This window comes from Billgrantia tianxiuensis (assembly GCF_009834345.1).
In the GTDB taxonomy this organism is placed as follows: Bacteria; Pseudomonadota; Gammaproteobacteria; order Pseudomonadales; family Halomonadaceae; genus Halomonas; species Halomonas tianxiuensis.
The window spans coordinates 1-111,874 of the sequence record NZ_CP035042.1 but is presented as its reverse complement, the minus strand read 5'-3'; the positions used below and the strand labels follow the sequence as shown (position 1 = coordinate 111,874).

The 111,874-nt window shown below is 65.9% G+C and carries 106 protein-coding genes, 1 other RNA gene and 4 pseudogenes (1 of these 111 cut by a window edge); 55 read left to right on the top strand and 56 right to left on the bottom strand.

Translation table 11 applies throughout. From position 1 onward, the window contains the following. The 4 genes from EKK97_RS00535 to EKK97_RS00520 all read left to right on the top strand — a co-directional run. Positions 1–197: the 3' end of a fumarylacetoacetate hydrolase family protein gene (locus EKK97_RS00535; RefSeq protein WP_159547937.1), read on the top strand. It extends 838 nt beyond the left edge of the window; only the last 197 of its 1,035 coding nucleotides appear in the window; the start codon falls outside the window, past its left edge; its stop codon occupies positions 195–197. Positions 198–231: 34 nt separating this feature from the next. Further along, entirely contained in the window at positions 232–876 is a 645-nt protein-coding gene (gene maiA / locus EKK97_RS00530) for a maleylacetoacetate isomerase (RefSeq protein WP_159547936.1), read from the top strand. A 155-nt stretch (positions 877–1,031) separates the two neighbouring features. Then, the gene (locus EKK97_RS00525; RefSeq protein WP_159547934.1) at positions 1,032–2,252 is read left to right on the top strand and encodes a multidrug effflux MFS transporter; all 1,221 of its coding nucleotides are present in this window, start codon (positions 1,032–1,034) and stop codon (positions 2,250–2,252) included. A gap of 5 nt (positions 2,253–2,257) precedes the next feature. Continuing rightward, positions 2,258–3,460 (top strand): MFS transporter, encoded by a 1,203-nt coding sequence (locus EKK97_RS00520; protein ID WP_159555638.1) that lies wholly within the window; start codon positions 2,258–2,260, stop codon positions 3,458–3,460. Here EKK97_RS00520 and EKK97_RS00515 read toward each other — a convergent pair. Then, the gene (locus EKK97_RS00515) at positions 3,455–3,820 is read right to left on the bottom strand and encodes a SpoIIAA family protein (RefSeq protein WP_159547932.1); all 366 of its coding nucleotides are present in this window, start codon (positions 3,818–3,820) and stop codon (positions 3,455–3,457) included. The two genes, EKK97_RS00520 and EKK97_RS00515, sit on opposite strands and share 6 nt — an antisense overlap. A gap of 121 nt (positions 3,821–3,941) precedes the next feature. Then, positions 3,942–4,106, bottom strand: coding sequence for a DUF1127 domain-containing protein (locus EKK97_RS00510; protein ID WP_159547930.1), 165 nt, complete (start codon positions 4,104–4,106; stop codon positions 3,942–3,944). Between the two features lie 166 nt (positions 4,107–4,272). Between EKK97_RS00510 and EKK97_RS00505 the strand changes: the two are divergent. After that, a pseudogene (locus tag EKK97_RS00505) lies at positions 4,273–5,732 on the top strand (aminotransferase-like domain-containing protein). On the opposite strand, the gene EKK97_RS00500 reads toward EKK97_RS00505, so the two are convergent. After that, positions 5,719–6,615 carry an alpha/beta hydrolase family protein gene (locus EKK97_RS00500; protein WP_159547928.1) on the bottom strand — a complete coding sequence of 299 codons (897 nt, stop codon included), beginning with the start codon at positions 6,613–6,615 and terminating at the stop codon, positions 5,719–5,721. The pseudogene EKK97_RS00505 and the gene EKK97_RS00500 overlap by 14 nt on opposite strands. 96 nt (positions 6,616–6,711) lie before the next feature. Between EKK97_RS00500 and EKK97_RS00495 the strand changes: the two genes are divergently transcribed. Beyond that, positions 6,712–7,065, top strand: coding sequence for a MerR family transcriptional regulator (locus EKK97_RS00495; protein WP_159547926.1), 354 nt, complete (start codon positions 6,712–6,714; stop codon positions 7,063–7,065). A 26-nt stretch (positions 7,066–7,091) separates the two neighbouring features. Here EKK97_RS00495 and EKK97_RS00490 read toward each other — a convergent pair whose 3' ends face one another. The 4 genes from EKK97_RS00490 to EKK97_RS25235 form a co-directional block, all read right to left on the bottom strand. Beyond that, positions 7,092–7,535: a hypothetical protein gene (locus EKK97_RS00490; protein ID WP_159547924.1), complete on the bottom strand. Its 444-nt coding sequence runs from the start codon at positions 7,533–7,535 to the stop codon at positions 7,092–7,094. A gap of 100 nt (positions 7,536–7,635) precedes the next feature. Continuing rightward, positions 7,636–7,842 (bottom strand): DUF2783 domain-containing protein, encoded by a 207-nt coding sequence (locus tag EKK97_RS00485; protein WP_159547922.1) that lies wholly within the window; start codon positions 7,840–7,842, stop codon positions 7,636–7,638. A 1-nt stretch (position 7,843) separates the two neighbouring features. Beyond that, entirely contained in the window at positions 7,844–8,938 is a 1,095-nt protein-coding gene (locus tag EKK97_RS25240) for an FAD-dependent monooxygenase (protein WP_277987328.1), read from the bottom strand. After that, positions 8,878–9,429, bottom strand: a complete 552-nt coding sequence (locus EKK97_RS25235; RefSeq protein WP_277987327.1) for an FAD-dependent monooxygenase — start codon at positions 9,427–9,429, stop codon at positions 8,878–8,880. The genes EKK97_RS25240 and EKK97_RS25235 overlap by 61 nt, the downstream gene beginning before the upstream one ends. A gap of 196 nt (positions 9,430–9,625) precedes the next feature. Here EKK97_RS25235 and EKK97_RS00475 point away from each other — a divergent pair, with 196 nt between their 5' ends. After that, positions 9,626–10,450 (top strand): helix-turn-helix transcriptional regulator, encoded by an 825-nt coding sequence (locus EKK97_RS00475; RefSeq protein WP_159547920.1) that lies wholly within the window; start codon positions 9,626–9,628, stop codon positions 10,448–10,450. Positions 10,451–10,602: 152 nt separating this feature from the next. Next, positions 10,603–11,529: a phenylacetic acid degradation operon negative regulatory protein PaaX gene (paaX, locus tag EKK97_RS00470; RefSeq protein WP_159547918.1), complete on the top strand. Its 927-nt coding sequence runs from the start codon at positions 10,603–10,605 to the stop codon at positions 11,527–11,529. A gap of 38 nt (positions 11,530–11,567) precedes the next feature. Here the strand turns inward: paaX and paaY are convergent, their stop codons facing one another. After that, on the bottom strand, positions 11,568–12,176 hold the full coding sequence (gene paaY / locus EKK97_RS00465; protein ID WP_159547916.1) for a phenylacetic acid degradation protein PaaY: 609 nt from the start codon (positions 12,174–12,176) through the stop codon (positions 11,568–11,570). 429 nt (positions 12,177–12,605) lie between these two features. On the opposite strand from paaY, the pseudogene paaG reads away from it, so the two are divergent. The 11 genes and pseudogenes from paaG (at position 12,606) to paaZ (ending at position 24,066) form a co-directional block, all read left to right on the top strand. Continuing rightward, positions 12,606–13,396 (top strand): annotated as a pseudogene (paaG, locus tag EKK97_RS23510) (2-(1,2-epoxy-1,2-dihydrophenyl)acetyl-CoA isomerase PaaG). Between the two features lies 1 nt (position 13,397). Then, a complete protein-coding gene (gene paaH / locus EKK97_RS00460) occupies positions 13,398–14,927 on the top strand; it encodes a 3-hydroxyacyl-CoA dehydrogenase PaaH (RefSeq protein ID WP_201296977.1) in 1,530 nt (509 codons plus the stop codon). Further along, a complete protein-coding gene (paaI, locus tag EKK97_RS00455) occupies positions 14,920–15,387 on the top strand; it encodes a hydroxyphenylacetyl-CoA thioesterase PaaI (protein ID WP_159547912.1) in 468 nt (155 codons plus the stop codon). Before paaH ends, paaI begins: the two co-directional genes overlap by 8 nt. Then, entirely contained in the window at positions 15,384–16,589 is a 1,206-nt protein-coding gene (gene pcaF / locus EKK97_RS00450; RefSeq protein WP_159547910.1) for a 3-oxoadipyl-CoA thiolase, read from the top strand. The genes paaI and pcaF overlap by 4 nt, the downstream gene beginning before the upstream one ends. 43 nt (positions 16,590–16,632) lie before the next feature. Beyond that, positions 16,633–17,946 carry a phenylacetate--CoA ligase PaaK gene (gene paaK, locus EKK97_RS00445; RefSeq protein WP_159547908.1) on the top strand — a complete coding sequence of 438 codons (1,314 nt, stop codon included), beginning with the start codon at positions 16,633–16,635 and terminating at the stop codon, positions 17,944–17,946. Between the two features lie 266 nt (positions 17,947–18,212). Continuing rightward, a complete protein-coding gene (gene paaA / locus EKK97_RS00440) occupies positions 18,213–19,208 on the top strand; it encodes a 1,2-phenylacetyl-CoA epoxidase subunit PaaA (RefSeq protein ID WP_159547906.1) in 996 nt (331 codons plus the stop codon). A gap of 13 nt (positions 19,209–19,221) precedes the next feature. After that, positions 19,222–19,503: a 1,2-phenylacetyl-CoA epoxidase subunit PaaB gene (gene paaB, locus EKK97_RS00435; protein ID WP_159547904.1), complete on the top strand. Its 282-nt coding sequence runs from the start codon at positions 19,222–19,224 to the stop codon at positions 19,501–19,503. Between the two features lie 10 nt (positions 19,504–19,513). Continuing rightward, entirely contained in the window at positions 19,514–20,290 is a 777-nt protein-coding gene (gene paaC / locus EKK97_RS00430; protein ID WP_234287222.1) for a 1,2-phenylacetyl-CoA epoxidase subunit PaaC, read from the top strand. Next, positions 20,274–20,849 (top strand): 1,2-phenylacetyl-CoA epoxidase subunit PaaD, encoded by a 576-nt coding sequence (paaD, locus tag EKK97_RS00425; protein WP_159547902.1) that lies wholly within the window; start codon positions 20,274–20,276, stop codon positions 20,847–20,849. Before paaC ends, paaD begins: the two co-directional genes overlap by 17 nt. Before the next feature lie 12 nt (positions 20,850–20,861). Then, the gene (paaE, locus tag EKK97_RS00420) at positions 20,862–21,941 is read left to right on the top strand and encodes a 1,2-phenylacetyl-CoA epoxidase subunit PaaE (protein WP_159547900.1); all 1,080 of its coding nucleotides are present in this window, start codon (positions 20,862–20,864) and stop codon (positions 21,939–21,941) included. A gap of 83 nt (positions 21,942–22,024) precedes the next feature. Continuing rightward, positions 22,025–24,066 (top strand): annotated as a pseudogene (gene paaZ, locus EKK97_RS00415) (phenylacetic acid degradation bifunctional protein PaaZ). 47 nt (positions 24,067–24,113) lie between these two features. On the opposite strand, the gene EKK97_RS00410 reads toward paaZ, so the two are convergent. The 4 genes from EKK97_RS00410 to EKK97_RS00395 all read right to left on the bottom strand — a co-directional run bounded on the left by EKK97_RS00410 (position 24,114) and on the right by EKK97_RS00395 (position 27,612). Continuing rightward, complete coding sequence (locus tag EKK97_RS00410; protein WP_159547898.1) at positions 24,114–24,464, bottom strand: hypothetical protein; 351 nt, start codon at positions 24,462–24,464, stop codon at positions 24,114–24,116. Between the two features lie 223 nt (positions 24,465–24,687). Then, the gene (locus EKK97_RS00405; RefSeq protein WP_159547896.1) at positions 24,688–25,983 is read right to left on the bottom strand and encodes a TRAP transporter large permease; all 1,296 of its coding nucleotides are present in this window, start codon (positions 25,981–25,983) and stop codon (positions 24,688–24,690) included. Further along, positions 25,976–26,530 (bottom strand): TRAP transporter small permease, encoded by a 555-nt coding sequence (locus tag EKK97_RS00400; RefSeq protein ID WP_159547894.1) that lies wholly within the window; start codon positions 26,528–26,530, stop codon positions 25,976–25,978. The genes EKK97_RS00405 and EKK97_RS00400 overlap by 8 nt, the downstream gene beginning before the upstream one ends. Before the next feature lie 23 nt (positions 26,531–26,553). Next, entirely contained in the window at positions 26,554–27,612 is a 1,059-nt protein-coding gene (locus EKK97_RS00395) for a TRAP transporter substrate-binding protein (RefSeq protein ID WP_159547892.1), read from the bottom strand. A gap of 579 nt (positions 27,613–28,191) precedes the next feature. Here EKK97_RS00395 and EKK97_RS00390 point away from each other — a divergent pair. From EKK97_RS00390 to EKK97_RS00355, 8 genes are all read left to right on the top strand, one after another. Next, positions 28,192–28,857 (top strand): hypothetical protein, encoded by a 666-nt coding sequence (locus tag EKK97_RS00390; protein ID WP_159547890.1) that lies wholly within the window; start codon positions 28,192–28,194, stop codon positions 28,855–28,857. Next, a complete protein-coding gene (locus EKK97_RS00385) occupies positions 28,854–29,294 on the top strand; it encodes a hypothetical protein (RefSeq protein WP_201297161.1) in 441 nt (146 codons plus the stop codon). Before EKK97_RS00390 ends, EKK97_RS00385 begins: the two co-directional genes overlap by 4 nt. Next, positions 29,204–29,752, top strand: coding sequence for a hypothetical protein (locus EKK97_RS00380; protein ID WP_340162959.1), 549 nt, complete (start codon positions 29,204–29,206; stop codon positions 29,750–29,752). The genes EKK97_RS00385 and EKK97_RS00380 overlap by 91 nt, the downstream gene beginning before the upstream one ends. Positions 29,753–29,772: 20 nt before the next feature. Beyond that, entirely contained in the window at positions 29,773–31,200 is a 1,428-nt protein-coding gene (gene peaB / locus EKK97_RS00375; RefSeq protein WP_159547884.1) for a quinohemoprotein amine dehydrogenase maturation protein, read from the top strand. Continuing rightward, positions 31,197–31,505, top strand: coding sequence for a quinohemoprotein amine dehydrogenase subunit gamma (gene qhpC / locus EKK97_RS00370; RefSeq protein WP_340162910.1), 309 nt, complete (start codon positions 31,197–31,199; stop codon positions 31,503–31,505). Before peaB ends, qhpC begins: the two co-directional genes overlap by 4 nt. A gap of 209 nt (positions 31,506–31,714) precedes the next feature. Further along, positions 31,715–32,647: a quinohemoprotein amine dehydrogenase subunit beta gene (gene peaD, locus EKK97_RS00365; RefSeq protein ID WP_201296976.1), complete on the top strand. Its 933-nt coding sequence runs from the start codon at positions 31,715–31,717 to the stop codon at positions 32,645–32,647. An 84-nt stretch (positions 32,648–32,731) separates the two neighbouring features. Next, positions 32,732–34,432, top strand: a complete 1,701-nt coding sequence (locus EKK97_RS00360) for an ATP-binding cassette domain-containing protein (RefSeq protein ID WP_159547882.1) — start codon at positions 32,732–32,734, stop codon at positions 34,430–34,432. Further along, positions 34,423–35,076, top strand: coding sequence for a S8/S53 family peptidase (locus EKK97_RS00355; protein WP_159547880.1), 654 nt, complete (start codon positions 34,423–34,425; stop codon positions 35,074–35,076). Before EKK97_RS00360 ends, EKK97_RS00355 begins: the two co-directional genes overlap by 10 nt. Here EKK97_RS00355 and qhpG read toward each other — a convergent pair. Genes qhpG through EKK97_RS00340 form a run of 3 tightly spaced genes read right to left on the bottom strand, consistent with a single transcriptional unit; the run spans position 35,039 to position 39,256 of the window. Continuing rightward, on the bottom strand, positions 35,039–36,409 hold the full coding sequence (gene qhpG / locus EKK97_RS00350; protein ID WP_159547878.1) for a flavin-dependent monooxygenase QhpG: 1,371 nt from the start codon (positions 36,407–36,409) through the stop codon (positions 35,039–35,041). The two genes, EKK97_RS00355 and qhpG, sit on opposite strands and share 38 nt — an antisense overlap. Further along, the gene (locus EKK97_RS00345) at positions 36,409–37,722 is read right to left on the bottom strand and encodes a hypothetical protein (RefSeq protein WP_201296975.1); all 1,314 of its coding nucleotides are present in this window, start codon (positions 37,720–37,722) and stop codon (positions 36,409–36,411) included. The genes qhpG and EKK97_RS00345 overlap by 1 nt, the downstream gene beginning before the upstream one ends. Before the next feature lie 49 nt (positions 37,723–37,771). Further along, positions 37,772–39,256, bottom strand: a complete 1,485-nt coding sequence (locus tag EKK97_RS00340; protein ID WP_159547876.1) for an aldehyde dehydrogenase family protein — start codon at positions 39,254–39,256, stop codon at positions 37,772–37,774. 242 nt (positions 39,257–39,498) lie between these two features. Between EKK97_RS00340 and EKK97_RS00335 the strand changes: the two genes are divergently transcribed. Continuing rightward, on the top strand, positions 39,499–41,364 hold the full coding sequence (locus EKK97_RS00335) for a sigma-54-dependent Fis family transcriptional regulator (RefSeq protein ID WP_159547874.1): 1,866 nt from the start codon (positions 39,499–39,501) through the stop codon (positions 41,362–41,364). Then, the gene (locus tag EKK97_RS00330; RefSeq protein WP_201296974.1) at positions 41,328–41,423 is read left to right on the top strand and encodes a helix-turn-helix domain-containing protein; all 96 of its coding nucleotides are present in this window, start codon (positions 41,328–41,330) and stop codon (positions 41,421–41,423) included. Before EKK97_RS00335 ends, EKK97_RS00330 begins: the two co-directional genes overlap by 37 nt. 23 nt (positions 41,424–41,446) lie before the next feature. Here the strand turns inward: EKK97_RS00330 and EKK97_RS25230 are convergent, their stop codons facing one another. Continuing rightward, complete coding sequence (locus EKK97_RS25230; protein WP_159547873.1) at positions 41,447–43,135, bottom strand: methyl-accepting chemotaxis protein; 1,689 nt, start codon at positions 43,133–43,135, stop codon at positions 41,447–41,449. Positions 43,136–43,397: 262 nt separating this feature from the next. Here EKK97_RS25230 and chrA point away from each other — a divergent pair, with 262 nt between their 5' ends. Continuing rightward, positions 43,398–44,762 (top strand): chromate efflux transporter, encoded by a 1,365-nt coding sequence (chrA, locus tag EKK97_RS00320; protein ID WP_159547872.1) that lies wholly within the window; start codon positions 43,398–43,400, stop codon positions 44,760–44,762. Between the two features lie 16 nt (positions 44,763–44,778). Here the strand turns inward: chrA and EKK97_RS00315 are convergent, their stop codons facing one another. The 3 genes from EKK97_RS00315 to EKK97_RS00305 all read right to left on the bottom strand — a co-directional run bounded on the left by EKK97_RS00315 (position 44,779) and on the right by EKK97_RS00305 (position 48,862). After that, complete coding sequence (locus tag EKK97_RS00315; protein ID WP_159547871.1) at positions 44,779–45,204, bottom strand: hypothetical protein; 426 nt, start codon at positions 45,202–45,204, stop codon at positions 44,779–44,781. A gap of 170 nt (positions 45,205–45,374) precedes the next feature. Then, positions 45,375–46,430, bottom strand: coding sequence for a TRAP transporter substrate-binding protein (locus EKK97_RS00310; protein WP_159555635.1), 1,056 nt, complete (start codon positions 46,428–46,430; stop codon positions 45,375–45,377). A gap of 86 nt (positions 46,431–46,516) precedes the next feature. Continuing rightward, on the bottom strand, positions 46,517–48,862 hold the full coding sequence (locus EKK97_RS00305; RefSeq protein WP_159547870.1) for a cytochrome P450/oxidoreductase: 2,346 nt from the start codon (positions 48,860–48,862) through the stop codon (positions 46,517–46,519). Between the two features lie 201 nt (positions 48,863–49,063). On the opposite strand from EKK97_RS00305, the gene EKK97_RS00300 reads away from it, so the two are divergent. From EKK97_RS00300 to EKK97_RS00280, 5 genes are all read left to right on the top strand, one after another. Then, positions 49,064–49,741, top strand: coding sequence for an IclR family transcriptional regulator (locus tag EKK97_RS00300; protein ID WP_159547869.1), 678 nt, complete (start codon positions 49,064–49,066; stop codon positions 49,739–49,741). Between the two features lie 85 nt (positions 49,742–49,826). Beyond that, positions 49,827–50,855, top strand: coding sequence for an aspartate carbamoyltransferase (locus EKK97_RS00295; protein ID WP_159547868.1), 1,029 nt, complete (start codon positions 49,827–49,829; stop codon positions 50,853–50,855). A 182-nt stretch (positions 50,856–51,037) separates the two neighbouring features. After that, complete coding sequence (locus tag EKK97_RS00290; protein WP_159547867.1) at positions 51,038–51,685, top strand: hypothetical protein; 648 nt, start codon at positions 51,038–51,040, stop codon at positions 51,683–51,685. 266 nt (positions 51,686–51,951) lie between these two features. Beyond that, positions 51,952–52,707 carry an ABC transporter ATP-binding protein gene (locus tag EKK97_RS00285; RefSeq protein ID WP_159547866.1) on the top strand — a complete coding sequence of 252 codons (756 nt, stop codon included), beginning with the start codon at positions 51,952–51,954 and terminating at the stop codon, positions 52,705–52,707. Then, positions 52,700–53,428, top strand: a complete 729-nt coding sequence (locus EKK97_RS00280; RefSeq protein ID WP_159547865.1) for an ABC transporter ATP-binding protein — start codon at positions 52,700–52,702, stop codon at positions 53,426–53,428. The genes EKK97_RS00285 and EKK97_RS00280 overlap by 8 nt, the downstream gene beginning before the upstream one ends. Before the next feature lie 33 nt (positions 53,429–53,461). Here EKK97_RS00280 and EKK97_RS00275 read toward each other — a convergent pair whose 3' ends face one another. Beyond that, the gene (locus EKK97_RS00275; protein ID WP_234287051.1) at positions 53,462–54,307 is read right to left on the bottom strand and encodes a helix-turn-helix transcriptional regulator; all 846 of its coding nucleotides are present in this window, start codon (positions 54,305–54,307) and stop codon (positions 53,462–53,464) included. Between the two features lie 109 nt (positions 54,308–54,416). Here EKK97_RS00275 and EKK97_RS00270 point away from each other — a divergent pair, with 109 nt between their 5' ends. From EKK97_RS00270 to EKK97_RS00245, 6 genes are all read left to right on the top strand, one after another. After that, positions 54,417–55,646, top strand: coding sequence for an ABC transporter substrate-binding protein (locus EKK97_RS00270; protein ID WP_159547861.1), 1,230 nt, complete (start codon positions 54,417–54,419; stop codon positions 55,644–55,646). A gap of 68 nt (positions 55,647–55,714) precedes the next feature. Continuing rightward, on the top strand, positions 55,715–56,602 hold the full coding sequence (locus EKK97_RS00265; protein WP_159547859.1) for a branched-chain amino acid ABC transporter permease: 888 nt from the start codon (positions 55,715–55,717) through the stop codon (positions 56,600–56,602). 3 nt (positions 56,603–56,605) lie between these two features. Further along, on the top strand, positions 56,606–57,586 hold the full coding sequence (locus tag EKK97_RS00260; protein WP_159547857.1) for a branched-chain amino acid ABC transporter permease: 981 nt from the start codon (positions 56,606–56,608) through the stop codon (positions 57,584–57,586). 43 nt (positions 57,587–57,629) lie between these two features. Then, a complete protein-coding gene (locus EKK97_RS00255) occupies positions 57,630–58,457 on the top strand; it encodes a phosphoenolpyruvate hydrolase family protein (protein WP_159547855.1) in 828 nt (275 codons plus the stop codon). Between the two features lie 19 nt (positions 58,458–58,476). Further along, positions 58,477–58,914 (top strand): SRPBCC family protein, encoded by a 438-nt coding sequence (locus EKK97_RS00250; RefSeq protein ID WP_159547854.1) that lies wholly within the window; start codon positions 58,477–58,479, stop codon positions 58,912–58,914. Positions 58,915–58,969: 55 nt separating this feature from the next. Then, positions 58,970–60,193 carry a Tm-1-like ATP-binding domain-containing protein gene (locus tag EKK97_RS00245; RefSeq protein ID WP_159547852.1) on the top strand — a complete coding sequence of 408 codons (1,224 nt, stop codon included), beginning with the start codon at positions 58,970–58,972 and terminating at the stop codon, positions 60,191–60,193. Between the two features lie 24 nt (positions 60,194–60,217). Here the strand turns inward: EKK97_RS00245 and ruvX are convergent, their stop codons facing one another. The 5 genes from ruvX to gshB are packed head-to-tail and all read right to left on the bottom strand — an operon-like array spanning position 60,218 to position 63,212. Continuing rightward, positions 60,218–60,667 carry a Holliday junction resolvase RuvX gene (ruvX, locus tag EKK97_RS00240; RefSeq protein ID WP_159547850.1) on the bottom strand — a complete coding sequence of 150 codons (450 nt, stop codon included), beginning with the start codon at positions 60,665–60,667 and terminating at the stop codon, positions 60,218–60,220. After that, entirely contained in the window at positions 60,667–61,239 is a 573-nt protein-coding gene (locus EKK97_RS00235; protein WP_159547848.1) for a YqgE/AlgH family protein, read from the bottom strand. The genes ruvX and EKK97_RS00235 overlap by 1 nt, the downstream gene beginning before the upstream one ends. 53 nt (positions 61,240–61,292) lie before the next feature. Beyond that, positions 61,293–61,493, bottom strand: a complete 201-nt coding sequence (locus tag EKK97_RS24105) for an energy transducer TonB (RefSeq protein WP_236551333.1) — start codon at positions 61,491–61,493, stop codon at positions 61,293–61,295. Continuing rightward, entirely contained in the window at positions 61,493–62,200 is a 708-nt protein-coding gene (locus EKK97_RS24100; protein WP_236551332.1) for a hypothetical protein, read from the bottom strand. The genes EKK97_RS24105 and EKK97_RS24100 overlap by 1 nt, the downstream gene beginning before the upstream one ends. Positions 62,201–62,234: 34 nt before the next feature. Continuing rightward, entirely contained in the window at positions 62,235–63,212 is a 978-nt protein-coding gene (gene gshB / locus EKK97_RS00225) for a glutathione synthase (RefSeq protein WP_159547846.1), read from the bottom strand. Between the two features lie 183 nt (positions 63,213–63,395). Between gshB and EKK97_RS00220 the strand changes: the two genes are divergently transcribed. After that, positions 63,396–63,941 carry a VOC family protein gene (locus EKK97_RS00220; RefSeq protein ID WP_159547844.1) on the top strand — a complete coding sequence of 182 codons (546 nt, stop codon included), beginning with the start codon at positions 63,396–63,398 and terminating at the stop codon, positions 63,939–63,941. A 20-nt stretch (positions 63,942–63,961) separates the two neighbouring features. Here EKK97_RS00220 and EKK97_RS00215 read toward each other — a convergent pair whose 3' ends face one another. The 13 genes and pseudogenes from EKK97_RS00215 to EKK97_RS00155 all read right to left on the bottom strand — a co-directional run bounded on the left by EKK97_RS00215 (position 63,962) and on the right by EKK97_RS00155 (position 75,849). Continuing rightward, on the bottom strand, positions 63,962–64,708 hold the full coding sequence (locus EKK97_RS00215; RefSeq protein WP_234287058.1) for a CvfB family protein: 747 nt from the start codon (positions 64,706–64,708) through the stop codon (positions 63,962–63,964). 106 nt (positions 64,709–64,814) lie between these two features. Beyond that, positions 64,815–66,391 (bottom strand): annotated as a pseudogene (locus EKK97_RS00210) (aldehyde dehydrogenase (NADP(+))). Between the two features lie 45 nt (positions 66,392–66,436). Then, complete coding sequence (locus EKK97_RS00205) at positions 66,437–67,192, bottom strand: FadR/GntR family transcriptional regulator (protein WP_234287060.1); 756 nt, start codon at positions 67,190–67,192, stop codon at positions 66,437–66,439. A gap of 45 nt (positions 67,193–67,237) precedes the next feature. Then, entirely contained in the window at positions 67,238–68,035 is a 798-nt protein-coding gene (locus EKK97_RS00200; RefSeq protein WP_159547840.1) for an NAD-dependent epimerase/dehydratase family protein, read from the bottom strand. A 26-nt stretch (positions 68,036–68,061) separates the two neighbouring features. Then, positions 68,062–68,925: an amidohydrolase family protein gene (locus tag EKK97_RS00195; RefSeq protein ID WP_159547838.1), complete on the bottom strand. Its 864-nt coding sequence runs from the start codon at positions 68,923–68,925 to the stop codon at positions 68,062–68,064. A 4-nt stretch (positions 68,926–68,929) separates the two neighbouring features. After that, complete coding sequence (locus EKK97_RS00190) at positions 68,930–70,066, bottom strand: mandelate racemase/muconate lactonizing enzyme family protein (protein ID WP_159547836.1); 1,137 nt, start codon at positions 70,064–70,066, stop codon at positions 68,930–68,932. 34 nt (positions 70,067–70,100) lie between these two features. After that, positions 70,101–71,381, bottom strand: coding sequence for a TRAP transporter large permease (locus tag EKK97_RS00185; RefSeq protein ID WP_159547834.1), 1,281 nt, complete (start codon positions 71,379–71,381; stop codon positions 70,101–70,103). A gap of 1 nt (position 71,382) precedes the next feature. Further along, positions 71,383–71,922 (bottom strand): TRAP transporter small permease, encoded by a 540-nt coding sequence (locus EKK97_RS00180; protein ID WP_159547832.1) that lies wholly within the window; start codon positions 71,920–71,922, stop codon positions 71,383–71,385. 59 nt (positions 71,923–71,981) lie between these two features. Beyond that, a complete protein-coding gene (locus EKK97_RS00175; RefSeq protein WP_159547830.1) occupies positions 71,982–72,974 on the bottom strand; it encodes a TRAP transporter substrate-binding protein in 993 nt (330 codons plus the stop codon). A gap of 49 nt (positions 72,975–73,023) precedes the next feature. Then, complete coding sequence (gene kdgD, locus EKK97_RS00170) at positions 73,024–73,941, bottom strand: 5-dehydro-4-deoxyglucarate dehydratase (protein ID WP_159547828.1); 918 nt, start codon at positions 73,939–73,941, stop codon at positions 73,024–73,026. A gap of 176 nt (positions 73,942–74,117) precedes the next feature. After that, positions 74,118–74,849 (bottom strand): 16S rRNA (uracil(1498)-N(3))-methyltransferase, encoded by a 732-nt coding sequence (locus EKK97_RS00165; RefSeq protein WP_159547826.1) that lies wholly within the window; start codon positions 74,847–74,849, stop codon positions 74,118–74,120. A gap of 11 nt (positions 74,850–74,860) precedes the next feature. Continuing rightward, a complete protein-coding gene (secB, locus tag EKK97_RS00160; protein WP_159547824.1) occupies positions 74,861–75,388 on the bottom strand; it encodes a protein-export chaperone SecB in 528 nt (175 codons plus the stop codon). Between the two features lie 38 nt (positions 75,389–75,426). Then, positions 75,427–75,849, bottom strand: a complete 423-nt coding sequence (locus tag EKK97_RS00155; RefSeq protein WP_159547822.1) for a rhodanese-like domain-containing protein — start codon at positions 75,847–75,849, stop codon at positions 75,427–75,429. A 322-nt stretch (positions 75,850–76,171) separates the two neighbouring features. Between EKK97_RS00155 and gpmI the strand changes: the two genes are divergently transcribed. The 3 genes from gpmI to EKK97_RS00140 all read left to right on the top strand — a co-directional run bounded on the left by gpmI (position 76,172) and on the right by EKK97_RS00140 (position 80,308). Beyond that, positions 76,172–77,740 (top strand): 2,3-bisphosphoglycerate-independent phosphoglycerate mutase, encoded by a 1,569-nt coding sequence (gpmI, locus tag EKK97_RS00150; RefSeq protein WP_159547820.1) that lies wholly within the window; start codon positions 76,172–76,174, stop codon positions 77,738–77,740. A gap of 25 nt (positions 77,741–77,765) precedes the next feature. Continuing rightward, positions 77,766–78,929: a murein hydrolase activator EnvC family protein gene (locus tag EKK97_RS00145; RefSeq protein WP_234287062.1), complete on the top strand. Its 1,164-nt coding sequence runs from the start codon at positions 77,766–77,768 to the stop codon at positions 78,927–78,929. 74 nt (positions 78,930–79,003) lie between these two features. Then, complete coding sequence (locus EKK97_RS00140) at positions 79,004–80,308, top strand: S41 family peptidase (protein WP_159547818.1); 1,305 nt, start codon at positions 79,004–79,006, stop codon at positions 80,306–80,308. Positions 80,309–80,349: 41 nt separating this feature from the next. Here the strand turns inward: EKK97_RS00140 and EKK97_RS00135 are convergent, their stop codons facing one another. From EKK97_RS00135 to EKK97_RS00120, 4 genes are all read right to left on the bottom strand, one after another. Further along, entirely contained in the window at positions 80,350–81,597 is a 1,248-nt protein-coding gene (locus tag EKK97_RS00135) for a UbiH/UbiF/VisC/COQ6 family ubiquinone biosynthesis hydroxylase (RefSeq protein ID WP_159547816.1), read from the bottom strand. A 75-nt stretch (positions 81,598–81,672) separates the two neighbouring features. Then, on the bottom strand, positions 81,673–82,884 hold the full coding sequence (gene ubiH / locus EKK97_RS00130; protein WP_159547814.1) for a 2-octaprenyl-6-methoxyphenyl hydroxylase: 1,212 nt from the start codon (positions 82,882–82,884) through the stop codon (positions 81,673–81,675). A 77-nt stretch (positions 82,885–82,961) separates the two neighbouring features. Beyond that, positions 82,962–84,299, bottom strand: coding sequence for a Xaa-Pro aminopeptidase (gene pepP / locus EKK97_RS00125; protein WP_159547813.1), 1,338 nt, complete (start codon positions 84,297–84,299; stop codon positions 82,962–82,964). Between the two features lie 59 nt (positions 84,300–84,358). Further along, on the bottom strand, positions 84,359–84,934 hold the full coding sequence (locus tag EKK97_RS00120; RefSeq protein ID WP_159547812.1) for a UPF0149 family protein: 576 nt from the start codon (positions 84,932–84,934) through the stop codon (positions 84,359–84,361). A gap of 159 nt (positions 84,935–85,093) precedes the next feature. Between EKK97_RS00120 and EKK97_RS00115 the strand changes: the two genes are divergently transcribed. The 3 genes from EKK97_RS00115 to EKK97_RS00105 all read left to right on the top strand — a co-directional run bounded on the left by EKK97_RS00115 (position 85,094) and on the right by EKK97_RS00105 (position 86,274). Continuing rightward, positions 85,094–85,414: a cell division protein ZapA gene (locus EKK97_RS00115; protein ID WP_159547811.1), complete on the top strand. Its 321-nt coding sequence runs from the start codon at positions 85,094–85,096 to the stop codon at positions 85,412–85,414. A 36-nt stretch (positions 85,415–85,450) separates the two neighbouring features. Further along, positions 85,451–85,635: non-coding RNA, 6S RNA (ssrS, locus tag EKK97_RS00110), on the top strand. 9 nt (positions 85,636–85,644) lie between these two features. Then, entirely contained in the window at positions 85,645–86,274 is a 630-nt protein-coding gene (locus EKK97_RS00105) for a 5-formyltetrahydrofolate cyclo-ligase (RefSeq protein WP_159547810.1), read from the top strand. Positions 86,275–86,638: 364 nt separating this feature from the next. Here the strand turns inward: EKK97_RS00105 and ilvA are convergent, their stop codons facing one another. Further along, complete coding sequence (gene ilvA, locus EKK97_RS00100) at positions 86,639–88,153, bottom strand: threonine ammonia-lyase, biosynthetic (RefSeq protein ID WP_159547809.1); 1,515 nt, start codon at positions 88,151–88,153, stop codon at positions 86,639–86,641. A 167-nt stretch (positions 88,154–88,320) separates the two neighbouring features. Between ilvA and rpiA the strand changes: the two genes are divergently transcribed. Then, entirely contained in the window at positions 88,321–88,995 is a 675-nt protein-coding gene (gene rpiA / locus EKK97_RS00095) for a ribose-5-phosphate isomerase RpiA (RefSeq protein WP_159547808.1), read from the top strand. Between the two features lie 25 nt (positions 88,996–89,020). Here the strand turns inward: rpiA and waaA are convergent, their stop codons facing one another. From waaA to EKK97_RS00080, 3 genes are read right to left on the bottom strand one after another with little or no spacing between them, the layout of a single operon-like run. Continuing rightward, the gene (gene waaA / locus EKK97_RS00090; protein ID WP_159547807.1) at positions 89,021–90,325 is read right to left on the bottom strand and encodes a lipid IV(A) 3-deoxy-D-manno-octulosonic acid transferase; all 1,305 of its coding nucleotides are present in this window, start codon (positions 90,323–90,325) and stop codon (positions 89,021–89,023) included. Next, a complete protein-coding gene (gene hldE / locus EKK97_RS00085) occupies positions 90,325–91,755 on the bottom strand; it encodes a bifunctional D-glycero-beta-D-manno-heptose-7-phosphate kinase/D-glycero-beta-D-manno-heptose 1-phosphate adenylyltransferase HldE (protein WP_159547806.1) in 1,431 nt (476 codons plus the stop codon). The genes waaA and hldE overlap by 1 nt, the downstream gene beginning before the upstream one ends. Continuing rightward, complete coding sequence (locus EKK97_RS00080) at positions 91,745–92,845, bottom strand: glycosyltransferase family 9 protein (protein WP_159547805.1); 1,101 nt, start codon at positions 92,843–92,845, stop codon at positions 91,745–91,747. The genes hldE and EKK97_RS00080 overlap by 11 nt, the downstream gene beginning before the upstream one ends. Positions 92,846–92,879: 34 nt before the next feature. Between EKK97_RS00080 and EKK97_RS00075 the strand changes: the two genes are divergently transcribed. Further along, positions 92,880–93,554, top strand: coding sequence for a 3-deoxy-D-manno-octulosonic acid kinase (locus EKK97_RS00075; RefSeq protein ID WP_422673585.1), 675 nt, complete (start codon positions 92,880–92,882; stop codon positions 93,552–93,554). Here EKK97_RS00075 and EKK97_RS24095 read toward each other — a convergent pair. Genes EKK97_RS24095 through EKK97_RS00065 form a run of 3 tightly spaced genes read right to left on the bottom strand, consistent with a single transcriptional unit; the run spans position 93,530 to position 95,704 of the window. After that, positions 93,530–93,703: a hypothetical protein gene (locus EKK97_RS24095; RefSeq protein WP_236551331.1), complete on the bottom strand. Its 174-nt coding sequence runs from the start codon at positions 93,701–93,703 to the stop codon at positions 93,530–93,532. The two genes, EKK97_RS00075 and EKK97_RS24095, sit on opposite strands and share 25 nt — an antisense overlap. Further along, entirely contained in the window at positions 93,657–94,571 is a 915-nt protein-coding gene (locus EKK97_RS00070; RefSeq protein WP_236551330.1) for a glycosyltransferase family 9 protein, read from the bottom strand. Before EKK97_RS00070 ends, EKK97_RS24095 begins: the two co-directional genes overlap by 47 nt. Next, on the bottom strand, positions 94,568–95,704 hold the full coding sequence (locus EKK97_RS00065) for a glycosyltransferase family 4 protein (RefSeq protein WP_159547802.1): 1,137 nt from the start codon (positions 95,702–95,704) through the stop codon (positions 94,568–94,570). Before EKK97_RS00065 ends, EKK97_RS00070 begins: the two co-directional genes overlap by 4 nt. 41 nt (positions 95,705–95,745) lie before the next feature. Between EKK97_RS00065 and EKK97_RS00060 the strand changes: the two genes are divergently transcribed. Then, positions 95,746–96,855, top strand: a complete 1,110-nt coding sequence (locus EKK97_RS00060; protein WP_159547800.1) for a glycosyltransferase family 9 protein — start codon at positions 95,746–95,748, stop codon at positions 96,853–96,855. On the opposite strand, the gene EKK97_RS00055 is transcribed toward EKK97_RS00060, so the two are convergent. Then, a complete protein-coding gene (locus EKK97_RS00055) occupies positions 96,809–97,588 on the bottom strand; it encodes a glycosyltransferase family 2 protein (RefSeq protein WP_159547798.1) in 780 nt (259 codons plus the stop codon). The genes EKK97_RS00060 and EKK97_RS00055 overlap by 47 nt on opposite strands. A 152-nt stretch (positions 97,589–97,740) precedes the next feature. On the opposite strand from EKK97_RS00055, the gene EKK97_RS00050 reads away from it, so the two are divergent. Next, a complete protein-coding gene (locus EKK97_RS00050) occupies positions 97,741–99,528 on the top strand; it encodes a sulfatase-like hydrolase/transferase (protein WP_340162908.1) in 1,788 nt (595 codons plus the stop codon). Here EKK97_RS00050 and waaF read toward each other — a convergent pair. Together waaF and rfaD are read right to left on the bottom strand one after the other, a co-directional pair. After that, on the bottom strand, positions 99,426–100,472 hold the full coding sequence (gene waaF, locus EKK97_RS00045; RefSeq protein WP_159547796.1) for a lipopolysaccharide heptosyltransferase II: 1,047 nt from the start codon (positions 100,470–100,472) through the stop codon (positions 99,426–99,428). The genes EKK97_RS00050 and waaF overlap by 103 nt on opposite strands. Next, positions 100,469–101,434, bottom strand: coding sequence for an ADP-glyceromanno-heptose 6-epimerase (gene rfaD / locus EKK97_RS00040; RefSeq protein WP_159547794.1), 966 nt, complete (start codon positions 101,432–101,434; stop codon positions 100,469–100,471). Before rfaD ends, waaF begins: the two co-directional genes overlap by 4 nt. Positions 101,435–101,533: 99 nt before the next feature. On the opposite strand from rfaD, the gene glyQ reads away from it, so the two are divergent. From glyQ to gmhB, 3 genes are all read left to right on the top strand, one after another. Then, positions 101,534–102,550 (top strand): glycine--tRNA ligase subunit alpha, encoded by a 1,017-nt coding sequence (gene glyQ, locus EKK97_RS00035; protein ID WP_234287068.1) that lies wholly within the window; start codon positions 101,534–101,536, stop codon positions 102,548–102,550. Then, a complete protein-coding gene (glyS, locus tag EKK97_RS00030; RefSeq protein ID WP_159547792.1) occupies positions 102,550–104,616 on the top strand; it encodes a glycine--tRNA ligase subunit beta in 2,067 nt (688 codons plus the stop codon). The genes glyQ and glyS overlap by 1 nt, the downstream gene beginning before the upstream one ends. Before the next feature lie 205 nt (positions 104,617–104,821). Beyond that, positions 104,822–105,376, top strand: coding sequence for a D-glycero-beta-D-manno-heptose 1,7-bisphosphate 7-phosphatase (gene gmhB, locus EKK97_RS00025; protein ID WP_159547790.1), 555 nt, complete (start codon positions 104,822–104,824; stop codon positions 105,374–105,376). A gap of 125 nt (positions 105,377–105,501) precedes the next feature. On the opposite strand, the gene gyrB is transcribed toward gmhB, so the two are convergent. The 4 genes from gyrB to dnaA form a co-directional block, all read right to left on the bottom strand. Beyond that, positions 105,502–107,922, bottom strand: a complete 2,421-nt coding sequence (gyrB, locus tag EKK97_RS00020; protein WP_159547788.1) for a DNA topoisomerase (ATP-hydrolyzing) subunit B — start codon at positions 107,920–107,922, stop codon at positions 105,502–105,504. Positions 107,923–107,925: 3 nt separating this feature from the next. Next, positions 107,926–109,050 (bottom strand): DNA replication/repair protein RecF, encoded by a 1,125-nt coding sequence (gene recF / locus EKK97_RS00015; protein ID WP_159547786.1) that lies wholly within the window; start codon positions 109,048–109,050, stop codon positions 107,926–107,928. Positions 109,051–109,131: 81 nt separating this feature from the next. Beyond that, positions 109,132–110,235, bottom strand: coding sequence for a DNA polymerase III subunit beta (dnaN, locus tag EKK97_RS00010; RefSeq protein WP_159547784.1), 1,104 nt, complete (start codon positions 110,233–110,235; stop codon positions 109,132–109,134). 67 nt (positions 110,236–110,302) lie between these two features. After that, on the bottom strand, positions 110,303–111,775 hold the full coding sequence (gene dnaA, locus EKK97_RS00005; RefSeq protein ID WP_159547782.1) for a chromosomal replication initiator protein DnaA: 1,473 nt from the start codon (positions 111,773–111,775) through the stop codon (positions 110,303–110,305). Positions 111,776–111,874: the final 99 nt, after the last annotated feature.

Genomic DNA, 111,874 nt, shown 5'->3' with positions numbered 1-111,874 from the left:
GCAAGCCGATCGCCGACGGCGGCGTGGGCTACAGCTGCCTGGCCGAGGTGCGCATGGTCGAGCAGATCCTGCACGGCGCGGCCAAGACGCCGTTCATGCGCTTCGGCGACCGGGTACGCATCGAGATGTTCGACCGCCAGGGCAATAGCATCTTCGGCGCCATCGACCAGCAGGTGGTGCCCTACCAGCCAAAGTAAGCCAGCCCAAGTGAACGGCCAGGGAGAGTCAACCATGACCACGCTGTACGGCTATTTCCGCTCCTCGGCGGCCTACCGGGTGCGCATCGCGCTGAACCTCAAGGGCCTGGCGTACGACCAGGTACCGGTCAACCTGGTCAAGGGCGAGCAGAAGAGCGACGACTTCCGCACTCACAACCCCCAGGGGCTGGTGCCGGTGCTCGAGACCGACGACGGCGCCCAGTTGACCCAGTCGCTGGCGATCTGCGAGTACCTGGAGGAACGCCACCCCGAGCCGCCGCTGCTGCCGGCGGACGCCGAGGGCCGTGCCCGGGTGCGCTCGCTGGCCCAGCTCGTCGCCTGCGAGATCCATCCGCTCAACAACCTCAAGGTGCTCAAGTACCTGGTGCACGAGCTGAAGCTGGACGACGAGGCCAAGCTGGCCTGGTATCGCCACTGGATTGCCGAAGGCTTCACCGCGCTGGAGGCAAGGCTGGCCAGCGAGTCCGCCAGCGGCGCGTTCTGCCACGGCGACAGCCCGACCCTGGCCGACGTCTGCCTGGTGCCGCAGGTATTCAACGCCGAGCGCTTCGAGTGCGACCTCTCCGCGTATCCGACGCTCCGTCGCATCACCGAGCGCTGCCGAGCGCTGGACGCCTTCGCCAAGGCCGCCCCGGGCGAGCAGCCGGATGCGGGTTGAGCAGAGCCGCGCTAATTAGGCTATATTAAGCAAGCTAACGACTGGCGGGCGCCGCCCCTCCCTGTTCCAAGCCGGAGCGGGAGAAGCGGTGCCCGTCGGTCGTTGTCTTTCGCCCCCGAGCGCCCTTCGAGACGCCCTTCGAGAATGAGGTCAATGTGCTGAGGCTGAAATCTCCTGCCACGGTGATTACCCTGGCGGCCCTGACCGCGCTGGGCCCTCTGGCCACCGACATGTATCTGCCGGCCATGCCGGCCATGGCCGAAGCCCTCGACACCGGCCCCGACCAGGTGCAACTGACCCTGAGCCTTTACATGGCAGGCTTCGCCGCCGCCCAACTGTTCTGCGGCCCGTTTTCCGACCGCTTCGGGCGCAAGCCGGTGATGGTGTTCGGCTTCAGCCTGTTCCTGCTGGCGAGCCTGCTGTGCGCCTTCGCCCCCAGCATCGAGTGGCTGCTGGCCGGGCGCTTCCTGCAGGCACTGGGCGGCGCCACCGGGCCGGTGCTGGGCCGTGCCGCGGTACGCGACATCTATGGCCCCCTCGAGGCCGGGCGTATCCTCTCCTATATGGCCAGCACCATGTCGCTGGCGCCGGCACTGGCGCCTATCGTCGGTGCCGGGCTGCTGCTGTTCTTCGGCTGGGAGTCGGTATTCGTGCTGCTGGCGCTCTACGCCGCCGTGATGCTGCCGCTGCTGATCCTGGCGCTACCGGAGCCGCTGCCACCGGAGCGCCGCCAGTCGATTCACCCTGCGGTCATCTTCGGTAACTTCCGCATGCTGCTCGGCCAGCGCATCTTCATGGGCTATACCCTGACCAACTCGGCGGCGTTCTCAGGCCTGTTCGCCTATCTCTCGGGCTCGTCGTTCGTGCTGATCGAGTTCCTTGGCGTCTCGCCCTTCCAGTACGGCCTGTTCTTCACCCTGATTGTGGCCGGGTTCTTCACCGGCACCCTGCTCAGCGGCCGCTACAGCCATCGGCTAGGGCGCGAGCGCCTGGTCGGCCTGGCCAGCCTGACCTGCGCGCTAGGCGGCAGCCTGATGGCGGTGCTGGCCCTGTCCGAGGTATTCGCCGCCTGGGCCGTGGTTGGCCCGCATGTGCTGTTCATGATCGGCATGGGCGTGTTGATGCCGCAATCCATGACCGGCGCCCTGGCGCCCAACCCACACTGTGCCGGCTCGGCGTCGTCGCTGTTCGGCTTCCTGCAGATGACCATCGCCGCACTGGTGGGCGGCGCGGTCGGCCAACTGCACGACGGGACCTCACGCACCATGGCGGTGGTCGTGGCACTGGGTGGCCTGCTGGCCGTGGCGAGCTTCCTGGGGCTGGTCCGCCCCGCCGAACGGGCCATGGCCCAGCAGACACAAGGAGCCAAGCGTTGAACGCCATGGCTGCACCGCCCCGCCTCGTCATCCTGCTGCTGGCATTGGCCGGCTTCGCCAGCATGGCCTCGATGCGCGTCACCGACGCCATGCTGCCGGCACTGTCGCAGGCCTTTGCCCGGCCGGTGGCCGATGTGGCGCAGAACATTACCCTGTTCGCCATCGCCTACGGCGTGATGCAGCTCGCCTACGGTCCACTGGGCGACCGCCACGGCACGCTGCGGGTAATCGGTTTGGCCACCCTGGCCTGTGCCGTGGGCGCGCTGGGCTCGGCGCTGGCCGAGTCGCTGCCCATGTTGCTGCTGTTCCGCACCCTGAATGGCGCCACCGCCGCCGCCATCATCCCGCTCTCCATGGCCTGGGTGGGCGACAACGTGCCCTATGAGCAGCGCCAGGTCACCCTGGCTCACATGCTTTCCGGTGCGGTGTTGGGGCTGATCTCGGGGCAGGTGGCGGGTGGTTTCCTGGCCGACACGCTGGGTTGGCAGGCGGCGTTCATGCTGCTCACGCTGCTGTTCCTCGGTGCCGGCGGGCTGCTGCTGGAGGCTTTGCGTCGCCAGCCGGCCCTGTCGCCACCCAAGGCCGATCAGGGGCGCATCGCCTTCTTCTCGCGCATTCGCGAGGTGCTGCTGATTTCCCGTGCCCGGCGCATCCTGGCGCTGGTATTCCTGGAAGGGATTGCTGCCTTCGGCGCGCTGGCCTTCGTTGCCAGTCATCTCTATACCCGGCTTGACGTCTCGCTGACCCAGGCGGGGCTGATGGTGGCGCTGTTCGGCGTGGGCGGGCTGATCTTCGCCGCCCTGGCCAGGCCGCTGGTGGCCCGGCTGGGCGAGCCGGGCCTGGCGGCGGGCGGCGGTGTGCTGATGGGGCTCGGCTTCGTCGGGCTGGCACTGGCTTCGCTGCCGGTCCTGGCCACCGCCAGTGCCTTCGCCGCGGGGCTCGGCTTCTACATGATGCACAGCACGCTGCAGATCAATGCCACGCAGATGGCACCCGCCATGCGCGGCACCGCCATGGCGGTTTTCGCCGGCTGCCTGTTCCTCGGCCAGTCGGTGGGCGTCAGCCTCGGCGGACTGGTGCTGCGCCTGGCCGACAGCCTGTGGCTGCTGGCCGGTGCCGGGCTGTGGCTGCTGGCCCTGGGGCTGGCCTTCGCCTGGCTGCTGCGCCAGTGGCACGGCGAGCGGGCCACTGCCGCCACTGCCTCATAGCCCGCCGTTGATCAGGTCGCGGCGAAAGCCGGCGACCCAGCGCATGGCCTCCTCCAGTTCACCGGCATGGAAGAGACGCGCTTCGGTATTGGGGAACAGCTTGCCAGCCAGTTTGGTGGTCGTCTCGATCCAGCGCTTGTCGGCGATCACTGCGGCACGCTTGAAACGGTGGTACTCGCCCAGCTTGCTCATGGCATAGGCCAAGTCGCGCAGCAGGGCGCCGGCCGTCATGTGGTCGAAGTCGGTCATGTCCGCCAGCACGCCGATATGCTCGTTGTACTCGAGCTTCGACTCGATGGCAGGGATCAATACGTCGTAGTCCGCGCTGTGCAGCGTACCCGAAATACGGAACGCCGCCACGTACTCGGGGCCGGTAGAATCTCTATCATCGTCTCTCCCTCCTCCATGTCTGCCCGGTTGCGTCCTTGTCTTATTCATACGGCAGCATGGACCTGCGCAGGTTCCCGTGCACACAGGTTTCTCAACGCCAGAACGGCTTGCGCACCTCACGCTCGGCCGTGCTTCGATCGAGTCCGATATCGGCCAGCAGATGGTCGTCGAGATGGCGCAGGTCGCAGCGGGTACGGTGACGCTGTTGCCGGCTCCTGATCCAACGGGACAGATGTATGAAGCGTTCGATAAGCATGGCGGCGTCTCCTGTCGGTGGGTTCTGACAGGCTACGACCGTGCGAAAAACCAATACAGATTCAATATAAAAATAGTTTTGCAATACAGATGGGGCTATTCTGGCTCTGTATCATCCGCTATTTCATCCTCTGTACCGAATGTGAGAACAGATTGGCGACTCTGTCATGAAACGTTACGATCAGGTGGCGCAGGCCCTGGCCCAGCGCATCGAGCAGGGGCAGTATCGTGTCGGCGACCGGCTACCCTCCGTGCGCGCACTCTGCCGCGAGCTTGGCGTCAGCGTTTCCACGGCGCAGGAAGCCTACCGGCGTCTCGAGGAGTCCGGTCTGGCGGAAGCACGCCCTCGCTCGGGCTACTATGTGCTGCCCCGGCCGACGCCGAACCTGCTGCCGAAGGTGTCGCGCCCCGCCCAGCGCCCGCTCGACGTTTCCCAGTGGGACCAGGTGCTGGAGCTGGTGGCGCGCTCCCCGAGGAGGACCGCCTGCTGATGCTGGGGCGCGGCATTCCCGATCTCACAGCCGTCAGCCTGCGCCCCTTGCAGCGCCAGCTGGCTACCCTGCACCGGCACGTGGCGGCTCACGGGCTCAACTACGACAGCCTGCAGGGCAGCCTCGAGCTGCGTCGTCAGGTGGTACGACTGGCCGCCAAGTCGGGCTGCCTGCTGCATCCCGATGACGTGCTCATCACTACCGGCTGCCAGGAGGCGCTTTCGCTGGCCCTACGCACCCTGACCGAACCCGGCGACGTGGTGGCGGTGGATTCGCCGAGCTTCTACGGCACCATGCAGATCCTCAAGGCGCAGAAGCTCAAGGCGCTGGAGATCCCCACCGACCCGCAGACCGGCATTAGCCTCGAGGCACTGGAGCTGGCGCTCGAACAGTGGCCGATCAAGGCGATCCAGGTCACGCCCACCTGCAACAACCCACTCGGCTATACCATGCCCGAGGCACGCAAGCGCGCCCTGGTCGCCCTGGCCCAGCGCTTCGACGTGGCCATCGTCGAGGACGACATCTACGGCGACCTCTCCTTCGATACGCCCCGGCCACGCACGCTCAAGAGCTTCGACGACGACGGCCGGGTACTGCTGTGCAGCGCCTTTTCCAAGACGCTGGTACCCGGGCTGCGGGTGGGCTGGATGGCGCCGGGGCGCTACCGCGACCAGGCGTTGCACATGAAGTACGTCTCCACCGGCGCCTCGGCCACGCTACCGCAGCTCGCCGTGGCCGAGTTCGTTCAGCACGGTCACTACGAACGCCACCTGCGCGAGATGGTGCGCCAGTACCGCCAGCATCGCGACATCATGATCGCCTGGGTGCTGCGCTACTTCCCGCCCGGTACCGGGGTCAGCTATCCCCAGGGCGGCTTCCTGCTATGGCTGGAGCTGCCTGGCGCCACCGACTGCGTGCGCCTCAACGAGCAATTGATGGGCGAGGGTCTGCACATCACTCCGGGCTCGCTGTTCTCGGCCTCGGGAAAGTTCCGTCACTGTCTGCGTCTGAACTACGCCGCGGCGATGACACCCTCCGTCGAGGCTGGCGTCAAGCACGTCGGTGAGGCGGTAGCGGCGCTGATGGATCAGGAGCGGCTGGAACGAGAAGTGCCGGGCCGGCTCATGCCCCTGTGATCGCGCTCGCCCGGGCGGCTTCCGGCACGCTGCCTTGCAGCGCCGGCAGCAGGTAGCGCTGCCACAGGGCCTGCTCATGCTCGGCGCGAAAGAAGCCGAAGTGACCGATGCGAGCCAGGCCCGCCTCCTGTGGCCGGATGCGCAGCAGCGAGCACGGAGCGTTGGCGTAAAAGCCGTGCAGCGACTCGGTGTTGCGCGCCGACATGAAGTCGTCATCACTGAAGGAGAGTGACACTACCGGCGTGCGCACGGCGGCGAAGCGCTCGCGCACGCCGGGCTCCGCTCCTACCGCGTATTCCGGATCGAGGCACCAGCGCCGCCACTGCTCGACCACACCGCGGGGCAGATCGCCCACCATGTTGAGTCGCTTGCCGGGGAAATAGCCCAATAGCGGCGTGAGTAGCGGTACCGCGCCGAACCAGAACAGCCAGACGCGCCGCTTCAGCGCCGGTGCGTTCTCGCGCCAGTAGCCGCTGCCACAGGCCACGGTAACGATGCGTTCGAGCCGTTCGTGCCCCGGCACCAGCGGCGGAATCTGCCCGCCCAGGCTGTGGCCGATCCAGTAGCGCGGCAACCCCGGCGCCTGTCGCTCCAGCGCCTCGAGCACTGCCGACGCATCGAGCTGCGCCCAGTCCATGATGGTGGCAGGAAAACCACTCAGCCGCGCCGGCCGCGACGCCCCCATGCCGCGGTAGTCGAAGGTAGCCACGGCCATTCCTTGCCTCGCCAGCCACTGTGCCAGCGGGGCGTAAAAGCGCTGGGGTACGCCCATGGCCGGGGCGATCAGCACCGCCGCCTTGGGATTTGCCGGGGTGACGAAACGTGCGGCGATGGCCACGCCGTCGCCGGCCTGTAGCTGTCGTTCCTCAAGCCTAGATGCCATCTCGTTGCCTCCTCACCATGTCGTGATCGCCCCATGCGGGCGCGTCAAACCATGGTAAGGTGTGGAGCCAACTCCATAGTCAAGGAGTTTCTCCACATGCTGATCGGCGAACTGGAAAGGGCCAGCGGGCTTGGCCGCGACACCATCCGCTTCTACGAAAAGCGTGGCCTGATCACGCCCCCGTCGCGACGCGACAACGGCTATCGCGACTACACCGAACTGACCCTGGCGGAGCTGCGTTTCGTAAGGCGAGCCCGCGAACTGGAGTTCAGCCTCGACGAGATCCGCGAGGCAATGCCGCGTTTCCGCCCCGAGCCTCCCTTTTGCGACGAGCTGGAAAGCCGACTGAGGGACAAGCGCGAGGCATTTTGCAGCCAGATCCGTGAGGCCGAAGCCAAGATCGCCATGATCGACGATCTGTTGGCGCGGCTGGGTGCCGCTTCTGTCTGAACCATTCGGAACCGCCCGCGAGCCATTCAGCCGTCTGACGGCCGAGTGGCCCAGCCGGCGAGCGCCTCGGCATTGGGGCAGAAGGTCCCGCATTCCACCAGTGGCGCATCCTGGCGCAGCGCCAGCCAGCAGGTCGCGACTTTCGGGCAGACGCTGCACACGGTACGCAGGGCATGGATGGCCGGGTCACGGCCGCAGGCGGCCGGATCGAGGCTGAAGCGCCGCATCATCACGGGCAGCAGGGTTTCGGCGGGAGCGAACTCCAGTTCCCTGTTGGCCAGGCAACGCGCAATGGCCTGCTCCAGCGAGGGGCTCATGGGATGGGCCAGGTCGTGGATCAACGCGCCCAGCACCTTGGGCTCACAGCAGCGCAGCTCGAGCAGTGCCCGCTCGCCTTCGAGATAGTCGCGCAGCCGCGATGCGTCGTCTGGCGGCGGCCGATGCTTGCTGGAGGGTCGAGGTGAACTCATCGAGGCATTTCCTCTACAGCCCACCTTTGACGATAGCGCCTCTGCCGGATCTCGCCTTGACCACGCTCAAGTCTCGTGCGCTTCCATGCACCAGGTCCCTCTAGCCCGAGCCGGCCTCCTCCACGCCGCGGCGCGCCTCCTCAACGGCAGCCATCACCCGCTCGATGTCGCCGACGCGATGAGCCAGTGCCAGCGCCAGTTGGGCCAGAAAGAGCCGCTCCTGAGCCTCGGGCAGGGCATCCAGGGTCTCGGCCAGCGTTTCGTAGACCCGCTCCAGGTCGGCAAATGGCAGTGTGGTATGGGTCATGTCATTCTTCTCCCAGGGCAGTGGCGAAGGCGAGTTCGAGGCCGTCGGGGGCGAGGCGCTTCCAGCGCGCCGCCACGTGGCGGTCGGGGCGCACCAGGTAGGCGCTGCCGGACTCGGCGCCATAGGCGGCGAACAGGCCACCGTCGCTATCCACCAGTGCGCTCTCGGCGCCCGGCTCGCGGGCCACGCGCAGCAGCTCGATGGGCTGGCCCCGAGCCTGCAACGCGGCCAACCGCTCGGCCAGTGCCGAATCAACATCGCCATTTCGACTGAAGTGCAGCAGGGTGAAGCCGCTGCCCAGATGATCGAGCAGGTAGTCATCGTCGCCCAGTCGACGGTTAGGCAGCGGTGCGCCGGGGATCGGCCCCGCCTCGAAGGCGGCATCGTCGGGCAGGGTCAGCGGGCTCTCGGCGTAGGTGTAGGGCGTGACCTGGCGCGGGTTGGCGAAGCCGCTGGCGTAGTCGTTGTCGAGTGCCAGCGTCAGGGCGGCGTCGCGCATCAGCCGGTAGCCCCGGCTCGGCGGTGTCATGAAGCGGGTGCTCTTGCCGGCATTGGCGAAGACGTCCAGCGTGGCGCCGCGGCGCTCCGGGCTGTAGCTGTCGAGCAATCGATCGGGCGCCAGCCCCTTGAGCACCCAGGCCAGCTTCCAGCCAGCGTTGGCGGCGTCGGCCAGGCCGTTGTTGAGGCCGCGCACGCCGAAGATCGGCACCAGGTGGGCGCTGTCTCCGATGAACAGCACCCTGCCGTGTCGATAATCGTCCAGCGCCAGGGTGTACGCCTTGTAGAGGCTCCACCACTCGAGCTCCCAGTCATCGCCCTCATCCAGCACCTCGCACACGATCAAGCTCACCCGCTCGCGGATGCTGGCCTCCTCCACGGCCGCATGCGGGTCTTCCTCGGGGCCGAGCTGGTAGTCGATGCGCCAGATGTCGTCGGGCTGCTTGTGCACCAGGAGGGTGGAATCGGGCAGGGCGTGGGAGTGAAAGAAGGCGCGCCGCTCGGTGGGAAAGTCGGAGCGCAGGCGAATGTCGGCGATCACGTAGCGGCCCTCGTAGGCCTCGCCGTGCAGGGCGAGGCCCAGTGCCTTGCGCGCCACGCTGCGGGCGCCGTCGGCGGCCAGCAGGTAGTCGCAGGCGAGGCGATAGTCGCCCTCGGGGTACTCACCTCCAGGCTCACGCCGCTCGCATCCTGGCTCACGCCGGTCACCGCGCTCTGCCAGCGCAGCTCGACAGGCTCGCTCTCGGCGGCCTTGTCGATCAGGAACTTCTCGATGTACTGCTGCTGCAGGTTGATCATCGGCAGGAAGCGCTCCTGCTCGGAGTGGGGCATCTCGAAGCGGAAGATCTCGCGGTCGCGAAAGTAGGTGCGGCCCCGGGTCCAGCCCAGGCCCTTGGCCACGAAGGGGGCCTCGACGCCGAGCTGCTGCAAGATCTCCAGGCTGTGGCGGGAGAGGCAGATCGCCCGCGAGCCGTCATTGACGGTGGCCTTGTCGTCGAGCACTACCGACGCGATGCCGTGGCGCGCCAGCTCCAGCGCGGCGGTGACGCCCACCGGACCGGCACCGACGATGGCAACCCGATGACGCACCGCCCGACCCTCCAGCTCGGGGGACGAACGAAGGGAAAGTGGGGATAATCGAAATAGAGCGAGTCGGTCTCGGCGCGTCCGGCGGGTCGCATGGGCGGCTCCTGTTGGCGTTGTATCTAGCGACAGACTACCCCGGGAGCGGCCCGACCGGTGTCCCGCAAAAGCCGGGACAGCACGCGGCGAGAGGCAGCGACGAATGGAAACCAGCAACGAGCAAACCACCGACTGGCCGGGGCTGATGCCGGCCATGGCCGAGTGCGTGGCGCGGCTGGGCGAGGCGGGCTTCGACGAGGCGCTGCTGGCGTTGCTGCGCCAAGCGGTGGGCATCGAGCAGTGCATGGTGTTCGCCTTCGATGGTCGCGACGAGGTCGACTGCCTGCTGGCCGACAACCAGCGCGCGCCGCGCATGGCCGATCGCCTGGCGGAACTCTACACCGGCGGCCTGTTCCGCCAGGACCCCAACTACCAGCGCCTGCGCCAGCTGATGGCTGACGAGGGCGAGAAGAGCGACGCCGAAATCACGCCGATGCAGGCCGACGCCATGCCGGCAGCCTATCGCAGCCACCTGTTCGCCTTCCCCGACCTGATCGACAAGGTCTCGCTGACCCTGCCCGGCGAGCAGAGCGTCTTTTATCTGAATCTCTACCGTGGCCGCGAGGCCGGCCCCTTTAGCCGTGACGATCTCGCCCGCCTGGACGCCCTGGCGCCGCTACTGGCCAGCCTGATACGCCGCCACTACGCCCAGGCCAGGCCCGTCTCGTCGCAGCGGGCGAGCCCCGAGGAGGCGGCCATCCTCGCTCCGCTCTCCGAGCGCGAGCGCCAGCTGTGTCTCTATCTGCTGCGCGGCCACACCCTCAAGACCGCCGCCGCCGAACTCGATATCGCCCTCTCCACTGCCGAAACCTACCGCAAGCGTGCCTACGCCAAGCTCGGAGTGCCCTCCAAGGCGCGGCTGGTGGCATTGTGTCGGCGGAATAGGACGGCGCAGGGGCGCAAGAAAAGCTCGGAAAGCGATACGTGAACCGACCGGAAAGGCGGGCCTCAAGGCTCCTTGAGGAAAGCTTGCTGGCCAGGGCCCGATGCTGAGGGTGCATGATGTGATACCCTACTTCCCGCCTGCCAGCACCGTCAGGTCACATACCGATTCAACATCTGCCAGGACCATGCTCATCCATGCCGTCTGCTACCGAATGCGTTGCCAGCCTGATCGATAATTTCCAGAGCCGCCGACCACTGCGCTCCGGCTCGCTCATCATCACGCTTTACGGTGATGCCATCGTGCCCCGTGGCGGTACCGTTTGGCTGGGCAGTATTTCTCAGCTGCTGGAGCCCATCGGTATCAACGAGCGATTGGTGCGAACTTCGGTTTATCGTCTGACCCAGGAGACCTGGCTGCAGGGCGAGAAGGTCGGTCGTCGCAGCTACTACAGTCTGAGCGGTCCGGGACGACGACGCTTCGAGCAGGCCTTCAAGCGGGTTTACCATGGCAACGGTGAGGCTTGGGACGGTGGCTGGACACTGGTTTTCCTGGGCCAGTTGGATGCAGGCGAGCGCACCCGCGCCAGGGAGGAACTGGAATGGCTGGGCTTCGGTGCCTTCGCCAATGGGGTGCTGGCGCACCCACGCCGGCATCGCAGCGAGGTGCTCGGGCTACTTCAGGAACTCGGCGTAGTGGAAGATGTCATCGTCCTGCATAGCGAGACCGGCGAGCCCCTGGCACCCAAGGCACTGCGTCTGCAGGTACGCGAAAGCTGGAATCTCGATCAACTGGCGGAGAGCTACAACCGCTTTCTCGCCCAGTTCCGACCGCTGTGGAAGAGCCTCAGCGAAAGCCAGCCACTGGGCGACCAGGATGCTTTCATCGCTCGCACTCTCTTGATTCACGAGTATCGCAAGGTGCAGCTGCGCGACCCCCAGCTACCCGAGGAGCTGCTACCTACCGCCTGGGAAGGCCGCAACGCTCGTCAGCTGTGCCGCAACATTTATCGGGAGATTTATCAGGGCGCCGAGCGCTGGCTGGACCGCCACCTGGAAACCGCCGAGGGCCCACTGCCGGCCCCCGGTCACAACTTCTATCAGCGCTTTGGCGGCCTGGAGTAGGCTGGGCAGGCGCGCCTACCCAGTCCAGTATGGCTGTGTCACTGCGCCTGGCCGAGAGTCTGCTGCTTGGGCTGAGTATCGCCGGCGTTGAGCCGCGGTCGGTCGGCCTCCAGCTCAGCCAGCGGCTCACAGGGCTCCAGGCTGTCCAGGCAGCGTTCGGTCAGGCGCTGGTATTCACGGGTGCCTTGCTGCTTCCAGGCTACCTCTTGGTCGCTCAATTCACGCTTGACGGTGGCTGGCGCGCCCATCACCAGTGACTGAGGCGGGCTTTCGAAGCCGGCCTTGACGAAGGCGGCAGCGGCGACGATCGAGCGCGCGCCGATCACAGCGTTGTCCATTACTACGGCGTTCATGCCCACCATGGCATCCTGGCCCACCACGCAGCCGTGCAACACGGCGCCGTGGCCGATATGGCCATCCTTCTCCACCCGAGTGACGCAGCCGGGAAAGCCGTGCATGACGCAGGTGTCCTGCAGGTTGGCACCTTCCTCCAGCACCAACTGACCGAAGTCGCCGCGCATCACGGCGCCGGGCCCCACATAGCAGCCTGGGCCAACAATGACGTCGCCAATCAGCACCGCGGTGGGGTGCACATAGGCAGTGGGGTGCACCACCGGGGTGACTCCCTCGAGTCGATAACAGGGCATTACGCGCTTCTCCCTCCAGTTGGCCACAGCGGACGCTGCATGAGCGGCACTATACGATACGAGACATAACTAAATCCTATCCATATCGTAACGCAACATCAAACCACTCGCCTGCGGCCGCCCCCATATCCTATCGAAGCAGAGCGGTAGAACGTCTCACCATGAGTCGGTTATGGCGGGATCGATGCTCCGGGCGGCCATGTTTCGACCATGGTCTAACCTTTTTGCCACGAGAATGTCTGTATGGAGCAACACACTGAAAAACATGAGGAAAACTTCTTTTCGGGGTATAATACGATACATTAAATTCAAATGACTCATTTTGATTCGTATCAAAAAAATCCTATACTCGCCCTAGGTTCCTCCGCAGCAAGCCGCAGCCCCTTGCCGAATCACCTGCTTCAACGGGCACTGACACAGGAAACGATCATGAGTGAAGCGCCCCTGCTCTATACCGTGGAAGACGGCGTCGCCCGACTCACGCTGAATCGCCCCGATAGCCTCAACAGCTTCAACGCCGAGCTGCACGCCGAGATGCGCAGAACACTCGAGGCGGTGCGCCAGAATGGCAGCGTGAGAGCCCTACTGCTGACCGGCAGCGGCCGCGGCTTCTGCGCCGGCCAGGATCTCTCCGACCGCAACGTGGCGCCTGGCGCCGAGGCGCCGGACCTGGGCGAGTCACTGGAGAAACGCTACAACCCGATGCTGCGCGCGCTGCGCGATCTGCCTTTTCCTACCGTCTGCGCGGTAAACGGGGTGGCCGCCGGTGCCGGTGCCAACATCGCCCTGGCCTGCGACATCGTGCTCGCGGCCCGCTCGGCCAGCTTCATTCAAGCCTTCTGCAAGATCGGCCTGCTGCCCGACTCCGGCGGCACCTGGACCCTGCCGCGCCTGGTGGGCATGGCCCGCGCCAAGGGCCTGGCCATGCTGGGTGACAGACTCAGCGCTGAGCAGGCCGAGCAGTGGGGCATGATCTGGAAGGTGGTGGACGACGAGGCCCTGCAGGACGAGGCGCTCACCCTCGCCCGCCACCTGGCCACCCAGCCAACCCGCGGTCTGGCGTTGATCAAGCGCGCCCTGCATGCCAGCGCCGACAACAGCTTCGATCAACAGCTCGACCTCGAGCGCGACCTGCAGCGCCTGGCCGGACGCACGGCCGACTATCGCGAGGGGTGGCCGCCTTCATGGAAAAGCGTCAGCCAAGCTTCAAGGGGGAGTGAGATGGCTGCACTCTCACCCAACGATATCATCGCGGTGATCGGCGCCGGCGCCATGGGCGCCGGTATTGCCCAGGTCGCGGCACAGGCTGGCCATCGGGTGCGCCTGTATGACAACCGGGAGGGGGCCGCCCAGGCCGGCATCGAGGGCGTGCATCGCCAGCTCGAGCAGCGCGTGGCCAAGGGCAAGATGGCCCAGGAAGAAGTCGACGCCATCATTGCTCGCATGACCCCCGCCGCCACTCTGGCCGAGCTGGCCGACAGCCGCCTGGTGGTGGAGGCGATCGTCGAAGACCTCGAGGTCAAGCGCGGAGTCTTCGCCGAACTGGAGACTCTGTGCGGTCCCGACACCCTGCTCACCAGCAACACCTCGTCGCTGTCGATCACCTCCATCGCTTCCGGCCTGGAGCACCCCGAGCGAGTGGCTGGCCTGCACTTCTTCAACCCCGCACCGGTGATGAAGCTGGTTGAGGTGATCTCGGGCCTGGCCACCGCCTCCGAAACCGCCGAGACCCTCCACGCCACGGCCGCAGCCTGGGGCAAGATACCGGTGCACGCCAGCTCCACTCCCGGCTTCATCGTCAACCGAGTGGCGCGCCCCTTCTACGCCGAGGGCCTTCGCCTGCTACAGGAGGGCACCGCCGCCCCTGCCACCCTGGACGCCTTGCTGCGCCAGGCCGGCGGCTTCCGCATGGGTCCCTTCGAGCTGATGGATCTGATCGGCCACGACGTCAATTATGCCGTGACCCGCTCGGTGTTCTACGCCTACTACGGCGACACCCGTTTTCAGCCCTCGCTGGTGCAGCAGGCGCTGGTCGAGGCCGGCCGCCTGGGTCGCAAGAGCGGCCATGGCTTCTATGACTATCGTGATACGGCCGAGCCCGCCGCTCCTGTTTTCGCGTCAAGCGTGGAGGCGGAGCTGCCGGTTCTGGTCGCCGAGGGTCAGCTCGGCATCATTGCCCCTTTGGTCACCCGAGCCGGGGCCGCCGGCCTCGAGACGGTGTGCCGCGAGAGTCTTTCAGGCCAGGCCCGCCTGCGCCTGGGCGGCCTGACTCTGGCCCTGAGCGACGGCCGCTGTGCCACCGAGCGAGCCCGCGATGAAGGTCTCGAGGCGCTGGTGCTGTTCGATCTCTGCCTCGACTACGGCGAGACCGACGCCATCGCGTTGGCGGCGAGTCCCGGTGTCGATGACGCGGCCCGCACCTTGGCGACCGCCTTCTTCCAGCGCCTGGGACTGGATGTCGCCTGGTTGACCGACACGCCCGGGCTGGCGGTGCTGCGCACCGTGGCCATGCTCGCCAACGAGGCGGCCGAGGCCGTGCTGCAGGGCGTCTGCAGCGCTCGCGATGGCGATCTCGCCATGCAGGCCGGACTCAACTACCCCCGCGGACCGCTGGCCTGGGCCGACTCCCTGGGCCTGGCCTTCGTCCACCGTACCCTGATCCACCTGCAGCAGAGTTACGGTGAGGAGCGCTACCGCCCCTCCTTCCTGCTGCGCCGCAAGGCCCTGGCCGAGGAGACCTTCCATGACTGACACGCCGCTCGACCCTCAGCAGCTGGCCGAGGCCTGTACCCGGGCGATGTTCGCGCGCGACAACGCCAGCCAGGGCCTGGGCATGCAGATCGAGAGCGTGGCGCCGGGCCGCGCCGTGCTGACCATGAGAGTCAGGGAGGACATGGTGCAGGGCCACGGCAACTGCCATGGTGGGTTCATCTTCACCCTGGCCGACTCCGCCTTCGCCTTCGCCTGCAACAGCTATGACGAGGCCACCGTGGCCGCCGGCTGCAGCATCGACTACCTCGGCCCCGGAAAGCTCGGCGATGTGCTCACCGCCACCGCCGAAGAGCGCAGCCGTCGCGGCCGCACCGGCATCTACGACATCACCGTGCGCAACCAGCGCGGCGAAGAGGTCGCCCTGTTCCGCGGCCGCTCCTACAAGGTTCGCGGCAGCGTGCGCCGCCTGGAAGAAACCACCGCAGAGGGCCAGGCATGAAAGACGCCTACATCATCGACGCCATCCGCACCCCCATCGGCCGCTACGGCGGCGCCCTTGCAGCGGTGCGTGCCGACGACCTCGGCGCCGTGCCCCTGCGCGCACTGATGACACGCCATCCCTCGGTGGATTGGCGCCAGGTGGATGACATTTTCTACGGCTGCGCCAATCAGGCCGGCGAGGACAACCGCAACGTGGCGCGCATGTCGGCGCTGCTCGCCGGCCTGCCGGTGGAGGTGCCCGGCAGCACCTTCAACCGGCTGTGCGGCTCCGGCATGGACGCCGTGGGCAACGCCGCCCGCGCCATCAAGACCGGCGAAGCGGGCCTGATGATCGCCGGCGGCGTCGAATCCATGTCTCGCGCCCCCTTCGTCATGGGCAAGGCCGAGCAGGCCTTCTCGCGCAGCGCCGAGATCTTCGATACCACCATCGGCTGGCGCTTCGTCAATCGCCAGATGAAGGCCCAGTTCGGCATCGACTCGATGCCCGAGACCGCCGAGAACGTCGCCGAGCAGTTCGCGATCTCAAGGGAAGACCAGGACCTCTTCGCCCTGCGCAGTCAGCAGCGTACCGCCGCCGCCATGGAAGCGGGCCGGCTGGCCGCGGAGATCGTGCCGGTGGAGGTAACGCGGCGCAAGCAGGCACCGCTGGTCGTGGATACCGACGAACATCCCCGCGCGGCCACCACCTTGGAACAATTGGCGGGTCTCCCCACGCCGTTCCGCGAAGGCGGCAGCGTCACGGCCGGCAATGCCTCCGGGGTCAACGACGGCGCCTGCGCCCTGCTGCTCGCTTCAGCGGAGCAGGCCGAGCGCTTCGGCCTCGAGCCGCGGGCGCGGGTGGTGGGGATGGCCACCGCTGGGGTCGAGCCACGCATCATGGGCTTCGGCCCGGCCCCGGCGACGCGCAAGGTGCTGGCCCAGACCGGGCTCAGCCTCGGGCAGATGGATGTGATCGAGCTCAACGAGGCCTTCGCCGCTCAGGCGCTGGCCGTGACCCGCGATCTCGGCCTACCCGACGACGCCGAGCACGTCAATCCCAACGGCGGCGCCATCGCCCTGGGCCACCCGCTGGGAATGAGCGGTGCCCGCCTGGTGACCACCGCCCTGTACGAGCTGGAACGCCGTCAGGGGCGCTATGCTCTGTGCACCATGTGCATCGGCGTGGGCCAGGGCATTGCCCTGATCATCGAACGCCTCTGAAACCGTGCAGCGACGATAACAATCCTCCGACCGGAGAAGCCCGATGACACAGACCGTCGAACGCCTCAACAACTCGGCTCTCGATCAGATGGAGCTGGCCAGTATCGATGAACTGCGCGCCACCCAGCTCAAACGGCTCAGGTGGTGCCTCAAGCACGCCTACGACAACGTGCCCTTCTACCGCCACGCCTTCGATGGCGCCGGGGTGCATCCGGAGGATGTCAAGAGCCTCGCCGACCTCGGCAAGCTGCCTTTCACCACCAAGGCCGACCTGCGCAACCACTACCCCTTCGGCATGTTTGCCACACCCATGAGCGACATCGTGCGGGTGCATGCCTCCAGCGGCACCACCGGCCAGCCGACCGTGGTGGGCTATACCCAGCGGGACATCGACATCTGGGCCGACGTGGTGGCCCGCTCCATTCGTGCCGCCGGCGGCACCCGCAACGACAAGGTGCATGTCGCCTATGGCTACGGCCTGTTCACCGGCGGTCTCGGGGCACACTACGGCGCCGAGCGCCTGGGCTGTACCGTGATCCCGATGTCCGGCGGCCAGACCGAGAAGCAGGTCCAGCTGATCCGCGACTTCGAGCCCGACATCATCATGGTCACGCCCTCCTACATGCTCAACATCGCCGACGAGATGGAGCGCCAGGGCATCGACCCGCACAAGCTGCCGCTGCGTGCCGGCATCTTCGGCGCCGAGCCCTGGACCGGCAGCATGCGCACCGCCCTGGAGCAGCGCCTGGGAATCGATGCGCTGGACATCTACGGCCTCTCCGAGGTGATGGGGCCAGGGGTCGGCATGGAGTGCCTGGAAACCAAGGATGGCCCCACCATCTGGGAGGATCACTTCTACCCCGAGATCATCGACCCGGTGACCGGCGAGGCGCTGCCGGACGGCGAGTACGGCGAGCTGGTGTTCACCACCCTGACCAAGGAAGCGCTGCCGGTGATCCGCTACCGCACCCGCGACCTGACCCGCCTGCTGCCCGGCACCGCCCGCCCCATGCGGCGTATCGACAAGATCACCGGCCGCAGCGACGACATGCTGATCATCCGCGGGGTCAACGTCTTCCCGACCCAGATCGAGGAGCAGATCCTCAAGATCGAGCGGCTCTCGCCCCACTACGAGATCGAGGTGAGCCGCCAGGGCAACCTGGACACAATGTGTGTGCGCGTCGAGGCGTGCAGCAACGATGTCGCCCGCGACCCCATCGCCTGCGAGCAGCTGGCCGGCCAGTTGCAGCACGCCATCAAGACCTATGTGGGCATCAGTACCCGGGTGGACGTCTGCGGTGTGGAGGAGGTCATGCGCTCCGTGGGCAAGGCCAAGCGCGTCAAGGACCTGCGCTGAGCCGGGCACGCCTCGTTCGCGGTCACCCATGTATTGTCACTTGAGCCCCTTCATGGGGCTTTTTCGTATCAATTCAGACGACTGTTGGTGCTGGTTCGCGCCCCCCTCCTTCTCGCTCGACACCTCATTCCACAAGCCATGATGACGGCGCGTCATGCCAAGGTATAAAGTGACACATAAGAAACATAATTGATAAAAAATTCTGTGTCACTATACTGCAAGACAAGACAAGGCGTTCCCCTGATTACGACGACGCGGAGGTCACCATGTATGCGCAGCTAGTCGAGACCGGCACCAAGAAGCTCAAGACCCTAGAGGAGATGGGCCCCGAGGAGCGCGCCTTCCAGCATCGGATCGACGCCGAGATCAAGGTCGAACCCAAGAACTGGATGCCGGAGGCGTATCGCAAGACGCTGATCCGCCAGATTTCCCAGCACGCACATTCCGAAGTGGTCGGCATGTTGCCGGAGGGCAACTGGGTCACTCGCGCCCCGACCCTCAAGCGCAAGCTGCAGCTGATGGCCAAGATCCAGGACGAGGCCGGCCACGGCCTCTACCTCTACAGCGCGATGGAAACCCTGGGCGCCGACCGCGACGAGGAGATCGACAAGCTGCACGCCGGCAAGGCCAAGTACTCCTCCATCTTCAACTACCCGACGCTGAGCTGGGCGGACATGGGCACTATCGGCTGGCTGGTGGACGGTGCCGCCATCGTCAACCAGGTGATCCTACAGCGCACCTCCTATGGCCCTTACTCCCGCGCCATGATCCGGATCTGCAAGGAGGAGAGCTTTCACCAGCGTCAGGGCTACCAGATCCTGCTGGACATGATGCGAGAGGGCACCGAGGAGCAGAAGCGGATGGTGCAGGATTCCATCAATCGCTTCTGGTGGCCGGCGCTGATGATGTTCGGCCCCTCCGACGACCAGTCACCCAACTCCCAGCAGTCCATGGCCTGGAAGATCAAGCGCAAGAGCAACGACGAGCTGCGTCAGATGTTCATCGACCAGACCGTCCCCCAGTTGGAGTTCCTGGGCTGTACCGCACCGGACCCGGCGCTGAAGTGGAACGAGCAGCGGGGCCATTACGACTTCGGCGAAATCGACTGGCAGGAGTTCTTCGACGTCCTCAAGGGCAACGGCCCCTGCAACAAAGAACGCATCGAAACCCGCAGGAACGCCATCGACGGCGGCCGCTGGGTACGCGAGGCCGCCAAGGCCTATGCCGAGAAACAGCAGCGCAAGAATCAGAAAGTTGCCTGAGAGGAGAAGCATCATGGCTGACTGGCCCCTTTACGAAGTCTTCGTCCGCAGCAAGCACGGCCTCAATCACAAGCACGTGGGCAGCGTTCACGCGACCGACGCCGAGATGGCCATGGAGAACGCCCGCGACCTCTACACTCGCCGCAGCGAAGGCGTCTCCATCTGGGTCGTTCCCTCGTCCGCCATTACCGCTTCCTCGCCGGATGAGAAGGAGGTCCTGTTCGACCCGTCCGACGACAAGATCTACCGCCACGCCTCCTTCTACGAGCTGCCCGATGAAATCGGCCACATGTGAGGGAGACCCCATGAGCAAGGCAATGACACAGCAAGAGGCCCTGCAGGAGTACCTGCTGCGCCTGGCCGACTCCGACCTGATCCTGAGCCAGCGCCTTTGCGAGCTGTGCGGCAAGGCGCCGGCGCTGGAAGAGGAGATGGCGCTGATGAACGTGGCCCTGGACCTCGTTGGCCAGGCCCGCCACTGGTACGAATACGCCGCCGAGCTGATCGACGACGGCCGCAGCGCCGACGACCTGGCATTCCGGCGTGACGCCCACGACTTCCGCAACGCGCTGCTGGTGGAACAGCCCAACGGCGACTATGCCGTCACCATGGGCCGGCAATTCTTCTTCGACGTCTGGCACTACTTCACCATCGCCGCCCTGACGCGGGCGCCGGACGAGCGCATCGCCGGCATCGCCGCCAAGGCCGCCAAGGAGGTCCGGTACCACCTGCGCCGCTCCTCGGAGTGGGTCAAGCGGTTCGGCGACGGCACCGAGGAGAGCCATCGGCGCATGCAGGCGGCGGCGGACGACCTGTGGCGCTTCACCGGGGAGATGATCGAAGCCGACGAGGTCGAGCAGCTCCTGTCCAAGACTGGCATCGGCCCCGATCCGGAGCAGCTGGCAGTGGATTGGAAAGGCTTGGTGAACGAGGTGCTGAGCGAAGCCACCCTGACCCCGCCGCCGCAGGACGCCTGGATGTACCGGGGCGCCAAGGTCGGCCGTCACACGGAACACCTGGGCTATATCCTGGCCGAGATGCAGTTCCTGCAAAGGGCATATCCGGATGCAAAGACCTGGTAAACCCGAGCCCCGGTCACTGCTGGACGACCAGCCGCTCATCGCCAGCGATCGCATTCCCGCCCGCGACCGCCGCCAGCCGGTTACCGAGGCAGAGCTTTGGGCCCTGCTGGACGAGGTGAAGGATCCCGAGGTTCCGGCGGTCAGTGTCGTGGAGCTGGGCATGGTCCGGCGCATCGTCGAGGAGGGCGGAGAGTGGGTGGTGGAGGTGACCCCCACCTACTCCGGATGCCCGGCGACCGAGATGATCGAGGCGTCCATCGAGGATGCCCTACGCCTGGCGGGCCTACGCAACGGCCGGATCCGCCGGGTGCTGACCCCGGCCTGGACCACCGACTGGATCACCGCGGCCGGGCGCCGGAAATTGCAGGCATTCGGCATCGCGCCGCCCGTGGGCAGCGCCAGCAAGCTGACCCTCAAGGGCGTGGAGGAGACGATCTCCTGCCCTCACTGCGGCAGCGACCGTACCGAAAGAGTCAGCGAGTTCGGCTCCACCGCCTGCAAGGCGCTGTACCGGTGCCTCGATTGCCGCGAGCCCTTCGACTACTTCAAATGCCTCTAGAGCGGAACGATCATGAACAAGTTCTACCCTCTCACCATTCGCGAAGTCCGACCCGAGACCCGGGAGGCCGTGTCCCTGTGCTTCGACCTCTCGGAAGAGCTGCGGGAGACTTTCCGCTACCGCCAGGGCCAGCATCTGGTGCTGCGCACCCATCTCGATGGCGAAGAAGTGCGTCGCTCGTACTCCATCTGTACCGGCGTGAACGATCGCGAGCTACGCATCGCCGTGAAAAAGGTTCCCGGCGGCCGCTTCTCGACCCATGCCCACGAACACCTGAGGCCCGGCCAGACACTGGACGTGATGCCGCCCCAGGGCCAGTTCTATGTGGATCTGGATCCGCAGCGGGAGGGCAACTATCTGGCGGTGGCGGCGGGCAGCGGCATCACGCCGATCCTGTCCATCGTCAAGACCACCCTGGAGACCGAGCCGAAAAGCCAGGTCACCTTGCTCTACGGCAATCGCTCCACCGCCAGCACCATGTTTCGGGAGAGCCTGGAAGATCTGAAGAACCGCTTCATGGGCCGCTTCAATCTGGTGTTCGTGTTCAGCCGCGAAGAGCAGGACATCGACCTCTACAACGGCCGCATCGACGCCGACAAGTGCGACGCCCTGTTCGATCACTGGCTGAACGCACAAACGCTCACCGCCGCGTTCGTCTGCGGCCCGCAGGTCATGACCGAAACCGTGCGTGACTCGCTCCAGCGCCACGGTCTCGACAAGGCCAGAATTCACTACGAACTGTTCACGCCGGCTGACGGTGGCAAGCCTCCCCGCCAGGAGCGGACGGAAACCACCGTGGATCCGCAGGCGGTCAGCCAGGTGACCGTCCGTGCCGATGGCCGCGCCCTCACCTTCGACCTGACGCGCAACACCCGCAGCATCCTCGATGCCGGCAACGACATGGGCGCCGACCTGCCCTTCTCCTGCAAGGCAGGGGTCTGCTCCACCTGCAAGGCCAAGGTGCTGGAAGGGGAAGTGGAGATGGACGCCAACTATGCCCTGGAAGACTACGAGGTCGAGGCGGGTTACGTGCTGTCCTGTCAGTGCTACCCGGTCAGTGACAAGGTCGTGCTGGATTACGACGAAGTCTGATGCCTGCTCACCCTGTTCCCAGTGCCGGCCTCAGCGCCGGCTTCGCTCATCGTGACCACAACAGCGCTTCGGGAGAACCCTCAATGCCTGTCCTCAAGAGTTACATTGCCGGCCAATGGTTCGGTAGTACCGCGGCCAAGGCCCTGCCAAGTGCCATCAACGGCGACACCATCGCCCACACCCATGAAGAAACCATCGACTTCGCGCAGGTCGTCGACTACGGCCGCCATACCGGCGTGAAAAACCTGCTGGCTCTCGATTTCCAGCAGCGCGCGGCCATTCTCAAGGCGCTGGCCGTTTACCTTCAGGAGCGCAAGGAAGCGCTGTATGAAATTTCCCATCACACCGGCTGCACCCGGGCAGACTCCTGGATCGACATCGAGGGCGGCTTCGGCACCCTGTTTGCCTACGCCTCCATCGGCCGCAAGGGTTGCCTTCCGGCAACGTGGCCCACGAAGGCCCCGCCACCCAGTTGGGCAAGGACAACCACTTCAACGGCACCCATATCTTGGTGCCTCGCCGCGGCGTGTGCGTGCACATCAATGCCTTCAATTTCCCGATCTGGGGAATGCTGGAAAAATTCGCCCCCGCCTTCCTGGCAGGCATGCCCTGCATCGTGAAGCCGGCTACCGCCACCAGCTATCTGGCGGAAGCGGCGGTTCGCATCATCGACGAGTCCGGCCTGCTGCCGGAGGGCGCGCTGCAGCTGATCATCGGCGGCACCGGCGACCTGCTGGATCGCCTGGAAGAGCAGGACTTCGTCACCTTCACCGGCTCCGCCGCCACTGCCTTGAAGCTGAAGCGCCACCCCAACCTCCTGGCGCGGAGCATTCCGTTCAATGCCGAGGCCGATTCCCTCAACAGCGCCATCCTGGCCCCGGACGTCACGCCGGAAGACGAGGAGTTCGGCATCTTCGCCAAGGAAGTAGCCAAAGAGATGACCGCCAAGGCAGGTCAGAAGTGTACGGCCATCCGCCGGGTGCTGGTACCCGCCGAACACCTGGATGCGCTGGCGGAGAGGATCAAGGAGCGCCTGGGCAAGATCGCCTTCGGCGACCCGAAGGAAGAGGGCGTGCGCATGGGCGCGCTGTCCTCACAGGACCAGCTGCGGGATGTCACCGACGCCATCGGACGCCTGCTGGAAACGAGCGAATGCGTGTTCGGCAAGAACGATGGCCTCGAGCCCGTAGGCAAGGGCGTGGAAAACGGCGCCTTCATCGCCCCGCATCTGCTGATCAACTACCGCCCGCTGCAGGACGGCGGCGCCCACGACATCGAAGCCTTCGGCCCGGTCGCCACGCTGATGCCCTACCACGGCATCGACGAAGCCCTGGCCATTGCCGCCAAGGGCAAGGGCAGCCTCGTCACCACCCTCACCACCAAGGACCCGGCCATCGCCGCGGAGATGATCCCGGTGCTGGCCGCCCAGCACGGCCGCCTGCAGATCCTCGACGCGGAAGCCGCCAAGGAGTCTACCGGCCACGGCTCCCCCCTGCCCATGCTCAAGCACGGTGGCCCGGGTCGTGCCGGCGGCGGCGAAGAGTTGGGGGGAATCCGGGCCGTACATCACTACCTGCAGCGCACCGCCATCCAGGGTTCGCCGACCATGGTGGCCGCCGTTACCCGTGAATACGTTCGTGGCGCCAAGGTCATCGAGAATGACGTCCATCCCTTCCGGCGCTATTTCGATGACCTGCAGGTGGGCGAATCCCTGCTGACCCACCGTCGCACCGTCACCGAGGCCGACATCGTCAACTTCGGCTGCCTCTCCGGCGACCACTTCTACATGCACTTCGACGACATCGCCGCGCGCAAGACCCAGTTCGGTCAGCGTATCGCCCACGGCTACTTCGTGCTGTCGGCAGCTGCCGGCCTGTTCGTCTATCCGGGCGAGGGACCCGTGCTGGCCAACTACGGCCTGGACACCCTGCGCTTCATCACGCCGGTCGCTCCGGGCGACACCATTCGCGCCCGACTGACCTGCAAGCGCAAGATCGACCAGGGCCGAACCTCACCGGAAGGACATCCCCAGGGCGTGGTGATGTGGGACGTTGCCGTGACCAACCAGAAGGACGAGCTGGTGGCCAGCTACGACATCCTGACACTGGTAGCGAAGCGGCAGTAAGGCAGTGACAGTATGAGTTAGTCACGATGGATAGGGGCTCCAGTCCCCTATCCGTCCTGGCCACCATGGCTGATGAAGGCCTCGGAGTTGGGACAAAAGCCGCAGCACGCCTCTCCATCGGCACGAGCGCGCATCGCCTGCCAGCAGCGGCCGACCGCCTCGCAACGGTTGCAGCTCGCCTTCAGCTCAGCCAGCGCTTGCTCCCCTATGGTTGCCGGGTTCACCGCGAAGGTCGCCATCATCGCCGGCATCAGCACCTCGGAGGCGCGAAAGTCCGGCATACGACCGTCATCGAGGCTGCGCGCCACGGCCCGCTCCAACGGCGGGCTCAGCGGCTGCTCCAGGTCGCGGACCAATGCCTCGAGCGCCTCAGGAGCATGATAGCGAAGCTCACGCACCACACGCTCCCCTGAATATAGTCAGACAGTCTTTCCATTTTTTTCCTCCCCTTTCGTATCGCCTATCCCATGCTTTCAGCATAGTGAAAAAGAAAAAGCCCCGTTTGACCGGAGTCAAAACAGGGCAACATTGGATACGTCTATTTAACATAGCGACAAATTGGCGTGTCGCATTAGGGAGACAAGGAAAACGGGAAGCGGCGCGAGACCGACCTGACTTCTCTCAATAGAGCAGTTGCGGCAGGAACAGCACGATACCCGGGAACACCAGCACCAGCAACGCGCGCGCCATCCCCGCCACCCAGAACGGCGTCACCCCGCGGAAGATCGTCCCCGTGCTCACGTCCGGCAGCACCGCCCGCAGCACGAACACGTTCATTCCCACCGGCGGCGTGATCAGACTGATCTCGATCACGATCACCACCAGGATGCCGAACCACACCAGGTCGAAGCCAAGCCCCGCCACCACCGGGAAGAACACCGGCACGGTGAGCAGCAGCATCGACATGCTCTCGAACACGCAGCCGAGCAGTACGTAGATGGCCAGTATCACCAGGATCACCAGGAACGGCGCAATGTCGAGTCCGTTGACGAACGCCAGCAGGTCGCTGGGCAGCCCCGCGCGGTTGATGAAGTTGGCAAAGATCAGTGCGGTGAGTACCACGGCGAACAGCATGGCGGTGGTACGCACGGTGTCCATCAGCACGTTCATCAGCACCTGGGGGGTCAGCGCCCGGCGCCACAGGGCGATGAGGAAGGCGCCCATGGCGCCGATGCCCGCCGCCTCGGTGGGGGTGAACACGCCGAGGTAGATGCCGCCGATCACCAGCACGAACAGCGCCAGGGTGCTGCCGACGCTCTTGAGCGCCGTCAGGCGTTCGGGCCACTCGACCTTCTCGCCGGCGGGGCCGGCCGCGGGGTCGCGCCACAGCACCCACTTGACCGCCACCAGGTACATGACGATGCCCAGGATGCCGGGAATGAAGCCGGCGGCGAACAGTTCGCGGATGCTGGTCTCGGTGAGGATGCCGTAGATCACCAGCATCACGCTGGGCGGGATGAGGATACCCAGCGTGCCGCCGGCGGCGATGGACGCCGAGGCGAGGGTGTCCTTGTAGCCGTACTTGCGCATCTGCGGCATGGCCACCCGGCCCATGGTGGCGGCGGTGGCCAGGCTCGAGCCGCAGATGGCGCTGAAGCCGCCGCAGGCGACGATGGTGGCCATGGCCTGGCCGCCCTTGCGGTGGCCGAGAAAACCGTTGGAGGCGCGGAACAGGGCATCCGACAGCCCGGCGTGCGACACCAGGTTGCCCATCAGGATGAACAGCGGGATCACCGACAGGCCGTAGTCCATGGCGGTGTCCACCACCCGCCGCGCGGCCATGGCCTCGGCGGCGTTCCAGTTGCCGGTGAGGTAGTAGAAGCCGGCGAAGCCGACGATGCCCATGGCAAACGCCAGCGGCACGCGCAAAAATGCCAGCAGCAGCAGGGCGGCGAAGCCGTAGAGTGCTTCAGTCATTGTCGCCTCCCTTGCCTTTCTCGGGACTGAGCGGGCCGCCGCGCTCGAGTACGCCCACGCCTTCGAGCAGGTAGCACAGCGCCCGCAGCAGGGTCAGCACGGCCGAGGCGGCGAGCATGATCGCCATCAGGTAGATGAGATAGCCGTTGGGGATGCGCAGGAACTCGGTGACGTCGCCCCACTGCATGGCGCGCTCGCCCAGGGCCCACACCCGCCGCGCCATGACCCACAGCGCGCCGCTGACGATCAGGTTGACCAGCACCTGGCGAACCCAGATCAGGCGCGCGGGAAACACGCTGTCGAGCAGGTCGACGCTGACGTGCTCCTCGCGCCAGCACACCACCGGCAGCGACAGGAACACCAGCGCCGCCAGCATCAGCTGGGTCAGCTCGACGGTACCGAGGATCGGCGAATTGAAGAAGTAGCGTCCGGTCACGTCCGCCGTGGTCAGCAGCATCATGGCGAAGAGGGTGGCGCCGGCCACCCCCTCCAGCGTCAGCTGCATGACACGGCCGACCCGCAGCCAGTATGTCGACGTGGTCGGCATGGTCGTATCCTGCAGGGTTTGGATCAAAGCAACTCCTGCGGGACCAGCGAGGCCACGCTCTCCTCCTCGGCTGCCGCAGCCAACTGCTCATGGAAGTACGCGATGGCAGCCATGCCGTCGACGCCACGGCTTTCGGTGACTGACTCCGCCCACTCTTCGATCAAGGCATCGCTGATGCCGCGCAGGGTCTCGAGGTCGCTGCCATTGAGTTCGGTGAAGGTATGGCCGCGCTCCTCGGCGAAGGCCACGCCGCGCACGTCCACGGTATCCATCATGTAGCCGAACAGGCGCGACAGCCGCTCACCGGAAACAGCCTCGATCGCCTCACGATCCTCGGGCGAGATCTCATCCCAGATCATGGGATTGACCACAATGGTGAAGCTGCCGCGGTAAAAGCCGCCATCCACCTTGAGGGTATAGGGAAAGACTTCCGCAACGCGGAAGCTGCGCAGCCCTTCCGGCACCAGCATGGCACCGTCGATGACACCTTGTGAGCCCGCCTCGTACACGCTGGTGGGCGGCAGGGCCACACCGGTCAGTTCGAGAGCGTTGGAGAGATCCCCCATCACCCCGCCACCAACACGAATGCGCTTGGCCGTCAGGTCATCGAGGGTGGCGTATTCTTCACGACTGAAGATCCAGCCCGGACCGTGCACGCCGGCGGCCACCACCTCGACGCCACGATGCTCGCCCGCCTGTGCCAGATACTCCTGATGAGTCCGCCAGTAGGCGGCAGACGCGTTCTCGGAGGAGAAGTCCTCGAAGGTGGGAAATTCGGGCAGCTTGGTCAGCTCGAAACGGCCGGTGTTGTAGCCATGAAAGACCCAAGTGGCATCGGCGACTCCATCGGCGACGATTTCCATCTGCGACGCCGGCGGGCCCATGTCGTGAACGACGTCGAGGGTCACGCGGCCTTCGGTCGCCTCCTCGATCCACGCCTTCCAGGTGGGCCAGACGATGGTATTGATACCGTGATTCGGGCCTGCCCAGGTACTCACGGTAATGGTTGTCTGAGCCTGAGCGGAGACACCCAGGGTTGCGGCAATCAAAGCGCCGATCAGCAAGCTAGCGGTCTTGCGCATGCTCCTTCCCTCCTTTCGCCACGGGGCGGCAGTTCTTGACGTTATGAGTCATGGGCCGGGAGCCCATATTATGATACAGCAAATCAAAAGAAATCTTATTTTTTGAAACATCAATGCGTACGATGCTACCTCAAGACGCCGAGTGCAACGGCTTTCACCGCCAACCGCATCAGACATAGGTCGAATAGTAACAACGCCTGACACAATCAACGCAATTAGGAGGAAAACGCACAGGGAGAGCATTGGGCGAAAGGGGCGCCGCCGAATAGAGACACGGGATTCATACCTTACCCAATCAGACGGGTATCAAATACAATCAAGGCGTGCCGGGATACGCAAAGTGTTCCAAGTCAAAACGCCACTGTCGCAGCTTGAGTCACCCATGACGGCCGATGCCTAGCCAAGGGTAAGCAACGGCCTGGAGAAATATCCCAAACCCATTGAAAAAAATAGCCTTCTGGAGAACGGGCGCAGTGCGTGCTAGGTGAGCTGCACCGGCGTTACAACACCTCGGCCTTGGTACCGTCGCAGCGGCTGCAGATGTGCACCAAGACAACAACAACGCGAGGAGAACTCCCCGTGATAAAACATGCTCTCTCGACAGGACTCTGTGGCCTGGCCCTGCTGTTGCCGGCCTTGGCCCAGGCCTCCCCAGGCGGCGAAGCCATCGATCGTTACTGCACCGCCTGTCACCAGTCCCAGAACGGCCCGCAGAGCTGGAGCCGCATCAGCCAGCAGCGCAAGACCCCGGAAGGCTGGGACATGACGGTGGCACGCATGCAGATCATGCATGGCCTGGAGCTGCCCGCCGACGCACGCCGCGACATCATCAAGTATCTGGCCGACGCCCAGGGGCTTGCTCCCGAGGAGAGCGCTCCCCAGCGCGAGCTGATCGAGCGCCGTCTCAACCGCATCGAATCCTTCGATCACCCCAGCTACCAGGAGATGTGCGCCCGCTGCCATACCGGCGGCCGCGCCCAGCTGCAGCAGCGACCACTGGAGGAGTGGGAGCATCTGGTGCATTTCCACGTAGGCCAGTTCCAGACCATCGAGTATCAGGCCATGGCCCGCGACCGGGACTGGTTCGACATCGCCTTGAACGAGATCGCTCCCTGGCTGGCCGAGACCCAAGGCCTCGAGAGCGAGGCCTGGAGTGCCTGGCAGCAGGCCGACGCGCCCACCCCGAGGGCGACTGGCAGCTGTGGGGCCACTGGCCCGGTGAGGGCGACTTCTATGCCGACGTGAACATCACCACGGGCGAGGGCGAGGACGCTTATACCCTGACCCTGGCCGGCGCCTTCACCAACGGGCGCCCCTTGACCGGCGAGGGCCGGGCCATCGTCTACACCGGCTACGAGTGGCGCGCCAACCTCGAACTCAACGGCCGCGGCTTCCAGCAGGTGCTGGATCTCTCCGGTGAGCGACCCAGCGGGCGCATCTTCGACGACCGTGACGAGGCGTTCGGCATGCAGGTGGAGATGATGCCGGTCGCGGCCGCCGCACCCGGTCTCGTGGCCAGCCAGCCGGCCTCGCTGAAGGCCGGCGAGCGCAGTCGTCTGGTGCTGCTGGGACAAGGGCTGAACGAAGGGGGATCGAGCTGGGCGAGGGCGTCAGCGTACGCGACGTCATCGAGCGCAGCGACCACCGCCTGGTGCTGGACGTGGTGGCGGATGCCGACCTGACGCCCGGCTGGCTGAGCGTGCGCGTCGGCGACCGGAGCCACGACCGCCTGCTGGCCGGCTACCGCAGCGTGGACCGCCTCGAGGTGAGCCCAGCGCTCGGCGTGGCGCGGGTGGGCAATGACAAGACCCCACCGGTGAGCGGTGTCTTCACCGCCTTGGGCTACCTGGGAGAGGGCGAGGCGAGCATCCCCCTGGGCCAGGTGCCGGTGCGCTGGAGCGTGGCGCCCTGGGACGAGATCGCCGAGCGCGACGAGGACGTCAAGTTCGCCGGCGTGCTGGACGCGGCCAGCGGGATCTTCTCGCCGGCCGGCGCCGGCCCCAACCCGCTGCGCCAGTACAACGCCAACAGCGTGGGCAACCTGCGCGTCACCGCCAGCGTGGTGGGCCAGGAGGAGGTGCAGGACGAGGCCCAACTGATCGTCACCGTGCAGCGCTGGAACAATCCGCCGCTTCGCTAACACCGGACCAGGAGATCACCATGGGAATCTTGCAAGCGATCCCGCAGAACCTGCATCGGGTGGAGGTGGAAGGCCAGCCGCTGTGGTTCCACGTGCCCACCACCAGCCTGTTCGCCCCGGACCCTCTCAGCGAGACGCTGCTGGCCCTGGCCAGCCGCCAGGAGGGGTTGGATCCGCACGCCTTGCCGGGCCAGTTGGTCCAGGAGGTGAGCCTCGCCGACCTGCAGGCACGCCTGGAGCAGCTCAAGACGCTGAAGCTGGTCACCGACGGCGTCGTCCAGGCCTACAATCCCAGCGTCCGGGTGGAGCAGTTCCCGCTCTCCACCGTGGTGCTCAACGTCAACACCGGCTGCAACCTGAGCTGCAGCTACTGCTACAAGGAAGACCTGGACAACCCCCGCGATGGCAAGAAGATGGACCTGGCCACCGCCCAGGCGGCCATCGAGATGATGCTGCGCGAAGCCCCGCAGCGGGAGCGCTACAACGTCGTCTTCTTCGGCGGCGAGCCGCTCAGCAATATGCCACTGATCCGCGCGGTGGTGGCCTGGGCCGAGCAGCGCATCCACGGGCTCGGCAAGGCGGTGGACTTCACCCTGACCACCAACGCCACCCTGCTCAGCGAGGAGAAGATCGCCTTCTTCGATGCCCACCGCTTCGGCCTGACGGTAAGCATGGACGGCCCCAAGGCAATCCATGACAAGAACCGCATCGCCGTCAACGGCCAGGGCACCTACGACCTGGTGGCCCGGCGCATCGCGCCGCTGCTGGCCAACTATCGCTCGCGACCGGTGGGCGCCCGGGTCACCCTGACCCACGGCACCACCGACGTGATCGGCATCCACCACCACCTGGTCAATGAGCTGGGCTTCGCCGAGGCGGGCTTCGCCCCGGTCACCTCGGGTGACATGGCCGCCTACAACCTGACGGGCGAAGAGCTGCGTGTCGTCTTCGACGGCATGCTCGAACTCGGCAAGCGTGCGGTCGAGGCCGCCATCGAGGGTCGCGACATTGGCTTCGGCAACTTCAACCAGCTGCTCACCGACATCTGGGAGGGGCGCAGCAAGGCCGTGCCCTGCGGTGCCGGGCTCGGGCTGGTGGCGGTGGACCATGGCGGTGACGTGCACCTCTGCCACCGCTTCACCGGTTCCGAACTGCCGACCTTCGGCAGCGTCCGCGAGGGGCTCGATCACGCCGGCCTCAAGCAGTTCATCGAGGCCAGGAGCGATCGCAGCGAGCGCGGCTGCAGCAATTGCCGCATCCGCAACCTCTGCTCCGGCGGCTGCTACCACGAGAGCTACGCCCGCTTCGGCGATCCCATGACGCCGACCTACCACTATTGCGACTTGATGCGCGAGTGGGTCGACTTCGGCATCGGCGCCTACGCCCGCATTCTGCGTCACAACCCCGACTTTCTCGACGGCCCCCTGGCCGGGAGGCAAACCGCATGACACACAACAACAAAGGCTTCAGCGAGCTGGGGCTCACCCCTCTCAACCGCAAGGCCCGGGAGATGGAGCGGGCCGCCACCCCCGAGGCACTGGAGGAGGTTCAGGCCATGCAGACCATCGCCGGCTGCACCTCGAGCTTCGACCCCGGCTGGGAGGTGGATCCCTTCGGCGGCGTAGCCTCGCTGTGCCAGCCCATGGAGGCGGACCTCTACGGCTGCGCCGACCCCTGCTGGTGGCCCGCCCAGGTACCCGACACCATGAACACCTACCCCACTGGGGGATGGAGCCGACCGCGCCGAGGATGACTGGCGCAAGCTCGACAGCGTCTACCCGGGAGGCGACAAGTGATGACAAGCTCCGTGATGAAGCGACTCCACCTGCCCCTGGCGGGCCTGCTGGCCCTCGCCGTTCAGCCCTTGATGGTGGCGGCTGCCGAAGCCGAAGAGGCGCGCGAGTACCTGGTGACCATGGCCCGCCCCAACCAGCTGCATGTGATCGACCCGAGGCCCGGGAGGTGGTGCGCAGCTGCGACGTGGCGGGCGCCTTCGGCTCCGGCACCCTGCAGCTCTCCCCCGACGAGCGTATCGCCTATGTGCTGCACAACCGCTGGGAGGACGTGGTGGGCATCGACCTCACCAACTGCGAGGAGGTGTTCCGCGCCCGTCAGTCCGAGGGCGACGTGCGCGCCAAGGCGCTCGCCTCGCTGGCGGTGAGCCCCGACGGCAGCCGTCTCTACACGGTGCAGGACCGGGTACGCCTGCAACGCGACCGCTACGAGGTGCTGGAGCCGCAGCTGGCGGTGTATGACACCTCGGCGGGCCTCGATGCCAAGCCCCTGGCCACCTTCCCCGCTCCGCGCCAGGTCACCACCATGGGTGCCGCCGCGGATGGCTATCTCTACCTCGCCGGAGCCGATATCTACCGGGTCGACCCAGAGAACGGCGACACCGAGGTGGCCATCGCCAACCGCAACTGGGATCGCCCCGGCTTCAGCCCACCCGACTCCCTGGCGATGTGGTCCATCGGCGAGGTCACGGACGAGTTCGTGCGCCCTTACACGGTAGCGGAGCATCCCGGCGAGGAGAACGAGGCCTGGCACTGGGGCATCAGCCGGATCGATCTGACCACCGGCGAGACCGAAAACAAGGAGATCGCGCCCTTCGAGTTCATCATCTTCTCGATGGTCTCCGACCCCCGCGAGCGTGACGTCTTCTACGGCGTCTACACCCAGCTCAGCAAGCTGGACGCCAGAACGCGGGAGATCGTACGGGTGATCGACCTCGACCACACCTACTATGTCATCAATACGTCCTACGACGGCTCGCGCATCTACGTGGGCGGCGCCTCCAGCGATATCGCCATCTACGATGACGACTTCAACGACCTGGGACGGATTCGCCTGCCCGGCGACATGAGCACTGCCACGTTGAAGGTGGCGCGCTTCTAGGCGCAGCACCTTTAGCCTTGTGGCGTAGCCCTCTTGGCCGGCGCTTGCGAAAGCGACCGGCCCCTCTGTGCTGGAGAACTGTCGATGCGCGAGTCCGAACCCACCCGGGAGACAGGAGCGCTGCCCTGGAACTGGCTCTACCGCCCGCTCAAGGCGCGGCGTGTGGCGCTCGCCCGACTGCTGGCGCTGAGCCTGGTGGCGACCCTGCTGGCACTGCTGCCGCCGCTACTCACGCAGCGGCTGATCGACCGCGGACTGATGCAGGGCGACTTCTCCACGGTGCTCGCCTATGTCGGCGCCCTGGTGGCGGTGGGACTCGCCGCGCTGGGCCTGCAGGGGCTGACTCGCCTGCAGCATGTGGCGCTCTCCGCCCGGCTGCTGCTGGCGCTGCGCCGCTCGCTGTTACGTCACCTGCTGCGTCTGGCCCCCGCCCGCTGGCAGGCCCGGGGGCGGGGCGACCTGATGAGCCGCCTCGACGGCGACCTGTCGATTCTCCAGGGCTTCGCCCTGGACGGCCTGCTCAGCGGCCTCTCCAACCTGCTCGGGCTGGTGGGCGCCCTGGCCATGATCGGCTTTTACAGCCCCATGCTGATGGTGTTGGTGGCGCTGCTGGTGCCGCTTCAGTGGCTGTGGCTGCGCGCCTGGCGCCCGGCGCTGACCTGCCGTCAGCGGGCCCTGCGCGAACAGAGCGGCGAGATCTCCGGCTTCTGGCAGGACACCCTGGCCCTTGGCCCCTGGTTCCAGGGCCAAGCGCTGGAGGCCTCGCGGCTCAACCGCCTCCAGGGACTCGGCCACGAGCAGCTACGCCGCCTGCTGGCGGTGCGCTGGGTGGGTTTCCTCAGCGACACGGGCCCCCAGCTGATCCTCTCCCTGGCCCGGGCCGGCCTGCTCCTGCTGGGCGGCTATCTGGTGATCCAGGGGCGCCTGCAGCTCGGCGAGCTGGTAGCCCTACTGGCCTATCTTGGCATGGTGATGGCGCCCATCGGCGGTCTGCTTGGCCTCTACGGCGGCTGGCAGCGGGCCCAGGTCAGTGCGGCTCGCCTCGCCGAGCTGTTCGCCGAGCCGGCCATGAACGATCCCTACCGGGGCGAACATCCCTCAGGCCCCGGCGAGCTTCGCCTCGAAGGGGTACGCTTCCGCCATGCGGGACAGGCCGATGGGCTGCTGGATGGTGTCGATCTCACGCTTGCGCCGGGCCGCAAGGTGCTCATTGAAGGCCCCTCGGGCGCCGGCAAGAGCAGCCTGATCCGCCTGCTGCTCGGACTGGAAACGCCAGCATCGGGCGAGATCCGTGTCGACGGCGTGCCTCTGGACGCGCTATCCCGCCACCACTGGTTGAAGCAGGTGGCCTGGGTGGAACAGCACCCCAGTCTGCTGCGCGGCAGCCTGGCGGAAACCCTGCGCGCCCTCGCTCCCGAGGCCAGCGATGCCGAGCTGGTCGAGGCACTGTTGCAGGTGGGTCTTGGCGACTGGCTAGCCGCCCTGCCGCGTGGCCTCGCAACCGAACTCGGCGACCTGGGCGGCACGGTGTCCGGCGGCCAGCGCGCACGCCTGGCCCTGGCCCGGGCACTGCTCAAGAAGCCCCGCCTGGTGCTGCTGGATGAACCCACCGCGGCCCTGGATGCCGAGGCTGCCCGAGCCTTCGATGCCCGGCTCGACGAACTGCTGGGCAATACCACCCGGCTAATCATCAGCCATCAGGGGAGCCATTTCAGCAATCTCGATGCCCGCTATCGCCTCCAGGACGGCAGGCTGATCGCCAGGGAGGCGACCGCATGTCCCTGAGGCCACGCCCCCTCTCCCTCGGCCTGATCGACAGCGGCACCGGGCCGGACACCGCCGCCACGGGCTGGCTCGCCCGCTGCCATGCCCCCGGCGGCTGCGAAGATCGCCTGGGCCATGGTCGGGCCATCCTCGCCACCCTGGGCCACTATCTGCCGCTCCAGCGGCTGGAAATCGCCCTCTACAAACTGTTCGAGGAGCGCCTGACCTGTGACGCCGACAGCCTGGCGACGGCTCTCGAATGGCAGGCCGAACGGCCGCCGGCCTGGCTGCTGTGTAGCCTGGGCCTGCCGCGTGCCGATGCGCGGCTACGCGCGGCGGTGGAACGCCTGCAGGCCGCCGGCACCCGTATCGTCGCTGCCAGCCCACGCTTCGGCGCGCCAGCCTATCCCGCGGCCTGGCCCAGCGTGGTCGCGGTCAGCGGCGCGGCGGGACAGCTACCGGGGCCGCCAAGGCAGGGGCCTGACGGACGCTGGTACGCCTGCGTCTGGGCTGCCGAAGAGACGCGGCCGGAAGGCACCGCCTGGCAACCCTGGATGTCGGGACCGCCTCCGCTCGGCACCCCCCGCCCCTGGGCGGAGCCAGCTTCGCCGCGGCCCATGCCCTGGGCTACTGGCTGGCGGAATCGGCCGGCGAATCGGTGGTAGCGGTATCGACAGCAGGAGCTGGCAGCGCTGGCCAGTCTGGGTGATCCTGCCACCACTGCCACAGCGCCGCGGCCGCAGCCCCGGAAGCGTTCAGCAGTGTCTTTGCCTCGCCGAGATCGCCGGCCTGCATGGCCCTGACCAGAGGCGCCAGCAGCACACCCGCCACCGCCTGTATACCCAGGGGCTGGTCGGGGGTCACCACCAGTTCCCGCTCGGCCAGCCGGGTACCGACGATGGCCAGCCCCCGCTTGACCCGTACCCGGGCCCAGGGCTCCGGCGGGTGCAACGGCTGGTGATCGGGCCAGTGGCAGCGCGCCGCCCAATAGGGTGCCGGGTCGGCGCTCGTCGACACCTGACAGGCGGCCTGGCGGTAGAAGTCGCGCCCGGCGCGGGCGAAACGCCAGTATTGGGCGTCCTGGCGACGCTGGTGGAAGCGCTGCAGCGGTGCCATCGCCTCGCCGGCCAGCAGGCCGTCGAGCACCGGCAGCAAGCCATGGGCCGAGGAGAGCGCATTGAAGATGCCTTGGCCGGAAAGGGGGTCGATGGCCATGGAGGCATCTCCCAGGCGCCAGATCCGCCCCTCCCTCACGCCGGCACGCCCCAGCGTGCTGGGGCGGCGATAATGGTGGTGAACGGGCGAGCCGCCCCACAGCTCAGCCAGGGCCGGCTGGGCTGCCAGCCAGGCGTCGGGGTCGCGGCAGGCATGGCGCAGCGTCGCCTCCGGCAGCGCCAATTGCAGATACTGCTGGCCATGCAGGCGCGACCACCAGGCCCAGCCACCGTCGGGCAGCGATAGCGCAGCACTGGCCGGTGTCGCCTCCGCGGCCTCGCCGCGCAGGATCCAGGCCGGGCTCGACCAGGTAGCGGCGTCACGGTAATGACGCCGCGACGCCGCTCGGCCACGGGCTTCCACCCCCCAGGCGGCGCTCAGCACCTGTCCGTCCGCCAGGCTGCATCGTACTTTCCGATCGACGCTTTCGAGGCCGATCACTCGGGCCTCGATCACCGGAACGCCGGCTGCGCGCAGATCCTCGAGCAGGGCCGCGTCGAAAGCGGGCCGGGGCAGCAGCCACTCGGCGTTGGGCGCCCGCGCCTCGCCAGCCCAGGTGACCCGGCGCGGCAAGGGTCCCACCGCGCAGGCGGCGGCCCGAGACAACCCCAGGCCCTGCAGGGCCTGGAGGCTACGCCGGGAAATGCCCTCGATGGCACGATAGTCGCGACAGCGGCTCACCAGGGTGATCCGACGACCGGCGCGATGCAGCAGCATCGCCAGGGCGGCTCCGGCGGGGCCGCCTCCAGCGATCAGTACCTCGCCGGCCGCATCGTCGCTCATCAGAAGAACACCCCCACCAGCAGTTGGGCATAGAAGGACGTATCGTCATCGCCGAGCTGTGTGCCACCTTGCGCCGCACTCCTGTCAGGAGCGTACCAGCCCAGCAACGGCGAGACATAGAGCCATTCGGTAGGCAGCCACTCGACGTACAGGTTGACCTCGCGGCCCCCCATGTCGGGCTGATCGACCCGGTCGCGGCTCGAGAAGTCGTAGGCCAGAAGCCCCAGGTTCAGGCTCTCATTGATCGAACCCTCCAGGCCCAGCCGCCACACTTCGGCGTTGCTGTTGAAGGGGCCAGCATAGTTGGCCGCCACTTCGCCCTGGAACCAGGTGCCGTAACCACGTGTCGCGCCGAAGAAGAGCGGATCCCACGCTTCGGAGAAGCGGCTGTAGCGCAACGACAGGGTGGGTTGACCGGGCAGCCCGCTGAAGGTCCAGGCCGGCTCCAGGTACCAGGCGTTTTCGCGGCTGTCCTTGCGCTGGTGGGCTAACTCGCCGCGCAGGCTGAAGGCCTCGTCCAGCAGAGACTGCTCAAACCGCAGGCTGTAGACGTCCATGCCATCGCGCTGGGCCAGGAACTCATCGGCCTCGGCCTCGTCGACTCCCAGCCCCCGCAGGTAGGTGGCCTCCACCAGGCCGCTGCCGTGGTCGTGGGAGAGGGTCAGCGCGGCCATCTCGGTGCTGGCCTGGGCCGGATTGTCCGACTCGAACCAGGCCACCTGACCTTGCCAGCCCTCGCGGCCCAGTGCCACCACCGCCGTACGGTCGAAGGCCTGGCGCCCGGCCAGATAGTAGGCACCGCCACGGTCCAGCTCCTCACCCAGGGCGTCTCCCAGGCTAGTGGCATCACCGGCTACCAGGAAGCCGTCGCCCAGGGTGATCGGCTGGCGTCCGGCGGAGACGTCCAGGCGCCAGGGTGAGCCCGGATCACCCAGCGACTCATTACGGTAACCGAGAAAGGCGTCCTCCAGTTCCAGCTCGCGCTCGTTACCGGAAGTGAAGCCGGCGGCGTCACCGTCACCCCAGGTGGCAGTACCCACGGTGCTGACCCGGCCATAGAGTCCGCTTTCCTTGGGGTTGAGCTCGGCGCCCAGGGTCAGCACGCCCTCCTGCCAGCGGTAGCGGCGCGTCTCGGCGGCCCCGGTGGCATAACCCCGGTCGCTGTGGAAGGCGCCCAGCAGCGCCTGAATGTCGATATCCACCGTGGAGTGGCCCAGGTCGGCCATCTCGTAGCCCTGGGCGGGCAGCGTGGCGGCCAGCAGCACACCGCCCAGCGCCCCGCACAGACGTGGCAAGGTGTTGTTCTTGTTCATCCTGTTGTTCCCCTTGAATGAAGGGCCCCTGAGCAGGGACCCGGTTGCCTCACACGATCATGACGACAGATTTTTGTTCGGTGTAATGCTCGATCAACGAATCGCTGAGCTCGCGACCGATGCCCGACTGCTTGAAACCGCCGAAAGGCATGCAGGCATCCAGCAGGTTGTGGCCATTGATCCAGACGCTGCCGGCCTCGATCTCCGGCACCAGGCGATTGACCGCCGAGAGGTCATTGGACCAGATGCTGGCGGCCAGACCGTAGGGCGAGTCGTTGGCCAGGGTCACCAGCTCGTCCAGCTCGCCGAAGGTCTGCACCACCACCACCGGGCCGAAGATCTCTTCCTGCACGCAGCGGCTGCCCTGGGCCAGGCCGGTGATCACCGTGGGCTCGACGAAGTAGCCGATGTCGCGCCCCGTACCGCCCCCGGTGACGATGGTGCCGCCGTCGCTACGCGCCTGGTCGATGTAGGCGAGTACCCGGCTCTGCTGCTTGGCGGAGACCAGCGGTCCCAAGGTTGCCGTAGGCTCCCAGCCCGGCGCCAGGATCAATCCCCGGGCCTGTTCGGCAAGCCTGGCGACGAAGGCGTCGTGGATCGATTCATGCACATAGATTCGCGAGCCGGCGGTACACACTTGCCCCTGGTTGAAGAAGATCGCCTGGGCAGCGCCGGCCGCAGCAGCCTCGACATCGGCATCGGCCAGCACCATCACCGGCGACTTGCCGCCCAGTTCCAGGGTGGTGCGGGTCAGGTTCTCCATGGCGGCATGGCCGATCTGCTTGCCTACCGGAGTGGAGCCGGTGAAGGCCACCTTGGCAATGCCGGGATGCGCCGCCAGCGCCGCCCCGGCGGTATGCCCCAGGCCGGTGACTACGTTGAGGGTGCCAGCGGGGAAGCCCACTTGCTCGACGAGTTCCGCCAGCAGCAGCGCGGTGAGAGGGGTGTCCTCGGCGGGCTTGAGCACGATGCTGCAGCCGGCGGCCAGCGCCGGAGCCACTTTCCAGGCCGCCATCAGCAGCGGGAAATTCCACGGGATGATCGCGCCCACCACACCGATGGGCTCGCGGCGGGTATAGGCGACGATCTGCTTGTCGTCAGACACGAAGGGCATCGAGGGCGTCATGCTGCGCCCCTCGATCTTGGTGGCCCAGCCGGCGGTGTAGCGGATGAAATCGATGGCCAGGTTCACGTCCATATGCCGCGAAAAGGTCACCGGCTTGCCGTTGTCCAGGGTCTCAAGCAGGGCGAAATCGTCGGCTCGCGCCTCCAGGGCGTCGGCGAGATCCAGCAGCAGCTTCTCACGCCTTGCCGGTCGCGACTTGCGCCAGTGGCGAAACGCCTCCCGGGCAGCGGCAACCGCCGCGTCGATATCCGCGGCATCGCCCGCCGCCACCCGGCTAATCACCTCCGCGGTGGCGGGATTGTAGACGTCCAGGGTCCGGCCGCTGGCGGCGGGTAGCCACTCCCCTCCAATGAAGTGGGCGTGGCTCTTGTCCAGCCAGGATTGAATGGTGGCAGAGAGCGGCGTCATGGTTGTACTCCTATGGGGCTGATTTATGATTGTCGGAAGGCCGTGTCAGGCGTCGCATGGCCCAATGACTCCTTTCAGCAAGCCTTAGCAAGCCCCGTGCCAGCTAGGGCAGGACACTACAAACACAATATTATCAGCGAGTTGACGACCCCCACGGATTGCACGGCAGCGCTGACGCGTCGCCGGACACGACGGCTGTCGCATCCTGGGACAGTTCGCCGACCTCGCTGGGAGAGGGCCCCATGACCATTCGAGCCGCCCTGAGAACCCCCGACGTGATCCGCCAGGCCCGCGAGCACCTCAGCCGCGGCCAGCTACCGGTGGATCTGCTCGATGCCAGCATCGGACGCTCCTGGCAACGCTGTCTGGAACACGGCCTCCTCCCCGGCACGCGGCTTGAGCTGCCGCGCCTCGACAGCGGCGAGCTGCGCCTGCAGCGCGAAGCGCATCGTCGCCTGATCGAGCTGGCCGATCCCCTGGTCAGCCGGGCCGTCGAGGATCTACGCGGCTGCCAGCTGCTGCTCGCCACGCCGGATGCCACCGTACTCAAGAGCTACGGCCGGGATTTCGTCATCGATCAGCGCCTGCGCATCGGGGCGGGCATCAATCTGGACGAACGCCGGTTCGGCACCAACGCTCCCGCCCTGGCGCTCATCGAGGAAGCGCCGGTGCTGGTCAAGTCCTGCGAGCACCTGCTGTTCCCCGACAACCCGGTCTCCTGCGTCGCGGCACCGCTGTTCGATCTCGACGGCAGCTGCCTGGGCTTGATCGACCTCACGTTCGAGGCCAACCATCCGCGGCCCGAGATCTTCCTGCGCCGGGTTCAGCAGCTCACCGGCGCGCTCGGGCAGCGCCTGTTCATGCACTACTACCAGCAGCGCTGGGTGCTGCAGGTGCACGCTTCGCTGGCCGAGCTGGACGGGGTGAGCTGCGGCCTGGTGGCAATCAGCGACACGGGGTTCATCCTGGCCGTGGATTCGCAGGCCGGCCGCTGGCTGGGACAAGCCGCCGCCTCCTTGACAGGGCAGCCCGTCGAGGCGCTCTTCGGCAGCCCCTGGCCGGCACTCCAACGCCAGTGCGAGCGGCAGTCGGCGCTGCTGGGCCTGGAGCTGACCGGCGGTCGTCTGTTCGGGCGCCTCAACCCTCCCGAGCAGTGGCAACCTGCCGAGGTCGTTCCCGTCGCCTCACCGCCGCCTGCGGCACCACGCCTAGGCCGTCAGTTGGACGACTTGGTAGCAGACTGGCCACCGCCCTTGGCCCGCGAGGCACGACGCGCCGCGCGAGCCCTGGCCTCGGGACTACCGGTACTGCTGCAAGGCGATACCGGCACCGGCAAGGAGCAACTGGCCAGAGCGCTGCATGCCAGCCTGGGCGAGCAGCGACCTTTCGTGGCGCTCAACTGCGCGGCGCTACCGGAGAGCCTGATCGAGGCGGAACTGTTCGGCTATGGGGAAGGCGCCTTCACCGGCGCCCGCAAGGGTGGCTACGGCGGGCGCCTGGTGCAGGCCAATGGCGGCACCCTGCTGCTCGACGAGATCGGCGACATGCCGCTGGCACTGCAGGCCCGGTTGCTGCGCGTGCTGCAGGAGCGTGTAGTAACGCCACTGGGCGATCATCGTGAGGTGCCGATCGACTGCGAGGTGATCGCTGCCAGCCACCGCGACCTGGAGGAGCGGGTGGCCACCGGCGACTTTCGTGAGGATCTTTTCTATCGTCTGGCGGCAGTGGTCGTGGAGCTTCCCGCCCTGAACGAGCAAGACGGCCTCGCCGCTCGGATCCGGGAGCGCTGGGAGGCGCTGTGCCGCGCTCATGGCCGTGACCTGACCCTGGACGACGCGCTGGTCGAGCGCCTCGCCGGCTATCCCTGGCCCGGCAACTGGCGGGAGCTGGAACACTGCCTGGAAGCAGCGCTGGTGGGCGCCGAGCCGGAGCGCCGGGAAGTGGGCCTGGAAGCGCTCTCGCCGCGCTGGCAGCGCAAGCTAAGCGCAGGAGCAACCGCCACCGACAGACCGCCGGCCATGTCGGTGACTACCGACTCCCCCAGGAGCTGCGCGAGCTGGAGCGCCTGCATATGCTGCGCACGCTCGACGCCCACGGCGGCAATATGACCGCCGCCGCCCGGGCACTGGGCATCAGCCGCTCGACGCTCTATCGGCGGCTGGGGTAGGCCTCGCTCCAGACGGCCGCGCTTCAGAACGCCTCCCACTCGGCCTCGCCTGCGCTGCGCTTCGACGTTTCCGAGCGCAGCGAAGCAGTCGGCAGCGTTGTCTTGGTCAGCGTCTTGAGAGCAGAGGCAGCACCACCCAGCGGCTGCCGCTGCGCGTCCCAACTGCCAGCGAGCCGGAAGACCGCCACAGCCTGCTCCAGCCGATTGGCCTGCTCCTCGAGGGAGGCCGCCGCCGCTGACGCTTCCTGCACCAGGGCCGCGTTCTGCTGGGTTACCTGATCCATCTGGCCGACCGCCGTGGTGACCTGCTCGATGCCGTCGCTCTGCTCCTGCGATGCCGCCGAGATTTCGTCCATGATGTCGGTTACGCGGCGCACGGCGGACACGACTTCCTGCATGGTCGCCCCCGCCTTCTCCACCAGGGCGGAGCCCGCCTGCACCTGCTCCACCGAACTCTCGATCAAGGCCTTGATCTCCCGGGCCGCGTCGGCACTGCGGCTGGCCAGATGACGCACCTCTCCCGCCACCACGGCGAAGCCGCGACCCTGCTCGCCCGCTCGGGCAGCCTCGACGGATGCATTGAGTGCCAGGATGTTGGTCTGGAAGGCGATCGAGTCGATCACGCCGGTGATATCCGCAATCTTGCTGGAGCTCCCTGCGATACCATGCATGGTTTCGACCACGCGGTTCACCACTTCGCCGCCGCGCTCGGCGGTGGACGAAGCATCCCGCGCCAGGCCACTCGCCTGTCGGGAGTTGTCGGCGTTCTGTTTCACGGTCGCAGTCAGCTCCTCCATGCTCGAAGCGGTCTGTTCCAGTGCGGCCGCCTGCTGCTCGGTCCGGGTGGAAAGGTCCGTATTCCCGGCCGCGATCTCGCGCGTGCCGAGATGGATGGAAGCGCTGCTCTCGCGCACCTCGGTGATGACGCTGGATAACTGCTCCACCATGCGCTTCATGGCGAACAGCACGCTGTGGCTGTCGCCGGGACGTGTCGTTATTTTCAGGCTCAGGTTCTGATTGGCGACATGATTGGCAATCTCGGCCACGTAAGCCGGCTCGGCGCCAAGGCTTCGACTGATGCCGGAAATGATGTACCAAGCCAGGAAAACACCCAGGATGAACGCACCCGACATGGTGGCAATGAAGACGACCTGCATGGAGGCATAGAGCGCGTTACCGCTATTGTATTCCGCCTCGGCGACATCGAGCTGGACCCGCATCAGGTCGCCGAACGCATCGGTTACCGGATCGATCGTCTGGTAGAGTTCGTCGACGATGAAGGCCCTGAGAGCAGTGGCATCCTCTTGCTGCAGGATTTGCTGAAAGCGAGCCACGGCGTCATCGGCCGTTTCCAGGAGAGGCCGCATTTCCGCAACGATTCTACGTTCCTCCTCGACCAGATAGGTGTCGAGGTAGGCGGCCCAGACGTCTGCAATGTCCTGGCGGGCATTCGCCACATTGCGCCGCCCTTCGTCCCAAGTGATGTTCCCGTTGGCCACCTTGTGCGAAGCATCGACAATGTTGACCGCATACTCATCGGCTATCTGCGAGAGCTGACGTAGCGGAATTACCCGGTCTTCATAGACTGACTTCAGGCTACCCAGTGTCGTGCTCTTGCCGTGAAGTCCGAAAACCCCAATGCCGACCATGGCAGCCAATAAGATGCCAACGAGTATCGTCAATTGAAGCGAGATCCCAATCTTCTTGAACATATGACCCCACCCTCCATACCAGCGCCATAGACCTTATTGGGAGATGCATACTTTCCCGCAGCACTGCGCGAGCGACAGCGCATGCCCGCCGTGTTTTTTCACTGTAATCCTCCCTCCAGGACTCAGCGGACTTCGGATCAACGCTACCTTTCAAAACGCTCAACGCAGGCCCGAATAGAGCCGGTGAGTCCATGAAAGTGACGTGGCCGAGCAGTGTAGAATAGGCTTACTTTCGTTCCGCCCCAGACTGACAGGAGACAGCATGCCACCGCCCCTGCCACACGACGTTCCCTTCCGCGAGGCCTTTCGCGTCTGGCTGCGCATCGCCCTGCTCAGCTTCGGCGGCCCGGCCGGGCAGATCGCGGTGATGCATCGCATCCTGGTCGAGGAGAAACGCTGGATCGGCGAGCATCGCTTCCTGCACGCGCTCAACTACTGCATGCTGCTGCCGGGGCCTGAGGCGCAGCAGTTGGCGATCTATATCGGCTGGCTGATGCATCGCACCAAGGGCGGGCTGCTGGCCGGCACGCTGTTCGTGCTGCCCGGTTTCATTGCCATTCTGGCGCTCAGCTACCTGTATGCCGCGCTGGGCAACGTGGGCATGGTGGAAGGGCTGTTCTTCGGGTTGAAAGCGGCGGTGCTGGCCATCGTCATCAATGCGGTGGTGCGCATCGGCAAGCGCGCCCTGCGCAACAATGTGATGCTGGGCATTGCCGCAGCCGCATTCGTGGCGATCTTCTTTCTCGATATCGCCTTTCCGCTGATCATCCTGGGTGCGGCGCTGATCGGTTTCGTCGGCGGCAAGGCCGGCTCCCCCCTGTTTCGTGTCGGCGGCGGGCATGGGCCGGAGGGTGCGAGCGGCCTGGCCGACGGCGACTCCCTGCTGGGCGCCGAGCTGCCCGCCCATGCGCGGCCCAATCGCGCCTGGTCGCTCAAGATATCGGCGATCTGCCTGACGCTGTGGCTGACGCCTGTGGCCCTGCTGCTGCTGGCGCTGGGACCGGACAACGTCTTCAGCCAGATCGCCACCTTCTTCAGCCGGATGGCGGTGGTGACCTTCGGCGGTGCCTACGCAGTGCTGAGCTACGTGGCCCAAGCCGCGGTGCAGAACTACGGCTGGCTGGCGCCGGGTGAGATGCTCGACGGCCTGGGCATGGCCGAGACCACCCCCGGCCCGCTGATCCAGGTGGTGCAGTTCGTCGGTTTCATGGGTGCCTTCCGCGAAGCCGCCCCCCTCGATCCGTGGCTGGCCGCCACCCTGGCGGCTATCCTCACCACCTGGGTCACCTTCGTGCCCTGCTTTCTGTGGATCTTCCTCGGCGCTCCCTACGTGGAGCGCCTGCGCGACAACGCCGCGCTGAGCGGCGCCATGACCGCAATCACCGCTGCCGTCGTGGGCGTCGTGCTCAACCTGGCGGTGTGGTTCGGCCTGCACGTGGTGTTCGCCGAGGTAGGCGAGTGGCGCGGCGCGGGGCTGCGCCTGCTGATACCCGACGTCGCCAGCCTGGATGTGGCCGCCCTGGTCCTCTCGGTGGCGGCCCTGCTGGCGATCTTCCGCTTCGGCGTGGGCATGCTCAAAGTGCTGGGGACCTGTGCCCTGGCCGGCGTGCTGTTGTCCCTGCTGTAAACCGCCGGTCGGTACGTCAGGCCGTCTCGGCCAGCCGCTCGAAGGCCGCGGCGTTGGGGCAGAAGGCGCGGCACTCGTCGACACCTGCATCGCGGCGCATGGCGCCCCAGCAGTGGCCGGCCACCGGGCAGGCGTTGCAGTTGCCGCGCAGGCTCGGGTAGCTGGCATGCCCGGCGACGCTGCCCGGCTCGAGGCCGAAGCGCTGCAGCATGGCCGGCATCAGGGTCTCGGCCGGGACGAAGGCACGAAAGCCGCCACGGTCGAGGTGGCGTGCCATCTCGCGTTCGAAGGCGGGCTCCAGCGGCGTCTCGAGGTCCCGCAGCATCTCGCTGTAGACGCCGGGCGATTCCGCCTCGATCTCGCGTACCAGCCGCCGGGTGGAGGCGCGATAGCTGCCTTCGCAGAGACGGTTCCACCATGTGTTCTTGGCTGCCTGGGACATGCTGATTCTCCCCTAGTGTGCGTTTGTCCCAGTATCGGCCCGCGAACGCCCGGCAACATTGACCGAGGTCAAAATAGTTTCATTTGAAACTTAAATCATGCCAGCCATGACGCAGCGAGCACGGCCAGGCCGTGCTCGCAAGCATAGAGAATATGAGGAAAAGGGCGCGGTTACGCTTCGGGATCGATTACCTCATCGGCGGAGAGTCCCTCCTCGCCCTGGGCAGCATCGAGCTGCTCGAAGAAGTAGGCATGGGCGGCCTCACCGTCGACGCCCTTGGCGCCGGCCGCTTCCTTCCAGGCATCCGGCAGCTCGGCCGCCATCTGCTGGAAGCGCTCGATCTCCCCGGCCGGCAGCTCGACGAAGGTATTGCCCTGCTGCTCGGCAAACTCGACGCCGCGTACGTCGACCACGTCCATCATGTAGCCGAACAGTCGCGACAGGCGCTCGCCGGAGACCTCTTCGATCGCTTCGCGGTCTTCATCTGAAAGCGAGGCCCAGGTATCCGGATTGATCACCAGCGAGAAGCTGCCGCGATAGAAGCCGCCCGGCATCTGTACCGTGTAGGGCAGCACCTCGGCCAGGCGGAAGCTCTTGAGGCCCTCGAGCGTGAGCATGGCCCCGTCGACTACGCCCTGGGTCGCCGCTTCGTAGGTGCTGGCCGGCGGCAGCGCCACGCCGGTGAGCGCCAGCGCATTGGAGATGTCCCCCATCACACCGCCGCCGATACGCACGCGCTTGCCGTTCAAATCGTCGAGGCTGTCGATCGATTCATTGAGGAACAGCGAGCCCGGTCCGTGCACGCCGACGCCGATCACCTCGACGCCGCGATGCTCGCCGGCCTCGGCGAAGTGCTCATTGTGGGTGCGCCAGTAGGCTACCGAGGCGGCTTCCGAGGAGAAATCCTCGAAGGTCGGCAACTCGGGCAGCTTGGTCAGCTCGAAGCGTCCCGGCATCAGGCCGTGGAACAGCCAGGTGACGTCGGCCACGCCGTCGGCGATCAGCTCCATCTGGGCGTTGGGCGGTCCCATGTCGTGGACCACGTTGACGGTCACGCGCCCCTCGGTGGCGTCTTCCACCCACTTGCCCCAGGTCGGCCAGACGATGGTGTTGACGCCGTGGTTGGGGCCGGCCCAGGTGCTCACCGTGAGTTCGGTGGCCGCGGCGCCCTGAAAGGCCCCCAGGGAGAGTGCGGTCAGCGCGGTCAGTGTCGCGAGCTTGTGCATTTTCATTGTCGTTCCTCGTGAGTCCCGATGGTCAGGGTTGCGTGCTTTTGTCATTTGCTTTTGTGGTGGACGGTCGATGGCCGGCGTTAGAGAGCAAGCTTCAGCCTTTTGCTTTTCGCCCTCGAACAGCAACTCATCAGCCGGTCCTGGCCGGCGCGCTCGGCGGCGGTGAGCACCTTGTCGCGGTGGTCGATGTCTCCGTCGACCACCTCGACCTGGCAAGAGCCGCACAGGCCCTCCTCGCAGTCGCTGGGCACGTCGACACCGGCGGCACGCAGGGCCTGCAGCAGGGTGCGATCCGCGGCCACCTCGACGACGAGCTCGGAGTCGGTGAGTTCGACTTCGAAGGCGTGCTCGTGCTTCGGGTCCAGCAGTGCGCCTTCGGCAGTGAAGTGCTCCACGCGCAGGCTGCCTTCCGGCCAGTGGTTGGTGCCAGCCTCGAGCGCCGCGAGCAGGCGCTCGGGGCCGCAGGCATAGAGCAGCGTGCCTGCGCGGGGCTCGGCAAGCAGGGAGGCGAGGTCGAGCCGCACCCCCTCGGCCTTGGGATAGAGCCGCAGCGTTTCGCCGTGGTCGCGCTCGAGCCGTTCGATGAAGGCCATGCTGGCGCGAGAGCGACCGGCATAGTGCAGTTCAAAGGGCTTGCCCAGCCGCTTGAGGCGGTCGGCCATGGCGATGATCGGCGTGATGCCGATGCCGCCGGCGATGAGCACGTAGCGGTCGGCCGATTCGTCGAGGCGGAAGTGGTTCTTGGGACCGCGCAGCCGCAGGGGCATGCCCGGTTTCAGGTGCTCGTGGATCCAGGCCGAGCCGCCGCGCCCAGCCTCCTCGCGCAGCACGGCGACCTGCAGCCAGTAGGGATCGTCCACCTCGCCGCATAGCGAATACTTGCGCACGTAGTTGCCGACGATCAGGTCGACGTGGGAGCCGGGGCTCCACTCCGGCACGCGACGCCCATGCGGATCCTCCAGGGCGATCTGCAATACGCCTTCGGCAGCCGTCTGCACCTTGGCAACCACCATTTCCCGGGCGATGTCCTGACGCGACGGCGCCCCGACGGGGAAGTCGCGCTGGGCGCTGCGCACCGCCGGGTCACGGCGCTCCGGATTCTGCGCCGGGTCCCAGCGCACCCACAGCGCCTCGGGGCCACGGAAGGAAGTATTGGGCAGAAAGGTGAACTCCTGCTCCTCGAGCTCCAGGTGCGGCAGGCGACGGGTGAACTCCTCGAGGAAGATACGCATCTCCATGCGTCCCAGGTTCTTGCCCATGCACTGGTGGCTGCCGTAGCCGAAGGTGAGATGATCGACGGCGTTGTCGCGGTAGATGTCAAGCTCGTCGGGGTTCTCGAAGTGGGCCGGATCGTGATTGCCCGAAGCGGTGACCATCAGGATCTTGCCGCCCTCGGGGATGGTCACGCCGCCCACTTCCACCTCGCGAGTGGCGATGCGCCGCCAGGCCACCACCGAGCCGGCATGGCGCAGGCACTCCTCGGCGGCGGCGGGGATCAGCGCCGGGTTGTCGCACAGTTCGGCCCATACCGCGGGGCGCGAGAGCAGCTGGCGGAAGGCGTTGGCGGTGGCCAGCGCCGTGGTCTCGTGGGCGGCGACGATGATCGCCATCATCATCGAGTGCAGGTAGTTGTCGGTGACGACATCCGGCTTGTGCCGGTTCTTCTCGATCATGTCGTACATCCAGCCGTGACCCTCCGGCCGGGCCTGCATCTTCCTCAGTACCTCGCCGGAGTACTGCCAGAACTTGCCGACGCCCTCGGCCACCTCGACCTGCTGCTCGGGCGAGGGGCGTCCCCAGGTATTGAGCGTATGGGCGACGGAGAAGCGCCGCAGTTGCTCCATGTCCTCCTCGGGCACGCCGAGGAAGTGCAGCGCAACGGTAAGCGGCACCTCCCAGAACATTTCGGCGACCAGGTCGGCTTGGCCGCGGTCGATGATGGCGTCGAGCTTCTCGCGCACCAGGCGGCGCACCATCGGGGCATGAGCCTCCAGTGCCTCGGGTGAGAAAGCCTCGAGCAGCTCGCGGCGCCGCGCCATGTGAGCCGGCTCGTCCTCGTTCACCAGGGTACGGTTCATGCCGTAGTCGTAGCGCTTGAGCACCGCCAGGGCCTCGTCGCTCGCCGGGGTGATCTTCTCCAGCGCGATCGACGGCGAAAAGGTGAGGTTGTCGCGGAAGATCGCCTTGATGTCGTCGTAGCGGCTCACCACCCAGTAGCCGAGCTTGGGGCTGTAGAACACCGGCTCCTGCTCGCGGGACCAGCGCAGCGCCTCGGCGGGGTCGAGCTGGTAGGGGCGGTCGAAGGGATCGAAGGCCGCCGCCTGGGGCGAGACGGGGCAGCCATTGGGCGCCATCGACGGTTCACCGGCGCCGTGGAAGAGGCAGCCGTCCGCACCGGTAGCGTTCCGCTGTGTTGCTGATGTCATGAGGCCTCCCGCGTGGCTGTCGCCTGGAATCGTTGCTGTCATGCGTGGCTGAGTTTATGTGTCGAGCTGTTTTACTTTTATCGCACACTTGGTATCGTTTAACGAACACGTAAGGAAACATAGGCAGTTTGCCCGGGGACGTCAATCCCCGCCGGCTGCGCTACCATGCTCTGCCACCATCAACTCGAGAGATGCCGTTCGATGGCCACTACCCTGCAAACCCTGGATCGCGGCCTGCACGCGCTGGAGATCGTCGCCGAACACGCCGAGGGCATCAGCGTCGCCGAACTCGCCGAGCGGCTGGATGTGCACCGCGCCATCGCCTATCGCATCGTCACCACCCTGGAACAGCACGGCCTGGTGGCACGTACCAGCGAGGGCGCGCTGCGCCTGGGTGCCGGCATCTCGCTGCTGGCCTCGCGCTTCGAGCCACAGTTGCGCGCCGTAGCCCAGCCGCTGCTACAGGCGCTGGCCAAGGCGACCCGGGCCACCGCCTTCGTGTCGGTGGCCCAGGGAGAAGAGTGCGTGGTGCTGCTGGTGGCGGAACCGGAGGAGGGCCTGCTGCGGGTCGGCTATCGGGTCGGCAGCCGCCACCCGCTGACGCTCGGCGCCGCGGGCATCGCCATTCTCGCCGGGCGCCCTCCGCGCGCAGACGACAGCGAGGCGGTGCGCCAGGCCCGTGCCGACGGCTACAGCCTGACCCGCGGCCAGCTGCAGCGCGGCGCGGTGGGAGTGGCCAGCCCCGTGGCCACGCCGCAGTTTCGTCCCGGCATCGAGGCCTGCGTGGGCGTGGTGGCGATGGACGACCTCGACACTGAGCGGGCGATACGTGAAGTGAAGGCTTACGCACACGAGCTGGCCGAACTGCTCGGCCGTTGAGCGTCATGCCGTCGCGCTCTGTGAAGCGCGGCCCCGGTGGCGTTACACTACGGGCCATCCTTCGCTGCCATCTTCGAGGCCCTCGATGAGTCGCCATCTGCTCTCCGTCGATTCCCTGACCCGCGAAAGCGTCGACCACCTGATGCGCATCGCCGCCCGCATGGAGCCCATCGCCCAACGCCGCCAGGTCACCCGGGTGCTGGAGGGCGCCGTGCTCGGCAACCTGTTCTTCGAGGCCAGCACCCGCACCCGGGTCAGCTTCCACGCCGCCTTCTGTCGCCTGGGCGGCAGCGTGTGCGACACCACCGGCTTCACCTTCTCCTCCATGGCCAAGGGTGAGTCGCTCTACGACACCAGCCGGGTAATGAGCGGCTACTGCGACGCCATCGTCATGCGCCACCCCGACCAGGGCTCGGTGGCGGAGTTTGCCGCCGCCACTCACGTGCCGGTGATCAACGGCGGCGACGGCCCCGGTGAACACCCCAGCCAGGCGCTGCTCGACTTCTATACCATCGACAAGGAATTCACCCGGCTGGGCAAGCAGCTCGCCGGCGCCCACGTACTGCTCACCGGCGACCTCAAGTACGGTCGTACCGTGCACTCGCTGATCAAGCTGCTGTCGCTCTACGATCCCATGCGCATCACGCTGGTGGCGCCGCCGGGGCTGGAGATGCCCGATTACCTCATCGACCTGGTCGCCTCCCGCGGCCACCGCGTCGAACAGCGCACCAGCCTGGCCGACGACTATGCCGACGTGGACGTGGTCTACACCACCCGCATCCAGAAGGAGCGCTTCACCGCCGAGATGAGCGAGGGCTTCAGCCTGTCGCGTGACTTCACCGTCGATCGCGCCTTCATGGACAAGCGCTGCGGCCGCGACACCATCGTCATGCACCCGCTGCCCCGCGACAGCCGCCCGGATGCCAACGACCTCGACGTGGATCTCAACGGCGACCCGCGCCTGGCGATCTTCCGCCAGACCGATAACGGCATTCCGGTACGCATGGCGATCTTCGCCACCCTGCTGCAGGTGGAGGAGCTGATCGAGAAGGACCTACGCCCGGTGCGCTGGTTCGTGCCCGAGCGTGTGGGAGTCGACGATCCCTCACTGTAACGGTGCAGCCAACGCTCGGCATCGCTATGCTGAGGGCGGAAGAAGTGTGTGTGCGAAGCTGACCGGCGGTCACCGGCCGCCACCCCATGACGACACGGCTCGAATGAGCTGCAATCTCGAATAACAAGTCGAATGACGACGGTGTTGCCATCCAAGGCAACCGGATAAAGGAGATGTGACGCATGACCCTGGAACGAGCGTACATATTGCTGGCGGTGTTCTACAGCGTGCTGGTGGCGATCGGCGCCATTGCCCTGCTAGTGGGCGGCGGCCCGATCTGGGGCGTGGCGACCCTGGCACTCGGTGCACTGGTGGCGGCCGGCCTGTGGGGCCATACCCTGGGCAAGCCGGTGATGAACCCGCGCATGTGGCGTCCGTTGGCGGGCATCCTCGCCGCCGCCTTCGTGGTGCAGCTGTTTGCCGTGTTTGCGCTGCATCCTCCCGGCGCCGAGCTGACCTGGCTGCTGACCGGGGGCATCTTCTCCGTACTCCCGGCCATCATGCTGTTCCAGTACGGCAAGCGGGACCAGGAGGTGTGGGCTACGCCCGAGGAGCGCGAGGGCGGCAAGATGCTCGACGAACTGCTGACCCGGCAGCGCGAACTGGTGCTGGAAAAGCAGGAGGCCGATCGCCAGGCCACGGTCAAGCTGACCAAGGCAGGCAACGCCTATCGCGCCAGCGTCACCCGCGGCTACGGTGGCCAGGTGGAACGCTTCGAGGAGAGCTTCACCTGCCCCGCCACGCTGGCCTTCTTCGTGCTCAAGTACACCTGCATCTCGGTGAACGACATCGCCGCGCAGTACGACGAGGAACGGGTGCTGACCACCTGAACCCACCGCCACACGCAGCTTGATGCTTCACCAGCCAGACCCTCATCGAGGGTCCGGCTGGCCTTCCTGCCTTTCGGCCACGCACGGTACTCTTGCCTGTCGGCCTCTTCCATACATGTGCGTTTCGGATAGCCACACGTGCTCTGCAGCCATGGCGCTGCCTATCTTCCGTGTCAACACTGAAGCCGACGAAAGCCGTCGGCCCATGCCGGCTGCTCCGTCACCCGAGACCAGACCAACGGACAATAATAACGGCGGAGTACACGATGGCAGAGGCAATCATCGAGACCCGGGGCCTCACCAAGAACTTCCGGGGCTTTACGGCAGTCAGCGATATCTCCATCCGAATCGAGCCCGGCACCATCCATGCCTTGATCGGTGCCAACGGCGCGGGCAAGACGACTTGTTTCAACCTGCTGACCAAGTTCCTCGAACCCAGCGCCGGCAGCATCTTCTACAAGGGGCGTGACATCACGCACCTCAAGCCGGATCAGGTGGCCAGACTGGGCATGGTCCGCTCGTTTCAGATATCCGCCGTGTTCGGCCACCTCAGTGCGTTGGAGAACGTCAAGCTGGCGCTGCAACGCCAGCGCGGCGAGTCCTACGACTTCTGGGCTTCGCATCACCGCCTCGACCAACATCGCGAACGCGCCATGGCGCTGCTGGTCGATGTTGGCCTGGGGCAGTGGGCCGACACTCCTGCCGCCGAGCTGCCCTATGGGCGCAAGCGAGCCCTGGAGCTCGCCACCACCCTGGCGCTCGACCCCGAGGTAATGCTGCTCGACGAGCCGTTGGCCGGCATGGGCACGGAGGACGTGGGCCGCACCGCCGAGCTGATCCATCGCGTGGCCGAAGGACGCTCGGTGCTGATGGTGGAGCATAACCTGGGCGTGGTGGCCGAACTCTGCGACCGCATTACCGTGCTGGCTCGCGGCGAGGTGCTGGCGGAGGGTGACTACGCTACCGTGTCGCGCGACCCACGCGTGATCGAATCCTATATCGGAGGGGCCCGCCATGACTGAAGCCGCCATGAAACACGCCCCCGAACCCATGCTGGCGATCCGCGACCTGCATGCCTGGTACGGTGAAAGCCACGTGCTGCACGGTATCGACCTGGAGGTACCGGCGGGGCAGGTGATTACCCTGCTGGGCCGCAACGGTGCCGGCAAGTCCACCACGCTGAAATCGATCATGGGCATCGTCCCGCGGCGACGGGGCAGCATCCGGCTTGCCGGTGTCGAAACCATCGGCCTGCGTCCCTTCCATATTGCCCGCCACGGCGTGGCCTTCTGCCCCGAGGATCGCGGCATCTACGCCACGCTCGACGTCAGGGAGCACCTCGAGCTGCCGACACGGATCGACGATAGCGGCCTGAGCACCGAGCAGGTGCTCGATCTGTTTCCTCACCTGCGCGAGAGACTTCACAGCCCCGGAACCAAGCTTTCCGGTGGAGAGCAACAAATGCTCGCCATAGGACGCACCCTGCGCACCGGAGCCAGGTTGCTATTGCTCGATGAACCTACCGAAGGGCTGGCGCCCAGTATCGTCGAGCACATCGGCGACACCATCCGCCTCCTCAAGGCGCAGGGCTACACCATCCTGCTGGTGGAACAGAACCTGCACTTCGCCATGAGCGTGGCCGACCATTTCTATCTCATCGACCACGGCCAGGTGACGGCGCGCTACGACCGCAAGGGCATCGAGCAGGACGCCGATGCCCTACTGGCACGCCTGGGCGTCTAGGAATCAAGCGGACAGGCTCAACGGGCGACGAGCTCAAGCGCGGGAATGCAGGCGAAAGTGCGAGGGCGAGACGCCGTTCATGCGCTTGAAGGTCTTGGAGAAGGCAAAGGGGCTGCTGTAGCCCACCCGCTCGGCGATCTCCTCGATCGGCAGGTCGCTGGTCGCCAGTAGGTGGGTAGCGTGCTGCATACGCAGCTGGGTCAGCTGCTGCATGGGGCTACGCCCGAACACCTTGCGGCTGATCCGTCGCAGGTGCTCGGTGCTGACGTGGGCGATCTCGGCCATCTCCTCGATGGTCCAGTGCCGCTCCAGGGTCGGGATCACCGCATCGAAGACCGCCACGATGCGCGCGTCGCGCCGCCAAGGGTCGGCGAAGCGCGAGATGTAGCGCTCGATGGTGTCGACCCACATCACGCAGCTGGCCGGATCCCCCTCACCGTGGAATACCTCACTGTAGAGGCCCAGGATCGCGTGCTTCATCGGCTCGGGGTCGAAGTGCTGCATGATCGGTGCGATGGTTCCCACCACCGAGCGAGGTGCGCTGGGCAGGTAGCGCAGCCAGCAATACTGCCAGCGCTTTTCGGGCACGGCGTGGAAGGCGTGCAGCCCATGTGCGGGAGCGAAGGACATCATACCGCCGCGCATGGTGCACCACCGCCCATCGAGCAGCATGCGGCCCTCGCCGCCCAGCGAGCCGTGGATGTAGGCGCCACTCAGGCGGGTACGCACGATGCGATAGGGCACCGCGGCATCGCCGAAGCCCACATGAGAAATATGCCGCTGCTCGAGGGCGGTGCAGTCGTCGGCGCGCACGATCCACTGCTGGGTATCGTCACCGACGATGTGGGTTTCGGATAGCTGTTCGTGCTCTGAAGCCATGGCGCATTTGCCCACGTTGGCTCTAACTATTAAAGGCAGCAAGAAAACAAACCGTTCGAATCAGAGCAAATTACAACAATAACTCCCCATGAGAACAGGAGAAAAAACAATGCCAGCCACGAACTCCTTGAAAACCCTGGTGGTGTCTTCCGCCGTCCTGAGCCTGGGGGGCCTCTCCAGCGCCATGGCCAGCGAAGGCTACAGTGACGGTGTGGTGCGAATCGGCGTGCTCACCGATATGTCCGGTATTTATACCGACCTTTCCGGAGAGGCGGCGGTGGAAGCCGTACGGATGGCCGTCGAGGATTTCGGCGGCGAGGTCAATGGCGTGCCCATCGAGGTCATCCACGGTGACCACCGTAACCGCGCCGACACCGGGGCCAGCCGTGCCCGCGAGTGGTACAACAACGAAGGCGTGGACATGATCAACGACCTGTCCAACTCCGGGGTCGCCCTGGCGGTGGCAGCCGTGGCCGACGAGCAGAAGCGCCACGCCATCGTCAACTCATCGTCCAACATCGGGCTCACCAACGACTACTGCTCGCCTTACGTGACCCACTACACCTACGACGCCCATTCGCTGGCCCACGGCACCGGCAAGTCGATCGTCGAGGACGGCGGCGATACCTGGTTCTTCCTCACCGTGGATTTCGCCTTCGGCATCGGCCTCGAAGAGCAGGTATCGGACGTAGTGCGCGAAGCCGGGGGCCAGGTCGTCGGCGCCGCTCGCCACCCCCTCGACACCACCGACTTCTCCTCCTACGCCCTGCAGGCCCAGGCCTCCGGTGCGGAGATTATTGGCATCGCCTCCACCGGCGCCGATGCCATCAACGCCATCAATGCCCTGGCCGAGTTCGGCGTGACCCCCGAGCAGCGCCCGGCCGCATTGTTGCTGTGGTATGACGATATCGTCAGCCTGGGCTTGGAGACCGCCCAAGGCCTGATGCTGACCAATGCCTTCTACTGGGATGCCAACGACGAGACCCGCGAGTTTTCCCAGCGCTTCTACGAACGTACCGGACGCATGCCCAACATGGCCCACGCCGGCAACTACTCCTCGACCATGCATTACCTGAACGCCATCGAGGCCGCCGGCAGCGACGACCCCGATGCGGTATCCGAGAAGATGCGCGAGCTGGAGATCAACGACTTCTTCGCCTCGGGTGGCTACATCCGGCCCAACGGCCGCATGGTCCACGACCAGTACCTGTGGGAAGTGAAGTCCCCCGACGAGTCGGAGTACGACTACGACTTCCTGCGCCTGGTGACCACCATTCCCGGCGAGGACGCCTTCCAGCCGCTGGAAGCCAGTACCTGCCGTCTGCTCAACGGCAGCTGATGCCCTGTCGTTCGTGCCCGGCGATAGCCGGGCACGCGCCTCCCTCTCAGCCTGATGAGCAAGTGAACATGGATATATTCGGCATTCCCATTCAGGCCCTGCTGGGGCAACTCATGCTGGGCATCGTCAACGGCTCCTTCTATGCGGTGCTCAGCCTGGGGCTGGCGATCATTTTCGGCGTACTCAAGATCGTCAACTTCGCCCATGGTGCCTTCTTCATGCTGGGCGCCTTTACTGCCTTCCTGCTGGCCCAGTACCTGGACGCCAACTATTGGGTGACGCTGGCCATCGCCCCGCTGGTCGTGGCGCTGTTCGGCATGCTGTTCGAGTTCCTGTTCCTGCGCCGGCTGTACGGGCTCGATCCGATCTACGGGCTGCTGCTGACCTTTAGCCTGGTGCTGGTGCTGGAGGGAGGCTTTCGTGTCTCCTTCGGCTCCTCCGGCCAACCCTTCGCCACCCCGGAGCTGCTGCGCGGCACCCTCAACCTGGGCTTCATGATCCTGCCGCTCTATCGCGGCTTCGTGATCGTCTCGGCGCTACTGTTGTGTTTGTTGACCTGGTTCGTCATCGAACGCACCTCGCTGGGTGCCAGCCTGCGCGCGGCGACAGAGCGCTCGGAGCTGACCCAGGCCTTCGGTATCAACGTGCCGCGACTGATCACTCTGACCTACGGGGTCGGTGTAGGCCTCGCCGCATTCGCCGGGGTGCTTGCCGCGCCTATCTTCCACGTCAACCCCTCGATGGGCTCCAGCCTGGTCATCATTATCTTCGCCGTGGTGGTCATCGGCGGTCTGGGCTCGATCATGGGAGCCATCGTCACCGGTCTTGGGCTGGGTGTGGTGGAAGGCCTGACTCGAGTGTTCTATTCCGAGTTCTCGTCGACCATCGTCTTCCTGGTCATGGTGCTGGTGCTGCTGCTGCGTCCGGCCGGGCTGTTCGGCCGCGAGGAGGGCTGACCCATGCGACCATTATCCTCGGCTCTCATCGTCCTGGGTCTGCTGGCGTTGCTGGCGGTTCCCTTCTTCCCGCAGTTGGTCTATTCCATTTTCGTGATGAAGACGCTGTGCTTCGTGCTCTTCGCCTGCGCCTTCAATCTGCTGCTGGGCCATACCGGGATCCTCTCCTTCGGTCACGCCGCCTTCTTCGGCACCGGCGCCTACGTTACCGGTCAACTGGTCAAGGCCTACGGCGTGCCCACCGAGCTGGGGATCCTCGCCGGAGGCCTGGTGGCAGCCTTGCTGGGTACTGTCGTAGGGGCCCTGGCGATTCGCCGTAGTGGCATCTACCTGGCCATGATCACCCTGGCCCTGTCGCAGCTGGTCTACTTCTTCTTCCTTCAAGCGCCCTTTACCGGCGCCGAGGATGGCCTGCAGCGGATTCCCCGCGGCAGTTTCCTGGGCCTCGACCTAAGCAACGACTCGGCGCTCTACTACGTCGTGGTGGGCATCGTCGGCGCCGGCCTGTGGCTGGTGTGGCGCACCGTCAACTCTCCCTTCGGCAACGTGTTGCGCGCCATCCGCGAGCATGAACCCCGCGCCATCTCGCTGGGCTACCCCGTGGCTCGCTACAAGGTACTGGTCTTTACCATCTCGGCCGGCCTGTCGGGCATCGCCGGCTCGCTCAAGGCGATCGTCTTCCAGTTGGCGGCCCTCTACGACGTGCACTGGCACACCTCGGGCGACGTCATCCTGATGACGCTGCTAGGCGGCATGAGCACGGTATTCGGTCCGGCCGTGGGGGCCGCGCTCGTCTCCACGCTGAATCACTATCTGGATCCTTTCGGCGCCTGGGTCACCGTGATCACCGGCCTGGTATTCATGGCCTGTGTACTCACCTTCCGCCAAGGCGTGGTGGGCCAACTCAGCCTTGCGCTCCGTTCACGACGTTCCTCGATTCCCGCGGCCAAGGTCGACTCCCGACCCCGCATCCATCACCAATGACCCATCGACACCGCTTACCCCAATACTGACAAAGGAGAACGACATGCCGCCTTTCAACCGCAAGGATCTGATGGCCCGCTTCCAGGACATGGCCGCTCGTGGCCAACCGATCATTGGCGGTGGTGCCGGTACCGGTATCTCGGCCAAGTGCGAGGAAGCCGGTGGCATCGACCTGATCGTGATCTACAACTCAGGGCGTTATCGCATGGCCGGGCGCGCTTCTTCCGCCGGCCTGCTGGCCTACGGCAACGCCAATCAGATCGTGCAGGAGATGGCGCTGGAGGTACTGCCCGTGGTCAAGCGCACCCCGGTACTGGCCGGGGTCAACGGCACCGATCCCTTCGTGATCATGCCCAAGCTGCTGCGCGAGCTTAAGGAACTGGGCTTCTCGGGAGTGCAGAATTTCCCCACCGTGGGCCTGATCGACGGCACGTTCCGCATCAGCCTGGAAGAGACCGGGATCACCTACGGCAGCGAAGTGGACATGATTCGCCAGGCTCATGAAATGGACATGCTGACCACGCCCTACGTGTTTTCGGCCGACGAGGCCGTAGCCATGACCGAGGCCGGCGCCGACATCATCGTGGCGCACATGGGCGTTACCGTCGGTGGCACCATCGGCGCCGAATCCGCCAAGAGCCTCGACGAGTCGGTGCGGCTGATCGACGAGTGGGCCGAGGCGGCCAGGCGCGTGCGTCGGGAGGTACTCGTCCTGTGTCACGGCGGCCCCATTGCCACCCCCGAGGATGCCACTTACGTCATGCAGAAAAGCGAGCACTGCAACGGCTTCTATGGCGCCAGCAGCATGGAGCGCCTGCCCACCGAAGTGGCACTGACCGAGCAAATCCGCCGCTTCAAGGCAATCGCCTGACTACCGAGGAGACGCCACCATGACCAGGGTCTACGTCAGCGCCGTCATGCCCATCACGCTCGAGCAGGCCTGGAGCGTGCTACGCGATTTCAACGGCTTGCCGGACTACCATCCCTTCTTCGCCAGGAGCGAGATCGAGGCGGGCAAGCCCGCCGACCAGGTCGGCTGCGTGCGATTCTTTCACGACCACGAAGGCAACTTCATTCGCGAGGAGTTGCTCACCCTCTCGGATCGGGAACACCGCTGCTGCTACCGCATTCTCGAGGCTCCGGCCCTGCCGGTGCAGAACTACGTGGCCGAGATGCGCCTCAAGCCCATCACGACCACCGGCCAATGCTTCGGTGAGTGGTGGGCCGAGTTCGAGGTAGAGGAAGCCGACCGAGAAGATGTCGTGCAGCGGGTCTCGGATACCTTCCGGCTGGCCTTCGAAGGGGCTGTCGAACGCTGCCAGGGCTGACGCCCCAGACCGATAACAATCAGGCCGGCGCGACGCATGCCGGCCAGGAGGCCCCATGGGACACAAAGCCTTCATCATCGGCACTTGTGATACCAAGGCCGCGGAGCTCTGCTATCTGCGCGACCTGTTGCGGAACGCAAACGTCGATACCTTGATCGTCGACGTAGGCACCAGCGGCGACCCTGCTCCCGATGCCGACATTTCTGCCAGACAGGTGGCCGCCTGCCACCCCCAGGGCACCGAGGCGGTCTTCGTCAACGACCGGGGGCGCGCCGTGACACAGATGGCCGAGGCATTGCGCCAGCTGCTGGCAGGGCGCGATGACGTGGCCGGCGTCATCGGTATTGGCGGCTCCGGCGGCACCGCGCTGATCACACCGGCCATGCGCGACCTGGACATTGGCGTGCCCAAGGTGATGGTCTCGACGATCGCCTCGGGCAACGTGGCACCTTATGTCGGCGCCAGCGACATTGCCATGATCTACTCCGTGACCGACGTGGCGGGACTCAACAGAATATCGCGCCGGGTGCTGGGCAACGCGGCCCATGCACTGCTCGGCATGCTCGAGGGGCAGGTGCCCGAGGCCGCCGATGACAAGCCGGCCATCGGCTTGAGCATGTTCGGCGTCACCACACAGTGCGTGAACCGTCTCACCGATGCACTGGCCTCGGAGTATGACTGCCTGGTCTTCCATGCCACCGGCACCGGCGGGCGCTCGATGGAGAAACTGGCCGCGAGCGGCATGCTGAAGGGACTGCTCGATATCACCACCACCGAGGTGTGCGACCTGCTGATGGGCGGCATCTTCAGCGCCGGCGACACACGGCTGGACGTTCTGGCGCATACCGAGCTGCCCTACGTAGGCTCCTGCGGCGCTCTCGACATGGTCAACTTCGCCGGTCCCGAGACGCTGCCCGAGCCTTATCGAAAACGCCGGCTCTATGAGCACAACCCTCAGATCACCCTGATGCGCACGACCGCCGAGGAGAACGCACGGATGGGGCGCTGGATCGGGGAGAAGTTGAATCGCAGCCGGGGGCCGGTGCGCTTCCTGCTGCCTGAAGGCGGGGTCTCGGCGCTGGATGCCCCCGGTCAGCCCTTCCATGACCCGGCGGCCGACGCGGCGCTGTTCGCGGCCCTGAAGGCGACGGTGCGGCAAACGTCCGAGCGACGGCTGATTCGCTGCCCCTGGCATATCAACGACCCGGCGTTCACTGCCCTGGCCGTCGCCGAATTCCACGCGCTGATGGATGGTGGCGAACGACCACGCAAGAGTTGAGGCGACAGGGCCGAGCTGAGGTCGTCAACGCCCCGGCAGGCCTTCCCTGCGAGCGAACCAGCTCTCCAGGATCAGCACCGCCGCGATGCCATCGACGCCATCGTCGCGGTAGCTCTTGTTGGGGTTGCGCAGCAGCCCCGACTCGCGGGCGATGGCCTTGGCCTCGCGGGTGGAACCGCGCTCGTCGACCATCTCGCAGGGCTTGCCATAGCGACCGTAGAGCCGTTTGCCGAACTTACGCGCCCTGGCGCTCATCTCCGATTCGCTGCCGTCCATGTTGAGCGGCAGCCCCACCACGAACAGGTCCGGCTGCCACTCCTCGACCAGCCGCGTGACGACGTTCCAGTCGGGGATGCCGTCACGGGCCGGCAGCGGTTCGAGCTGGCGGGCACTGGCGAGCAGCTCGTTGCCCACCGCCACACCGATGCGGCGGGTGCCGAAGTCGAAGGCCAGGACCAGGCGATGATCGGACATCAAGAATGGCCCGCTTCCCGCGACATCAAGTTCAGATCGACGCCAAGGATGCCGGCGGCGGCGCTCAGGCGCTGCTCCGCCGGGACCTTGAACAAAATATCGCCCTGCGCCTCGACGGTGAGCCAGGCGTTGTCCTTGAGCTCCTGCTCGAGTTGACCCGCCTCCCAGCCGGCACAGCCCAGGCATACCAGGAACTCCTCCGGGCCCGTGCCGGCGGCAAGCGCCAGCAGGATATCCATGGAGGTGGTCAGCGCGATGTCGTCATCCACCTGGATGCTGGAATCCCACGGCTCGCTAGAGCCACGATGCAGGATGAAGCCGCGGTCCTTGTGGGTCGGACCGCCGTAATAGACCGGCGCGTTACGATGCGGGCTCTCCTCGCCGTCGAGTTCGAGCTGCTCGAACAGCGCCTCCAGGGTGATCTCCAGCGGCCGGTTGACGATCACGCCCATGGTGCCGTTCTCATCGTGGTCGCAGAGATAGCTGAGGGTGCCGGCAAAATTGGGATCTTCCAGGTGCGGCATCGCCAGCAGAAAATGATGTCTCAAGCCTAGGTTTTGCACGGATTGCATGGGACTCCCGGGCGGCGGCGAGATCCGAGGAAACACGGTACGCGTCGTTCCCTTTAGCGCACGCCAAAATGATTACCTTGCCCGAACCGCCAGACGCGGGTGATGGAGAGGCTGTCCAGCTCGCCCATGGCGCTGTCGAAGGGCCGGTAGGGCCCGGCTCCATGCACGGTATCGAGTGCCGCCTGATCGAGTTCGGTATGTCCTGAGGATTGTACCACCTCCGCCTGGCGAAGCTGACCATCTCGTCCGATCACTACGCGAATGCGCAGCTGTCCATGCAGATGGCTCGGGGCGGGATGAACCCGGTTGCCGTAATCCTCGACGCGGCGGGTCCAGTCATGGATATAGCGTGCCTCGGCGGCCCGCTGGGCGGCGGAACGCGGTGTGTCGCCAGCTTCGCCCGCGAGGTTGGCATCGAGTTCCTGCTGACGGATGCTGCTGGTGGCCTGGGCCAGCAGGTCGCGCCCCGATGTCGAAGGTGCTGTGGCAGCCGGCTCCGCCGGTGATTCCTCCGGCGGGGGGCGCTTTGCGGCTCCGCCTGTGGCTGGGCTTCGCTCTCCTCGGCGGCTTCGGCAGGCCCCTCCTCAGCCACCTCGGGTTCGTCAGCGGGCCGTTCGGCCGACGCGGCCGGCGCCGCACTGCTATCCGGCGCCTCGAGGTGCGGCAGCTCGTCGATAGGTACCGATCGCTGTTCGGCGGGAGCCTCCGCAGTCTCTTCTTGGCCGGCGGCCTCCTGGTCCGTATCGGCAATGGCCTCCACCTCGACCGGCTCCTCGGCAGGTCGGGTTACCAGCACCACGTCCAGGCTGGTGCGCTCCGCGGGCATCGGCGTGAACTGCCAGCTTGCCACTATCCCGATCAGCAGCAGGTGCAACAGCAGCGCAGCCGACAGCGCCAGCCAGCGCCGGTAGGGTCGCGTGACCGGAGCGCAGCGGATGGAGTCGCTGATCGAGGCCGCCATGAACGGAGCCCAACCTCCCCTTGCCTTATCTGCGTTACGAACGCTGCGCCAGGCGCCGCTCGATGGCATCCATCAGCAGGCCGGCGATATCGGTGCCGCGCTGGTCGTCGATCTCACGCACGCAGGTGGGGCTCGTCACGTTGATCTCGGTGATGTAGTCGCCGATCACGTCGAGCCCCACGAACATCAGCCCCTTCTCACGGATCATGGGTTGCACCTGCTCGATCAGCCAGTGGTCGCGTGCGGTCAGCTCGCGGCTGACGCCGGTGCCGCCGGCGGCCAGGTTGCCACGGGTCTCACCGGCCATCGGCACCCGGGCCAGGCCGTAGGGTACCGGCTCGCCGTCCACCAGCAGGATGCGGGTATCGCCGTCCTTGATCTCGGGGATGTAGCGCTGGGCCATGATCTGGCGCTGGCCGCGTTCGGTCAGCGTCTCGATGATGGCTCCCAGGTTCCGCCCCTCGGGCTGCACGTGGAAGATCCCGCTGCCGCCCATGCCGTCCAGCGGCTTGAAGATCACGTCCCGGTGCTCGGCATGGAAGGCGCGCAGTACCGACTCGCTGCAGGAGACCACCGTCGGCGTGCAGCACTGCGGGAACTGCTGGGCGAACAGCTTCTCGTTGCATTCCAGCAGCGCCCGTGTGGGATTGACCACCAGCACGCCCTCGCGTTCCGCGAAGCCCAGCAGGTGCACGGCGTTGAGGAAGTGCGCGTCGACCGGTGGGTCCTTGCGCATCAGGATCACGTCGAGCTCGGCCAGCGGGCGCTCCTCCGGCGCCCCCAGCGCGTACCAGTCGTCGGGGTTGCGGAAGGCGGCGAGATCGCGCATACGCGCGTGAGCCCGGCCATCGCGCAAGTAGAGATCCTCCTGCTCCATGTAGTGCAGCGACCAGCCACGCTCCTGGGCCGCCCACAGCATGGCCAGGGTAGTGTCTTTCTTGTAGGTGAGGTGGGCGATGGAATCCATCACCACGCCCACGCGCAAGGATCGTTCGCTCGTCAGTTGGCTCATTGGCAGCGTTCCATCGTGATGCGGGAAATGAGCGCAGTATGACCCAGGGCTTCCGGCAACACCAAGGCAGCTTGACAGGGCACACCAAGCCCCTCTATTTTGGTTTCAAATGAAACTAAAATAGAGGCTAAAAAAGCCCACGCAGGACCCTGGCGCTCCTCCGGCCACCCTACGAGACCCACCATGATCGATATCCAGCAGATCCACCACGTCGCCTACCGCTGTCGCGACGCCAAGGAAACCGTCGAGTGGTACCAGGACAAGCTCAACATGGAGTTCCTGGTCGCCATCGCCGAGGATCGCGTGCCCTCCACCAAGGCGCCCGATCCCTACATGCACCTGTTCCTGGATGCCGGCAACGGCAACATCCTGGCCTTCTTCGAGCTGCCCAACTCGCCCGAGATGGGCCGCGACCCCAACACCCCGGAGTGGGTGCAGCACATCGCCTTCCGCGTCGCCGACGAGGCCGCCCTGCTGTCGGCGAAGGAGCAGCTCGAAAGCAAGGGGGTGGAAGTGATCGGCCCCACCGAGCACGGCATCATCCGCTCGATCTACTTCTTCGATCCCAACGGTCATCGCCTGGAGCTGACCTACGTGAAGGGCACACCGGAGCAGATGCGCCAGCTCAAGGAAGTGGCGCCGGCGATGGTCGAGGAGTGGTCGAAGACCAAGCGCGCGCCAAAGCATGCCGCCTGGCTGCACGAGGAGGAGTTCAAGGCGCTCGACTGAGCGCCCCGACCGGCAGCCGGCTAGCCCGGCTCGGTGGTGGTCCCCGGCACCAGGCGGATACCGTGAGCCTCGATGACGATCAGGCGTCGCTTGTAGAGCCGCCCGATGGCCTGCTTGAAGGCGTTCTTGCTCACCCCCAGGCGCGCCTTGATCGCCGAAGCATCGCTGCTGTCGGAGAGCGGCAGGTAACCACCGCTCTCGCGCAGCGCCTTGAGCACCTGCTCGCCCACCACGTCGAGACGTGCCGGCCCCGGCGGCAGCAGCGAGAGGTCGAGCCGGCCGTCGTCGCGCACGCGCTTTACGTAGCCCTTGGCCCGCTGCCCACGGCGCAGCGGCCGGGTGACATCGTCGCGGTAGAGCAGCCCCCAGAAGCGATGATTGACCACCGCCTTGTAGCCGAGGTCGGTGGCGTCGGCGACGATCAGCTCCACCTCGTCGCCCGGCGCCAGCCCCGTTGCCTCGTCCTGTACGAAGCGGTCGAGCTTCTGTGACGCCACCGGTCGCCCTTGCTGGTCCTCGTAGAGCCGCACCAGCACCCGCTTGCCCGGCGTGGGGCGGAAGCGCTGCTCGCCGAAGGGCAGCAGCACGTCGCGCGCATGGCCCCAGTCGAGAAAGGCACCGGTCTCGTTCACCGTGACCACCTCCAGGTAAGCCACCTCGCCCACCTGGGCCTTGGGCGTGCGCGAGGCGCGTTCGCGCTGACGGTCCGATGAGGGCCTTGGAGAATTCGGGCGACCCTGACGACGGTCGTTGGGAGGAGAGGCCATGCATAGCTCCACAGGTGGGTAGGGAGCCATTATGGCAAATGCGGGAGAAAAAAGGCGGCCCGAAGGCCGCCAAAGGTTCCAGGGAGATAGGTAAGAGAAGGTGGCGTTAACTTTCTCGTTGGCCGTCGACCAGGCGTGTCACCCCCAGGGATTGCCGTCACGCAGTACCTCGGGCAGCAGGCCCTGCGGCAGCGCCTGGTAGCACACCGGACGCAGGAAGCGGAAGATCGCCGCGCTGCCCACCGAGGTGGTGCGTGAGTCGGAGGTGGCCGGGTATGGGCCGCCGTGGACCATGGCGTGGCATACCTCGACCCCGGTGGGCCAGCCGTTGGCGAGGATCCGCCCCGCCTTGCGCTCGAGGATCGGCAGCAGGGCTTTTGCCGCGTCCAGGTCACCGTCGTCCATCTGCAGCGTGGCGGTGAGCTGGCCTTCGAGCTGCGAGGCAACTTGGCGCATCTCGTTCTGATCCGCGCACTCGATCACCAGCGAGGTGGCGCCGAACACCTCCTCCTGAAGCTCGGGATCAGCGAGGAAGTCAGCCGCCGTGGTGACGAACAGTCCCGCCTGGCAGGAGTGAGCCGATTCACCGACCTGGCCACGCGCCGCTTCGCGTACCTTGCTGTTAGAGGAGAGCCGGCCCACGCCCTGCTCGTAGGCGTCATGGATGCCCGGGGTGAGCATGGTCTGGGCGGCGCTGCCTGTCATGGCATCGCCCGCCGCCTCGACGAAGGCGTCGAGCTCAGGGCCCTTCACCGCGATGACCAGGCCCGGGTTGGTGCAAAACTGTCCGGCGCCCATATTGAGCGAGGCAACGAAGCCCTCGGCGAGCGTCGCCCCGCGAGCGCGCAGCGCCTCGGGCAGCAGGAACACCGGGTTGATCGAGCTCATCTCGGCGTAGACCGGGATCGGTTGGGGGCGGGCCTGGGCGGTTTTCATCAAGGCCGTGCCGCCACCGCGGGAGCCGGTGAAGCCGACGGCTTGAATGCGCGGGTCGGCGACCAGGGCCTGGCCGATCTCGTTGCCCGAACCGAACAGCAGCGAGAACACGCCTTCCGGCAGGTCGCGTTTCTCGACGGCGCGCTGCACGGCACGACCGACCAGCTCGGAGGTGCCAGGGTGGGCGGAGTGACCCTTGACGATCACCGGGCAGCCGGCGGCCAGCGCCGAGGCGGTATCGCCGCCGGCCACGGAGAAGGCCAGCGGGAAGTTCGAGGCGCCGAACACGGCGACGGGGCCGAGCGGAATGTGGCGCTGGCGCAGGTCGGCGCGGGGCATCGGATCGCGCTCGGGCAGGGCCGGATCGAGGCGCAGGTCAAGCCATTCGCCGGCGCGCACCACCGAGGCGAACAGGCGCAGCTGGCCGCAGGTGCGGCCGCGCTCGCCTTCGAGGCGCGCCCGGGGCAAGCCGGTCTCGGCAATGGCGCGCTCGATCAGTTCGTCGCCGATGGCCTCGATCTCGCTGGCCACGGTTTCGAGAAACGCCGCACGCTGCTCCAGCGTCGTCTCGCGGTAGGTGCCGAACGCCGCCTCGGCCAGCGCACAGGCGCGCTCGACCTCGGCCTGGGTGCCGCCGGCATAGGTAGGCGCGAGCTGCTCGCCGGTGGCGGGGTTGACGGCGTGGATGGGCGTGGAACTGCCGCTGACGGCCTCGCGGCCGATCAGCATCTTGCCTTGCGGGGTCATGATGGCTCCTGTCTTCCGGTATCGCATGGCCAGGAGAGCCGCCGTTCAGGCTTCCTGGTACTTGGCGTACATGGTCCGCGCGCGGTTGAGATGCTGGTACATCATCTCACGCGCTGCCTCGGGATCGCGGGCCAGGATCGCCTCGAGAATGTAGGTATGTTCTTCCTCGACCCGGGCGAGGTATTTGTCGGTGGCCGCGGTGTTGATCTCGATGCTCATCAGCTTGGCGCGAGGAATCACACCCTGGCTGAGCTGTTCATAGAACATCTTGAAGAAAGGATTCTTGGTGGCGGCGGCGATCGCATAGTGGAATTCGTAGTCTTCGACGCGCGCCTGGGACTTCGCCGCACGCGCCTCGATGAAGGCCGCATGCTTCTCCACGAGGGTGTGTTCGTCCTCCTCGTCGTGCCGCTCGGCGGCCAGCGCCGCCGCCGCCGGCTCCAGGTTGAGCCGCAGCTCGAGCACGTGCAGGATGTCCTCCACGGTGGTCGGGCTGATGCGTTTCGCCGGCATCGCCTCGACGCTGGTCGAGCGCAGCACGGTGGTGCCGACGCCGCGGCGCGTCTCCACCAGCCCCAGCGACTTGAGATGGGTGATGGCCTCGCGGATCACCGTGCGGCTGACGCCGAAGACGTCGCACAGCCCGTTCTCGGTGGGCAGCTTCTCACCCACGCCGATCCCTCCGTTGACGATCAGCGCCTCGAGCTGGTCGGCGACATGCACAGACAGGCTGCCTTCGCGTGAAAGCTTCTGGACTTTCAGTTGCTTGAAGTCGGCCGTGATATCGGATTTATCTGCCATATCGCCATCCATCGGTCATGGTTCGTGGTAAGGGTAGACGGCCCCTCAATCGTCGGGGTGCCCGGAGCTGGCAAAGGATCCGCCCTGGTAGATGACCGCCGGATCCGTGGGATCGAGATTCGCGTCGAGCGCTTCCATCTCCTCGCGCCAGGGCGCCGAGCTGTCCTTCGGCATCCAACCGAGAAAGGCGGCCTTGCTGTTGTCCCACCAGCGTTCGGCATTGTTCGAGAAGCCGTAGACCACCGTGCAGCCCAGGCGCGGGGTGACGATGGCACGCTGCACCAGGCCGATGAAATCCTCGGCACTGAGCCAGATCGCCAGTTTGCGCGTGTCGGTGGGCTTGGGGTGGCACCAGCCGATGCGCACGCTGAGCGTCTCGACGCCGAACTTGTCATGATACAGGCTGGCCAGGTCTTCGCCGAAACACTTGGTCACGCCGTAGAGCGAGTCGGGCCGATGCGGCACCGTGGTGTCGATGCGCTGCGTGCGCTCGTAGTACCCCGTGGTGTGGTTGGAGCTGGCGAAGATCACCCGCGGCTTGCCGTGCCGGCGCGCCGCCTCGTAGAGGTTGTAGGTGCCGACGATGTTGGCCTGCAGCAGGCTCGCCCAGGGTTTCTCCACCGATACGCCGCCCAGGTGGATGATGGCGTCGCAGCCCTGAACCAGCTCACCCACCGCCTCGGCGTCGGCGAGATCGCACGGCACGAGTTCTTCGTGGCTGGCCGCCTCGCCGAGGTCGGCGATGTCCGACAGCCGCACCATGCGTGCCAGCTGCGCCAGGTGAGGCCGGATGATGCGGCCCATGCCGCCGCCGGCCCCCGTTACCAACAGTCGATCGATCATGCATGTTCCTCCTTCGAACAAAGGGTTCAGAAGCCGTACAGGGAAGCGGGGTTATCGACCAGGATTCGGCGACATGCCTCGGGCCCGGCCCAACCGAGCAGCACGTCGAGCTGCTCGGCATCATCGGGATAGCGCTCGCGCGGCACGCCGACGTGGGGCCAGTTCGAGCCCCAGATCACCCGCTGCGGGGCATGGGCAATGACACGACGGGCAATTGCCCCCACGTCCTCGTAGCGCGGCCCTCCGACTGTGCTGGTCTCGTAGCCGCCACACAGCTTGAACCAGGCGTTGCCGCGATCGAGCAGCCGCAGGATCTCGTCGACCCGGCGATCGTCCGCCGGCACCGGCGGCATGAACTTGCCGATGTGGTCGATGATGTAGTCGCCTTCGAGGCGCTGCAGGCCATCGAGATAGTCGTCCAAGTGCTGGCCGTTGAACTGCACCATCAGGTGCCAGCCCAGCGGGCGCACCAGGCGTTCGACTTCGAGCATGCTGGCATGAGTCACGGCGCCGCCGGGCAGGTTCATGATCCGCGCGCCGCGTACGCCCAGGGCATGCCATTCGCGCAGCGTTGCCTCGGCGGTGCCGGGAGCCACTGCCGCCACGCCGCGCGCCGTTTCGGTTCCCAGCTGACCAAGGGCTTCGAGCAGGGCGCCGTTGTCGAGCTGATAGGCGTTGGACTGGGTGACAACGACGCGCTCCAGCCCCAGGCGCGCCTGTACTCGGCGGTAATCCTCGACCGTTGCCAGCTCGGCGATGCCGGGTCCGCCGGGCTGGGCCGCGAAGCCCGGCAGATAGAGGTGCATGTGGCAGTCGGTGGCGCCGGGCGGCGCGGCCAGCCGCGGCAGCGGACCGTCCAGCGGCCGGGTATTGGCGGGTATCGCGTTCACGTGGTCATGCCTCTACGAGGGCGAAGCGGGCGAGCGCCTCGCGGTCGATCTCGATACCGAGCCCGGGCCCATCCGGTATCGCCACCACGCCCCGGTAGTGTTCGATGGGGGTGGTCACCACCGCCTGGCGGAAGGGGTTCTCGGTGCGGTCGAACTCGAGGATCGGCTCGAGTGGGTCGCGCCGCGGCGGGTTGGGCAGCAGTGCGGCCATGAACTGCAGGCTGGCGGCCAGGCATACCGCGGTGCCCCACACGTGCGGTACCAGGCGCACGCCGTGCAGCGCCGCCATGTCCGCCACCCGGCGAATCTCTGTGAAGCCGCCGACGCCGCAGATGTCGGGCTGGATGATGTCCACGGCGCGGGTCGCCAGAGGTTCGTGCATGGCATAGCGGCCGTGCCAGGTCTCGCCGCCGGCCACCGGGATCGGCTGGTCGGCACGCACCGCCCGATAGGCCGAGACGTGCTCGGGCAGCACCGGCTCCTCGAACCAGTCGATGCCGAACTTCGCCGCCCGACGGCCCACTTCGACGGCTTCCAGGTAGTCGTAGCCATGATTGGCGTCGATCATCAGACGCATGTCGGGACCGATCGATTCACGCACCGCCTCGATGACGCGCAGATCCTCCTCGACGCCGAAACCGATCTTGATCTTCACCGCATGAAAACCCTCGTGGCGGTAGCCCGCCACCTCGCGGGCGTTGTCCTCGACCCGGTCCACACCCGCACGGCGGAACGAACCGGTGGCGTAGGCCCGCACGCTGTCACGGAAGCGGCCGCCGAGCAGGGTCGAGATCGGCACGCCGAAGCGCTTGCCCTTGATGTCCCACAGGGCGATGTCGATGCCGCTCAGGGCGGTCACGGTCAGGCCGCGCTGGCCTTGGTCGCGCAGTCGGTTGTAGAGCTCCAACCAGAGCTTCTCGGTCTGCAGCGGGTCCTGGCCGATCAGCGCGGCACTGTAGGCCTTGACCACCGCCGCGTTGGGCTGGGCCGGCCCCAGGCACTCGCCCCAGCCAGTGGTGCCGTCGTCGCAGACGATCTCGACCAGGCAGTGCTGGCGCCGGGCGAAGTGCATCGAAGCGCTCTCAAAGGTGGTGTCGAGCACGTGGTCGAGGATATGGGTGTGTACGGCTGCAATTTTCATCATCGAGTCCGTTACGGTTCGGTCGAAAGGGTGCTCAGCGGAACAGCGCCGGCAACGACAGCGAGACGGCCGGCACGTAGGTCACCAGCATCAGGGCGACGAACAGCGCCAGGTAGAAGGGCCAGATGGTGCGCACGGCCTCTTCGATCTTGATCTTGCCGATCACGCAGCCGACGAACAGGCAGGCCCCCACCGGCGGCGTGCACAGCCCCAGCCCCAGGTTCATCATCATGATGATGCCGAACTGGATCGGATCCATGCCGAACTGCATCGCCACCGGCAGGAAGATCGGCGTACAGATCAGGATCAGTGCCGCCATGTCCATGATCATGCCAAGCCCCAGCAACAGCAGGTTGAGCAGCAGGAAGATGACGATGGGCTTGTCGGAAAGCGCCATCAGCACGTCGGTCAGCAGCAGCGGCACGTTGTAGAGCGCCAGCAGGTAGGAGAACGCCGAGGCGCAGCCGACCAGGATCATCACCAGTGCAGTGGTCTTCACCGACTGCAGCACCGCCGCCTTGAACGAGGCCCAGCGCAGCTCGCGGTAGACCAGCGCGGTGACGACGATGGCATAGATGGCGCCGAAGGCCCCGGATTCGGTCACGGTGAGAATGCCCGACAGCACCCCACCGACGATGATCACCGCCGTGAGCAGCCCCGGCAGGGCCGCGGCCAGGCTAATGATCAGCACGTCCCAGCCGGGAAAGGTCTCACCCCGGTAGCCGCGTTTCACCGCCACCAGGTAGGCCGCCACGGCCAGCGTCAAACACATCAGGATGCCCGGCACGATACCGGCGATGAACAGTTGGGTGACCGAAATGCCACCGCCAGCCGCTACGGCATAGAGAATCATGTTGTGGCTCGGGGGGATCACCACGCCGGCGACCGAGGAGGTCACCGTGACGTTGACGGCATAGTCGGCGTCGTAGCCCTTCTCTTTCATCACCGGCACCAGGATCGAACCAAGCGCCGAGGTATCGGCCACGGCCGAGCCAGAGATGCCGCCGAACAGCATCGAGGAGCTGACGTTGACGATGCCCAGTCCGCCGCGCATCTTGCCTACCGCAGCGGACGCCAGGCGCACCAGGCGGGCGGAGATCCCGCCGTGCAGCATCAGCTCGCCGGCAAAGATGAAGAACGGAATGGCCAGCAGCGAGAAGACCGAGATCCCCGACAGGATGCGCTGGAACGCCACGAACAGCGGCAGCCCCTCGTAGAGGAAGGTGGCCACGGCGGCCAGCCCCACGGCGAAGGCCACGGGGGCGCCTGCCACCAGGCCGAGAAAGAAGACACCGAACAGAATGGCCAGGCCCATGTCAGTTACCCTCGTTGGATGCGTTAGCGGTAATTCGCGACACGATATTGGCCACGGAGAACAGCACGATCAGCACGCCGCAGATCACCAGGGGCGCGGCGCGCCAGCTCTCGGCGAGGCGGATCATCGGTATCGCCCGCTCCAGGTTGGCCATCACCAGGCCCCAACCCTGGTAGGCCATGAAGGCGCCGAAGGCGATGACGAAGAGATCGGCGACATAGCGAAAGACCGTCCTGAAGGGCTCGGGCATGCCTTCGCGCACGAAGTCGATGCTCAAGTGGGAATTTCCCCTGACCCCGGCCGCAGCCCCCAGGCAGGTGATGTAGACCACCAGCAGCAGGGCAGCCTGCTCGACCCAGGTCGGCGTGTTGTTGAGTACGTAGCGGCCGAACACCAGCCAGCCGAAGATGGCGATGAGGAAGACGAGCATGACGCCCGCCACCGCCAGGCAAAGGTTGGCCAGGCCATCCAGTAACTTGCCGGTGATTTTCTTCAGGCGGGGAAGCGTCACGGCAGCCTCGACATCGACATAGGTTCTCATGGGCATAAGCCTCCTTCCCCCTCGGCGCGCATGGCGCCAAGGGGGCATTGCAGCGAAGCTCAGTTCGAGTTCCGGATGGCGTTGACCAGGCTCTCGAGGTCGGGATTCGCCTCGATGAAGCCCGCATAAACCGGTCCCATGAGCTGCTGGAAGGCGGCCTTGTCCTCTACCTCGTTGACCTGGACGCCAGCGTCCAGCACGACCTGGCGGCTCGCCTCGGAGCCCTCGACCCACAACTCACGCTGCATGGCCGAGGCCTTGATCGCCTCCTCGCGCACGATCTCCTGGTCCTCGGCGGAAAGCGCCTCCCAGCTCGCCCTGGCAATGCACAAGCACTCGGGAATGATCAGGTGTTCCGTGAGAGAGTAGTACTCGGCGGCCTCGTAGTGGTTGCTGGATTGGAACGAGGGATAATTGTTCTCCGCCCCGTCGAGCACGCCGGTCTTCAACGACTGATATACCTCACCATAGGCCATTGGCGTCGCGTTGCCGCCCAGCGCCTCGATCATGTCGACGTAGAGGTCGTTGTTCATGACCCGGATCTTCAGCCCCTGCACGTCCTCGGGCGTGTGGATGGGACGCTTGGTGTTGTAGAGGCTACGCTCACCGGAGTCGAACCAGGAGAGGGCCACCAGGTTCTTCTCGGCGAGGGCCTCGGCAAACTGCTGGCCGATCTCGCCATCCATCACCTCGTGCATGTGCTCGACGCTGCTGAAGATGAAGGGCAGCGAGAGTACGTTGGTTTCCGGCACGATGGGTCCCATCGGTCCCATGTTGAAGTTGGCGAAATTCAACACCCCGCTGCGGGTCTGCTCGATAGCATCGGGCTGGTCGCCAAGCACGCCGTTGTTGTAGACCTGCGCCGTGATGCGCCCTTCGGTACGCTCGGTCACGTTCTTGGCAAAGGCCTCCAGCGCCACGGTGTTGGGATATCCCGGCGGGTGAATGTTCCAGCCGCGCCAGGTGTCGGCCTGCGCCGGCAGCGCCATGGTCACCAGGGTGGCGGTAGCGGCAATTGCATAGAACGTCTTGGTTGTTGAGGTTGTTTTCATGACGTGCTCCTCGCTGTTTTTCTAAGGTATGAGCTTGTGTGGGTGGTTCTTACAACTGCTGAGCGATGCCGACGAGTTTTTCCAGCTGATTACGCTCCTCCGAAGTGGGCATGACCAAAGGTGCCCTGACACTACCGGCCGGACGGCCGATGATTTCCGCGCCCGCCTTGATCAGGCTGACGGCATAGCCTGGCTTACGATCCCTGAGATCGACGAAGGGAATGAAGAAGTCTTGAGTAATGCGTTTCACGACCTCGGCATTTCCCGCGCGCAGTTCCCGATAGAACTTGACGGCCATGTCCGGCACGAAGTTGAACACGGCGGATGAATAGGTATTCACCCCAATGGCGAGATAGGCTTCGGCGAAGATCTCCGCGGTGGGCACGCCGCCCACATAGACCAGCCGGTCGCCGATGGTCTTGATGATCCTGTTCAGCGCCTGGATGTCGCCCTTGCCGTCCTTGAGACCGATCAGGTTGGGGCAATCGTTGGCCAGTTGGCGGACCGCCGCGACATCGAGCACGCCGTTGCCGCGGTTGTAGTAAACGACATTGAGCGCGGTGGCATCACAGATCGCGCGCGCGTATGCCACCAAGCCATCCTGGGGGCATTCGGTGAGGTAAGGCGGCATCAGCAGGACACCGTCGGCACCCGCCTCTTCGGCCGCCCTGGCGAAGAGCTTGCCGCTGGCAACGCTCAGGCCCGCGCTGGCGATGACCGGTAGTCTACCAGCGACGGTTTCCACGGCCACACGAACCACATCGCGGTACTCTTCGAGCGTGAGGTTGAAGAACTCCCCCGTGCCGCCGGCGACGAATACGGCCGAGATATCATGGCTGATGAACCACTCCAGACGACGACGGTAACTGTCCGCATCGAACCGCCCCTCCTTATCGAAATCGGTAATGGGGAAAGACAGCAATCCATCGCCCAATGCTTCCATTACGGCTGCTCTGGAAAACTTCACGAAGACACCCTCTTGTTCATGCATCGACCCGTTGGAAGGCAACTTCAGTCCGGTAGAGGAGCCCCTATCGCCTTCGTTTGTCATACATCATACAACTTAAACGGGAACGCAGAAGCGCACAAGCCGGCTCTCGGCCAACAGCGACTAAAGTTCAATGCATCTTGTGAGGTGGGGAATCAGCGCAGGTCGCCGAAGCGGTGCTGCAGCAGGGACAGCGCCACCACCGGCGCGGTTTCGGTACGCAGAATGCGCGGGCCGAGGGAGAGCGGGGAGAAACCTGCGGCCGTGGCAGCCTCGACTTCGGCGGAAGAGAGGCCGCCCTCGGGGCCGATCAGCAGCGCGGCATCGGCGGGCGGGTCGACCTGCTCGAGCGCTCTCGCCGTGCCCGGGTGCAGCACCAGCCGCAGCGCCTCGTGGCGCTCGTCGAGCCATTCGGCCAGCGGCCTAGGCGGATGCACGGTGGGCACCACGGCGCGACCGCACTGTTCACAGGCGCTAGCGGCCACCGCCTGCCAGTGGGCGTGCTTCTTTGCCTCGCGCTCGCCCTTGAGGCGCACGTCGCCGTGCTCGGTGTAGAGCGGCGTGATGGCGGCAACACCCAGCTCGACGGCCTTCTGGATGGCATAGTCCATGCGGTCGCCCTTGGAGATCGCCTGGCCCAGGTACACCGCCAGCGGCGACTCGCCGCGGCCCGCCTCCACCGCCTCGATGCGGGCCACCACGCGCTTGCGCCCGGCCTCGACGAGTACCGCGCGGGCCTCCAGGCCGGCACCGTCGAACAGCCGCACCGGCGCGCCTTCGCCCAGGCGCAGCACCCGCGCCACATGACGTGCCGGCCCTTCGGGTAGAACGACGTCGCCGCCGACACTGAAGTCGGCGGCGACGTGAATGCGCGGGCCGGTCGACACGCGACGCGCCCTTACTGGGTGGTTTGCTCGCCCTGCTGCTGGGCCTGCTCGGCCTCGCGCTTCTTCTTCTGGGCGAAGATCGCCTCGAAGTTGACCGGCGCCAGCATCAGGGGCGGGAAACCGCCGCGGTTGACCAGGTTGTCGATGCACTCCCGGGCGTAGGGGAACAGTACGTTGGGGCAGAAGGCCCCCAGGGTGTGCTCGAGCTGGGCACCCTCGATACCGCTGATGCGGAACAGGCCGGCCTGCTCGATCTCGGCCAGGAAGGAAGTTGTGCCCTCCTCGCTGTGACGCACTTGCGCGGTCACCTTGATCGACACTTCGTAGAGGTCTTCGCCGACTTTCTTGCTGCTGGTATTCAGGTCCAGGCCGACCTTGGGCTTGAACGGCTGCTGGAATACGGCGGGCGAGTTCGGCGCCTCGAAGGAGATGTCCTTGACGTAGATACGCTGAACGGCGAACTGGAGCTGTTGCTTGTTTTGCTGGCCCGCGGCGGCCTGGTTGCCGCCGGCGGCGTTCTGGCTGTTCTCATCGGCCATGGGAAGATTCCTCTTGCGTCGTGCGTCTTGTGTATTGGCTACTTCTTGACCACCGGCAGGCCGTCGGCCTGCCACTGCATCATGCCGCCCTTGAGCTTGAAGACCCGCGTAAAGCCGGCCTTGGTCAGCTTGGCCACGGTAATGCCCGATGCCTGGCCGCTCTTGCAGACCACGATGATCGGCTTGTCCTTGACCTTCTCGAGCTCGCTCATGCGATCGTCGATGCGGCTCTGGGGGATGTTGCGTGCACCGGCGATATGGCCGGCCTTGAAATCATTCGCCTCGCGGGTATCCACCACCACGGCATCCTCGCGGTTGACCAGTTGGGTCGCCTGGCTGGACGACACGCCGCTGGCGGCACTGTTGCGGACCTCGTAGATGATCCAGGCGGTCAGCACCATGAGGAAGGCGCCCACCAGAAGCGGGTGATTCTGCACGAATTCGAACAGCTGATCGATCATGGGTCCGGCACACTCTTTGTCGGAAATAGCGAGAATATCGGTAGGGTAGGGCACCCGGAAGGCGAGAGTATACACCAATGCCGAAGCACCGCGGCATGGGACCGCCAGCGTTTTGCCGGAACCATGACGCTCGCCTGACCGTGCGTTATGATGCCGCAAGCCGACTCAAGTCGCGACCCCGTCGTCCAGGTGCTTGTCCCGTGCGGCCCTCGAGCGACTCAGGAAGACCCGCCGCCCATCGCCGCACTGGCGAATCGGCCGAGGACAGCCCCCCGGACGGCCCGATGTCGCGCCCATCATGCTCAAGAGGCTCATTACCCCAATGACGACTCAGACCGCCCCACGCCCCGTTGCGCTGATCATTCTGGATGGCTATGGCCATAACCCCGATCCCACCGACAACGCCGTCGCCGCGGCTCGCACGCCGAACATGGATCGGCTGTGGCAGGAGCGTCCCCATGCCCTGCTGCACACCGACGGCAAGTACGTGGGCCTGCCCGAGGGGCAGATGGGCAACTCCGAGGTCGGTCACATGAACCTGGGCGCCGGCCGGGTCGTGTACCAGGAACTCACCCGCATCTCCAAGGCCATCGAGGACGGCGACCTCGACACCATCGCCGCGCTGACCGATGCCATCGATGCCGCCGTGAGCGCGGGCCGCGCCGTTCACCTGCTCGGCCTGCTCTCTCCCGGCGGCGTGCACAGTCACGAAGACCACATCCTGGCCATGGCCGAGCTGGCCGCCCGCCGCGGCGCCCAGCGCATCTACGTGCACGGTTTCCTCGACGGCCGCGACATGCCGCCGCGCAGCGCCCTGCCTTCCATCGAGCGCACCAACGCCCGTCTCGCCGAGCTGGTCGGGGCCGACAACGGCTTCGTCGCCTCGATCGTCGGCCGCTACTTCGCCATGGACCGCGACAACCGCTGGGATCGCGTCGAGAAGGCCTACCGGCTGCTCACCGAGGGGGTGGGCGAATACCAGGCCAGCAGCGCCGAGGAGGGCCTGCGTGCCGCCTACGATCGCGGCGAGAACGACGAGTTCGTCACCGCCACCGTGGTGCGCAACGGCGAAGGGCCGGCGGCCATCGGCGACGGCGACGCGGCTATCTTCATGAACTTCCGCGCCGACCGTGCCCGCGAGCTGACCCGCGCCTTCGTCGAGGATGGCTTCAACGGCTTCGAGCGTCGCGTGCGCCCGGCGCTGGCCGGTGGCAGCCTGGTCACCCTGACCCAGTACGCCGCCGACATCCCCGCCCCGGCCGCCTTTCCGCCGGCCGACCTGCACAACACCCTGGGCGAGGTGATGGAAAGCCGCGGCCTGACCCAGCTGCGCATCGCCGAGACTGAGAAGTACGCTCATGTCACCTTCTTCTTCTCCGGCGGCCGCGAGGCCGAATTCGAGGGTGAGACCCGTGTGCTGGTGCCCTCGCCCCAGGACGTCAAGACCTACGACGAGAAACCCGAGATGAGCGCCGTGGAAGTGACCGACCGCCTGGTGGAAGCGATCGACTCGGGCCGCTACGACCTGATCGTGTGCAACTACGCCAACGGCGACATGGTCGGCCATACCGGTGACTTCGACGCCGCGGTCAAGGCCATCGAGGCGGTTGACGCCTGCGTCGGCAGGGTGGTGGAGGCCATTGAGCGTGCCGGCGGTGCCTGCCTGATCACCGCCGACCACGGCAATGCCGAGCAGATGGTCAACCCCGACACCGGTGTGACCCAGACCGCCCATACCACCTTCGAAGTGCCGCTGATCTACGTCGGCCCCCGCTCCGTCAAGCTGCTCGACGACGGTTGCCTGTGCGACATCGCGCCGACTCTGCTGACGATGATGGAGCAGCCGATTCCCGAGGAGATGACCGGCCGGGTGTTGATCGAACCGGCATGACCAGCGCTTGCGAGCCCGTGCAACCATGAGTCGGACCCGGTGGCGCTACCCATTGAGAGCCCTGCTGGTGGCTCTCGCCATGCTGCCGGGGCTGATCGGGGCCAGTGCACTGGCCCAGCCCAGCGAGCAGGAGGCCCAGGAGCGTCTCGACGCCATCGGCAGCGAGATCCAGGCGCTCAGCCGCCGCCTGGGCCAGACCCGCGAGGCCCAGGACGAGGCCACCCAGGCGCTGCGTCAGGTCGAGACCGCCCTCGCCGAAACCCATGCCCGGCTGGACGCCATCCAGGCCGACCGCCGCCGGCTCAGTGACGAGATAGAGACGCTCGAGTCTGCCCGCGACGCACTGCGGGCCGAACGGGCCGAACAGGTCGAGGCACTCAACGTGCAGTTGGACGCGCTTTATCGACTGGGGCTCTCCCCGCAGCTCAAGCTGCTGCTCAATCAGGACGACCCGGCACGGCTCGACCGCCTGCAGACCTACCTCAACCACCTGGCCCGCGCCCGCAACGCGCGGCTGGACGAGATCGCCCGGCTCGATGCCCAACTGAGCGAGAACCACCGCGAACTGCAGGCGCGCGGCGAACGAATGGGCGCCCTGGCCGACGAACTCGCCGCGCGCAGCGCCGAGCTTGCCGAGCGCCTGGCCGAGCGTGAACGCCTGGTCGCGGAGCTGGACGCACGCTACAGCGACGAGCAGTCGCGCCTGGCACGCCTCAACCGCGACCGCAGCGAAGCCGAGCAGGTGCTGGAGCGTGTCCGCGAGGAGCTCGCCCGGCTGCAGCGCCCGCCACCCTCCACCGCCATCGAGCGCACCCGGGGCGATCTGCCCTGGCCGGTACAGGGCAACGTGACCTCGAACTATCGGCGCGGCGACGGGGTGCACTACAACGGCATCCTGATCGAGGCCCGGGAGGGCACACCGGTACAGGCGGTGCATGCCGGGCGGGTGGTCTTCGCCGACTGGATGCGCGGCTTCGGCAACTTGCTGATCATCGATCATGGCGACAACGTCATGACCCTTTATGCCCATCTGCAGCAGTTCGGCACCGGCGTCGGCCAGGCCGTCTCACGGGGTGATACCCTGGGTACGGTGGGCAAGAGCGGAGGCCATACCACGCCGGCGCTTTATTTCGAAGTTCGCCGTAACGGCGACCCCATTGACCCACAGGCCTGGATTGCACGGAGATGACGATGACAGGGATTTCACAAGCCCGGGGCCTCGGGCTATGCTGGTCAGCCTCGCCTCGTAACAGCGGAGTTCGCATGCCCTCACGTCCCGCCCGCCTACTGTCCGCTCCCCGACGATCGATGGCCGCTGTGCTGGCGACGGCGCTGCTGGCGCTGTCCCTCATCGCCCCGCCGGCCTCCGCCCAGGCGACTCCGCCCGCCGATACGCTGCCGCTGGAAGACATCCAGACCTTCGCCGAGGTGTTCGAACGGATCAAGCGCGCCTATGTGGAGGAGGTCGACGACAGTACCCTGCTACGCAACGCCATGCGCGGCATGCTCAGCGAACTCGACCCGCATTCGGCTTACCTCGACCGCAGCGAGTTCCAGAGCCTGCGGGAGTCCACCGAGGGCGAGTTCGGCGGCATCGGCATCGAGGTCGGCCTCGAGGACGGTCGCCTCACGGTGATCACGCCGATCGACGACACGCCCGCCTCGCGCGCCGGCCTGCAGGCCCGCGACGTCATCCTGGAGATCGACGGCACTCCCACCGAGGGCCTTTCACTGCAGGAGTCCGTGACCCTGATGCGCGGCGAGTCCGGCAGCAGGATTCAGCTGACCATCCTGCGCAGCGGCGAAGATGCCCCGCTCGACGTGACCCTGACCCGTGAGATCATTCGCACCGAGAGCGTGCGCAGCGAGATGCTGGAGCCGGGCTATGGCTACCTCCGTGTCAGCCAGTTCCAGAGCCGCACCGGCGAGCAGGTCAACGCCGCCATCCGTCGCATGGAGCGTGACGGGGCGCTGCAGGGCCTGGTCCTCGACCTGCGCAACAACCCGGGCGGCATACTGCAGGCCGCCGTCGCCGTGGCCGACGCCTTCCTCGAAGGGGGTCTGGTGGTCTACACCGAGGGACGCCTGCCCGATACCCAGATGCGCTTCTCGGCCAGCCGCGAAACCGCGGCTCCCGACGTACCGCTGGTGGTCTTGATCAACGGCGGCAGTGCTTCCGCCGCGGAGATCGTCGCCGGCGCGCTCCAGGATCAGCGCCGCGGCGTGATCATGGGTACCGAGAGCTTCGGCAAGGGCTCGGTGCAGCAGGTGATGCCACTCGGCAACGGTGAAGGGCTGAAGCTGACCACGGCGCTCTACTACACGCCCAATGGCCGCTCGATCCAGGCCATGGGCATCGAGCCCGATGTCGCCGTGGTGCGCGGCCGGCTCGAGGTCACCGAAAGCAGCCGTCAATTGCGCGAGGCCGATCTCGAGGGGCACCTGCGCTCACGCAGCGAACCGCGGGTTTCCACCGAGATGGCCGAACGCCTGCGCGAGGACTACCAGCTCGGCGAGGCGCTCAACCTGCTCAAGGCACTGAACGTGCTGGAACGGCGGGATAGATGACGCGCTTCGCGCCCCGGCCGCTGACACAGCCGGGGCGCGGCTCAGCGGCAGGATACCGGTAGCTGGCCACGTTCGCCGATTGCCTGGCGCATGAGCAGTCGCTTGAGCGGCACCAGCCGGTCGACGCCGGCAAGCCCCAGGTTGCGTGCCAGCGTCAGCGTCGGGTGGCGGGTACCGAACAGCAGGCGAAAGCCATCCATCAGCGCCAGCATGGCGGCATTGTCGCCGCGACGGCGACGAGCGTAGCGCACCAGCATGCGCACCTCGCCCAAGGGTATGCCTCGCCGCCTCGCGACGAGCACCTCTTCGGCCAGCACCGCCACGTCCATCAGCCCCAGGTTGACGCCCTGTCCCGCCAGCGGATGAATGCTATGCGCCGCATCGCCCACCAGGGCGAAGCCCGGTGCTACGTAGTGCTCGGCATGGCGCTGGGTCAAGGGCACCGCCAGGGCACGATCGACCACTTCCACCGCCCCCAGGCGCGCCTCGAAGGCCGCTTGCAGCTCGCGGGCCAGCCCCTCGGGAGCCAGCGCGACCAGTCGCTCGGCCTCTTCCGGCGAGGTCGACCACACGATGGAGCAGTAGCGCTCATCGCCATCCACCGTCAGCGGCAGGAAGGCCAGCGGACCGCTTTCCCGGAACACCTGGCGCGCCACGCCGCCGTGCCCGCGCTCGGTGCGCACCGTGGTCACCACCGCCACATGGCCGGTATCGTGGGCGTGCACCGGGATGCCCGCCATCTCACGCAGCGGCGAGAGCGCCCCATCGGCCGCCACTACCAATGGCGCCGAGAGGCGACGGCCATCGTCGAGTTCCACCACGCGTCCCGCAGGCCCCGCTTCCAGCCCCGTCACTCGCGTGCCGAGCTGCACGGCAACCGTGGGCAGCTCGGCCAGCGATCGCTCCAGTGCCGCCAGAATGACATCGTTCTCGACGATGTGGCCCAGTAACGGCACGCCGGCCTGTTCCGCCGAGAAGCCCACTTCACCGCTACCCTCGCCATCCCACACCTGCATGAAGCGATAAGGCGTCACCCGGCGCTCCGCCATCCAGGACCAGGCTTCCAGGCCTTCCAGCAGCCGCTGGGATACCGGAGTCAAGGCGCTGACCCGCATCGCCGGCAAGCCACGCCCCACCCGGTCGGCGGCGACCGGCTCGGGGCGGGCGTCGAGCAGGGCCACGGCCACCTCCGCCCGACCCAATAGCGCAGCCAGGGCGGCACCTACCATGCCGCCCCCCACGATGATGACTTCATAGTGCGCCGTCGGCCGTTGCGCCGTTTCCGTCATTGTTCACTCCCTCGCCCATCCATCACCCGCCGAGATATCGGCGCGTGTCGCCGATACATCCGCCGCGGCGTTATTTCAACGTTCCAGCCCCATGGCACGGCGCGCCAGCCCTCGGCGCAGCGGGCCGATGAGGTTGAGCCCCACCAGCCCAGCGGCGCGGGCGTGGGCCAGCAGACCGTGATCAATGCCGAACAGCCGTATCAGACCGTCGCTGAAGCGAATCACTTGATGCCTATCGACGATACGCCTGGCCTCGAAGTCGCGCAGCGTCAGCATGCCGCCGAACGGCTGGCCATCGGCGATGGCCTGCTCCAGAGCCGCGACCAGATCGGTCACGCCGCGCAGCGCCAGGTTGAACCCCTGACCGGCCACAGGGTGCAGCGAGTGGGCGGCATTGCCCAGCACTGCCAGCCCCGGTCGGATGGTTTCCCGGGCGGTGACCAGGGTGAGCGGGTAGGCATGGCGGCTGCCGACGCGCCGAAAGCGCCCGGCCCGATCGCCGAAGGCACGCTGCAACTCGGCCAGGAAATCGCCGTCGCCGAGCGCCAGCCGCGCCTGCTCACGCCCTGCGGGGTGGGTCCAGATCAGCGCCATTTGCTGGCCCGGCAGCGGCAACAGGGCAATGGGGCCCTCGCGAGTGAAGCGCTCGTAGGCGACGCCGTCGTGCGGATGGCTGACCTCGACGTTGGCGATCAGCGCGACCTGATCGTAAGGCGTCGCATCGCTGGCGATGCCGAGCTGCTCCTTGAGCCCCGAGCGACCGCCGTCGGCCAGCACCGTCAGACCGGCCTGCAGCGTACAACCGTCGGAAAGCGAGAGGCGATACCCTTCCTCCGCGGTGTCGATCGCCTCCACGCTGGCAGGGCAGTGCCACTCGACAGGCAACTCGGCCAGGCGGCGGTGCAGTACGCGCCCCATCCAGGCATTGGAAATCACATAGCCCAGCGCCGGCTGGTCGAGCTCGGCGGCGGTGAGCCGGGTTACCCCCAGATGCCCCTTTTCGCTCACATGGATGTGATGGATGGCCGCGGCCTGCTCGGACATCGGCTCCCATAGCCCCATGGCACGAAAGCGCTCAGCCGAACCTTGGGCGATGGCACTGGAACGCGCATCGAAGCTGGGCTGCCAGGGCGTACTGGCACTATTAGTCAAGGGCGCGGCTTCCACCACCGCCACCTTGATGCCGTGGCGCTCGATCAGCGGCGCCAGGGCACAGGCCAGGCTGGCCCCCACCAGGCCGCCGCCGACGATGGCAATGTCCACCTGATGCGTACCGGCCGCCGTCATGAGGCCAGACCCGTACTACAGTCCAGCGTTTCGTAACGTAAATTACGTAATAGCATGAAGAAAGCGTCCTTCACTGGTTACTCGCTAGCCATCAACGCCACGATATCCGCCACGCGCTTGGGTACGTCGGCGGTCAGCACCTCGTGCCCCTCGGCGGTTACCGCCACGTCATCCTCGATACGGATACCGATACCGCGAAACTCGGGCGCGATGTCCTCGTCAGGTGGGATATACAGGCCAGGTTCCACCGTCAGCACCATGCCCGGTTCCAGCGGTCGCGGCTCACCCTGGAGGCGATACTCCCCCACGTCGTGAACGTCGAGCCCCAGCCAGTGCGACGTCGAGTGCAGGTAGAAGCGCTTGTAGCTCTCGTCCTCGATGCGCGCCTCGACCTTGCCTTGCAGCAGCCCCAGACGGATCAGGCCGGCAGTGAGATCACGTACCACGCCATCATGGATTTCGGTAAGGGTCGCGCCGGGGCGAACTGCCTCCACGGCACGCTCCTGAGCCGCCAGCACCAGCTCGTAGAGCGCACGCTGGGCATCGCTGAAGCGGCCGTCGACAGGAAAGGTGCGGGTAATGTCCCCGGCATACAGCTCGAACTCGGCCCCAGCATCGATCAGCACCAGCTCGCCCTCGCGTAACGGCTTGTTATTCTCGATGTAGTGCAGCACACAAGCGTTCGCGCCGCCACCTACGATACTGGCGTAGGCCGGCCCGCTGCCGCCGTGCCAGCGAAACTCGTGCTCGAGCTCCGCCTGAAGGTGGTATTCGGCAAGGCCGGGGCGGGCGGTGCGCATCGCACGCAGGTGCGCCAGGGCCGAGATGCGTGCCGCATGGCGCATCAGGGCGAGTTCGTGTTCGCTCTTGATCAGCCGCTGTGCATGCAGCAGCGGCGCCAGGTCGGCATAGCTGCGCGGTGGAAGGGCACCGCGCCGCACCCGCGCGGCCAGGCGCCCGCGCACGTCATCGGCCAGCGCCATGGCTTCGGTATCGTCGAGCATCAGGTAAAGTGTCGTGCGGCCGTCGAGCAGCGTCTCCAGACGCGCGTCGCGCTCGCCATTCTCGTAAGCCTGATCGACACCGTGCTCGCGCACGGCCCCCTCGGCCCCCAGTCGAATACCGGTCCAGGCTTCCAGGCTGGGGTTACGCTCCTGGCAGAACAGCACACTTTCACCTTCGGTGCGTCCCGGCAGCAGCAGTAGCAGGGCGTCGGGCTCGGGAAACCCGGTCAGGTAGTGAAAATCGCTGTTCTGGCGAAAGGGGTAGTCGCTATCACGCGAGCGGGTGACGAGCCCGGCACCGAGCAGCAGCACAGCGCTGTCTTTCGGCAGTTGCCGCATCAGTGCCGTCCGGCGGGCACGGTATTCGTCGTTGCCGATAGGGGCGGGGCGGGGCAGGGGATCGGGCAGCATCATGGCTCCTTGCGTGCTACGGAAAAAGGAATCTTGGGCTTGGGCAAGGCCTGGACTTCCTAATGCTGGATGGGCTCGCCGCTCTCTACCTGCGGCTGACCGGGGTGCTGCTCGGTGTACAGCAGCATGGCAGCCATGCGGGCATGCTCAGTCAGCGCGAACAGGTCGTTCTCGTTCTCCGCGTTGTCCTCGAGATCGGTCTCCATGCCGCCCAGCGCCTCGAGGTCCTCGATGGCCTCGCGCAGCGCCTGCGACCAGCCTTGGCGCGGCTTGTCGCCGGCATCCTCGATCACCTCGAGAAAACCGAGCGTCCACTCCTGCAGGCCCCGAGCCCGCTCGGCCAGCGAGAACAGATCGTCGGGCAGCAGCGGCTCGTAGTTGAGGGCGGCATCGGCAAGGGCATCCAGGGTCTGGCGGCGCCAGGCCAGCAGCGCCTCGCCGCTCTCGCGATCGCGGGGCTGCTCGATGCCGAGCCCATGACAGACCTCTTCCAGCCAGGCTTCGGCGGTGAGATCGTGAAGCGCCAGCTCGGCGCACAGGCGGCCGTCGAGAAAGGCGGGCGACTGCATGCTGCCGTGGGAGAGGAACAGATCGGCAATGGTGGAAAAGTCCGGGCGGTCTTCGGTCGTTGACATGCAAGAACCCCTAGGTCGGATTGCGGTGAATGTCCTCCTGCGAACGGCGCTGCGTTGACCGTCTGCGAAGGGCTCTCTTATAGTGAGTGACTGAATTGATCCGTCTTGTTTCACCCGATGTTAACGCATCGGGTCGACAAGCCGACACCGGAGCCCGCCATGAGCGAAGACGCCTCTCGCCCCACCGCCCAGGTGACCCTACTGGGCCGGCACTACGTGTTCGCCTGCAATCCCGGCGAAGAGCGCAAGCTGGAGCGCGCCGCCCGCTACCTCGATCGCGCCATGCAAGGCATCCACTCCCAGAACAACCTGCTCGGCAACGAGCGCGTGGCGCTCATGGCAGCCCTGAACATCGCCCATGAGCTGCTGGAGGTGCTGGATACCCGCCGCCACGAGGAGCAGCAGCTCGGCCAACTCAGCGAGCGTCTGGAGCAAGCCACGGCGGGCGCCTCGCTGCGCAGCCGAACTTCCGCCGAATGACGTTGGACCCGCCTGCCAGCTCTGATACGATGAGGGTGTTCCCTGGGGTGTTGGCCAGTCGTTGAAGTCCCTCGAGCCTATGAGCAATACCCAGGGCGGCCATTAGCTAGCCGGACCCGTGTGCATGTCCGTGCGTCGGAAAGCCTGACGGTTCGGCTGCGGCCACCCACCTTGAACCAAGGGTTCAAGGGCCAGAACGACAGCGGCACTCTGGGGAACCCCACCGCATCATGAACGACCAGCACGACGCGCTTTCCTCTTCGACTTTCGCTTCCCGACGCCAGCTGCGTCAGGAGCTGCGCCACAGACGCCGAGCACTGAGCCCCCAGCAGCGACGCCAGGCCGATCGCGCACTGTGCGGCAGGCTGCGCCAGCTACCCGAGGTGCGCCGCGCCAGGCGCGTGGCACTCTACCTGCCCAACGATGGCGAGATCGATCCCCGTCCGCTGATTCCCTGGCTGACCCGCCGCGGAGTTCGCGTCTACCTGCCGGTCTTGAAACCGCTGTCGGAGAACAGCCTGTGGTTCGTCCACTACCATCCGGGCACGCCCATGCGGCGTAACCGCTTCGGCATACCGGAGCCTCATACCCGTCACGGCGCTCATCGTGCTCGTCGCCTGGCGGCCTGGGCCCTGGACCTGATCCTGCTGCCGCTGGTGGGCTTCGACGATCAAGGCCAGCGTATGGGCATGGGCGGCGGCTTCTACGACCGCAGCCTGGCCTTCACCCGGCGCCCCGGCCCGCGACCCACCCTGATCGGGCTGGCCCACGACTGCCAGCGGGTGGACCGCCTGCCCGTCGCCCCCTGGGACGTACCGCTGGATGCCATCGCCAGCGACGCACGGGTCGTGCGCCCCTGAGCGACGACGTGGCCGGCAATGAAAAAACCGGCCGAAGCAGGGCTCCGACCGGTTGCGAGATCATCTACTCATGGCACTGTCCGCCGACTCAGCCGCCTGTCAGCGCCTGGGCATAGCCGGTGACCACCACACCAATGCCAAACGCCAGCACCAGTGCCATGACCAGATCGGGCTTACGCTTCATTGTTACCTGCTCCCTGACGTTCCCGTGGTTGAAGAGCGTCGCAGTAGCCCACGACAGCGCCGACTATAGGGCTTGAGACGGTTTGATGACAACCGATTCAAACCGCGATTACAAAAAGAAACCCAAGCCAATTCGGCGCTTTGGCGTAAGTCAACGCTTACCTACCAGATCGTCGAGCATTCAGGCCATGAACAGGCGGTAGGCGTCGTTGTCCGACTCCTTCCAGTAGCGATAGCCGATCTCGTCGAAATGCTCCTCGACATGGGCACGATCGCCATTGGGCACCTGCATGCCGACCAGCACGCGGCCGAAGGCGGCGCCGTGGTTGCGATAGTGGAACAGCGAGATGTTCCAGTCCTGGGGCAGGTGGGTGAGGAAGTTCATCAGCGCGCCGGGGCGCTCGGGAAACTCGAAGCGATAGACTTCTTCGGCAAAGTGCTCCTTGGGACGGCCGCCGCCAAGGTGGCGAATGTGCAGCTTGGCCAGCTCGTTGTCGGTCAGGTCGACCACCGGATAGCCGGCCTCGCGCAGCTTGTCGATCACCGCCTGGCGATCCTCGCCACCCGGCTTGACCTGCACGCCGACGAAGATATGCGCCTCCTCGGGGTCGGCGTAGCGGTAGTTGAATTCGGTCACCATGCGCTTGCCGATGGTGCGGCAGAACTTCTTGAAGCTGCCGGGGCGCTCGGGAATGGTCACGGCCAGGATCGCCTCGCGCTGCTCGCCCAGTTCGGTGCGCTCGGCGATGTGCTGCAGGCGGTCGAAGTTGGTATTGGCCCCGGAGTTGATGCATAGCAGGGTCTGGCCCTCGACGCCGGTCTGCTGGATATACTTCTTGAGCCCGGCCAGGGATAGCGCACCCGAGGTCTCCGACACCGCGCGGGTATCGTCAAAGATATCCTTGACCGCTGCGCACATCTCGTCGGCGTTGACGGTGATGACGTCGTCGACCAGGTCGCGCACGACCTTGAACGGCACCTTGCCGATCTGCGCCACCGCCACGCCCTCGGCGAACACGCCGACCTGATCGAGAGTCACGCGCTTGCCGGCCGCAAGCGCCGCCTTGAGACAGGCGCTGTCCTCGGCCTCGACGCCGATCACCTTGATGTCGGGGCGCAGGTACTTGACGTAGGCCGCCACACCGGCGATCAGCCCGCCACCGCCCACCGGCACGAAGATCGCATCCAGCGGCCCGGTGTGCTGGCGCAGGATCTCCACGGCCACGGTGCCCTGGCCAGCAATGACATCGATGTCGTCGAAGGGAGGAATGTAGGTATAGCCGTGCTCGGCGATCAACTCTTGAGCATGCTCGGCGGCGGCGGCGAAGGCATCCCCCTTGAGCACCACCTTGGCCCCCCGGGCACGTACCGCCTGGACCTTGATCTCCGGCGTGATGCGCGGCATGACGATGACCGCCTTGACCCCCATCAGCTTGGCCGCCATAGCCAGCCCCTGGGCATGGTTGCCGGCCGAAGCGGCGATGACACCCTTGGCCTTCTGCTCCTCGGAGAGCTGCGCCATCTTGTTGTAGGCGCCACGAATCTTGAACGAGTAGACCGGCTGCAGATCCTCGCGCTTGATCAGGATCTGGTTGTTGAAGCGGCGTGACAGGAAGGGAGCCGGAGAGATTGGCGTTTCACGTGCGGCTTCGTAGACGTGAGCCTGGAGGATCTTCTTGACGGTGGCTTCGAGCATCCTGACGTTTCCAAGAGTGGCGCAGAGGGGCGGCAGCCTGTGCTGCACTGCAGAGAACCCCTATAGGTAGCATTTCCGCTACCTTGCCGTCCAGCGGACGCGTCGGCAGGAGGCGCAACGTGGCCTATAATGGCGCGGCACCCGCCATTCACTGATACGAGCAAGACATGACCCAGGACGAACTGAAGGACGCCGTGGCCGCCGCCGCCATTGCCGAGATCGAACCGCGGCTCGAGCGCGACACCATCCTTGGCATCGGCACCGGCTCCACCGCCAACCTGTTCATCGACCGCCTGGCGCGGCTACGCGACGACTTCAAGGGCGCCGTGGCCAGCTCCGAGGCCAGCGCCGAGCGTCTGCGCCGCCACGGTATCGAGGTGTTTGAACTCAACAGCGTGGGCACGGTGCCTTTCTACATCGACGGCGCAGACGAAGTGAACGCTCACTTGCACATGATCAAGGGCGGCGGCGCGGCACTCACCCGCGAGAAGATCGTGGCCGCCTGCGCCGAACGCTTCATCTGCATCGCCGACGCCTCGAAGCGCGTCGAGCGCCTGGGCGCCTTCCCGTTGCCGGTGGAGGTGATTCCCATGGCCCGCTCCTATGTCGCACGCGAGCTGGTCAAGCTGGGTGCCGACCCGGTCTATCGCGAGGGCGTGGTCACCGACAACGGCAACCAGATCATCGACTGCTTCGAGTTCATGATCGACGACCCGGTGGCCATGGAGGCACGCCTCAACGCCATCGTCGGGGTGGTCACCAACGGCCTGTTCGCCGCGCGCGGTGCCGACGTGCTGCTGCTGGGCACCGAGCAGGGCGTGGAGCGCCTTACTCCCGCCTGATCGCCGTCAGACGGTAAGTGGAGGCTTACTCACCGGGCAGCAGGCGTGCCAATCCGGCCAGAGTGAGCGCCAGCGCGCCGCGATTGGCCGCCACCACCGCCAGGCCGGCCTCGGCCAGGCGGTGGCGCTCGGCCTCGTCGAGGAACAGGGTAACGAGGGTATCGGCCAACATGGCGCTACCACTCACTTCGACCAGCGCGCCGCCCTGGCGCAGGGTCTCGGCCACGTCGACGAAGTTGGCCAGCTCGGGGCCGGTCAGTACCGGCACGCCCATCGCGGCCGGCTCGAGCAGGTTGTGTCCTCCCACCGGCACCAGGCTGCCGCCGACGAAGGCCAGGTCGGCAGCGCCGTACAGGGTGAGCAGCTCGCCCATGGTATCGCCCAGATACACCGCGGTACGCCCATCCGGCCATTCGCCGCGGGCACGCCGCGCCAACGTCATTCCGCGCTCCTGGACGAGCTCGGCCACCGCCTCGAAGCGCTGAGGATGGCGCGGCACCAGGATCAACAGGGCATTGGGATAGTGCTGACGAAGGCGGGCATGGGCTTCAAGCAGTTGCTCGTCTTCGCCGGGGTGGGTCGAACCGGCCACCCAGACGGGGCGTGAGCCAAGGCGCGTGCACAGCAGCTTGCTGGCCTCGCTCGTCGCAGCGTCCGGCGTCAGGTCGTACTTGAGCGACCCTACCACGTCGATACGCGTCGTCGGCATGCCCAGCGCACGGAAGCGCTCGGCGTCGCCGCGGGACTTGGCGGCCAGCCAGTCGAGCTGGGCCAGGGCCGACGCCATCAAGGGCCGCAGGCGGCGGTAGCTGCGAAAAGCACGCGGCGATAGGCGGCCGTTGACCACCGCCGTGGGCACACCGCGGCGGCGGCATGCCGTCAGCAGGTTAGGCCAGATTTCGGTCTCGAAGAAGATGGCAAGTTCGGGCTCCAGCCGCGCGACGAAGCGCCGCGCGGTGCCAGGGAAGTCGAGCGGCAGGAAGCGATGCCCAATGCGTTCAGGCTCCCCGGCCCGGCGCATTGCCTCCACTAGAGCCTGTACCCGTTCGGCGCCGGTGGCGGTCATGGTGGTGATCACCAGGCGGCGACTCGGGTAGTGCGCCAGCAGCGCCTCCACCAGCGGGCGGGCGGCCTGTACTTCGCCCACCGAGGCGCAGTGCAGCCATATACGGGGCGTCCCGGCCGGCTGGCGCGGTATCAGCCCCAGCCGCTCACGCCGCTGGTTGGTGAGCGCATGCTCACGCCAGACCCGCCTCCAGATCAGCGGCGAGAGCAGATAGAGCGCCGCCGAGTAGAGCCAGCGAGGCCAGCGGCTAGGGGGCCTGGGCATCAGCTCTCGCGATCGAGAATAGTAGCGATCATGGCCGTAGTGGAGACGCCGTCCTCGAAGCCCAGCACCTTCACTTCACCCCCGGCGGCGCGCACCGCATCGCCACCGGCGATCTCGTCGACACGGTAATCTCCACCCTTGACCAGCACGTCGGGCAATACCGCCTCGATCAGGCGCTGCGGAGTGTCTTCGCTGAACGGCACCACCCAGTCCACCGCACCGAGGCCGGCCAGCACTTGCATGCGCCGGGCGAGTGGATTGATCGGGCGCTTGGGTCCCTTGAGCCGGGCGATGGAGGCATCGTCGTTGACCGCTACCACCAGCCGGTCGCCGAGCTGCCGGGCGTGCTCCAGGTAGGCTACGTGACCGGCATGCAGGATGTCGAAGCAGCCGTTGGTCATCACCACCCGTTCGCCCCGCAGTTGGGCGGCGCGCACCGCCTCGATCAGCGGCGCCTCCTCGATGACGCCGAACTCGGCCAGCTTGTCGCCATGCACCGCCGTGTAGAGTTCGGCGATGGAGAGCGTCGCGGTACCAGGCTTGGCCACCACCAGGCCGGCCGCCAGGTTGGCCAGGGTCATCGCCTCGGGGAAACCATGGCCGGCCGCCAGCGCCAGCCCCAGCACGCCAATCACGGTATCGCCGGCGCCGGTGACGTCGAACACCTCGCGCGCCCGGGTCGGCAGGTGCAGCGGCTCGTGATCGCCACGAATCAGGGTCATGCCCCGCTCGCTGCGGGTAATCAGCAGCGCCTCTAACTCGAGTTCGGCACACAGTGCCGCTCCCTTGGCGGCTAGCTCATCGTCATCGCGGCAGTGGCCGACCACCGCCTCGAATTCGGCCAGGTTGGGCGTGATCACGCTGGCGCCGCGATACTTGGTGAAGTCGTTGCCCTTGGGGTCGATCAACACCCGCTTGCCCGCACCGCGCACCAGTGCGATCAGCTCCTCGACCCGATTGAGGGTACCCTTGCCGTAATCGGAGAGAATCACCAGGTTGCAGTCGGGAAGCCCCTGCTCGACCCGTGCCAACAGCCCATGGGTATCGAGTTCGCCCAGGCCGTCCTCGAAGTCGAGCCGGATCAATTGCTGGTTGCGGCTCATCACCCGCAGCTTGGTGATGGTGGGAATGCCGGAGCTGCTCTCGAAGTAGGTGTCGACGCCAGCAGCCTCCATGCGCTCGACCAGCCGGCGGGCGTTGTCGTCGTCTCCGACCATGCCGCTGAGCGCGGCGTGGGCGCCCAGTGAGGCGATGTTGAGCGCCACGTTGGCCGCTCCACCGGGGCGGTCCTCACACTCGTCCACCCTCACCACCGGCACCGGGGCTTCCGGGGAAATACGCGAGGTGGCGCCATGCCAATAACGGTCGAGCATCACGTCGCCCACCACCAGCACGTGCGCCTGCTCCAGCGCGGTCAGGTCAAGCTTCATCGGGTCGTTCCTCTTCCTTGCGGTCATCGTCCGAACGCATCAACAGCGCATCGAGCTGCTGGACGACGTCGTCGATGCGAATTAGTGACATGGCATCAGGGTGGCGCACGCGCTGTCCCCAGGTGATCCCGTCTAGCTCGCGATGCATGTAGGTCCGCACGGCGTCAGGGTAGCGGTTGACCACGAAATCGCGCCATAGATAGGGGGCCGCGCGATCCGGATTGGTCGTGGCAAACAGGCCCACCACCGGCGTGCCCATGGCATTGGCCATGTGCACCGGTCCGGAGTCGGGAGCGATCACCACCCGGGCACGGCCGATCAGGGCCAGCAGCCCCTTGAGCGAAGTGGCGCCGATGGCATCGATTACCGCCTCCGGACGTGACAATGCGGCGATGCGCGCGCCCATTTCACGCTCCTGGGTACTGCCACCGCCGGTGAGCACGGTCTTGAGGCCGTACTGCGCCCAGGCATGCTCGATGACGGCAGCGTAGCCTTCGGCCGACCAGTTGCGGAAATTGCGCAGCCGAGGGTTGGCGCAAGGGCTCATCAGCAGATAGGCCGCGGCACCGGTCAGTGCTGCGGCCTCCTCGAAGGCCGCTTCAGGCACCGGCAGGTCCCATGTCAGCGAGAGATCCTCCACTCCCAGCAGGCGGGCAAAGTCGAGGAACGACTCCAGCACATGGGCACGTGGGTGCGGCGCCAGCTGGCGATGAGTGAACCAGTGCTGGGCATCCTTGGCGCGCGCCTTGTCGTAGCCCACCCTCACGTCGGCCTTGAGCCCCAGCGAGAGCACGCTGGCGCGCAGCGCCTGCTGCATGTGCAACAGCACGTCGAAGCGGGTATCGCCGAGTTCACGCCACAGCCGGCGCATGCCGGCAAGCCCCGAGGCCTTGTCGTAGACGACGAACTCGACCCCCGAGAGGCCGGCCAGTAGACTGTGTTCCGCCTTGCCGATGATCCAGGTGATGCGAGCGTCGGGCCACTGGCGCTGCAGCGCGCGTACGGTGGGTACCAGATTGCACACGTCGCCGAGGGCGGAGAGTCGCAGCACGGCGATATGGCGCGGTTGGGCAGGCAGAGGATGCTTCATGCACTTGGCAACATGTCGAACGGGAAAGGTTTTCATTCTATATGATGCGGACAGTGTATGTGACGCCGAGTCGGCGCCACAAATCGGACCCGCACTGTTCGAACCCGACCACTGGCACCGCGCAGGGGGGGTAATCGGTGCTGCTCCCGGCCGCGGCAGCAGCCTGTTTCTCGATGTTGGAGGCGAACAGTGGGTGCTGCGCCGCTATCGCCGCGGCGGGCTGGTCGCCAAGGTGAGCGAGAGCCGCTATCTGTGGACGGGGCTGGAGCGCACCCGTGCCTTTCGCGAGCTTCGTCTCACCGCCCACCTCCACGCCCAAGACCTGCCGGTACCACGGCCGGTGGCGGCCGGCGTCACCCGCCATGGGCCGACCTACACGGCGGCACTGATCACCGTGCGCATTCCCGGCGCCCGCACCCTGACCGAGTACCTGGAAGGCATCGAGCCATCGCTGCTCGAACGGGTCGGGGCCACCGTGCGGCGTTTTCACGATGCCGGCCTCGACCACGTCGATCTCAATGCACGCAACCTGCTTGTCGATGCTGCCGGCACCGTCTGGCTGATCGATCTCGACCGCTGCCGGCTGCGCGCCCCCGGCCCGTGGCGCGAGGCCAACCTCGAACGCCTCGCACGCTCGCTGGCCAAATTCGGCGGCGCCGAGCATATGGCGGCGATCCGCCGCGGTTACGCTTCCGAAGAGGCCGGCTGACGCGCCTTGCCACGCTCGGGGTAGAGGCGCTCGAGCAGCTCTTCCAAGCCCTGCAATATGTCCATCCTGCCCGGCACCTGGCCATCGCGGTGGAAGACCGCCTCATGACAGTCCTCGTAGCGCGGCCAGTAGCGGAACGGCACGGTCATGAAGAAGATGCCAGCGTCGGTGTATGGGTGGCCAGCGCCAGGTTGCGCACCCCCGTATCGCCTGACACCAGCGCGCTGGAAGCCGCCATCCAGGAAGCCAGTCGCTCCAGATCCATGCGCGCCTGGATCTCCACGTTCGCGTGCCGAGCGGCAACATCGGACAGGAATTCTCCCGACTCCTCGGGCTTGTGCCCTCGAGCAGGACATGGCGATAATCGGGAAACTCGACTGCCGCCTGCTCGATCAGCTGGCACCATGAATCCTGCGAGAGCGACTTCTCGGCCACCGCAGCATAGGGGAAGTAAACGACGCGTGGCTTCGCCAGGACACGCTGATGGCGTGGCATGGCGAACTCCAGCGGGTATTGCGGCTTGTGGCCCATGATCTTGAGGAAATCGAGCAGCACCTCGGCCTCGTAGTGAAAGTCGGAGCGCAGGATGCCGACATCGAACAGGAGACGATTGAGTTCGCGCCGATAGGGGAAGCCAAGCTTGACCCGTGCCGGAGTGAGCAGGGTCTGCAGACGCGAGCGGGCCGTATCGGCCAGATCGAAGAGCACGTCTACCTCGCGGTGCTGGCGCAGCGAATGCCACTGCTCGCGCAGCGACCCTCGCGAATTCAGCACGTGTACCTCGTCGACCAGATCGTCGGGCACGGCATACTGGTACTTACTGACGGTGCTCAAGGTGATGTGGGCCTGTGGAAACAGGCGCCTGAGTTCAACGAGGAACGGGCGCGTCGCCATCATGTCCCCGAAGGCGCATTGACGGATCACCAGGATTCGGCGCACCCGATCGACATGCAGCTGCGACAGCCACTTGCGGCCGCGACTGTTGAGATAGCCGCCCTTTTCGATCCAGGCTTTCATGGCTTCGACTCCTTCCCTGCATATTCGCTGATCAAGGCTTTAACGTGTGTCGTCACATCGAAATGAAGTGCGGCCCTGGCGCAGGCAGCCTGGCCCAACCGCTGCCGCAATGCTGCGTCCTGCCCCAGCTCCGCCATGGCTTCGGCCCAGGCCACCGGGTCGTGCGGCGCCGCCAGGCGCCCGCAACCGGCCTCCAGCAGCTCGGGAATCGCCCCGCTGTCGGCACCGACGATCGCCTTGCCGGCGGCCATGGCTTCGACCACGGTAAGGCCGAAGGCCTCGTTGCGCGATGGCACGCAGACGATGTCCAGCGCTTCGAAGAGGCGCGGTAGATCGGGGCGGAAGCCAGTGAAGGTCACGTGCTCCACTAGCCCCAGCTCGGCCACCCGCGTACGCAACTGTGCCACATAAGCCTCATCGCTGCCCTCACGAGCCGTCAGGCCGCCGATCAGCACGCCGTGCCAGCTCAGGGAGGGGGCGCGCTCACGCAGCCGGGCAAGGCCCTCCAGCCATACCGCGTGCCCCTTGCCATCGGTCAAGCGGCCCGGCAGGCCAATCGCCACCTGGCCAACGGCCACGCCCAGTTCCTCGCGCAACGCTTCGCGCGCTACCGCGTCCAACTGCGGCGCATAGGGCGACAGGTCGATGCCCAGGTAGAGGCGCCGGATACGCTCGGGCGGCAGCGGAAAGGCCGCCAGGTTGCGCTTCAGCGTCGCCTCGCTGATGGCGAAGAGCCTTGTGATTTGGCCATAGGCCCAGCGATGGTAGAGGTCCTTCTTCGGCCGGGTGACCCCCATGTGATCGGTGAAGAACAGCCTGAGCGTCGGCCGCAGGGTCGCCAGCAGCGCTCCCAGGCGCAGGTCGCTGGACTTGTGGCAGTGCAACACCTCGATCCCGTGGCGTCGAAGGTAGGCCAATATGCGCCCCACCTGCAGCAAGGCCCGCCCCCGGGAAAGTACCGTCAGCGGCTCGATGCCAGCCGCCGCCAGGCTCTCGGCGACCCGCGAGCCGGCCAGCGCCAGACCATGGGCCTCCCACCCCTGACGTTGCAGCTCGGGTATAATCCGCGCAGGATACATTTCGAGACCGCCCCAGCCATCCGAGAGGCAGATGTGCATGACCTTGTACGACAAGGCTGTCTCCTTCGTCGGTCAACCGGGGCTCGGGAGCCCAGATGACGTCTTCTTCCAGCGTGGCCGGTCGCCACGCAACGGATCAGCCGCCGCACATCCTGGTGGTGCGCAACGACAAACTCGGCGATTTCATGCTCGCCTGGCCGGCGCTCGCCTGCCTCAAGGCCGCCGCCCCGGAGGCGAAGATCAGCGCCCTGGTGCCGGCCTACACGGCACCGCTGGCCCAGCAGTGCCCGTGGATCGACGCGACCATCATCGACCCCGGTGACGGCGCCGGGAAGGCGGCACAGCGCAAGCTGCTGGACCGGCTCCGCGACGAGCGCTTCACGGCCATGCTGACGCTGTTCTCCACCCCACGCGTCGGCTGGCTGGGCTGGCGCGCCGGCATTCCACGCCGCGTGGCGCCCGCCACCAAGTGGGCGCAGCTATTCTACAATCATCGTATCGTCCAGCGCAGGTCGCGCTCGGCCAAGCCGGAGTACCTGTACAATATCGAGCTCGCCGAGGCCCTGCTCAAAGCCGCAGGACGCACCCCAGCTCCCCGCCCAACCCCACCTTTCTGGCCGCTGCCTCCCGGCACGGCAACCGCCCGGCGCGAGTCGATCGCCGCCGAGCTGGCCCTCGATACGCGCGCTCCCTGGCTGTTTCTGCATGCCGGCAGCGGCGGCTCGGCGGTCAATCTGACCCCGACCCAGTACGCCGAGCTGGCAATGGCCGTCGATTCGCGCCTTGCCGACCAGGACCTCCACCCGCAGTGGCTGCTCACGGCCGGCCCCGGGGAGGAGCCGATCGCGCGGGAACTATGCGACTCGCTCGGCGCCAGGGGACTCCAAGCCGTAGTGCTGCCGCCGCGCCAAGGCCTCGCCGACTTCGCTCTGGCGCTTACCGCCGCCGACCTGTTCATTGCCGGCTCCACGGGACCGCTGCATATCGCCGGCTGCCTGAACCTTCCCACGGCGGGCTTCTACCCGGCACGGCGTTCGGCCACGGCGCTGCGCTGGCAGACCTGCAACGACGAGTCGCGCCGACTCGCCTTCAGCCCTCCCCAAGAGGCCGGCGAAAGCGACATGGCAGCCATCGATCTCGAGGCCGCCGCTGCCGGGATCAGTGCCCTGGTGCATCGTCGGGTGGCGGCGACGTCCGAGTCCTGATCCATAGGTCGGCATACTTGGCGAAGGTGGAGTGTGCCGAAAGCAACGCCAGCAACAAGCCCTGGCGACCATCGAGGAAGCCCGCACGCAGCAGGTACATGCGCAGGAAACAGCCCAGGCCGTGTACGAGCCCGGCCGAGAGACTGCCCTGCTTGCCACGCGCGGCGCGCTGCTCGGCCCAGGCCTGGGCGTAGTGGGCCGATTTCTCAAGGTAATGGCGCAGGTCGCGATAGGTATAGTGCAACAAGTCACCCTCGAGCGCCTTGACCGGTAACCCGTCCGGGTTCTGCAGTTTTTCGTGGACCAGGGCGTTATCGTAGCCCGCCTTGCCCCGGGGGTAGAGGCGCGCTACTCGGTCGGGATACCAGCCGGAGTGGCGAATGAAATCGCCGAAGCACCAGGAGAGGCGCGGCAGCGTGTGAATCGCCGGCTCGCCCCGGGCCACGGCGGCCTGGATGCTGTCGCGCAGCTCGGGCGTCACCCGCTCGTCGGCATCGACCATCAGGATCCAGTCGCTCTCGACCATGGCCTCGGCACGCTGACGCTGCACACCGAAGCCCTGCCAGTCGGCATTCACCATCACCTTGCCAGTGAACTCGCGGGCAATGTCACAGGTCGTATCGACGCTACCGGCATCCAGCACCACGATCTCGTCGGCCCAGCGTAGCGTTTCCAGGCAGGCGCGCAGGTGGTGGGCCTCGTTCTTGACGATCAGTACGGCAGCCAGGCTCATCGGCCACTCCTCGTCGGTTCGCGGCTGGCCAGTGTACTGTTGCAGCCATGAGAGCGGCAAACCGGCGGGTTGCCCATCGATCTGACGATTCGTGGTACAAGTCGGGAGCGGCTTGTAAGCTGGGAGTCGAATTCAATGGAAGAATCCGCCACATGACGTTTCCGTCCACACTTCTCGAGCTGGCCCGCCCACGCTGGCTGTCGCTGCTGGTCATCGGGCTGTGTCTTGGCTATGCCATCATCGTGCTCACCCGGGTGCCCCAGTGGGGACTGCCCTTCCTGGCGCTGGCCTGGATAGGACTGGGCATCGTCTTTCACTGGGGAGCGCCAGGCTCGGCATCGTATGCCTCCTCATCACGCCGGTGGCCTTGGGCACTGCTGCCCATCGCACTGTGGGGGCTCTACCTCTATCTCGCCGAGAGCTTCGGCATCGTCGATCTGAGTGCCGTGTTCTTCCACCTGCAGGCCGGCATGGCGGATCATGGCGGCGTCAGCCGAATCGGGGCAGCGTTTTTCTATACGCTGTCGATGGCCGCCCTGCTGGCTTCCTTCACCTGGCTGGTGCGCCACGATCATCGTTGGCGCCGCGGCGAGCCACTGCTCGCCCTGGTGCTGCTAGCAAGCAATCCCCTGCTGTATGGCGTGGGCCAGCGTGGCGCCGCCATCGTTACCAAGCCCGGGGCCTGGCTCGAACGCCAGTACGTCGAGCCGATACTGCTCGAGACGCCCAGGGAGCCGCCCAACCTGCTGTTGATGTACCTGGAGAGCATCGAGCGTACCTACGCCGATCGCGAGCGATTCGGCGAGGCCTATGCCGACCTGGATGCCATCGGCGAGCATGGCCTGGTCATAGAGGGTATCCGTCAGGTCGACAACACCGGCTGGACCATGGCGGGAATGATCGCCAGCCAGTGCGGCACTCCACTGATGCCGGCCGGGCTGCTGCATGACCGGCAGTTTTCGCCGCTGGAGAAAGTGGTACCCGGCGTCGACTGCCTCGGCGACCTGCTGTCGGAGCAGGGCTACCGGCTCACCTACATGGGCGGAGCAAGCGTCAATTTTGCCGGCAAGGGACTGTTCTATCAGGGGCACGGTTTCGATACCGTACTCGGTCGCGAAGAGCTGCAGCCTTTGCTCGACGACCCCGAGTACGTCAACAACTGGGGGCTCTACGATGATTCACTCTACGAGTTCAGCCTGGAGGAATTGCGTCGCCTCAACGCCGGGAACGGCCCCTGGGGCCTGGTCAGCCTGACGATCGCGGGGCACGCCCCTCACGGCTATCCCGCTCAGGCCTGCCTCGACCGCCAGGGCGAATTCGACGGCACCGACATCCTCTACTCGGTGGAGTGCTCGGCCTGGCTGGCGCGGGACTTCCTCGAGCGGGCCAGCGCCGAAGGCCTGCTCGACAATACCGTGGTGGTCATCGCCAGCGATCACCTGACCATGCGGGTCTCGGCCTGGGAACAGCTTATCCAGGGCGAGCGCGACAACACCTTCATCCTGCTGGGCCCCGGCATCCCCCAGGGGCGCCAGCAGCGCGAAGCCGCCATGGTCGATGCGTTCCCCACCATTCTCGAGGCAATGGGCTTCACCATCGACTGGCATCGCGCCGGCCTTGGGGTTTCGCTGCTCTCCGACGAGCCGACCCTACTCGAGGAGCACGGCAAGGAGTTCTTCAACGCCCGCATGCGTGAGGAGATCGCGTTGCAGGAGCGTCTCTGGGAGGGCTGGCGCCGCCGCGCCAGGATCCCGAGCCGGAGCCCCAGGAACAGGTCGTGGAAACACCCGAGGATGCCACTGGCGAGGAGCCCGCCACGGTACAGTAGGTCGCCGACTCAGCCGCGCGTGAATGCCGCTGGAGAAGCGGCCAGTACGGCGGCCAGCACGCGCTGGGGCGAGAGCTGCACCAGGCAGTTGGTATGTCCCAGCGGGCAGTGACGTTCGAAGCAGGGCGAACAATCCAGGCCTAGATAGTGAATCACGGCGCTGTCGGTCAACGGCGGTGTATAGCCCGGCGAGGACGAGCCGTAGAGCGCATGGACGCGAGTGCCCACCGCGGCGGCCACGTGCATCAGGCCGGAGTCGTTGGTTACCACCTGCTGGCAGTCGGCCAGCAGGTCGACCGCATCGGCCAGGCGCGTCTGGCCGCACAGGTTATGCACCTGAGGCAGCCCTTCGGCAATCGTCTCCCCGGCAGCGACATCCTTGGGTCCGCCCAGCACGCGTATTTCGAAACCTTCGGCCACCAGGCGCTCGGCCAGCTCGCGAAAATGCCCTAGCGGCCACTGCTTGGCCGGGCCGTATTCGGCGCCGGGCATCATGCCGATGGCCGGACGAGAAGTCAGTCCCAGGCGGATGCGCAGCTCTATCAGGTTGTCGGCATCGACCCTCAGCTGCGGGCGGGGAATGGCAAACTCTCCACCTCGCACCTCTTCCGCCGCCAGGCCCAGCGCCACGAAGCGCTTGACGGTCTGGTCCAGCACCGTCTTGTCGAGTTCGCGCCGATCGTTGATCACGCCATAGCGCTGCTCGCCGGTGAACCCCGTACGTCGGGGTATACGGGCCAGGAACGGCACCAGTGCCGACTTCCACGAGCGCGGCAACACGATGGCCCTGTCGAAGCGCCCCCGCAGCTGTCGCGCCAGGGCGCGCCGGGTTCCCCAGCCAAACTCACCGTGACCGACATCGAGGGTCGACACCTCGTCGACCTCCTCCATGCGTTCGAGGATTGGCTGCGACCAACCTGGCGCCACGACACCGATGCGACACTCGGGCTGGCGCTGTTTCAGGCTCTTGAACAGGCTCTGCGCCATGACCATGTCGCCGACCCAGGAAGGGCCGACGACCAGAATGCGAGATGTCGGCGTTGCCGCCTGCCTCATCCCTGCGCCCCGTTCAGCCACTCGAGATACGCCTTCACGCCTTCGGCAACGGTGCGGAACTCGCGCGCGTAGCCCGCCTCGCGCAGGCGCGAGATGTCCGCCCGGGTATAACTCTGGTAGCGCCCCTTGAGCTCCTCGGGAAAGTCGATGTACTCGATGCGACCGCGGCCGTAGAAATCGATGACCGCCTCGCCGATGGCCTTGAACGGCTCGGCCCGGCCGGAGCCGAGGTTGAAGATGCCCGATTTGCCGGGGTTGTCGAGGAACCACAGGTTGACGTCCACCACGTCGCCCACATAGACGAAGTCGCGACTCTGCATGCCTGCCTCATAGCCGTCCCAGGCACCGAACAGCCGGAGGTCCTGGCCTGCCCTGACCTGGGTGTGGTTGTGGTAGGCGACGCTCGACATCTTGCCCTTGTGCTGCTCGCGCGGGCCGTAGACGTTGAAGTAGCGGAAACCCACCACCTGGCTGGAAAACTCGTCCCAGTGTTGACGCACGTGCTGGTCGAACAACAGCTTGGAGTAGCCGTAAACGTTCAACGGCTTTTCGTACTCAGGCTCCTCGCGGAACACCTGGCTGCCGCCGTAGGTTGCCGCCGAGGAAGCATAGAGGAAGGGAATGCCCTGCTGCTGGCAGTAGTGGAGCAGCACCTTGGAGTACTCGAAGTTGTTGTCGAGCATGAAGCGACCGTCCCACTCGGTGGTGTCCGAGCAGGCACCTTCGTGGAAGATCGCTTCGATCGGCGGCAAGCGGGAAGGCTCGCCGCGCAGCGCTGCCTCGATTCGCGCACGGAAGTCGTCCTTGTCGAGATAGTCGCCCAGGGTGCAGTCCACCAGGTTGACGAACTTGGTGCCGTCGCGCAGGTCATCGACGACCAGCACGTCATCCCGCCCGCGCTCGTTGAGTGCCTTGACCAGATTCGAGCCGATGAAGCCGGCGCCACCTGTCACTACGATCATTGTGAACCTCGCTGAGGCGCAACCGTTGCGCCTATAACCGATGTGCCTGTGATTGTATACTTGACGCCCTGTGAATTCATGGCCAACGGTGCTTCCGCAATGACTCCCTCGTCAAACCCGTCGCAGACGCTCTCGACACCTTCGTCGACCTCGGCTCCAGGGTCGACGCCAGACGCGACCACTTTCCAGGGCCTGATACTCGCCCTGCAACAGTACTGGGCCGAACAAGGCTGCGTGGTGCTCCAACCTCTGGACATGGAGGTCGGGGCCGGCACCTTTCACCCAGCCACTTTCCTGCGCTCCATCGGCCCGGAAACCTGGAATGCCGCCTACGTGCAGCCCTCCCGTCGCCCCACCGATGGCCGCTACGGCGAAAACCCCAACCGTCTGCAGCACTACTATCAGTTCCAGGTCGTCATGAAGCCCTCCCCGGCCGACCTGCAGGAGCGCTTTCTCGGCTCGCTGGTACGGCTGGGCATCGACCCGCTGGTGCATGACATTCGCTTCGTCGAGGACAACTGGGAGTCGCCGACCCTGGGCGCCTGGGGCCTGGGCTGGGAGGTGTGGCTCAACGGCATGGAGGTGACGCAGTTCACCTATTTCCAGCAGGCCGGCGGCCTGGAGTGTTACCCGGTCACCGGCGAGCTCACCTACGGTCTCGAACGCATCGCCATGTACCTGCAGAACGTCGACAGCGTTTACGACCTGGTATGGACCACCGCCCCGGACGGCACCAAGGTCACCTACGGCGACGTCTATCTGCAGAACGAGCGTGAACAGTCAGCGTACAACTTCGAGCACGCCGACGTGCCCACCCTGTTCGACGCCTTCGATCATCAGGAGCGTGAGTGCGCCAAGCTGCTCGAAGCCGGCCTGCCACTGCCGGCTTACGAGCAGGTGCTCAAGGCGTCACACACCTTCAACCTGCTCGATGCGCGCCACGCCATCTCGGTGACCGAACGTCAGCGCTTCATTCTGCGCGTGCGCACCATGGCCCGTGACGTGGCCCATGCCTACTACGCCTCACGCAAGGCAGCCGGCTTCCCGCTGGCCCCCGAAGCCCTGCGCCAGGAACTGCTGGCCCAGGACAAGACCGCCGAACAGGGAGATGCGTAATGGCCGCCAACACTTTCTTGATTGAACTAGGCGTCGAGGAACTGCCGCCAAGCGCCATTGACGCGCTCTCGGACGCGTTGGCCGAGGGCATTCGCCGTGGCCTGGACGATGCCGAAGTTGCCTTCAGCGACATCCGCGCCTATGCCACCCCGCGCCGCCTGGCAGTACAGGTCACCGAGCTGGCCGACAAGCAGCCGGACCGCGAAGTGGAGCGCCGCGGGCCGGCCCTCGCCGCCGCCTACAAGGATGGCCAGCCGACCAAGGCCGCCGAAGGCTTTGCCCGCTCTTGTGGCGTCGAAGTGGCCGACCTGATCCACCTGGAAACCGACAAGGGCACCTGGCTCGGCTATCGCGAGCAGCAGCGTGGCGAAGCCACCACTGCGCTGCTCCCCGCCATTGTCGGCAAGGCGATCTCTGCCCTACCGGTGCCCAAGAACATGCGCTGGGGCGCCTCCCGAGTCGAGTTCTCGCGACCGGTGCACTGGCTGGTGATGCTCTACGGCAGCGAGGTGGTCGAGGCCGAAGCACTGGGACTCAAGGCCGGTCGCACCACTCGCGGCCATCGTTTCCACGCCCCCGAGCCCCTCGATCTGGCTCACGCCGACGACTATCTCGGCGCTCTCGAGCAGGCCTGGGTCTTGGCCGACCGCGAGCTGCGCCGTGAGCGTATTCGCGAACAAGTGCTGGCCGAAGCGGAGGTACAGGAGGCCCAGGCCGTCATCGACGAGGCATTGCTCACGGAGGTGAGCGGTCTGGTCGAATGGCCGGTGGCACTCACCGGCAGCTTCGATGAGCGCTTCCTCGAGGTGCCTTCGGAGTGTCTCATCTCCTCGATGAAGGCCAACCAGAAGTACTTCCACCTGCTCGACGAGCAGGGTCGGCTCAAGCCACAGTTCATTACCATCTCGAACATTGACAGCCAGGACCCCCAACGGGTCATCGAGGGTAACGAGAAAGTCATTCGTCCGCGCCTGGCCGACGCTGCCTTTTTCTTCGATACCGACCGCAAGCAGCCGTTGGCCGCGCGCATCGGTGGCCTGGCCAACGTGGTGTTCCAACAGCAGCTCGGCACCCTGGCCGACAAGGCGCACCGCAGCGCCGCCGTGGCCGCCTTTATTGCCGGACGTATCGGCGGCGATGTGGCCAAGGCTCGCCGTGCCGCCGAACTCGCCAAGTGCGATCTCGTCACCGAGATGGTGCTCGAGTTCCCCGAACTGCAGGGCATCATGGGACGTTACTACGCCACCCATGACGGCGAGCCCGCCGAAGTGGCCCAGGCCCTTGAGGAGCAGTACCTGCCGCGCTTCGCTGCCGATGAGATCCCGGTTAGCCCTACCGGTCAGGCCTTGGCGCTCGCCGACCGTCTGGACACCCTGACGGGCATCTTCGGTATCGGCCAGCGGCCCAGCGGCACCAAGGACCCGTTCGCCCTGCGTCGTGCCGCCATCGGTGTGCTCAACATCATGATCAAGGGCGAGCTCGACCTCGACCTGCGCGAGCTGCTCGAACTGGCCGCCGCGCAGCATCAGGAGCTGCCCTATGCGGAGAACCTGGTCGAGGAAGTGCTCAGCTACATGCTTGATCGCTTCCGCGCCTGGGGACAGGACGAAGGCATCCCCGCCGAGGTCTACCTGGCGGTGCGGGCCCGCCCGGTAACCAAGCCGCTGGACTTCTCACGCCGTCTGCGAGCCGTGCATGCCTTCACTCAGCGCGAGGAAGCCGCTGCACTGGCAGCCGCCAACAAGCGGGTCTCCAACATCCTGGCCAAGCAGGCCGATGAGGTCGGCAGCCAGATCGATGCCAGCCAGCTGCAGGAAGCCGCCGAGCGGACCCTGTTCGATGCCGTCTCGTCGAGCCGCGAGCGCGTCATGCCACTGTTCGCCGAGGGACGCTATCGCGAAGCGCTGGACATTCTTGCAGGACTGCGCGCTCCGGTGGATGGCTTCTTCGATGATGTCATGGTCATGGCCGACGACGATGCCATTCGTCGCAACCGCCTGGCATTGCTGGCCCAGCTCCAAGGCCTGTTCCTCGAAGTTGCCGATATCGCCCTGCTGCAGCAGTAAAGCGCTTGGGTACCCACCGGCCGAGGCATTTGCCCGGCCGGTTTTTTATTGCCACTCATGACGTTTCACGTGGAACGCATCATCGCCAGAAGACAGCGCTTCCGATGTCCTGCTCCCGATGCACTGTGCCAATGACTTGGCATGACGTGTTTCACGTGAAACACTTCCTCCTTCTTCTCCAACCCCTTAGCTTTTGGTACGCAACATGCCCGATGCCTCCAGGCTCGTCATCCTCGACAGGGACGGCGTCATCAATCGAGACTCCGACGCCTACATCAAGTCACTGGACGAGTGGATCCCCTACCCCTCCTCGATCGAAGCCATTGCACGCCTGGCGCGTGCCGGCTGGACGGTGGCCGTTGCCACCAACCAGTCCGGCATTTCCCGCGGCTACTACGATGAAGCAACGCTGGAAACGATGCATGCCGAGCTCGAAAGACTGGTTGGCGATGCAGGAGGAAAGATTGCATATATTGCTTACTGCCCGCATGGACCCGATGACGGCTGCTCATGTCGCAAGCCTCTACCAGGCTTGCTTGAGGAAATTCGTGCCGCCTTGGGACTGCAGAGCCTCGCGGGCAGCTGGATGGTAGGCGATAGCCTGCGCGACCTTCAGGCCGGCGAGCCCATGGGCTGCCGCCCGGTACTGGTCAGAACCGGCAAGGGGAACAAGACCGAAGCCAAGGGAGTGGGCCTGGAGGGTGCGTTGATCTTCGACGACCTGGCCGGCTTCGTCGACTGGTTGCTCGGGAGTCGCTGAGCGATTGATTGCGTGGCCGGGCTGGCTGTTTCGCAGCAGACCTCGTGCAGCAAAAAGAAAGGGCCAGTTCAATTGAACTGGCCCTTTCTTTTGACGCGGTGTTTCACGTGAAACACCGCAGCGACTCAGACGTCCAGGTTGGCTACCAGCGCATTGCTCTCGATGAAGGCGCGGCGCGGCTCGACCTCGTCGCCCATCAGCGTGTTGAACATCATGTCGGCGGCCACCGCGTCCTCGATCGAAACCCGTAGCAGGCGGCGAGTCTCGGGATCCATAGTGGTTTCCCACAGCTGGTCCGGGTTCATCTCGCCCAGCCCCTTGTAGCGCTGCACCGAAAGCCCCCGCTGTGCTTCGGCCATCAGCCACTCGAGAGCCTGGTAGAAAGTGGTGACGTTCTTCTTGCGCTCGCCGCGGGCGATGTAGGCACCCTCCTCAAGCAAGCCTTCCAGCGTTTCTCCCAGCGCAGCCATGGCGCGGTAGTCGGCGCTGGTGAAGAAGTCGATCCCCCAGACGTAGTCGGAGCTGACGCCATGTGCCGTGAGCGTCACTGCCGGCAGGAAGAGTTCGCGCTCGCTGTCCTCCTCCAGGCGGAAGGTATAGCGAGGTCCGCCCTCGTAAGCGACCAAGGCGTCCATCTGCTCCTGCAGATAGGCGATCCAGTTCTGCATGGTGACGCGATCCTTCAGGCTCGCTTCACCCTCGAGGCGTGCCGCATGCACGACCTTGCGCAGGACTTCGTTGGGATACACCCGCGAGAGTCGGTCGATGCGCTTCATCACATCGCGGTACTGCCCCACCAGCGCCTCGAGCTGTGCGCCGGTGACGGGCGGAGCATCCGGATTGACGTAGAGCCTGGCGCCGTCCATTGCCGTGGTCGTCAGGTAGTCGATCAGTGCCTGTTCGTCCTTGAGGTAGGTCTCCTGCTTGCCACGCTTGATCTTGTAGAGCGGCGGCTGGGCAATGAACACGTGCCCACGTTCGATCAGCTGCGACATCTGGCGGAAGAAGAAGGTCAGCAACAGCGTGCGGATGTGAGAACCGTCGACGTCCGCATCGGTCATGATGATAATCGAGTGATAACGCAGCTTGTCGGGATTGAACTCCTCGCGGCCAATGCCACAGCCCAGCGCCGTGATCAGCGTTCCCACCTCGGCGGACGACAGCATCTTGTCGAAGCGAGCCTTCTCGACGTTGAGGATCTTGCCCTTTAGCGGCAGGATTGCCTGGGTACGACGGTCACGGCCCTGCTTGGCGCTACCTCCGGCCGAATCACCCTCGACCAGGAACAGCTCGGAGAGGCTCGGGTCCTTCTCCTGACAGTCAGCCAACTTTCCGGGCAGGCCAGCGATGTCCAGCGCTCCCTTGCGGCGCGTCATGTCGCGCGCCTTGCGCGCCGCCTCACGCGCACGGGCCGCGTCGAGCATCTTGTTGACGATCGACTTGGCGTCGTTGGGATTCTCGATCAGATAGTCCGAGAACAAGCGACCCATCTCTTGTTCTACCGCGGTCTTGACCTCGGAAGAGACCAGCTTGTCCTTGGTCTGCGAGGAGAACTTGGGATCCGGCACCTTGACCGAGATAATCGCCGTCAGGCCCTCGCGGGCATCGTCACCCGACGTGGCCACCTTGGACTTCTTCAGCAGCCCTTCGGATTCGATGTAGCCGTTCAAGGTGCGGGTCAGCGCCGCACGGAAGCCTGCCAGGTGGGTACCGCCGTCACGCTGCGGTATGTTGTTGGTATAACAGAAGATATTCTCGGAGAACGAGTCGCTCCACTGCATCGCCACTTCGACGACCACACCATCCTCACGCTCGGCTTCGAAGTGAAACACAGGGTTGAGCACGGTCTTGTTGCTGTTGAGGTGGTTGACGAAAGCCCTGAGCCCGCCCTCGTAGTGAAACAGTTCCTCCTTGCCGCTACGCTCGTCGACAAGACGAATCGCCACGCCGGAGTTGAGAAACGAGAGTTCGCGCAGCCGCTTGGCCAGGATATCGTAGTGGAACTCGATATTGGCGAAGGTATTGGCAGAGGGTTTGAAATGTACCCGAGTGCCGGTCTTTTCCGTCTTGCCGACTACGCTGAGCGGTGCCTGGGGCACGCCGTGGTGGTAGACCTGCTCATGAACCTGTCCGGCCCGCCAGATCGTCAGCTTGAGCTCCTCGGAAAGTGCGTTGACCACTGACACACCGACGCCATGCAGTCCGCCCGACACCTTGTAGGAGTTGTCGTCGAACTTACCGCCGGCGTGCAGCACCGTCATGATGACTTCCGCCGCCGACACGCCCTCTTCCTCGTGGATGTCGGTAGGCACGCCGCGACCGTTGTCACTGACGGTGATGGACTCGTCCGGGTGAATGATGACGCGGATTTCGCTGCAGTATCCCGCCAAGGCTTCATCGATGGAGTTGTCCACCAGCTCGAACACCATGTGGTGAAGGCCTGTCCCGTCATCGGTATCGCCGATATACATGCCGGGACGCTTGCGCACGGCATCCAGTCCCTTGAGAACCTTGATGCTCGATGAGTCGTAAGCCTGCTCGCTCATTGACTACTCCGTCATGAAATCTATCTGTGCCTGGGGCACTAGCTGCCCGGTTCCAGCTGGCGACTGTTTCACGTGAAACATCGCGACTGGCATGTGGGACTCCCAGGGGCCCACCAGGGCATCGTGTTCGACACTTGTGATGAAAGCCTGGCAACGCATCGATTCCAGCAGCCGGCAAAAAACACGCCGATGCTTAGCGTCGAGTTCGGCCGGCAGGTCATCGACCAGATAAAGACAGCTGCGGCCGGTCATCCGTTCCAGCAGTCTTCCTTGCGCTAGCTTGAGCGCGCTTACCACGAGCTTTTGCTGGCCCCGGGAAAGCACCTCGATGGCAGGGCGTCGACCCAGCCGAATTCGCAGGTCGGCGCGCTGCGGACCGTTCTGGGTAAATCCCATCTGGCGATCCGTCATGCGCCCCTGCTCGAGTACGTCGAGCAGTGAACGCTGCTTGTCCCAGCCTCGGGAGTAACGCAAGCTCAGCGCAGGCAGCTCAATCAACCTGCTCAGCGTTTCCTCGAAGACGGGAACGAAATGGGCCATCCATTCCAGCCGCAGGGCATCGATTCGCTCGCCCCATTGGGCCAGCTCCTGCTCCCAGGCGGCCATGCTATTGGCGTCTATTCTATCATGTCTGAGGAGTGCATTCCGATGCTTCAGCGCACGTTTGGCGCGCCGCCAGGCATCGTAGAAGCCGTGTTTCACGTGAAACACTCCCCAATCGAGAAATTCGCGCCGGCCGGCAGGTGTCCCCTCGAGCAGCCGAAAGGCATCGGGGTTGACCAGTTGCAGCGGCAATGCCTCGATCAGTTGCGCCAGGCGCGGTACTCGTTCACCACCCATGCGCATCTCAAGCTCGGCCGCCTCGCGTGACCGACGTATGCCGATAGGCATGGGAGTTTCCCCGGCCAAGCGGGCAAAAAGCGTCATCTCCGGGGCCTCGTGGGAAATGACGTGTTTCAGCTGCCGGGTGCGGAAGGAGCGTCCCATACCGAGGATGTGTAGCCCCTCGAGGAGGCTGGTCTTGCCGCTGCCGTTGGGCCCCACGACCAGGTTGATGCCAGGGCTCGGCGTCAGGTCGAGCGCCTCGAGGTTCCTCAGGCCGGTAAAAGCGAGGCGATCGATCAGCATGAAGCACTATGCAACGTACGACCGAGCCCGACTGTATCGCACGACAGCCGGGCACGGTGAGAAATGAGGTCCCCGGATACTTCAGAGACGCATGGGCATGACGACATACAGGGCATCGCCCCCGCCGGGCTCTTCCATCAAGGCGCTGCTGTTCGAATCGGCAAGCGTCATCTGCACCCGATCCTCGCCAATAACATTAAGCACATCAATGAGATAGCCGACATTAAAGCCTATCTCGAGGGCCTCCCCGCCATACTCGACCGCCACGTTCTCCTCGGCCTCTTCCTGCTCGGGGTTGTTGGCCATGACCTGAAGGTTACCCTCCTGAAGGTGCAGCCGAACGCCACGATACTTCTCGTTGGAGAGAATAGAGGTCCGTGAGAGCACCTGGCGCAGCTCGGTGCGATCAGCGATGAATACCTTGTCGCCACCACGCGGCACCACGCGCTCGTAGTCGGGGAATTTTCCGTCGACCAGCTTCGAGGTGAAGGTGAAATCGCCGGTATGGGCACGTACGTGGCTGGCACTCAGCGTCAGCGTCACCGGCTCGTCGCTATCGTCGAGCAGACGCACCAGCTCGAGCACGCCCTTGCGTGGCACGATGAGCTTGCGTGCCGGCTCGACCTGGATCTCGGCAGGGCGCGAGCAGACGGCGAGGCGATGGCCGTCGGTCGCAACGGTGCGCACCAGGTTGGAACGCAGCTCGAGCAGCATACCGTTGAGGTAATAGCGCACGTCCTGCTGGGCCATGGCAAAGGAGGTGGAGTCGATCAGGTGCTTGAGCGTTCCACGCGGCAGGCTGAGTTCGACATCGCCAGCGCTGTCCTCGATATTGGGGAACTCGGCAACCGGCAGGGTCGACAGAGTGAAGCGGGAACGACCGCTACGCAGCACGGCACGCCCTTCCTCCAAACTGAACTGAAGTTCGGCCTGGTCGGGCAGCGATTTACAGATGTCCATCAGCTTGCGGGCAGGCACGGTGACGGCACCTGGCACCTCGACCTGAGAGGCGGCCGTGCGACCGATCAGTTCGACTTCGAGGTCGGTGCCGGTCAGGGCCACCTGATCCTGATCGACCTGGATCAGCACGTTGGACAGCACCGGCAGGGTCTGGCGCCGCTCCACCACGCCAGCCACCAGTGCCAGCGGCCGGAGCAGCGCTTCTCGGGTAATGGAAAATCTCATGTCGGCTCCACGTCTCGTCCTGTAGATGGATGTCGGGCGTTGGGTCTGGCGTCCCGGTGAGCATGCGTCAGCTGGTCAGCAGTCGCAGCAGGTTCTTGTAATCCTCACGGATATCGGCACTTTCTTCTTGCAGCGCCTGAACCTTGCGACAGGCATGCAGCACCGTGGTGTGATCACGCCCGCCGAAGGCATCGCCGATTTCCGGCAGGCTATGGTTGGTCAATTCCTTGGCCAGTGCCATGGCCACCTGCCGTGGCCGTGCCACCGAGCGCGAGCGCCGCTTGGAGAGCAGGTCGGCCAGCTTGATCTTGTAGTACTCAGCAACGGTGCGCTGGATATTGTCGACGCCCACCTGCTTGTCCTGCAGCGCCAGCAGGTCCTTCAGCGACTCGCGGATGAAGTCCTGGGTGATCGGCTTGCCCATGAAGTGGGAGTCGGCGATGACTTTCTTCAGCGCCCCTTCGAGTTCGCGCACGTTGGAGCGGATCTTCTGGGCAATGAAGAAGGCGGCATCGTGCGGCAGATCCACCTTGGCCTGGTCCGCCTTCTTCATCAGGATGGCGACCCGGGTTTCCAGTTCGGGCGGTTCGATGGCCACGGTCAGCCCCCAGCCGAAGCGCGACTTGAGACGCTCCTCGACACCGCTGATCTCCTTGGGGTAGCGGTCCGAGGTGAGGATCATCTGCTGGCCACCCTCGAGCAGGGCATTGAAAGTATGGAAGAACTCCTCCTGGGAGCGCTCCTTGCCGGCAAAGAACTGGATGTCGTCGATCAGCAGCGCATCGACACTGCGGTAGAAGCGCTTGAAGTCGTTGATGGCGTTGAGCTGCAACGCCTTGACCATGTCCGCCACGAAGCGCTCGGAATGCAGGTAGACGACACGAGCGTTCTCGCGCCGAGCCGCCAGGGCGTTGCCCACGGCGTGCATCAGGTGAGTCTTGCCCAGGCCGACGCCACCATAGAGAAAGAGCGGGTTATAGGCGCCGCCGGGGTTCTCGGAAACCTGTCGCGAGGCGGCCCGAGCCAACTGGTTGGACTTGCCCTCGACGAAGGTTTCGAAGGTGAAGCTGGGGTTGAGGCCACTGCTGTGCTTCAAACTGCCTTCGACTTGCACCTCACGTTCCGCGCCGGAGCGGCGTGACGTGGCCCCCTCCTCGCGCAGTTGGTCAATTTCGCGCTCGTCACCGATATCGCCACGCGGTGGCACCTGAACCGCCGGCGCCAAGGGCGAGTGGGGGTTGGCCGAGACAGGAGCCCCCAAGTCGCGCGGCTGCGGCTTGACTGTCGCCGCCTGGCGGCTGCCCACGGTCAGCACCACACGCGGCGGCTTGGCAGGTGACAGATCCCTGAGCAGCTCGTTGATACGCTTGGCATACTTGTCGCCAACCCAGTCGCGAACGAAGCGATTGGGCGCCAGCAGACGCAGCTCGTTGGCGTCCCCCTCCTCGGCTTGGAGCGGACGAATCCAAGTATTGAACTGCTGGGCGTTCAGCTCGTCCTGCAGGTATTCCAGACACTGTTGCCAGAGAGCTAGAGACACTCGACCTCACCATACCCGTTGATGCATGACCGGCCATTGTATCCTTCGGCCGGCGGGTTATCCACATGCCAGGCAATGCCGAACGCTCCTGTGGAAAAC

What these genes read in the sequence shown, in the direction of transcription:
- EKK97_RS00355 (WP_159547880.1), top strand. Translation starts at nt 34,423, where the DNA reads ATGTCCCTGAGGCCACGCCCCCTCTCCCTCGGCCTGATCGACAGCGGC.
- EKK97_RS00310 (WP_159555635.1), bottom strand. Translation starts at nt 46,430, where the DNA reads ATGCACAAGCTCGCGACACTGACCGCGCTGACCGCACTCTCCCTGGGG.
- EKK97_RS00345 (WP_201296975.1), bottom strand. Translation starts at nt 37,722, where the DNA reads ATGAACAAGAACAACACCTTGCCACGTCTGTGCGGGGCGCTGGGCGGT.
- EKK97_RS00175 (WP_159547830.1), bottom strand. Translation starts at nt 72,974, where the DNA reads ATGAAAACAACCTCAACAACCAAGACGTTCTATGCAATTGCCGCTACC.
- EKK97_RS00400 (WP_159547894.1), bottom strand. Translation starts at nt 26,530, where the DNA reads ATGCCGACCACGTCGACATACTGGCTGCGGGTCGGCCGTGTCATGCAG.
- EKK97_RS00105 (WP_159547810.1), top strand. Translation starts at nt 85,645, where the DNA reads ATGAACGACCAGCACGACGCGCTTTCCTCTTCGACTTTCGCTTCCCGA.
- EKK97_RS00235 (WP_159547848.1), bottom strand. Translation starts at nt 61,239, where the DNA reads ATGCAATCCGTGCAAAACCTAGGCTTGAGACATCATTTTCTGCTGGCG.
- EKK97_RS00275 (WP_234287051.1), bottom strand. Translation starts at nt 54,307, where the DNA reads ATGGCTTCAGAGCACGAACAGCTATCCGAAACCCACATCGTCGGTGAC.
- EKK97_RS00080 (WP_159547805.1), bottom strand. Translation starts at nt 92,845, where the DNA reads ATGAAGCATCCTCTGCCTGCCCAACCGCGCCATATCGCCGTGCTGCGA.
- EKK97_RS00215 (WP_234287058.1), bottom strand. Translation starts at nt 64,708, where the DNA reads ATGGCCTCTCCTCCCAACGACCGTCGTCAGGGTCGCCCGAATTCTCCA.
- EKK97_RS00300 (WP_159547869.1), top strand. Translation starts at nt 49,064, where the DNA reads ATGGCCACTACCCTGCAAACCCTGGATCGCGGCCTGCACGCGCTGGAG.
- EKK97_RS00330 (WP_201296974.1), top strand. Translation starts at nt 41,328, where the DNA reads ATGCTGCGCACGCTCGACGCCCACGGCGGCAATATGACCGCCGCCGCC.
- qhpC (WP_340162910.1), top strand. Translation starts at nt 31,197, where the DNA reads ATGACACACAACAACAAAGGCTTCAGCGAGCTGGGGCTCACCCCTCTC.
- chrA (WP_159547872.1), top strand. Translation starts at nt 43,398, where the DNA reads ATGCCACCGCCCCTGCCACACGACGTTCCCTTCCGCGAGGCCTTTCGC.
- EKK97_RS00255 (WP_159547855.1), top strand. Translation starts at nt 57,630, where the DNA reads ATGCCGCCTTTCAACCGCAAGGATCTGATGGCCCGCTTCCAGGACATG.
- waaA (WP_159547807.1), bottom strand. Translation starts at nt 90,325, where the DNA reads ATGCCCAGGCCCCCTAGCCGCTGGCCTCGCTGGCTCTACTCGGCGGCG.
- EKK97_RS00050 (WP_340162908.1), top strand. Translation starts at nt 97,741, where the DNA reads ATGACGTTTCCGTCCACACTTCTCGAGCTGGCCCGCCCACGCTGGCTG.
- EKK97_RS00495 (WP_159547926.1), top strand. Translation starts at nt 6,712, where the DNA reads ATGCTGATCGGCGAACTGGAAAGGGCCAGCGGGCTTGGCCGCGACACC.
- paaE (WP_159547900.1), top strand. Translation starts at nt 20,862, where the DNA reads ATGAACAAGTTCTACCCTCTCACCATTCGCGAAGTCCGACCCGAGACC.
- EKK97_RS00475 (WP_159547920.1), top strand. Translation starts at nt 9,626, where the DNA reads ATGGAAACCAGCAACGAGCAAACCACCGACTGGCCGGGGCTGATGCCG.
- glyS (WP_159547792.1), top strand. Translation starts at nt 102,550, where the DNA reads ATGGCCGCCAACACTTTCTTGATTGAACTAGGCGTCGAGGAACTGCCG.
- EKK97_RS25230 (WP_159547873.1), bottom strand. Translation starts at nt 43,135, where the DNA reads ATGTTCAAGAAGATTGGGATCTCGCTTCAATTGACGATACTCGTTGGC.
- rpiA (WP_159547808.1), top strand. Translation starts at nt 88,321, where the DNA reads ATGACCCAGGACGAACTGAAGGACGCCGTGGCCGCCGCCGCCATTGCC.
- paaD (WP_159547902.1), top strand. Translation starts at nt 20,274, where the DNA reads ATGCAAAGACCTGGTAAACCCGAGCCCCGGTCACTGCTGGACGACCAG.
- gmhB (WP_159547790.1), top strand. Translation starts at nt 104,822, where the DNA reads ATGCCCGATGCCTCCAGGCTCGTCATCCTCGACAGGGACGGCGTCATC.
- EKK97_RS00070 (WP_236551330.1), bottom strand. Translation starts at nt 94,571, where the DNA reads ATGAAAGCCTGGATCGAAAAGGGCGGCTATCTCAACAGTCGCGGCCGC.
- paaX (WP_159547918.1), top strand. Translation starts at nt 10,603, where the DNA reads ATGCCGTCTGCTACCGAATGCGTTGCCAGCCTGATCGATAATTTCCAG.
- paaH (WP_201296977.1), top strand. Translation starts at nt 13,398, where the DNA reads ATGGCTGCACTCTCACCCAACGATATCATCGCGGTGATCGGCGCCGGC.
- EKK97_RS00155 (WP_159547822.1), bottom strand. Translation starts at nt 75,849, where the DNA reads ATGATCGATCAGCTGTTCGAATTCGTGCAGAATCACCCGCTTCTGGTG.
- paaK (WP_159547908.1), top strand. Translation starts at nt 16,633, where the DNA reads ATGACACAGACCGTCGAACGCCTCAACAACTCGGCTCTCGATCAGATG.
- EKK97_RS00115 (WP_159547811.1), top strand. Translation starts at nt 85,094, where the DNA reads ATGAGCGAAGACGCCTCTCGCCCCACCGCCCAGGTGACCCTACTGGGC.
- EKK97_RS00315 (WP_159547871.1), bottom strand. Translation starts at nt 45,204, where the DNA reads ATGTCCCAGGCAGCCAAGAACACATGGTGGAACCGTCTCTGCGAAGGC.
- dnaN (WP_159547784.1), bottom strand. Translation starts at nt 110,235, where the DNA reads ATGAGATTTTCCATTACCCGAGAAGCGCTGCTCCGGCCGCTGGCACTG.
- glyQ (WP_234287068.1), top strand. Translation starts at nt 101,534, where the DNA reads ATGACTCCCTCGTCAAACCCGTCGCAGACGCTCTCGACACCTTCGTCG.
- EKK97_RS00060 (WP_159547800.1), top strand. Translation starts at nt 95,746, where the DNA reads ATGACGTCTTCTTCCAGCGTGGCCGGTCGCCACGCAACGGATCAGCCG.
- EKK97_RS24100 (WP_236551332.1), bottom strand. Translation starts at nt 62,200, where the DNA reads ATGGCGGCCTCGATCAGCGACTCCATCCGCTGCGCTCCGGTCACGCGA.
- EKK97_RS00220 (WP_159547844.1), top strand. Translation starts at nt 63,396, where the DNA reads ATGATCGATATCCAGCAGATCCACCACGTCGCCTACCGCTGTCGCGAC.
- EKK97_RS00285 (WP_159547866.1), top strand. Translation starts at nt 51,952, where the DNA reads ATGGCAGAGGCAATCATCGAGACCCGGGGCCTCACCAAGAACTTCCGG.
- EKK97_RS00280 (WP_159547865.1), top strand. Translation starts at nt 52,700, where the DNA reads ATGACTGAAGCCGCCATGAAACACGCCCCCGAACCCATGCTGGCGATC.
- EKK97_RS00360 (WP_159547882.1), top strand. Translation starts at nt 32,732, where the DNA reads ATGCGCGAGTCCGAACCCACCCGGGAGACAGGAGCGCTGCCCTGGAAC.
- ubiH (WP_159547814.1), bottom strand. Translation starts at nt 82,884, where the DNA reads ATGACGGCGGCCGGTACGCATCAGGTGGACATTGCCATCGTCGGCGGC.
- EKK97_RS00485 (WP_159547922.1), bottom strand. Translation starts at nt 7,842, where the DNA reads ATGACCCATACCACACTGCCATTTGCCGACCTGGAGCGGGTCTACGAA.
- EKK97_RS00490 (WP_159547924.1), bottom strand. Translation starts at nt 7,535, where the DNA reads ATGAGTTCACCTCGACCCTCCAGCAAGCATCGGCCGCCGCCAGACGAC.
- recF (WP_159547786.1), bottom strand. Translation starts at nt 109,050, where the DNA reads ATGCTGATCGATCGCCTCGCTTTTACCGGCCTGAGGAACCTCGAGGCG.
- EKK97_RS00055 (WP_159547798.1), bottom strand. Translation starts at nt 97,588, where the DNA reads ATGAGCCTGGCTGCCGTACTGATCGTCAAGAACGAGGCCCACCACCTG.
- paaY (WP_159547916.1), bottom strand. Translation starts at nt 12,176, where the DNA reads ATGCCCTGTTATCGACTCGAGGGAGTCACCCCGGTGGTGCACCCCACT.
- EKK97_RS24095 (WP_236551331.1), bottom strand. Translation starts at nt 93,703, where the DNA reads ATGACCGTGCCGTTCCGCTACTGGCCGCGCTACGAGGACTGTCATGAG.
- gyrB (WP_159547788.1), bottom strand. Translation starts at nt 107,922, where the DNA reads ATGAGCGAGCAGGCTTACGACTCATCGAGCATCAAGGTTCTCAAGGGA.
- EKK97_RS00180 (WP_159547832.1), bottom strand. Translation starts at nt 71,922, where the DNA reads ATGAGAACCTATGTCGATGTCGAGGCTGCCGTGACGCTTCCCCGCCTG.
- EKK97_RS00305 (WP_159547870.1), bottom strand. Translation starts at nt 48,862, where the DNA reads ATGACATCAGCAACACAGCGGAACGCTACCGGTGCGGACGGCTGCCTC.
- EKK97_RS00260 (WP_159547857.1), top strand. Translation starts at nt 56,606, where the DNA reads ATGCGACCATTATCCTCGGCTCTCATCGTCCTGGGTCTGCTGGCGTTG.
- paaC (WP_234287222.1), top strand. Translation starts at nt 19,514, where the DNA reads ATGAGCAAGGCAATGACACAGCAAGAGGCCCTGCAGGAGTACCTGCTG.
- EKK97_RS00265 (WP_159547859.1), top strand. Translation starts at nt 55,715, where the DNA reads ATGGATATATTCGGCATTCCCATTCAGGCCCTGCTGGGGCAACTCATG.
- EKK97_RS00500 (WP_159547928.1), bottom strand. Translation starts at nt 6,615, where the DNA reads ATGGCATCTAGGCTTGAGGAACGACAGCTACAGGCCGGCGACGGCGTG.
- pepP (WP_159547813.1), bottom strand. Translation starts at nt 84,299, where the DNA reads ATGCTGCCCGATCCCCTGCCCCGCCCCGCCCCTATCGGCAACGACGAA.
- ilvA (WP_159547809.1), bottom strand. Translation starts at nt 88,153, where the DNA reads ATGCTCGAAGCCACCGTCAAGAAGATCCTCCAGGCTCACGTCTACGAA.
- EKK97_RS00270 (WP_159547861.1), top strand. Translation starts at nt 54,417, where the DNA reads ATGCCAGCCACGAACTCCTTGAAAACCCTGGTGGTGTCTTCCGCCGTC.
- EKK97_RS00140 (WP_159547818.1), top strand. Translation starts at nt 79,004, where the DNA reads ATGCCCTCACGTCCCGCCCGCCTACTGTCCGCTCCCCGACGATCGATG.
- paaA (WP_159547906.1), top strand. Translation starts at nt 18,213, where the DNA reads ATGTATGCGCAGCTAGTCGAGACCGGCACCAAGAAGCTCAAGACCCTA.
- paaB (WP_159547904.1), top strand. Translation starts at nt 19,222, where the DNA reads ATGGCTGACTGGCCCCTTTACGAAGTCTTCGTCCGCAGCAAGCACGGC.
- EKK97_RS00145 (WP_234287062.1), top strand. Translation starts at nt 77,766, where the DNA reads ATGAGTCGGACCCGGTGGCGCTACCCATTGAGAGCCCTGCTGGTGGCT.
- gshB (WP_159547846.1), bottom strand. Translation starts at nt 63,212, where the DNA reads ATGAGCCAACTGACGAGCGAACGATCCTTGCGCGTGGGCGTGGTGATG.
- EKK97_RS00340 (WP_159547876.1), bottom strand. Translation starts at nt 39,256, where the DNA reads ATGACGCCGCTCTCTGCCACCATTCAATCCTGGCTGGACAAGAGCCAC.
- EKK97_RS00290 (WP_159547867.1), top strand. Translation starts at nt 51,038, where the DNA reads ATGACCCTGGAACGAGCGTACATATTGCTGGCGGTGTTCTACAGCGTG.
- ruvX (WP_159547850.1), bottom strand. Translation starts at nt 60,667, where the DNA reads ATGTCCGATCATCGCCTGGTCCTGGCCTTCGACTTCGGCACCCGCCGC.
- EKK97_RS00205 (WP_234287060.1), bottom strand. Translation starts at nt 67,192, where the DNA reads ATGGCAGATAAATCCGATATCACGGCCGACTTCAAGCAACTGAAAGTC.
- secB (WP_159547824.1), bottom strand. Translation starts at nt 75,388, where the DNA reads ATGGCCGATGAGAACAGCCAGAACGCCGCCGGCGGCAACCAGGCCGCC.
- pcaF (WP_159547910.1), top strand. Translation starts at nt 15,384, where the DNA reads ATGAAAGACGCCTACATCATCGACGCCATCCGCACCCCCATCGGCCGC.
- EKK97_RS00250 (WP_159547854.1), top strand. Translation starts at nt 58,477, where the DNA reads ATGACCAGGGTCTACGTCAGCGCCGTCATGCCCATCACGCTCGAGCAG.
- hldE (WP_159547806.1), bottom strand. Translation starts at nt 91,755, where the DNA reads ATGAAGCTTGACCTGACCGCGCTGGAGCAGGCGCACGTGCTGGTGGTG.
- gpmI (WP_159547820.1), top strand. Translation starts at nt 76,172, where the DNA reads ATGACGACTCAGACCGCCCCACGCCCCGTTGCGCTGATCATTCTGGAT.
- peaB (WP_159547884.1), top strand. Translation starts at nt 29,773, where the DNA reads ATGGGAATCTTGCAAGCGATCCCGCAGAACCTGCATCGGGTGGAGGTG.
- EKK97_RS00200 (WP_159547840.1), bottom strand. Translation starts at nt 68,035, where the DNA reads ATGATCGATCGACTGTTGGTAACGGGGGCCGGCGGCGGCATGGGCCGC.
- EKK97_RS00520 (WP_159555638.1), top strand. Translation starts at nt 2,258, where the DNA reads ATGGCTGCACCGCCCCGCCTCGTCATCCTGCTGCTGGCATTGGCCGGC.
- waaF (WP_159547796.1), bottom strand. Translation starts at nt 100,472, where the DNA reads ATGAGGCAGGCGGCAACGCCGACATCTCGCATTCTGGTCGTCGGCCCT.
- paaI (WP_159547912.1), top strand. Translation starts at nt 14,920, where the DNA reads ATGACTGACACGCCGCTCGACCCTCAGCAGCTGGCCGAGGCCTGTACC.
- EKK97_RS00245 (WP_159547852.1), top strand. Translation starts at nt 58,970, where the DNA reads ATGGGACACAAAGCCTTCATCATCGGCACTTGTGATACCAAGGCCGCG.
- EKK97_RS00120 (WP_159547812.1), bottom strand. Translation starts at nt 84,934, where the DNA reads ATGTCAACGACCGAAGACCGCCCGGACTTTTCCACCATTGCCGATCTG.
- EKK97_RS00335 (WP_159547874.1), top strand. Translation starts at nt 39,499, where the DNA reads ATGACCATTCGAGCCGCCCTGAGAACCCCCGACGTGATCCGCCAGGCC.
- rfaD (WP_159547794.1), bottom strand. Translation starts at nt 101,434, where the DNA reads ATGATCGTAGTGACAGGTGGCGCCGGCTTCATCGGCTCGAATCTGGTC.
- qhpG (WP_159547878.1), bottom strand. Translation starts at nt 36,409, where the DNA reads ATGAGCGACGATGCGGCCGGCGAGGTACTGATCGCTGGAGGCGGCCCC.
- EKK97_RS00395 (WP_159547892.1), bottom strand. Translation starts at nt 27,612, where the DNA reads ATGCGCAAGACCGCTAGCTTGCTGATCGGCGCTTTGATTGCCGCAACC.
- EKK97_RS00190 (WP_159547836.1), bottom strand. Translation starts at nt 70,066, where the DNA reads ATGAAAATTGCAGCCGTACACACCCATATCCTCGACCACGTGCTCGAC.
- EKK97_RS00295 (WP_159547868.1), top strand. Translation starts at nt 49,827, where the DNA reads ATGAGTCGCCATCTGCTCTCCGTCGATTCCCTGACCCGCGAAAGCGTC.
- EKK97_RS00185 (WP_159547834.1), bottom strand. Translation starts at nt 71,381, where the DNA reads ATGGGCCTGGCCATTCTGTTCGGTGTCTTCTTTCTCGGCCTGGTGGCA.
- EKK97_RS00135 (WP_159547816.1), bottom strand. Translation starts at nt 81,597, where the DNA reads ATGACGGAAACGGCGCAACGGCCGACGGCGCACTATGAAGTCATCATC.
- EKK97_RS00510 (WP_159547930.1), bottom strand. Translation starts at nt 4,106, where the DNA reads ATGCTTATCGAACGCTTCATACATCTGTCCCGTTGGATCAGGAGCCGG.
- EKK97_RS00405 (WP_159547896.1), bottom strand. Translation starts at nt 25,983, where the DNA reads ATGACTGAAGCACTCTACGGCTTCGCCGCCCTGCTGCTGCTGGCATTT.
- maiA (WP_159547936.1), top strand. Translation starts at nt 232, where the DNA reads ATGACCACGCTGTACGGCTATTTCCGCTCCTCGGCGGCCTACCGGGTG.